The 115,343-nt window shown below is 42.3% G+C and carries 106 protein-coding genes (2 of these 106 cut by a window edge); 63 read left to right on the forward strand and 43 right to left on the reverse strand.

What is annotated here, in order from left to right; genetic code table 11:
- Window positions 1-623 carry the 3' portion of an ElyC/SanA/YdcF family protein gene (locus tag CHJ_RS15980; RefSeq protein WP_317918269.1) on the forward strand. The gene continues 136 nt to the left of window position 1, outside the view, so the window shows 623 of its 759 coding nt (coding positions 137-759); its start codon lies beyond the left edge, outside the window; it ends in the stop codon at window positions 621-623.
- Between the two features lie 35 nt (window positions 624-658).
- Here CHJ_RS15980 and CHJ_RS15985 read toward each other — a convergent pair whose 3' ends face one another.
- The 3 genes from CHJ_RS15985 to CHJ_RS15995 form a co-directional block, all read right to left on the reverse strand.
- Entirely contained in the window at window positions 659-1,948 is a 1,290-nt protein-coding gene (locus CHJ_RS15985) for an MATE family efflux transporter (RefSeq protein ID WP_171751622.1), read from the reverse strand.
- A gap of 175 nt (window positions 1,949-2,123) precedes the next feature.
- Window positions 2,124-2,840, reverse strand: a complete 717-nt coding sequence (locus tag CHJ_RS15990; protein ID WP_317918270.1) for a FadR/GntR family transcriptional regulator — start codon at window positions 2,838-2,840, stop codon at window positions 2,124-2,126.
- A gap of 127 nt (window positions 2,841-2,967) precedes the next feature.
- Window positions 2,968-3,744, reverse strand: coding sequence for an SDR family NAD(P)-dependent oxidoreductase (locus CHJ_RS15995; RefSeq protein ID WP_171751517.1), 777 nt, complete (start codon window positions 3,742-3,744; stop codon window positions 2,968-2,970).
- 335 nt (window positions 3,745-4,079) lie between these two features.
- Between CHJ_RS15995 and CHJ_RS16000 the strand changes: the two genes are divergently transcribed.
- The 4 genes from CHJ_RS16000 (at window position 4,080) to CHJ_RS16015 (ending at window position 9,121) form a co-directional block, all read left to right on the forward strand.
- On the forward strand, window positions 4,080-4,796 hold the full coding sequence (locus tag CHJ_RS16000; protein ID WP_171751516.1) for a FadR/GntR family transcriptional regulator: 717 nt from the start codon (window positions 4,080-4,082) through the stop codon (window positions 4,794-4,796).
- Between the two features lie 142 nt (window positions 4,797-4,938).
- On the forward strand, window positions 4,939-6,270 hold the full coding sequence (locus CHJ_RS16005) for an IS4 family transposase (protein WP_317918271.1): 1,332 nt from the start codon (window positions 4,939-4,941) through the stop codon (window positions 6,268-6,270).
- A gap of 142 nt (window positions 6,271-6,412) precedes the next feature.
- Window positions 6,413-8,275, forward strand: coding sequence for a putative nucleotidyltransferase substrate binding domain-containing protein (locus CHJ_RS16010; protein ID WP_317918272.1), 1,863 nt, complete (start codon window positions 6,413-6,415; stop codon window positions 8,273-8,275).
- Between the two features lie 129 nt (window positions 8,276-8,404).
- A complete protein-coding gene (locus CHJ_RS16015; protein WP_317918273.1) occupies window positions 8,405-9,121 on the forward strand; it encodes a 3'-5' exonuclease in 717 nt (238 codons plus the stop codon).
- A 108-nt stretch (window positions 9,122-9,229) separates the two neighbouring features.
- On the opposite strand, the gene CHJ_RS16020 is transcribed toward CHJ_RS16015, so the two are convergent.
- From CHJ_RS16020 to CHJ_RS16035, 4 genes are all read right to left on the reverse strand, one after another.
- The gene (locus CHJ_RS16020; protein WP_317918274.1) at window positions 9,230-10,717 is read right to left on the reverse strand and encodes a tripartite tricarboxylate transporter permease; all 1,488 of its coding nucleotides are present in this window, start codon (window positions 10,715-10,717) and stop codon (window positions 9,230-9,232) included.
- Between the two features lie 9 nt (window positions 10,718-10,726).
- Entirely contained in the window at window positions 10,727-11,170 is a 444-nt protein-coding gene (locus tag CHJ_RS16025; protein WP_171751512.1) for a tripartite tricarboxylate transporter TctB family protein, read from the reverse strand.
- Window positions 11,171-11,277: 107 nt separating this feature from the next.
- A complete protein-coding gene (locus CHJ_RS16030) occupies window positions 11,278-12,204 on the reverse strand; it encodes a tripartite tricarboxylate transporter substrate binding protein (RefSeq protein ID WP_317918275.1) in 927 nt (308 codons plus the stop codon).
- Window positions 12,205-12,214: 10 nt separating this feature from the next.
- Window positions 12,215-12,697 (reverse strand): hypothetical protein, encoded by a 483-nt coding sequence (locus tag CHJ_RS16035; protein ID WP_317918276.1) that lies wholly within the window; start codon window positions 12,695-12,697, stop codon window positions 12,215-12,217.
- Between the two features lie 871 nt (window positions 12,698-13,568).
- Between CHJ_RS16035 and CHJ_RS16040 the strand changes: the two genes are divergently transcribed.
- The gene (locus CHJ_RS16040; RefSeq protein WP_317918277.1) at window positions 13,569-14,756 is read left to right on the forward strand and encodes an iron-containing alcohol dehydrogenase; all 1,188 of its coding nucleotides are present in this window, start codon (window positions 13,569-13,571) and stop codon (window positions 14,754-14,756) included.
- 343 nt (window positions 14,757-15,099) lie between these two features.
- Window positions 15,100-16,878 (forward strand): sodium:solute symporter family transporter, encoded by a 1,779-nt coding sequence (locus CHJ_RS16045; RefSeq protein WP_171751508.1) that lies wholly within the window; start codon window positions 15,100-15,102, stop codon window positions 16,876-16,878.
- A 698-nt stretch (window positions 16,879-17,576) separates the two neighbouring features.
- Here the strand turns inward: CHJ_RS16045 and CHJ_RS16050 are convergent.
- The 4 genes from CHJ_RS16050 to CHJ_RS16065 all read right to left on the reverse strand — a co-directional run bounded on the left by CHJ_RS16050 (window position 17,577) and on the right by CHJ_RS16065 (window position 21,621).
- Window positions 17,577-19,337: a sodium:solute symporter family transporter gene (locus CHJ_RS16050; RefSeq protein WP_171751507.1), complete on the reverse strand. Its 1,761-nt coding sequence runs from the start codon at window positions 19,335-19,337 to the stop codon at window positions 17,577-17,579.
- 306 nt (window positions 19,338-19,643) lie between these two features.
- Complete coding sequence (locus CHJ_RS16055) at window positions 19,644-20,270, reverse strand: bifunctional 4-hydroxy-2-oxoglutarate aldolase/2-dehydro-3-deoxy-phosphogluconate aldolase (protein WP_171751506.1); 627 nt, start codon at window positions 20,268-20,270, stop codon at window positions 19,644-19,646.
- 50 nt (window positions 20,271-20,320) lie between these two features.
- Window positions 20,321-21,253 carry a sugar kinase gene (locus CHJ_RS16060; protein WP_317918278.1) on the reverse strand — a complete coding sequence of 311 codons (933 nt, stop codon included), beginning with the start codon at window positions 21,251-21,253 and terminating at the stop codon, window positions 20,321-20,323.
- 32 nt (window positions 21,254-21,285) lie between these two features.
- Window positions 21,286-21,621: a cupin domain-containing protein gene (locus CHJ_RS16065; protein WP_171751504.1), complete on the reverse strand. Its 336-nt coding sequence runs from the start codon at window positions 21,619-21,621 to the stop codon at window positions 21,286-21,288.
- 307 nt (window positions 21,622-21,928) lie between these two features.
- On the opposite strand from CHJ_RS16065, the gene CHJ_RS16070 reads away from it, so the two are divergent.
- Window positions 21,929-24,085, forward strand: coding sequence for a heparinase II/III family protein (locus tag CHJ_RS16070; protein WP_317918279.1), 2,157 nt, complete (start codon window positions 21,929-21,931; stop codon window positions 24,083-24,085).
- Complete coding sequence (locus tag CHJ_RS16075; RefSeq protein ID WP_317918280.1) at window positions 24,085-26,238, forward strand: heparinase II/III family protein; 2,154 nt, start codon at window positions 24,085-24,087, stop codon at window positions 26,236-26,238. The genes CHJ_RS16070 and CHJ_RS16075 overlap by 1 nt, the downstream gene beginning before the upstream one ends.
- A gap of 101 nt (window positions 26,239-26,339) precedes the next feature.
- Here CHJ_RS16075 and CHJ_RS16080 read toward each other — a convergent pair whose 3' ends face one another.
- Window positions 26,340-27,152: an SDR family NAD(P)-dependent oxidoreductase gene (locus CHJ_RS16080; RefSeq protein WP_317918281.1), complete on the reverse strand. Its 813-nt coding sequence runs from the start codon at window positions 27,150-27,152 to the stop codon at window positions 26,340-26,342.
- Window positions 27,153-27,463: 311 nt separating this feature from the next.
- On the opposite strand from CHJ_RS16080, the gene CHJ_RS16085 reads away from it, so the two are divergent.
- The 4 genes from CHJ_RS16085 to CHJ_RS16100 all read left to right on the forward strand — a co-directional run bounded on the left by CHJ_RS16085 (window position 27,464) and on the right by CHJ_RS16100 (window position 30,540).
- Window positions 27,464-28,063: a DedA family protein gene (locus CHJ_RS16085; protein ID WP_171751500.1), complete on the forward strand. Its 600-nt coding sequence runs from the start codon at window positions 27,464-27,466 to the stop codon at window positions 28,061-28,063.
- A gap of 98 nt (window positions 28,064-28,161) precedes the next feature.
- A complete protein-coding gene (locus CHJ_RS16090; RefSeq protein WP_317919197.1) occupies window positions 28,162-29,238 on the forward strand; it encodes a D-alanine--D-alanine ligase in 1,077 nt (358 codons plus the stop codon).
- A 13-nt stretch (window positions 29,239-29,251) separates the two neighbouring features.
- On the forward strand, window positions 29,252-29,800 hold the full coding sequence (locus CHJ_RS16095) for a DinB family protein (protein WP_171751499.1): 549 nt from the start codon (window positions 29,252-29,254) through the stop codon (window positions 29,798-29,800).
- Window positions 29,800-30,540 carry an NRDE family protein gene (locus CHJ_RS16100; RefSeq protein WP_317918282.1) on the forward strand — a complete coding sequence of 247 codons (741 nt, stop codon included), beginning with the start codon at window positions 29,800-29,802 and terminating at the stop codon, window positions 30,538-30,540. The genes CHJ_RS16095 and CHJ_RS16100 overlap by 1 nt, the downstream gene beginning before the upstream one ends.
- Window positions 30,541-30,609: 69 nt before the next feature.
- Here the strand turns inward: CHJ_RS16100 and CHJ_RS16105 are convergent, their stop codons facing one another.
- Both CHJ_RS16105 and CHJ_RS16110 read right to left on the reverse strand, forming a co-directional pair.
- Window positions 30,610-31,203: an NADPH-dependent FMN reductase gene (locus CHJ_RS16105; RefSeq protein ID WP_317918283.1), complete on the reverse strand. Its 594-nt coding sequence runs from the start codon at window positions 31,201-31,203 to the stop codon at window positions 30,610-30,612.
- 18 nt (window positions 31,204-31,221) lie between these two features.
- A complete protein-coding gene (locus CHJ_RS16110) occupies window positions 31,222-32,100 on the reverse strand; it encodes an EamA family transporter (protein WP_411861569.1) in 879 nt (292 codons plus the stop codon).
- 123 nt (window positions 32,101-32,223) lie between these two features.
- Between CHJ_RS16110 and CHJ_RS16115 the strand changes: the two genes are divergently transcribed.
- From CHJ_RS16115 to nanQ, 12 genes are all read left to right on the forward strand, one after another.
- Window positions 32,224-32,712: a MarR family winged helix-turn-helix transcriptional regulator gene (locus CHJ_RS16115; RefSeq protein WP_317918284.1), complete on the forward strand. Its 489-nt coding sequence runs from the start codon at window positions 32,224-32,226 to the stop codon at window positions 32,710-32,712.
- Window positions 32,713-32,822: 110 nt separating this feature from the next.
- Window positions 32,823-33,962 carry a cupin domain-containing protein gene (locus CHJ_RS16120; protein ID WP_317919199.1) on the forward strand — a complete coding sequence of 380 codons (1,140 nt, stop codon included), beginning with the start codon at window positions 32,823-32,825 and terminating at the stop codon, window positions 33,960-33,962.
- Window positions 33,963-34,426: 464 nt separating this feature from the next.
- Window positions 34,427-35,404: a tripartite tricarboxylate transporter substrate binding protein gene (locus tag CHJ_RS16125; RefSeq protein ID WP_317918285.1), complete on the forward strand. Its 978-nt coding sequence runs from the start codon at window positions 34,427-34,429 to the stop codon at window positions 35,402-35,404.
- 66 nt (window positions 35,405-35,470) lie between these two features.
- Window positions 35,471-35,965, forward strand: coding sequence for a tripartite tricarboxylate transporter TctB family protein (locus CHJ_RS16130; RefSeq protein ID WP_317918286.1), 495 nt, complete (start codon window positions 35,471-35,473; stop codon window positions 35,963-35,965).
- A 19-nt stretch (window positions 35,966-35,984) separates the two neighbouring features.
- Window positions 35,985-37,505, forward strand: a complete 1,521-nt coding sequence (locus tag CHJ_RS16135) for a tripartite tricarboxylate transporter permease (RefSeq protein ID WP_171751493.1) — start codon at window positions 35,985-35,987, stop codon at window positions 37,503-37,505.
- 183 nt (window positions 37,506-37,688) lie between these two features.
- A complete protein-coding gene (locus tag CHJ_RS16140) occupies window positions 37,689-38,396 on the forward strand; it encodes a transcriptional regulator NanR (RefSeq protein WP_171751492.1) in 708 nt (235 codons plus the stop codon).
- Between the two features lie 380 nt (window positions 38,397-38,776).
- A complete protein-coding gene (locus tag CHJ_RS16145) occupies window positions 38,777-39,664 on the forward strand; it encodes an N-acetylneuraminate lyase (RefSeq protein ID WP_171751491.1) in 888 nt (295 codons plus the stop codon).
- 17 nt (window positions 39,665-39,681) lie between these two features.
- Window positions 39,682-40,575: an ROK family protein gene (locus CHJ_RS16150; protein ID WP_317918287.1), complete on the forward strand. Its 894-nt coding sequence runs from the start codon at window positions 39,682-39,684 to the stop codon at window positions 40,573-40,575.
- Between the two features lie 212 nt (window positions 40,576-40,787).
- Complete coding sequence (locus tag CHJ_RS16155; RefSeq protein ID WP_171751489.1) at window positions 40,788-41,762, forward strand: sialic acid TRAP transporter substrate-binding protein SiaP; 975 nt, start codon at window positions 40,788-40,790, stop codon at window positions 41,760-41,762.
- An 87-nt stretch (window positions 41,763-41,849) separates the two neighbouring features.
- On the forward strand, window positions 41,850-42,320 hold the full coding sequence (locus CHJ_RS16160; protein WP_171751488.1) for a TRAP transporter small permease: 471 nt from the start codon (window positions 41,850-41,852) through the stop codon (window positions 42,318-42,320).
- On the forward strand, window positions 42,321-43,586 hold the full coding sequence (locus CHJ_RS16165) for a TRAP transporter large permease (RefSeq protein WP_171751487.1): 1,266 nt from the start codon (window positions 42,321-42,323) through the stop codon (window positions 43,584-43,586).
- Window positions 43,587-43,631: 45 nt separating this feature from the next.
- Complete coding sequence (nanQ, locus tag CHJ_RS16170; RefSeq protein ID WP_317918288.1) at window positions 43,632-44,105, forward strand: N-acetylneuraminate anomerase; 474 nt, start codon at window positions 43,632-43,634, stop codon at window positions 44,103-44,105.
- A 2-nt stretch (window positions 44,106-44,107) separates the two neighbouring features.
- Here the strand turns inward: nanQ and CHJ_RS16175 are convergent, their stop codons facing one another.
- The gene (locus CHJ_RS16175; RefSeq protein WP_317918289.1) at window positions 44,108-45,034 is read right to left on the reverse strand and encodes a DMT family transporter; all 927 of its coding nucleotides are present in this window, start codon (window positions 45,032-45,034) and stop codon (window positions 44,108-44,110) included.
- A 107-nt stretch (window positions 45,035-45,141) separates the two neighbouring features.
- On the opposite strand from CHJ_RS16175, the gene CHJ_RS16180 reads away from it, so the two are divergent.
- From CHJ_RS16180 to arsB, 3 genes are all read left to right on the forward strand, one after another.
- On the forward strand, window positions 45,142-46,053 hold the full coding sequence (locus CHJ_RS16180) for a LysR family transcriptional regulator (RefSeq protein WP_171751484.1): 912 nt from the start codon (window positions 45,142-45,144) through the stop codon (window positions 46,051-46,053).
- Between the two features lie 179 nt (window positions 46,054-46,232).
- Window positions 46,233-46,571 carry an ArsR/SmtB family transcription factor gene (locus CHJ_RS16185; protein WP_317918290.1) on the forward strand — a complete coding sequence of 113 codons (339 nt, stop codon included), beginning with the start codon at window positions 46,233-46,235 and terminating at the stop codon, window positions 46,569-46,571.
- Between the two features lie 97 nt (window positions 46,572-46,668).
- Window positions 46,669-47,727 carry an ACR3 family arsenite efflux transporter gene (gene arsB / locus CHJ_RS16190; RefSeq protein ID WP_317918291.1) on the forward strand — a complete coding sequence of 353 codons (1,059 nt, stop codon included), beginning with the start codon at window positions 46,669-46,671 and terminating at the stop codon, window positions 47,725-47,727.
- 125 nt (window positions 47,728-47,852) lie between these two features.
- On the opposite strand, the gene CHJ_RS16195 is transcribed toward arsB, so the two are convergent.
- Window positions 47,853-49,304, reverse strand: a complete 1,452-nt coding sequence (locus CHJ_RS16195) for a sucrose-specific PTS transporter subunit IIBC (protein ID WP_171751482.1) — start codon at window positions 49,302-49,304, stop codon at window positions 47,853-47,855.
- 232 nt (window positions 49,305-49,536) lie between these two features.
- Here CHJ_RS16195 and CHJ_RS16200 point away from each other — a divergent pair, with 232 nt between their 5' ends.
- The 3 genes from CHJ_RS16200 (at window position 49,537) to CHJ_RS16210 (ending at window position 53,252) form a co-directional block, all read left to right on the forward strand.
- Window positions 49,537-50,526, forward strand: coding sequence for a LacI family DNA-binding transcriptional regulator (locus tag CHJ_RS16200; protein ID WP_317918292.1), 990 nt, complete (start codon window positions 49,537-49,539; stop codon window positions 50,524-50,526).
- 157 nt (window positions 50,527-50,683) lie between these two features.
- Window positions 50,684-52,297: a glycoside hydrolase family 32 protein gene (locus tag CHJ_RS16205; RefSeq protein WP_317918293.1), complete on the forward strand. Its 1,614-nt coding sequence runs from the start codon at window positions 50,684-50,686 to the stop codon at window positions 52,295-52,297.
- Between the two features lie 31 nt (window positions 52,298-52,328).
- Window positions 52,329-53,252, forward strand: coding sequence for an aminoimidazole riboside kinase (locus tag CHJ_RS16210; protein ID WP_317918294.1), 924 nt, complete (start codon window positions 52,329-52,331; stop codon window positions 53,250-53,252).
- Window positions 53,253-53,405: 153 nt separating this feature from the next.
- On the opposite strand, the gene cra is transcribed toward CHJ_RS16210, so the two are convergent.
- On the reverse strand, window positions 53,406-54,386 hold the full coding sequence (cra, locus tag CHJ_RS16215; RefSeq protein ID WP_317918295.1) for a catabolite repressor/activator: 981 nt from the start codon (window positions 54,384-54,386) through the stop codon (window positions 53,406-53,408).
- Between the two features lie 283 nt (window positions 54,387-54,669).
- On the opposite strand from cra, the gene fruB reads away from it, so the two are divergent.
- The 8 genes from fruB (at window position 54,670) to CHJ_RS16255 (ending at window position 64,070) form a co-directional block, all read left to right on the forward strand.
- The gene (gene fruB / locus CHJ_RS16220; RefSeq protein ID WP_317918296.1) at window positions 54,670-55,803 is read left to right on the forward strand and encodes a fused PTS fructose transporter subunit IIA/HPr protein; all 1,134 of its coding nucleotides are present in this window, start codon (window positions 54,670-54,672) and stop codon (window positions 55,801-55,803) included.
- Between the two features lie 10 nt (window positions 55,804-55,813).
- Window positions 55,814-56,782 carry a 1-phosphofructokinase gene (gene pfkB, locus CHJ_RS16225; protein ID WP_171751476.1) on the forward strand — a complete coding sequence of 323 codons (969 nt, stop codon included), beginning with the start codon at window positions 55,814-55,816 and terminating at the stop codon, window positions 56,780-56,782.
- Between the two features lie 22 nt (window positions 56,783-56,804).
- The gene (fruA, locus tag CHJ_RS16230) at window positions 56,805-58,535 is read left to right on the forward strand and encodes a PTS fructose transporter subunit IIBC (protein WP_317918297.1); all 1,731 of its coding nucleotides are present in this window, start codon (window positions 56,805-56,807) and stop codon (window positions 58,533-58,535) included.
- 489 nt (window positions 58,536-59,024) lie between these two features.
- Window positions 59,025-60,317, forward strand: a complete 1,293-nt coding sequence (locus CHJ_RS16235) for an extracellular solute-binding protein (protein WP_171751474.1) — start codon at window positions 59,025-59,027, stop codon at window positions 60,315-60,317.
- 73 nt (window positions 60,318-60,390) lie between these two features.
- A complete protein-coding gene (locus tag CHJ_RS16240; protein ID WP_171751473.1) occupies window positions 60,391-61,272 on the forward strand; it encodes an ABC transporter permease subunit in 882 nt (293 codons plus the stop codon).
- A gap of 12 nt (window positions 61,273-61,284) precedes the next feature.
- Entirely contained in the window at window positions 61,285-62,127 is an 843-nt protein-coding gene (ugpE, locus tag CHJ_RS16245; RefSeq protein WP_171751472.1) for a sn-glycerol-3-phosphate ABC transporter permease UgpE, read from the forward strand.
- 49 nt (window positions 62,128-62,176) lie between these two features.
- Window positions 62,177-63,256: a sn-glycerol-3-phosphate ABC transporter ATP-binding protein UgpC gene (gene ugpC, locus CHJ_RS16250; protein WP_171751471.1), complete on the forward strand. Its 1,080-nt coding sequence runs from the start codon at window positions 62,177-62,179 to the stop codon at window positions 63,254-63,256.
- Window positions 63,257-63,365: 109 nt separating this feature from the next.
- The gene (locus CHJ_RS16255) at window positions 63,366-64,070 is read left to right on the forward strand and encodes a glycerophosphodiester phosphodiesterase family protein (protein ID WP_171751470.1); all 705 of its coding nucleotides are present in this window, start codon (window positions 63,366-63,368) and stop codon (window positions 64,068-64,070) included.
- Window positions 64,071-64,320: 250 nt separating this feature from the next.
- On the opposite strand, the gene CHJ_RS16260 is transcribed toward CHJ_RS16255, so the two are convergent.
- The 6 genes from CHJ_RS16260 to CHJ_RS16285 all read right to left on the reverse strand — a co-directional run bounded on the left by CHJ_RS16260 (window position 64,321) and on the right by CHJ_RS16285 (window position 69,487).
- Entirely contained in the window at window positions 64,321-64,938 is a 618-nt protein-coding gene (locus CHJ_RS16260) for a LysE family translocator (RefSeq protein WP_317918298.1), read from the reverse strand.
- A 105-nt stretch (window positions 64,939-65,043) separates the two neighbouring features.
- Window positions 65,044-65,331, reverse strand: coding sequence for a YkgJ family cysteine cluster protein (locus CHJ_RS16265; RefSeq protein WP_171751468.1), 288 nt, complete (start codon window positions 65,329-65,331; stop codon window positions 65,044-65,046).
- A gap of 306 nt (window positions 65,332-65,637) precedes the next feature.
- The gene (locus CHJ_RS16270; protein ID WP_171752198.1) at window positions 65,638-66,540 is read right to left on the reverse strand and encodes a LysR family transcriptional regulator; all 903 of its coding nucleotides are present in this window, start codon (window positions 66,538-66,540) and stop codon (window positions 65,638-65,640) included.
- Between the two features lie 15 nt (window positions 66,541-66,555).
- Window positions 66,556-67,335 (reverse strand): lactate utilization protein C, encoded by a 780-nt coding sequence (locus tag CHJ_RS16275; RefSeq protein ID WP_317918299.1) that lies wholly within the window; start codon window positions 67,333-67,335, stop codon window positions 66,556-66,558.
- 6 nt (window positions 67,336-67,341) lie between these two features.
- Window positions 67,342-68,757, reverse strand: coding sequence for a LutB/LldF family L-lactate oxidation iron-sulfur protein (locus tag CHJ_RS16280; protein ID WP_171752200.1), 1,416 nt, complete (start codon window positions 68,755-68,757; stop codon window positions 67,342-67,344).
- Window position 68,758: 1 nt separating this feature from the next.
- Window positions 68,759-69,487: a (Fe-S)-binding protein gene (locus tag CHJ_RS16285; protein ID WP_171752201.1), complete on the reverse strand. Its 729-nt coding sequence runs from the start codon at window positions 69,485-69,487 to the stop codon at window positions 68,759-68,761.
- A gap of 782 nt (window positions 69,488-70,269) precedes the next feature.
- On the opposite strand from CHJ_RS16285, the gene CHJ_RS16290 reads away from it, so the two are divergent.
- The 5 genes from CHJ_RS16290 to CHJ_RS16310 all read left to right on the forward strand — a co-directional run bounded on the left by CHJ_RS16290 (window position 70,270) and on the right by CHJ_RS16310 (window position 75,661).
- A complete protein-coding gene (locus CHJ_RS16290; RefSeq protein WP_171752202.1) occupies window positions 70,270-70,725 on the forward strand; it encodes a YHS domain-containing (seleno)protein in 456 nt (151 codons plus the stop codon).
- A 360-nt stretch (window positions 70,726-71,085) separates the two neighbouring features.
- Window positions 71,086-73,125 (forward strand): type VI secretion system Vgr family protein, encoded by a 2,040-nt coding sequence (locus CHJ_RS16295; protein WP_317918300.1) that lies wholly within the window; start codon window positions 71,086-71,088, stop codon window positions 73,123-73,125.
- Entirely contained in the window at window positions 73,125-73,700 is a 576-nt protein-coding gene (locus tag CHJ_RS16300; RefSeq protein ID WP_171752204.1) for a DUF6931 family protein, read from the forward strand. The genes CHJ_RS16295 and CHJ_RS16300 overlap by 1 nt, the downstream gene beginning before the upstream one ends.
- A complete protein-coding gene (locus tag CHJ_RS16305) occupies window positions 73,700-73,996 on the forward strand; it encodes a PAAR domain-containing protein (RefSeq protein WP_171752205.1) in 297 nt (98 codons plus the stop codon). Before CHJ_RS16300 ends, CHJ_RS16305 begins: the two co-directional genes overlap by 1 nt.
- Window positions 73,997-74,206: 210 nt before the next feature.
- Window positions 74,207-75,661 (forward strand): sensor domain-containing diguanylate cyclase, encoded by a 1,455-nt coding sequence (locus CHJ_RS16310; RefSeq protein ID WP_317918301.1) that lies wholly within the window; start codon window positions 74,207-74,209, stop codon window positions 75,659-75,661.
- Window positions 75,662-75,718: 57 nt separating this feature from the next.
- On the opposite strand, the gene CHJ_RS16315 is transcribed toward CHJ_RS16310, so the two are convergent.
- The 5 genes from CHJ_RS16315 to CHJ_RS16335 form a co-directional block, all read right to left on the reverse strand.
- A complete protein-coding gene (locus tag CHJ_RS16315; RefSeq protein ID WP_317918302.1) occupies window positions 75,719-76,339 on the reverse strand; it encodes a glutathione S-transferase family protein in 621 nt (206 codons plus the stop codon).
- Between the two features lie 20 nt (window positions 76,340-76,359).
- On the reverse strand, window positions 76,360-77,397 hold the full coding sequence (locus tag CHJ_RS16320) for an NADP-dependent oxidoreductase (RefSeq protein WP_317918303.1): 1,038 nt from the start codon (window positions 77,395-77,397) through the stop codon (window positions 76,360-76,362).
- Between the two features lie 213 nt (window positions 77,398-77,610).
- A complete protein-coding gene (locus tag CHJ_RS16325; protein ID WP_171752209.1) occupies window positions 77,611-78,207 on the reverse strand; it encodes a TetR/AcrR family transcriptional regulator in 597 nt (198 codons plus the stop codon).
- 90 nt (window positions 78,208-78,297) lie between these two features.
- Window positions 78,298-78,600: a Dabb family protein gene (locus CHJ_RS16330; RefSeq protein ID WP_171752210.1), complete on the reverse strand. Its 303-nt coding sequence runs from the start codon at window positions 78,598-78,600 to the stop codon at window positions 78,298-78,300.
- A gap of 133 nt (window positions 78,601-78,733) precedes the next feature.
- Window positions 78,734-79,120 (reverse strand): MerR family transcriptional regulator, encoded by a 387-nt coding sequence (locus CHJ_RS16335; protein WP_317918304.1) that lies wholly within the window; start codon window positions 79,118-79,120, stop codon window positions 78,734-78,736.
- A gap of 82 nt (window positions 79,121-79,202) precedes the next feature.
- On the opposite strand from CHJ_RS16335, the gene CHJ_RS16340 reads away from it, so the two are divergent.
- Window positions 79,203-80,105 (forward strand): oxidoreductase, encoded by a 903-nt coding sequence (locus CHJ_RS16340; RefSeq protein WP_317918305.1) that lies wholly within the window; start codon window positions 79,203-79,205, stop codon window positions 80,103-80,105.
- Window positions 80,106-80,150: 45 nt separating this feature from the next.
- On the opposite strand, the gene CHJ_RS16345 is transcribed toward CHJ_RS16340, so the two are convergent.
- The 6 genes from CHJ_RS16345 to CHJ_RS16370 are packed head-to-tail and all read right to left on the reverse strand — an operon-like array spanning window position 80,151 to window position 85,158.
- Window positions 80,151-81,323: a tetratricopeptide repeat protein gene (locus tag CHJ_RS16345; RefSeq protein WP_317918306.1), complete on the reverse strand. Its 1,173-nt coding sequence runs from the start codon at window positions 81,321-81,323 to the stop codon at window positions 80,151-80,153.
- A complete protein-coding gene (locus CHJ_RS16350; protein ID WP_317918307.1) occupies window positions 81,320-81,961 on the reverse strand; it encodes an energy transducer TonB in 642 nt (213 codons plus the stop codon). The genes CHJ_RS16345 and CHJ_RS16350 overlap by 4 nt, the downstream gene beginning before the upstream one ends.
- Entirely contained in the window at window positions 81,958-82,365 is a 408-nt protein-coding gene (locus CHJ_RS16355) for an ExbD/TolR family protein (protein ID WP_171752213.1), read from the reverse strand. The genes CHJ_RS16350 and CHJ_RS16355 overlap by 4 nt, the downstream gene beginning before the upstream one ends.
- Window positions 82,362-82,976 carry a MotA/TolQ/ExbB proton channel family protein gene (locus CHJ_RS16360; RefSeq protein ID WP_317918308.1) on the reverse strand — a complete coding sequence of 205 codons (615 nt, stop codon included), beginning with the start codon at window positions 82,974-82,976 and terminating at the stop codon, window positions 82,362-82,364. Before CHJ_RS16360 ends, CHJ_RS16355 begins: the two co-directional genes overlap by 4 nt.
- On the reverse strand, window positions 82,976-84,340 hold the full coding sequence (locus CHJ_RS16365; protein WP_411861585.1) for a MotA/TolQ/ExbB proton channel family protein: 1,365 nt from the start codon (window positions 84,338-84,340) through the stop codon (window positions 82,976-82,978). The genes CHJ_RS16360 and CHJ_RS16365 overlap by 1 nt, the downstream gene beginning before the upstream one ends.
- A gap of 29 nt (window positions 84,341-84,369) precedes the next feature.
- The gene (locus CHJ_RS16370) at window positions 84,370-85,158 is read right to left on the reverse strand and encodes a DUF3450 domain-containing protein (RefSeq protein ID WP_317918310.1); all 789 of its coding nucleotides are present in this window, start codon (window positions 85,156-85,158) and stop codon (window positions 84,370-84,372) included.
- Between the two features lie 346 nt (window positions 85,159-85,504).
- Between CHJ_RS16370 and CHJ_RS16375 the strand changes: the two genes are divergently transcribed.
- Genes CHJ_RS16375 through CHJ_RS16385 form a run of 3 tightly spaced genes read left to right on the forward strand, consistent with a single transcriptional unit; the run spans window position 85,505 to window position 88,264 of the window.
- The gene (locus tag CHJ_RS16375; RefSeq protein WP_317918311.1) at window positions 85,505-86,734 is read left to right on the forward strand and encodes an FMN-binding protein; all 1,230 of its coding nucleotides are present in this window, start codon (window positions 85,505-85,507) and stop codon (window positions 86,732-86,734) included.
- Entirely contained in the window at window positions 86,731-86,892 is a 162-nt protein-coding gene (locus CHJ_RS16380) for a hypothetical protein (RefSeq protein ID WP_317918312.1), read from the forward strand. Before CHJ_RS16375 ends, CHJ_RS16380 begins: the two co-directional genes overlap by 4 nt.
- 22 nt (window positions 86,893-86,914) lie before the next feature.
- On the forward strand, window positions 86,915-88,264 hold the full coding sequence (locus CHJ_RS16385; RefSeq protein ID WP_171752218.1) for a flavodoxin domain-containing protein: 1,350 nt from the start codon (window positions 86,915-86,917) through the stop codon (window positions 88,262-88,264).
- Between the two features lie 339 nt (window positions 88,265-88,603).
- On the opposite strand, the gene uxuA is transcribed toward CHJ_RS16385, so the two are convergent.
- The 3 genes from uxuA to CHJ_RS16400 all read right to left on the reverse strand — a co-directional run bounded on the left by uxuA (window position 88,604) and on the right by CHJ_RS16400 (window position 91,783).
- Window positions 88,604-89,788, reverse strand: a complete 1,185-nt coding sequence (gene uxuA / locus CHJ_RS16390) for a mannonate dehydratase (protein ID WP_317918313.1) — start codon at window positions 89,786-89,788, stop codon at window positions 88,604-88,606.
- 60 nt (window positions 89,789-89,848) lie between these two features.
- Entirely contained in the window at window positions 89,849-90,625 is a 777-nt protein-coding gene (locus CHJ_RS16395; protein ID WP_171752220.1) for an FCD domain-containing protein, read from the reverse strand.
- Window positions 90,626-90,796: 171 nt separating this feature from the next.
- Window positions 90,797-91,783, reverse strand: a complete 987-nt coding sequence (locus CHJ_RS16400; RefSeq protein ID WP_171752221.1) for a TRAP transporter substrate-binding protein — start codon at window positions 91,781-91,783, stop codon at window positions 90,797-90,799.
- A 316-nt stretch (window positions 91,784-92,099) separates the two neighbouring features.
- On the opposite strand from CHJ_RS16400, the gene CHJ_RS16405 reads away from it, so the two are divergent.
- The 7 genes from CHJ_RS16405 (at window position 92,100) to CHJ_RS16435 (ending at window position 100,911) form a co-directional block, all read left to right on the forward strand.
- Window positions 92,100-92,597, forward strand: coding sequence for a TRAP transporter small permease (locus CHJ_RS16405; RefSeq protein ID WP_171752222.1), 498 nt, complete (start codon window positions 92,100-92,102; stop codon window positions 92,595-92,597).
- Between the two features lie 24 nt (window positions 92,598-92,621).
- Window positions 92,622-93,923, forward strand: a complete 1,302-nt coding sequence (locus CHJ_RS16410; protein ID WP_171752223.1) for a TRAP transporter large permease — start codon at window positions 92,622-92,624, stop codon at window positions 93,921-93,923.
- Window positions 93,924-93,984: 61 nt separating this feature from the next.
- Window positions 93,985-96,381, forward strand: coding sequence for a glycoside hydrolase family 31 protein (locus CHJ_RS16415; RefSeq protein WP_317918314.1), 2,397 nt, complete (start codon window positions 93,985-93,987; stop codon window positions 96,379-96,381).
- Window positions 96,382-96,396: 15 nt separating this feature from the next.
- Window positions 96,397-97,863, forward strand: coding sequence for a fructuronate reductase (locus tag CHJ_RS16420; RefSeq protein ID WP_317918315.1), 1,467 nt, complete (start codon window positions 96,397-96,399; stop codon window positions 97,861-97,863).
- Between the two features lie 10 nt (window positions 97,864-97,873).
- Entirely contained in the window at window positions 97,874-99,280 is a 1,407-nt protein-coding gene (gene uxaC / locus CHJ_RS16425; RefSeq protein WP_317918316.1) for a glucuronate isomerase, read from the forward strand.
- A 10-nt stretch (window positions 99,281-99,290) separates the two neighbouring features.
- Window positions 99,291-100,250 (forward strand): sugar kinase, encoded by a 960-nt coding sequence (locus CHJ_RS16430; RefSeq protein WP_317918317.1) that lies wholly within the window; start codon window positions 99,291-99,293, stop codon window positions 100,248-100,250.
- Between the two features lie 34 nt (window positions 100,251-100,284).
- Window positions 100,285-100,911 carry a bifunctional 4-hydroxy-2-oxoglutarate aldolase/2-dehydro-3-deoxy-phosphogluconate aldolase gene (locus tag CHJ_RS16435; RefSeq protein WP_317918318.1) on the forward strand — a complete coding sequence of 209 codons (627 nt, stop codon included), beginning with the start codon at window positions 100,285-100,287 and terminating at the stop codon, window positions 100,909-100,911.
- A gap of 149 nt (window positions 100,912-101,060) precedes the next feature.
- Here CHJ_RS16435 and CHJ_RS16440 read toward each other — a convergent pair whose 3' ends face one another.
- Together CHJ_RS16440 and CHJ_RS16445 are read right to left on the reverse strand one after the other, a co-directional pair.
- Window positions 101,061-102,272, reverse strand: a complete 1,212-nt coding sequence (locus CHJ_RS16440; protein ID WP_171752247.1) for an EAL and HDOD domain-containing protein — start codon at window positions 102,270-102,272, stop codon at window positions 101,061-101,063.
- Window positions 102,273-102,424: 152 nt separating this feature from the next.
- A complete protein-coding gene (locus CHJ_RS16445; RefSeq protein WP_317918319.1) occupies window positions 102,425-103,330 on the reverse strand; it encodes a DnaJ C-terminal domain-containing protein in 906 nt (301 codons plus the stop codon).
- Between the two features lie 292 nt (window positions 103,331-103,622).
- Between CHJ_RS16445 and CHJ_RS16450 the strand changes: the two genes are divergently transcribed.
- The gene (locus tag CHJ_RS16450; protein ID WP_317918320.1) at window positions 103,623-104,222 is read left to right on the forward strand and encodes a TetR/AcrR family transcriptional regulator; all 600 of its coding nucleotides are present in this window, start codon (window positions 103,623-103,625) and stop codon (window positions 104,220-104,222) included.
- Between the two features lie 118 nt (window positions 104,223-104,340).
- On the opposite strand, the gene argF is transcribed toward CHJ_RS16450, so the two are convergent.
- Window positions 104,341-105,426 (reverse strand): ornithine carbamoyltransferase, encoded by a 1,086-nt coding sequence (gene argF / locus CHJ_RS16455; RefSeq protein WP_317918321.1) that lies wholly within the window; start codon window positions 105,424-105,426, stop codon window positions 104,341-104,343.
- A gap of 261 nt (window positions 105,427-105,687) precedes the next feature.
- On the opposite strand from argF, the gene aguA reads away from it, so the two are divergent.
- Together aguA and CHJ_RS16465 are read left to right on the forward strand one after the other, a co-directional pair.
- Window positions 105,688-106,785: an agmatine deiminase gene (gene aguA / locus CHJ_RS16460; protein WP_317918322.1), complete on the forward strand. Its 1,098-nt coding sequence runs from the start codon at window positions 105,688-105,690 to the stop codon at window positions 106,783-106,785.
- Between the two features lie 55 nt (window positions 106,786-106,840).
- Complete coding sequence (locus CHJ_RS16465; RefSeq protein ID WP_171752251.1) at window positions 106,841-108,232, forward strand: APC family permease; 1,392 nt, start codon at window positions 106,841-106,843, stop codon at window positions 108,230-108,232.
- A gap of 94 nt (window positions 108,233-108,326) precedes the next feature.
- Here CHJ_RS16465 and CHJ_RS16470 read toward each other — a convergent pair whose 3' ends face one another.
- Window positions 108,327-109,253: a LysR substrate-binding domain-containing protein gene (locus CHJ_RS16470; RefSeq protein ID WP_317918323.1), complete on the reverse strand. Its 927-nt coding sequence runs from the start codon at window positions 109,251-109,253 to the stop codon at window positions 108,327-108,329.
- A 103-nt stretch (window positions 109,254-109,356) separates the two neighbouring features.
- Between CHJ_RS16470 and CHJ_RS16475 the strand changes: the two genes are divergently transcribed.
- Both CHJ_RS16475 and CHJ_RS16480 read left to right on the forward strand, forming a co-directional pair.
- Window positions 109,357-110,523, forward strand: coding sequence for a DSD1 family PLP-dependent enzyme (locus CHJ_RS16475; protein WP_317918324.1), 1,167 nt, complete (start codon window positions 109,357-109,359; stop codon window positions 110,521-110,523).
- Between the two features lies 1 nt (window position 110,524).
- Window positions 110,525-111,439: an ornithine cyclodeaminase family protein gene (locus CHJ_RS16480; RefSeq protein WP_317918325.1), complete on the forward strand. Its 915-nt coding sequence runs from the start codon at window positions 110,525-110,527 to the stop codon at window positions 111,437-111,439.
- On the opposite strand, the gene CHJ_RS16485 is transcribed toward CHJ_RS16480, so the two are convergent.
- Window positions 111,431-112,345, reverse strand: a complete 915-nt coding sequence (locus CHJ_RS16485; protein ID WP_317918326.1) for an alpha/beta fold hydrolase — start codon at window positions 112,343-112,345, stop codon at window positions 111,431-111,433. The two genes, CHJ_RS16480 and CHJ_RS16485, sit on opposite strands and share 9 nt — an antisense overlap.
- Before the next feature lie 226 nt (window positions 112,346-112,571).
- On the opposite strand from CHJ_RS16485, the gene CHJ_RS16490 reads away from it, so the two are divergent.
- From CHJ_RS16490 to CHJ_RS16500, 3 genes are all read left to right on the forward strand, one after another.
- On the forward strand, window positions 112,572-113,297 hold the full coding sequence (locus tag CHJ_RS16490; protein ID WP_317918327.1) for a helix-turn-helix domain-containing protein: 726 nt from the start codon (window positions 112,572-112,574) through the stop codon (window positions 113,295-113,297).
- 112 nt (window positions 113,298-113,409) lie between these two features.
- Window positions 113,410-114,417 carry a DMT family transporter gene (locus CHJ_RS16495; protein ID WP_317918328.1) on the forward strand — a complete coding sequence of 336 codons (1,008 nt, stop codon included), beginning with the start codon at window positions 113,410-113,412 and terminating at the stop codon, window positions 114,415-114,417.
- 119 nt (window positions 114,418-114,536) lie between these two features.
- Window positions 114,537-114,902 (forward strand): hypothetical protein, encoded by a 366-nt coding sequence (locus tag CHJ_RS16500; RefSeq protein WP_317918329.1) that lies wholly within the window; start codon window positions 114,537-114,539, stop codon window positions 114,900-114,902.
- A gap of 95 nt (window positions 114,903-114,997) precedes the next feature.
- On the opposite strand, the gene CHJ_RS16505 is transcribed toward CHJ_RS16500, so the two are convergent.
- Window positions 114,998-115,343, reverse strand: the 3' portion of a protein-coding gene (locus tag CHJ_RS16505; protein WP_171752259.1) for a DeoR/GlpR family DNA-binding transcription regulator. The gene runs 413 nt beyond the window's last position; 346 of the gene's 759 nt are visible here — the last part of the coding sequence; the start codon falls outside the window, past its right edge; the stop codon is at window positions 114,998-115,000.

Below are 115,343 nucleotides of genomic sequence, written 5' to 3' on the forward strand. Positions count from 1 at the left end.
CCACACTATTGCTTTTAGCAACATTACCACCAGTCTCAAATCGAGTTATGACCCAACTGGAAAATGAGTACCCTGCCTATTTAAATAAGGCCCCTAATATTGATTACATCGTGGTGTTGGGCTGTAGGCACATAAGCTCGCCATCACTGCCGGTAACCAGCCAATTGGGCGTCTGTTCATTAGAGCGTTCAGTAGAAGCGCTACGAATTTACAATTTGCATCCAAACGCAAAAATCATCACCTCAGGCTATGCCGGATACGACTCGGTGACGAATGCGGAAAAAGTAAAACAAGCATTAATGTTACTTGGCGTCCCCCAACAAGATATTCTTGCGGATGGCTCTTCTAGAGACACCGAAGAAGAAGCAAAACGTATTTATCCAATGGTTAAAGACGCCGATGTTATCCTAATCACCAATGCTTCACATATGCCTCGCGCCATGAACTACTTTAAGTCGCAAGGGTTAGATCCGATACCCGCGCCTACTGGCTATTGGGTTAAGAACTCAGATAAAGAAAAAACGTGGAAATATTACCTTCCCCATGGCGGGTTGCTCGCCCAAACAACGACTGCTTGGTATGAAACTTTAGGGCAGTTTGTTCAATGGCTTAAGTCTATGTAGTGATTCTCATGTGATACCAATTATGGCTCGATAACTTAATCGTACATTAGATGATTCGCTTTGTTGCCATCAAACTCTGCGAGGGATTTTCGAGCCAAACGACGAAATGGCCATGCTTTAACTATCTCCTCTAATGGTTGTATGGCAAATGCCCAGAAAATTGAACCATCAAAAACCAAGATCACTAGTGCGCACAACGGAATTGCAATGAGCCACTGGCCAGTAAAATTGATTTTAAATACATCCGTGGTTTTACCAAGAGCCCGCAAGATATGACCATGAACGGTGTTGTAGCCACGAACCACGGGTAAGAGAATATAGAGAGGAGCAATAACCGTTAATGCCTGATAAGTGGCATCATCTAACTCCGGATATATTGAAGATAAAAACAAACTTAACACAAGAAAGAAAACCGCAGAAAGACACGAAATAACCACCGCGATATCGATACTGACATCAACATTCTTATTTAAATCTTGCAGTTTCTTCGAGCCAATCGCTTGGCTAATAGTAATTGCTGACGAATGAGCCCAAGCAGTAATAAACTGCGTGCCTGCTCGTATCCATGGCATGATCAACGTAATCGCCACATAGGAGTGAATGGTAAGTTGCGAATATAAAAGCTGATAAATTGTTGCGCCAATTTGCAGCATGGTGACATTAGCCGCAACGGGGAAAATTTCCTTAAAATGATAAAGCATGTTTTCGATAACAGCAGGGCTAGGCGCTGGCAAGGACACCTTAGCGCTATCATCAAATTTTATACACGAAAGCAGATACGCCATCCTAACGACTATCGCAACCACACTTCCTATCGCCGCGCCTTGCAGCCCTAATCCGGAGAAATCATTCACGCCATAAATCAGCAAATAGGAACATACGATGTTAATGGGTAGCTCAATTAAGTACCCCTTAAACGGCACTCGAGTTCGACCGCGCGCATTAAAAAAAGCAATTACAACCTGTGTAACTGCGTTAAATAAAACAAGGTACTTACTGATAGAAAGATAGGCATTAATTTCCTGATGAAGCTCAACATCGTCTGTTAACGCAGAGATTAATTCCTGATTAAACGCACTGATCATCAAGCAAAAAAATATCGCGATAATGACATTGATAAAAAGCCCTGAGCAAAAGCTTCGATTCAAAGCAAGCGAACTGCCTGAACCAACTGAGCGGCTTAAAACCAACTGTGTACCATTGGCTAAAGCCATCTGAATGCCGAGGACAAAGGCGACAATGGTTGTTGCTATCCCCATCGCCGCAAGTGACACTTCCCCTAACGGAGAGATTAATAGGGTGTCTATCATTAGCATCGACTGCATAAGCAGTGCATTCAATGCTAGCGGCCAAGCCAAAGATAGATTTTTGCGGATATACAGACTCTTGCAGTTATGAGATTGAGAAAACACGCCACGTCCTAATTTAATGCAGATACCAAGATGTCTTGAGCATTGGTGAATATTGATAAGCAGTGATTGATATTAAAGACCATTGCATTTAATAGTCGGTCGCTAACGCTATCTTCTGATTATGCTGCCCCAATAATAATTGTGATGCCTTCTTCGCATCGGCTTTGTTGCCAAGCATAATGGCGTTGTATATAGCTTGATGTTCGGCTAAACAGAAACGCCCACCTTCTGCCGCATGGTCAATAAATTGCTTAAAAATAGTAGAGAGAATATTGCTAAATGGAACATAGAACTGATTCCCTGTCGCAAGGAAAATAGCCTGATGAAACAAGTGGTCGTACTGTGTCCACTCTTGGTAATCCATTCGCTCTGCCGCCATACTCATCTCTTGAAAATAAATAGATAAAAGTTTGCGATGCTCTGCAGTAGCATTGACCGCAGCCAATGCACACGCTTCGGGTTCTATTGCTCTTCGCAAACCCAAAAACTGAGCCAGAAAAGGTTGGGTATTGTCGAGGTCTTGGATCCATTCTAAGAGTTGTGGGTCGAGAAATTGCCAGCATTTTCGAGGACGAACCGTTGTGCCAACTTTTGGTTTAGATTCAATTAACCCTTTGGCAGACAAAAGTTTGGTGGATTCTCTTAATGCGGTGCGGCTAACTCCAAATAATTCACACAGCTCTATTTCGCTGGGTAATTTCTCATTTGGCAGTATCTCGGCTGATAATATTTTGCGAGCAATTTGTCTTGCTACTTGAACATGAATCTTTCGGCTAGAACCTGCTACAGATAAAAATGTTGCCATGGTGTGCCTCTCGTATAGGTAAGTATGATGTCAAGTATGCTTGAGGCTCATAAATTAAAAGCCAGATACATAAATCTGGCTTTTAATTGGAGCGGTTGATCTAGCATAGTTGGCTGTACACGCAATACTACGGTGCCATCTGTCCGCCGTTCACATCCAATATTTGCCCAGTGACATAACCTGCGCAGGCATGAGACGCAAAGAAAGCAAACGAAGGAGCGACTTCGTCAATGCGACCAAAACGGCCCATTGGAATGGTGCCAGAGATTGTTGCTCTTAGTTCGTCTGACTTACCATCATGGAAGGCAGTATCGATAGTGCCAGGCGATACAATATTGAAGCGGATATTATCTTTGGTGAACTCTTTTACCCAGTTACGGTGAATATCATGTAACCAAGCTTTAGATGCCGCATAAATACCAGCGCCTACACCGCCGCCTTCACGTGCCGCGATAGAGCCCGTACTGATCACACAAGATGTTTCACCCGATTCAGCCGCTGATGCACGTAAGAAAGGAATGGCGAACTTTGTCGTCATTAATGCAGAACGCGCATTGAGATTCATAACACGCTCGTAAAATTCATCATCGATGTTTTCTAAATTTTCACGTCCGCCAAGACCGCCTGCGTTATTAATGAGGATGTCTAAGCCACCAAAATGATCGGTAAATTCCGTTACCAGCTTATTACACTCTGATGTTTCCATAAGGTTAGCTTGGAAGAAAGCGACATCACCACCTAGCTCTTTTAACTCAGCAAGAGCGCTCTCTACTTCAGCACCTGCAATATGGCTGTTTATACCAATCTTGGCACCATATTTTGCAAATACTCGAGCTGTGGCCAGCCCCATACCAGCTGTAGAACCTGTAATAAGAACTCGTTTATTTTTTAAATCGTTAAACATTAGAATCTACCTATCGTTTTTTACACTTTAAATAATAATACAATACCACTTTTTATACACAAGCGAAAAAAGCCTATTCTCAACTTAATCTGTTAAATTAGGCACAATAATGTGACACAAATCACCTTATCAAGTGTCATTTTGAGCTTAATTGTATTACAAAAAAGGCCATTAAAGAGCAAAAACCCGTGACGAACGAGAAAAGGCCCTCTTATATCAGCGAAATAAAGGTGTGAGAGAGTAGACTAATGAGGTAATGTTCATTTGGTGTTAGCACTGTTCAGTGATAGTATCGTTCTTAAATAATACATTTATAACGAAAGATAAGTATAACTATGGCCAATGAATTCAGTTCCATTTCAGGTTCAAGACGTAGCCTTCACGTGCAAGTTGCCCGTGAAATAGCGCGTGGTATTTTATCTGGAGAGCTTGCCCAAGGTTCTATACTTCCCGGAGAAATGGCGCTGTGTGAACAATTTGGCATTAGTCGAACAGCATTACGTGAGGCAGTAAAACTGCTCACCTCCAAAGGGCTATTGGAATCAAAACCTAAAGTAGGCACGCGAGTGATTAATCGCGCTTATTGGAACTTTCTAGATCCTCAATTAATCGAGTGGATGGATGGTCTGGCCGATCCTGATGAATTTTGTCATCAATTTTTAGGACTTCGTCGCGCAATAGAACCAGAGGCGTGTGCCCTCGCCGCGAAATTTGCTACAGCAGAACAACGCATTGAGTTGTCAGAGACATTTCAAGCAATGGTAGAAATTGCAGAGGCTTCAGAGTTTGATCAAGAAAAGTGGATGGAAGTAGATACCCGCTTCCATAGTCAAATTTTCAATGCCACTGGAAATGACTTTTATCTACCGTTCGGCAATATTTTAACCACCATGTTCGTTAACTTTATTGCCCACTCTTCAGAAGAAGGCAGCACCTGCATCAATGAGCATCGACATATTTACGATGCCATCATGGCAGGAAATGGTGACAAAGCACGTCAAGCATCAGCGGATCATTTGCTTGCTTCAAAGCACAGATTACCCGAAGAGTAATAGACTTAATTTATACCGTTTAGCGAAAAGCACACCACCTCGGTGTAATGCCGATCAGTTAAGGCATTAATTACAAGATCAATTGAACGATCCTGTCAGTGTGTAAGAATCCGATATCGGTTAATTGATATCGGATTTTTTTATGCGTTTTGAGAGCGAACTAGCAACAGCTTTTAAGTCTTGTAATACCTTCAGTACATTTGAAAAATATGCTGAGTTATTATCTCCAGAGCTTATTCAACAAGGTTTTGAGAAGGCTGGAGTAGCTACTATTAGAAAGCGACGCTTACCACTGGAAACAGTTCTGTGGTCAATTATTGGAATGGCTCTGTACCGACAGAAATCGGTCTGGGATATTGCTACTCAGATGGATATTATGTTGCCAGATAAAAAACCACTTGTCGCTCCTAGCGCTTTAGTTCAGGCAAGACAGCGCTTAGGCTCTGACGCTGTAAAAGAAGTTTTTAAAGCTGTTTCTCAGCATGGATACGAGACGAACTCATTCGAAACGTGGGCTGGGCTCAATCTTCTCGCTGTTGACGGTGTTGTATGGCGAACTGCTGATACAGCAGAAAATCATAAGGTGTTCGAAACTCAAAGTAATCAACATCGCGAGAATACTTATCCTCAAATCCGTATGGTCTGTCATATGGAACTCACCAGTCATCAGCTTATCAACAGTGCGTTCTCAGGTTATCGTACCAATGAAATGGTACTGGCAGAGCAACTTATTGAAGCTACGCCAGAGCATTCATTAACCATATTTGATAAAGGTTACTACTCATTAGGACTACTCAATCGCTGGCATCAAAGCGGAGTGGAACGGCACTGGCTCATTCCGGCACGAAAAGATTTAAATTATGAAATCGTGCATCGAGCAGGGAAGAATGACTGCCGTGTTCGCCTTAAAACAACTCCGCAATCTCGTAAAAAGTTCAATGAGTTACCGGAGTATGTTGATGCACGCCTTGTAAGTAAAATCATTAACGGAAAAGAATATCGAATACTCACTTCTATGATAGATGAAATGCGCTTTCCCGGAGATGAGATAGTTGAACTTTACCGTTATCGCTGGGAGATTGAGCTAGGTTATCGGGAAATGAAGCAGTCACTGTTAAACAGTGAATATACGCTGAGAAGTAAGAGACCAGACATGATAGAGCAGGAACTATGGGGGGTACTGCTTTGTTACAACTTGATACGTCTAGGAATGACCGCAGCAGCGAAAAAGCTTGATAGTGTATGGCCAAATCAACTCAGCTTTACCAGTTGCTCGATGGCTATTACTCAGTTTTTTGCCACACTTCCCCTAACGAGCCCGGGAAATATCCCTAAACACTATGAACTATTATTAGAACAGATGGGTTATTTTAAGCTTCCCCCCAGGCGAGAAGATAGGTCTTACCCAAGGCGGGTAAAGTCGAAACCGAGGAAGTATCCAGTTAATAAGAAAAATGCCAATCAGCTTAACTGACTGGCATTACACCACCTCGGTGTGCTTTTTTTATTCTGTTCATTGACTCACCAATACCCATCTAAAAATTATTTCCTTCCTAATCACAATTCAGTTACATTATATAATAATACAAATAATCAACAGATCATGGTTATCTATTATGATCCATTCACTATTACCTAATATTATCCAGTTTATCGGTCAAGTTGATCCGTTTGATAAAATTCCAAAATCTGCCATTCGGCAATTGGCTTCGCAGATTAAAATAACCTACCTTGCAAAAGGAGAAGTGATTGATTTTTGTACTCCAGGTCAGCAAAAATCACTTTATATTATCCGTACGGGCTCCATGGAACAGCGTAAAACTGATGGCGTGCTGCGAGCCAAACTCGGGCCAGAAGATTTATTTGGTTTTACCTTTCTAAACTCAGACACTGCTCCTGCGGATGGCTATCACGCCACGGCTATCGAAAACACCCTGCTCTATCTCATTCCTCACTCCGCATTGCAAGAACTGCTCATCCAGTTTCCCGATTGCGCGGAACATTTTGCCTCTCAAGCGCAGGTGCGTTTGCAGTCGGCACTTGATGTGGTTTGGTCCAATAAAGAAAAAGGGCTATTCATTAAACGAGTGGAAGAGGTGGCGAGTGGCAGAGTGGCCGTTGTTACCGCTAACCAAACAATCCAAGCCGTAGCGCATGAAATGCGAGTGATTCAACGCTCTTCCTGCGCTGTGGTCTATGAGGATGAAAAGATCGTTGGCTTAGTAACCGACCGTGATATGACCAAACGTGTCATCGCGCATAACGTCGCGACAGATAAACCTATTTCTGAGGTAATGACGCACTCACCGCTCACAATCGCACCAGATGACCTTGTGCTCCATGCGGCTTCAATGATGATGCAGTTCAATATTCGTAATCTACCAGTCATCAAAAATAATCAAGTGGTTGGATTACTCACCACTACTCACTTGGTACAAAATCATCGTGTTCAAGCTATTTTCCTGATCGAAAAAATAAAATACGCCAACTCCATAGCATCCTTAACCAGTTTCACCGCTGAGCGTCAGGCCATATTTGAAGCATTGGTAGAAGGCAGAGTCTCACCTGAGACCATTGGAAAAGTGATGACAATGATAATGGATGCCTATACTCGACGTCTTATCCAATTTGCCATTGATCAGCTAGGGCCTCCGCCATGTGACTTCAGTTGGATAGTAGCGGGATCGCACGCAAGAAATGAGGTTCATATGCTCTCTGACCAAGACAATGCCATCGTTCTTGATGATAATGCGACCGAGCAAGATCGACTCTATTTCAATCAATTGGCAACGATTGTAACGGAAGGTCTGGCGAACTGTCACTATCCTCTCTGCCCCGGAAAGTTCATGGCGGTTACGCCTAAATGGTGTCAAACGTTAGCGGTGTGGAAACTCTACTATAAGAAATGGGTGGCCAATCCGGAATACCAGTGTCTGCTAAATATTAGTGTCTTCTTGGAGATCCGTTCGCTCTATGGCAACCGAGAGTATGAAACAGAGCTGAGAAATGCAATGCACAGCAATATTCGCTCCAATCGTGAGTTTCTCAGTATCTTGGTTAAGGACGCAGTCAATACGCATCCTCCTTTAGGCATTTTTAATAGTTTGGTGCTGGAGAAGTCCGGAGAAAACAATAAGACATTAAATATTAAAAAATACGCCATCAACTTAATCATCGATTTGGCTCGAATCTATGGTCTCGCTGTCGAATCAGATCTCAGTGCGACCGGTGAACGCTTCAACGCAGCCAAACAGCAGGGTGTATTGAGTGAGGATGCTTTCAAAAACATAACTGGAGCCTACCAATTTATTTTGTCTTTTCGCTTCAGCCACCAGCTCGAAGCGTTAAAGCAGGGAAATAAACCTGATAACCATATCAATCCCGATCGGTTCGGCAGCTTTGAGCGTAAACATTTAAAAGACGCATTTAGAATTATTGCCGACCTTCAAGAAGCGGCAAAAATACGATTTAGCCGATGATTCGACTCAGCAAATCGAGCACCAAGGTGTAACTAACCGCTAAATAACAGCAAGTGAATATCATTAAATGACTTTCAACAAATGAACAGCAACATCGGGCAAACAAACTATCAGTGATGAGAAAAACCAATGATCAACTTACTTAGCTACTTCCATCCTTTAGAACGAATAAAACGTCGACGAGAGGCTTACCATTCATCACTCCCTCTGCCCAATGTTATTTCTCAACTTATCCAGCAGCCGATTCCTAACATCGCTGATATTGCCATGGATCTCGATTATATTGTGCTGGACTTTGAGACGACAGGTCTGGATAGCAAGCAAGACCTCATCCTCTCTATGGGGTGGGTGACAATAAGCCAAGGAAAAATCGACTTGCTCACGGCGCAACATATCTATATTAACGACGCCTCTCAGATAAACCCGCAGACAGCCGTCATTAACCATATTACCCCGCAAATGTTGGCTGAAGGCGTCTCCATTCATGACGCGATGAACACTTTTTTTCAAGCCGCAAAAGGGAAGATTATTGTTGCCCATGCTTGCGCAGTTGAAGCAAATTTTATGAACCACTATCTGGTGCACTCTTTTCACCTACCTAATGCACCACTGATTTGGATCGACACATTATGTATTGAAAAAAAGCGCGCCAAAGCGATTAACCAAGATGATGATCTTGACCTCATTTTATCAGGTGTTCGTCAACGTTATAATCTGCCTGAATACAATAGCCATAACGCACTGGCAGATGCAGTATCTACCGCGGAGTTACTGTTAGCGATCAACAAGCGTCTGCAACCCAATAACAGCACGACATTTGGTCAACTATATAAAATGAGCCAATAACTATTGCTGTATTGTTTCCAATAAAAAAATGCCCAACTTTACGTTGAGCATTTACGGTTGAAAAGCTTTGTTATAACAAAGACGGTCCCATAACGAACAATGTCATCGTTAGCCCTCTTTTCTGGCTTGCTTCTTCTTCATTTTCATCGTTGAGTAAACAGAGAAAACGGCCAGTAAAATAAAGCCTAGCGCGATTGGTCGTTCATAAAGAAATGACCAACTGCCGTCAAACATGAGCAATGATTTTCTTAAGTTTGTTTCCGCCATCGGGCCAAGAATGATAGCTAATAAAATAGGTGACGAAGGCACATCTAATTTATTAAATACAAAACCAAGAAGTCCAAATCCAATAGCAATTCCCACATCAAACATTGAATTATTAATGGCATAGGCACCAATAACTGACAAAAATATAATAATAGGAATCATCAACATTTTTGGTGCTTCAACTATACGACAAAAGAATCGAATACCGATCAAACCTATGGCCAACATAATGATGTTAGCAACAAGCATAGAGCTGAACACCCCGTAGACAACGTCCGGGTTTTGGGCAAACAGCAACGGACCGGGTGTTAAGCCTTGCACAATAAGCGCGCCAAGTAATACCGCCGCAACCGCATCACCGGGAACACCTAAAGTCAGCAATGGTACAAGTGCTCCACCCGTGACGCCATTATTGCCCGCTTCAGCCGATGCTAATCCACGCACTGACCCTTGGCCGAACTCTTCTGGGTTTTTCGACGAACGTTTCGCTTCGTTGTAACAAACAAAAGCCGAGATATCCGCGCCGGCACCTGGTACCGACCCAATGGTGGTTCCCATCAAGCCACTCTTGATGGCGGTTGGCATCATCTCTTTTAAATCACTTTTGCTCAGTAATTTGTGATCAAATTTAACTGCCTTAACCTTTTTCTCTGACACTATTTTTTCAAGTTGATTTAACGCTTCAGATAATGCAAATAGCCCGATTAATACCGGAATAACATTGACACCACTATAGAGATCCATAATGCCAAACGTAAACCTAGGCACACTACTAATAGGATCAAGTCCTATTGTCGAGACAAGTAAACCAACACAACCTGCCAGTAAGCCTTTGAATATGTTTTTTGAAGAGACACTCGCAATAATTGTTAAACCAAAAAGTGCCAACGCAAAATATTCAGGGGCATTAAAACGTAATGCAAACGTCGCCAATTTTGGCGCAATCGCGATCAGAATGATGGTACTGATCAGCCCGCCAACAAATGATGCGACCGCTGATATACTCAACGCTCTAGCGGCTTGTCCCTTAACTGTTAAGGTATGGCCGTCTAATACAGATGCCGCGGATGCAGGTGTTCCGGGAGTTTTCAATAAAATAGCAGCAATTGACCCCCCATAAATACCACCGATGTATACACCAATGAGCATGACCAGTGCGGGAGTTGCATCCATACCAAACGTAAACGGCAGTAGAATCGCCACCCCCATCGTCGCCGTCAGTCCAGGTAAAGCTCCGAGAATGATGCCACCCAATACGCCAAAGAAAAGTACAGGTAAAACCGCAGGGCTAACGGCGGTCATTAAGCCATCGAGCAAATATTCAAACATATTAGTCTCCTATGCCCAGATGGCTTGAGGTAAGGAGATGTAAAATACTTCTCCAAATAAATAGTAAACAAGCAAAACAAATACAACAGCGACCAGATAGTAGAGAGGCTTTTTAATTCTGAAAAAGAGCAAATAAAAAATGAATGCAGAAAGGCTTGCTAAAAGGTAACCGACCACACTGATCAACAACGCATAGCCAATCAAAAAAGCCACACCAAACAGTGCCATTTTTGACATGATCGCTTGCTGCTCTGCGCTCGACTTCTCCAGTTTGCTTTGAACTAGCAAGATGAAGCTAATAACGATTAAGGCGATGGAGATTACCATAGGGAAGAACTTCGCATCCACACTGGCATCTTGATACATAGGTTCATCAAATTGAGTCGTGACAGCAAATGCTAACGCGCTGAAAAGGATAACAATCGATGGAAAAATGATGTTTCTATTTGGCATAGAATTCACCTAACTTACAAATTATTTATAGGTAACGCTATAGATGTCGCGTCACCTAATTTATATTTTAAAAGCTTAGCCAAGCTGGCTAAGCTTAATACCTGAATTTAGTTTATTAACGTTCCTAGTGCTTTGGTATCGTCATTAACAAAGCGAGTGAACTCTTCCGCATTCAAATTGTGGATAGTCATGGCGCCTTTTTCCATAAAGGATTTAAATTCATCTGTAGCCATTGCTTCATCAAATGCTTCACCTAACGTTTTAATGATCGCATCTGGTGTATCTTTCGGTGCACCAATTCCGCGCCATGTTCCCGTAACAACATCAATACCTTGCTCTTTTAGCGTAGGGACATCTGGGATGTACTGAATACGCTCTTCCGACATCACGCCCAGCGCCTTAAGTTGACCCGAACGAAGTTGGGCAATGGCTTCACCAGGTGTCACCATAGTCACGTCAGTATGATGACCAAGTACGGCAGGAATCGCTTCTGAAGCACCATTATATGGAATCGCATTTAGCTTGATGTTTTGATCTTTTTCTAACGTCATCAAATAAAAGTTTGGCGCTGCTGTTGATGCAAACTTCACTTTACCTGGGTTCTCTTTCGCTTCTTTGATCAAGTCATTAATGGTGTTGTAAGGGCTGTCTTTAGCAACCAAAACTACTGCTGGATCTAAGTTAACCAAACGAATCAGTTTAAAGTCATCAGCAGTGTGCTGCATTAAGCCCATTTGTGGTAATGACGCGATTTCACGAGTCACCACAGTTAGCGTGTAACCATCCGGTCTCTGCTGCGCCCCAAAGCTCATTCCCACTGCACCCGCACCACCAGTACGATTCATCACAGAGATATTTTTGCCTAATACATCTTTAGCACTATTTGCAAGAGTACGGCCAACCGCATCGGTTCCGCCACCGGCTCCAAATGGGACAACTAAACGTATGTTTTTCGCCGGATACTCAGCCGCGATAGAACTAACAGAAACTAAAATTCCAGCTGAAACCAGTAATGTTTTAAGTAATTTACTCATAGTAAGACCTTTATTTATCGATATTTCGATATGTTTGTGTAGGGGTATCAAGTTTGACCGTTTGGTACTCATGCATCGTTAGTTGCTCAATTGCGATAGCAATCCAGCCGCTAATTAGCATGTCATACCATTGCTGCACACCGCTGCATGCCACCACCACATTTCCGTATACGAAAGAACCGTAAAACAGAACGTCGTCATTTCTCAACGAGGCACAATGTTGGGTTTGTAGTTGGATGTTGCTTGTTGATTCGCGCCAAGCTTGCTTGGCTTTGTTTCGGGCTAGTTGATCAAAGGCAACTGACCAAGATTCAGGTGTTCCTAAAGACGTTTCATATAAAATGGCATCCTCAAAAGAGGCTTCCCATGGTTTTAACTGAGGGTTCATAATGACAATATGAAGCTCTTGCCGGTTCGTTCGTTCAAATAACTTAGCTATTGCGGGCATCGTTAAATCAACCGCATCTTTAGCCACTTCATCAAGAGATTTCATATCATCTTCCTTATTTTTACAATCTTAAAACTCAACACAAAGAATATTGTATGACAAATATGACGCAATAATAGAGAAATAAAAACATGACAAAAGTCACATCAGCCAAGCTAATAACCAGATCTTGATCTCTTTATTGCTCCTTTTACAGAGGAAATGTTAACAAATAACATCAATCAAATATTGAATGTTACATTTCAAGGTGGCTGACCGAAAAACTATCATGTCATATTTTATAATTATTTATGCAATTAGGTGGTATTCATAGACGAAAACAGCAAGACAAAAGACATGAAGTGATTTTTCAGATTCTGAATAAAGCCCTCTATAGCCAACCACAGCAAGGCCTGACGGACAAAGCCCCGTTAAAGCCCCACGCTCAAACCGCACCTTTCAGCAAGTAACGCACAACAGCATCAAATTTATAAAATATGACATAAATATCGACTCATTACAGAAAAACCAAGAATGAAATCTGCTACGTCAGAGAAGACAAGATTTTACACAAACATTACAAAACCCAAAATCAATGTAAAAACAAAATGTTAATTAATAAGGCGCAATTATTCGCTAGTATTTTTTCAGTCAAATACGGAATTTTTGCAATTTGGACTATCTTTTTATTTGTCATACATTATGATGTATAAAAAGAACACAATTGGATTTTCTATTGATGGCTCAATTACAAGTTAGCCGTTAATACAATAAACCCATGTAATTACTCAGAAACTGAGGCAGTACACTGATATCACGGCTATAACGCAGATGAACAGCCGTATTAGCATGAGAAGATATATTGATCTTTATTACTCGTATGTACGCAGAAGTAATCATCAATATTCCGCCTCTACAGCATTGCGAGGAGCAATAAATGCAAGATTTCGCTTGGAATTTTCCGACAAAATTAGTATATGGCCCAGGTAAGTTGGCCGAAGTAGGTCAAGTTGCTAAAGGACTAGGAAAGAAAGCTTTTTTAGCGACATACGAAGCCAACGATACATTCGCACCAATTATTGATACGGTTGTTTCTTCACTTGCTAGCGCAGGTATCGAAGTCGTTGTATTCACTGAAATAGAGCCAAACCCTAGAGCTCACACCATTGACAAGGCGATTGAAATTTTCAATGCTGAAAAGTGCGATTTGGTGATCGCTCTTGGTGGTGGCAGCGTTATAGATGGGTCTAAATATATTGCAGCAACCTCTTTTAGTGGTGGTTCTAGCTGGGATTATGTTGTTCTTGGTGATCGCGTTCCTCGTGAATACACTGGCGCATTCCCTATTATTTCCATTCCAACCGTTGCGGCTTCTGGTTCCGAATGTAATGCCGGTGGAGTATTAACCAACTGGGAAACTAAAGAAAAAAGCTTTAGCCGTTCAGAATATCGCATCCCTAAAGTGGCCATTTTGGACCCAGAGTTACACGCATCATTGCCTGATTTTATTACTGCTGAAAGCTGTATTGATATCTTCTCTCATTTGATTGAACATTACTTATCAAGTGATGCTGAGTCTGCATTTGCTGACCGTATGACAGAAGGCATGATTTTAAACTTGATCGATAACTTCAATAAAATTATCGAGAATCCAAACGACTTAGAAGTTAGAGGCCAGTTAGCGCTCTGCTCTATTTTTGGCTGGTCTGGTTTTCAAGCATTAGGCCGATTAGGTTCTATCCCTATGCACTCCATCGAAATGCCACTAAGCGCCCACTACGATATGCGTCATGCTCGTGGTATGGCAGTAGTTATACCTCCTTATCTTGAGTATTTCTCTGATGTACGCCCAGACCGTTGGGCTCAACTTGCTCGTCGCTGTTTTGGCGTTACAGAACAAAATGATCAAGTTGCCGCTAAATTATTATCAGTGAAAGTAACTGAATGGTTAAAGCGTACAGGTATGTACATTAAACTGTCAGACGATGGCATTACTGATGAAAAATTTGACGAAATGGCCGACGACGTAGTGCGAATGTTTGCGATACCAGGAACCGACTCTATTGCCGGAGTTAAACCTATTTCAAAAGCAGACATAATCGAGGTATTTAAGCTCGCTCGTTAATGCTCCCCTCTCGTGTTGCCTTTGGCAGCACGAGAACTTTATATGTAATACAAATAAACCCACCAAAACTACCCTGTCAAGCTATATCCCACTTGTTAATAATACCCTTTACTCCTCTAAATAGTGAACAAATACTACCACAAGCACCGAAAAACAACGATTAAATAGAAAGACCATGAATATATTTGTTGGAGTTTCATTTTAAGATCAATATCACTTGTATGATTAATTAACAGGTCAATTCGGCAACATAGATCACGAACTTGAGTTATTGTAGTACAAATAAAACTATAGAGAGCTATTATATTTGGCAAGACATTAACAACTTTCAAAAGGTCTAAAGATGGAACTCAATACACTTATTGTTGGCATCTATTTCCTATTCTTAATTGCAATAGGTTGGATGTTCAGAACTTTTACTAGCACCACGAGTGACTACTTCCGAGGAGGCGGTAGTATGCTTTGGTGGATGGTAGGTGCGACCGCATTTATGACTCAGTTCAGCGCATGGACATTTACCGGAGCAGCCGGTAAAGCCTATAACGACGGATTTGCCGTAGCGGTAATTTTCGTTGCTAACGCGTTTGGTTATCTGATGAATTACCTTTATTTTGCACCTAAATTCCGCCAACTTCGCGTTGTTACCGTTATCGAAGCTATTCGTATGCGATTTGGTAAAGTTAACGAGCAAGTATTTACTTGGTCGGGTATGCCAAACAGCGTTATCTCCGCGGGTATCTGGCTTAACGGTCTGGCGATTATCGCATCAGGCATTTTTGGCTTTGATATGACAACAACCATTATAATTACTGGTCTAGTGGTATTAGTCATGTCAGTAACCGGCGGATCTTGGGCGGTTATTGCTTCTGATTTTATGCAGATGGTTATCATCATGTCGGTAACGGTAACATGTGCTGTTGTTGCTGTTATTCAAGGCGGTGGCGTCAGCGAAATCGTCAATAACTTCCCCGTTCAAGAAGGCGCGTCGTTTGTCTCTGGTAATAACCTTAATTACCTAAGCATTTTCGGTCTTTGGGCATTCTTCATTTTTGTTAAGCAATTTAGTATTACTAACAACATGCTGAACTCGTATCGTTACCTTGCAGCGAAAGATTCTAAGAACGCCAAAAAAGCCGCATTGCTTGCCTGTATTCTGATGACAATGGGCCCACTTATTTGGTTTATGCCATCATGGTTTATCGCAGGACAAGGCATTGATTTAGCTGCAACTTATCCGGAAGCTGGTAAGAAAGCTGCGGATTTTGCTTACTTATACTTTGTGCAAGAGTACATGCCAGCAGGGATGGTTGGTCTGTTGATTGCGGCCATGTTCGCAGCAACAATGTCTTCCATGGATTCCGGTCTTAATAGAAACTCAGGAATATTCGTTAAAAACTTCTACGAACCCATTCTACGTCCTAATGCAACCGAAAAAGAGTTAGTAGCCGTCTCTAAAATCACCTCTACGGTATTTGGTATTGCCATTATTCTTATCGCGTTGTTTATCAACTCACTCAAAGGATTAAGCCTGTTTGATACTATGATGTATGTGGGTGCGCTTATTGGTTTCCCTATGACCATTCCTGCATTCTGTGGCTTCTTTATTAAGAAAACACCAGATTGGGCTGGCTGGGGCACACTGGTTGTTGGTGCGATAGTTTCTTACTTTGTCGGCTTTGTGATTAATGCTGAGATGATTGCTAGTTGGTTTGACCTTGAGCCGCTAACAGGTCGTGAATGGTCTGATATTAAAGTAGCGATTGGCCTGATTGGTCACCTAGTATTTACCGCTGGATTTTTTGTTCTATCAACCTTGTTCTACAAACCTCTCTCTGAAGAGCGCCAGAAAAATGTTGACCTATTTTTCAGTAACTTGGCAACACCACTAGTTGCTGAGTCTGCAGAACAGAAAATACTGGATAATAAGCAACGCCGTATGCTAGGCACGTTAATCGCAGTGGCGGGCGTAGGTGTAATGGCAATGTTCTTGTTGCCTAACCCATTGTGGGGACGCTTTATCTTTATTCTGTGTGGTGCCATCGTACTCTCTGTTGGTCTTCTACTTGTTAAAGCGGTGGACGATAAACAACCCGACCAACAATCGGCAGCAACAGAAAGTTAATCAAACACCAAAAACGATACGAATGCGGCTGTTTACAGCCGCATTTTTTTAGCCTTCTAATAATTACCCCCTTTTCCATACTCTCCTTTAATGGCTTAATCTCTCCACTAGCGCAAATCCATCAAACATTAAAGCGACTCTGATCTATTAACCTACTACGATGCTTTCACAGCAATGTGTTGGTGCTTTATACAAGGCAGCACCTGTGGAGTGTCGTCATTTAATCAATCAAGAGATAGAGCGGTAGAACGCTGCAGCAACCCCATTCCGAAGAAGTCATATGAACAGAATGTGTAATCGACAAATCAACAAACCTTAAGGGCTAATACATGTCGGGTTTCAATTATCATCAAGCAGCGGTGATACGCTTTTCTCCTCCCCATCCCCATTGATTCGAGATTAGAAAGCAAGTTCACTCTATAGGAGCCACGCTATACGAGCAGAGACGTAATTGACGATCACTTAGGGCACTAGTCTGAATGTATCGATCAACCTGCGATACTGTCTTTCTAGTCAGCCATCTTTGACATACAACTTTGTTCTATCGACAAATGGTTTAAACAAGCTACGAAGGGTGCAATGATGCAGCAGAAGTGCAGGGATTAATCACTCGCATCAAAAAGCCCCTTAACCATAACAGTTAAGGGGCTTGAGAAAGCGAACAGTGATACCGCTAGCTAATGAAAGCTAGAGAAGCATCAGTCTTGCACAGCAAGCTTCGCTCCTGTGTTTCTAGAAGCATTAACCAGCAATACGCCAACCGTTAACACAATAGAACCACACAATAAGAACAGTAATCGTCCCGTTGCATCATTTGGAATAAGCGCCATGGCTAAAATACCAAATCCAGCAACACTAATTAGTTTTCCAAGCATAGAACGTTGTTTAGTATCAAGGTTCTTCTGTTCTTCACCTTCAGAGACTAATGGCGTGTTCCAGTTGATAAATAGCTGCTCAACTTCTTGCTCTCGCTCTGGGCTTAGCCCTTTATAGAATCGAGTCGTTAAGATAAAGAACCCGCCAGTGAAGACCACATGTGCCGCTAAACTCAGACCGACTTTCAGATCCGCCCATTCACGTGCCGTAAGTGCCGTCTCGAGTCCAAACAGGTTTTCTACATCTTGCGCTTGCAACGAAATACCAAAGATATACGACACCACGCCACCGACAATTAAGGTTGCCCATCCCGCCCAATCTGGCGTTTTACGGATCCACATTCCTAACAACACAGGAATCAGCATAGGGAAGCCAATCAAGGCACCGACATTAAGTACAATATCGAACAAACTTAAGTGACGAAGCGAGTTGATAAACAAGCCAATGCCAATAATGATTAATCCCATCACTATGGTGGTGATTTTGCTTATCACTACCAACTCTTTCTGAGTCGCTTGTGGTCTTACGATTGGTGAATAGAAATTACAAACGAAAATACCAGCATTTCTATTTAGCCCTGAGTCCATAGAAGACATCGTCGCAGCAAACATCGCTGACATTAACAGTCCGACCATCCCTGCAGGCATAACATTTTGTACAAAAGCTAAGTACGCCGCGTCACCCGCTTTATCACCCATTGATGCGTATTGCTCGGCAAACTCTGGCATAAACGCACTAACGTACCATGGTGGTAAAAACCAGATTAGAGGGCCAACAATCATCAAAACACAAGCCAAGCCGGCGGCCTTGCGAGCATTTTCGCTGTCTTTTGCACATAAGTAGCGGTAGGCGTTAATACTGTTGTTCATTACGCCAAACTGCTTCACAAAGATAAATACAACCCACAGAACAAAGATACTGACGTAGTTGAGATTATTACCCAGCATAAAGTCACCATGGAAGTTACTGACAATGTTACCTAACCCTCCACCATGAAAATACGCCGCGATTGCACAAGTGATGGTCACGGCCATAATAACAAGCATCTGCATAAAGTCAGACGCCACTACCGCCCAAGAACCCCCAGTCACCGCCATTAACATCAGCACCAAGCCTGTCACGACAATGGTCGCTTCCATCGGAATATTGAAAACTGCCGCGACAAAAATAGCCAAGCCATTTAACCAAATACCAGCTGAAATCAAGCTATCAGGCATACCAGCCCAGGTGAAAAATTGCTCTGATGTTTTACCAAAGCGTTGGCGAATAGCCTCGATCGCAGTTACAACACGAAGTTGACGGAACTTAGGTGCAAAATAGAGATAATTCATGAAATAGCCAAAAGCATTGGCTAAAAATAATATTACAACGACGAAACCGTCGTTAAATGCCCGTCCTGCGGCGCCGGTAAACGTCCATGCTGAAAACTGCGTCATGAAGGCGGTAGCTCCTACCATCCACCATAACATCTTACCTCCCCCTCTAAAGTAGTCACTTGTTGATGTAGTGAACTTGCGAAACATCCACCCTATCGCGACTAAAAAGAAAAAATAGGCAAGAACAACAAAAGTATCAATAGTCATAATTTCAGCCTTTCTGAACTTAACATTGATCTGATATCAAACTTATCCTTGTACAATTACCTTAACTAAAACAAAACGAGTTAAATGCAATCAGATACCATACCGCTATCACTTAGTCATACCCTTAATTATGGGTAATATAACGATAAATAGTAGGTGACATCCCAGTCTTATCAATAAAAACAACACCACTGTTACACAAAAACAAACCAATACGCATAACAGAGAGGGTTGTTAGTGATATCTAGAACTTGGTTTATTTGATAAAGATAACGCTGTCATCTAAATCAAAGCAATAAATAACAGTTATGCGCTTACGCGCTCAACTGCATCGCGAACTAATTTACCCAGCTCATCCCATTTCCCTTGATTAATCAGGTCAGCAGGAACCATCCAAGTACCACCACAGGCAAGTACCGAAGGTAAAGAGAGATAATCATCCACGTTAGCTAAACTCACTCCCCCTGTAGGCATAAAACGGACAGGGTAAACCGCAGACAATGCTTTCAGCATCGATACACCACCAGACGGTTCTGCCGGGAAAAACTTCACGGTATCTAACCCCATTTCCATCGCTTGCTCTACCAAGCTAGGGTTGTTAATTCCAGGAATAATCGTCACGCCTTTGTCTAGACAGTACTGAACTGTACGAGGATTAAATCCCGGGCTCACGATAAAATCGACGCCTGCATCAATAGCATCATCAACTTGTTTGTTGGTTAATACCGTTCCAGCACCGATCAACATCTCAGGAAATGCATCACGCATCGCTCTAATCGCCCCTGCCGCACAATCTGTTCTAAATGTTATTTCCGCACAAGGCATACCGTTATCAACTAAGGCTTTACCCAAAGGAATCGCATCTTCAACCTTGTTAATAGCGATAACAGGGATAACTTTAAGATGACTTAACTGCTCATTTAATTTCGTCATAACGCATTCTCATTAATTTATTACAAACCAGAATGTCTGGTTTTAAAAACTTACAATTGAAATTCAGGCATTAGCTCGCGAGGAATAATGGCCCCTTTATGTTGGATAACAGCACCAGCGACACCATGACCAAACTGCGCGGCTTGTTCGGCATTACCGCCCGTTAAGCGTCTCGCTATGAAACCCGCACTAAAGGAGTCCCCTGCTGCAGTAGTGTCCACGATATTGCTAACCGCGTCTGGTTCGACATAGTTAACACCATTTTGCTCAACAACTAAGCATGCTTTACTACCACGTTTAATAATGATCTCAGCAACCCCCATTGACGTTGTACGTTCAATACATTGCTCTACATCCAGATCACCAAATAGCTCCTGCTCATCTTCAAAGGTAAGCAAGGCAATATCTGTGCATTGCAAAACTTTCCGATAACAAGCGATCGCTTCTTCTCTACTTTTCCACAACTTGGCTCGATAATTATTATCAAAATAGACCTTGCCACCTTTGCTAGAAAAGCTCTCCAGAAAATCAAACAACGCATTGCGACCCGTTTCTGTAAGAATGGCTAAGGTAATACCACTTAAATAGACTGCATCATATGTATGTAATTTATCGAGCAGGGCAGCCGACTCAGGCTGCTGCAACATAAATTTTGCCGCCGATTCATTTCTCCAATACTGAAAGCGTCGCTCTCCAAACTCATCGGTTTCAATACAATAGATTCCAGGCTGCTTGTCTTCGATGGTGAGGACTAAATCTCCATCAATACCTTCTTCCTGCCAAGCTTCTAGCATTTCAGAACTAAATGAGTCTTGCCCCAAAGCCGTCACATAGCTGATATTGATCTCTTGCGCTTTCAATAGACGAGTCAGATAAAGCGCGGTATTTAATGTGTCGCCACCATAAGTTTGCTTGAGCTGACCAGAGATTTTCTGTAGCTCAATCATACATTCACCAATGACAGCAATATTGACTGATTTCATTTTGCTTACCTTAACAACAGAGGTTGCACTGATTATTTTAAAAAATCTTCTCGAGCTGGATTAAATATATCGAGCAAAACACTATCTTGCTCTAAAGCTACCGCACCGTGCTTTAAGTGCTTATGTGCTAAAAATGCATCTCCTTTTTCGAGAATCATTTTTTGCCCATCAACTTCTGCTTCAAAGCGGCCATTAACGACATACCCGATTTGATCATGAATGTCATGGATATGCGCGGTACCAATTGCCCCTTTATCAAAACAAACATGAACCGCCATAAGATTATCGGTATAGGCAACGATTTTTCGTTTAATGCCATCACCTAGTTCTTCCCAAGGGTGTTCCTGTGTCTTAAAGAATGGATTCATCGTACTTCTCCAGCAAAAGTTAATGTGTAATGATTTGAGAACAAGCATATATGACCAAGCTTATTTGTAATACAATATATCTAACACATCGTGACGTGGATCACATATATTTTCATACCCCAGCGAGTAGCACGCCTAAAACACCAAGAAAGAAACTCAACTTAAAATAATAAAAACAACTATTTAAAGCTAAATGGACGATATTTATCATAGTTTCTTGCCAAAACACTACAATTAAACTTATTATTGTATTACTTTATAGATAAGCTAATTGATCAATACCTTTCGTTTGAGGGTGACAAACCATATGAATACACAACCAATTTTGTTAACAGAAACAGAAATCGTTCAGCTACAGAAGGAACTTGGACAGTCGAGCTTGATGGGAAAAACCATCGATAAACATATTAGTGAAGTAGATGCATTTATGCGTTTACCTATTGATGTCCCTAACCATGGTGAAGCAGGTGGCTATGAACATAATCGCCACAAACAAAACTACACCTACATGAACCTAGCCGGACGACTTTTTCTTGTTACACAAAATGAAAAGTACGCACAGTTTGTCAAACAGATGTTGATTGAGTACGCCGATAAATACCTTACGTTTGATTTCCAAGTACAAAAAAATACCAATCCTACCGGTCGGTTGTTTCATCAAATATTAAACGAACACTGTTGGTTGATGTTTTCCAGCCTTGCCTACTCTTGTGTTGCTTCAGAAATGAGCCAAGATGAGCAAAGCTATATTATCGATAAACTATTTCAGCCTATGCTCGATATGTTCACTGAGAAATACGCTCATGACTTTGATCGTATTCACAACCATGGTATCTGGGCTGTGGCGGCTGTTGGTATTTGTGGTTTGGCAATTGGAAAACGTCACTATCTTGAAATGGCCGTTTACGGCATAGAGCGAAATGAGTCGGGTGGTTTCTTAGCGCAGATTTCCCAACTGTTTTCCCCTTCTGGCTATTACATGGAAGGGCCTTACTATCATAGATACGCAATCCGTCCAACCTGTGTTTTTGCAGAGGTTCTACATCGTCATATGCCTGAGCTCGATATATACAACTTTAAAGACAAGGTCATTGGCAAAACAGTACAAGCGCTATTAGCAACCGCTTATCCAAATGGAGAATTCCCAGCCCTAAACGATGCATCCCGTACCATGAGCATTACTGATATGGGTGTACAAGTAGCCGTGAGTGTTTACTCTAAGCATTATGGGTTGGATGACAACATTCTAGGCATGGCTAAAATTCAAGACGCTGTTTGGATGCACCCTTGTGGCCTTGAGCTATCACAAGCATACCAACAAGCAACTAAGCAACGTGAGATAGGCTTACCATTTTGGCCAAGCGCCGAACTCAATGAAGGTCCGAACGGCGAAAATGGCGCACAAGGATTTATCCGTATGCAGGATAAGAGTGGTGACGTATCTCAATTGGTAATGAACTATGGCCAACACGGCATGGGCCACGGCAATTTTGATACATTAGGAATTAGCTACTTTAACCGAGGACAAGAAGTATTGCGTGAGTATGGCTTCTGTCGCTGGGTAAATGTAGAGCCCAAGTTTGGTGGACGTTATCTTGACGAAAACAAGTCTTACGCCAGACAAACCATCGCCCATAACTTGGTTACTATAGATGAAACTTGCCAGAGTGCTTTCGATGTTGATAAAGCAGATGCTATACACGGTAAGCCACATTTCTTCCAAGTATCTGACAACCAAATTAAAGGCATGAGTGCGTTTTCAGATCAGCACTATGATGGCTTTGATATGCAGCGTAGTGTGTTTATGCTGAATCTTGACGAGTTCACTGCCCCTCTGCTTTTGGATTTGTATCGAATAACAGGTGAAGGTGAGCATCAGTATGATTATTCGCACCAGTTTGAAGGACAGTTGGTTCGCACCAACTTCGATTATCAAACTTATACAGAACTCCATACGCTAGGTAGTGATTTCGGTTATCAGCATTTATGGAAAGTTGCAGCTGGAAACATTAAAGAGACCGCATTGGTTAGTTGGCTGCAAAACCATCACTACTATACTTGGCTAGGCACCAGTTCTAATGATAACGGTGAAATAATTTTCACTCGTACTGGCGCAAATGATCCAAGTTTTAATCTTCGTAGTGAACCCGCGTTCATTCTACGAACGAAAGGTGAATCGACACTCTTTGCTTCCGTACTAGAAACTCACGGTTATTTTAATGAAGAGTTCGAACAAAGTACCAATGCACGAGGTGTGGTTAGAGATATTCGCATTATAGGCTATAACACCACAGGCAGTGTGGTAGAGATTGAAACCGAACAATCTGTTATTACAGTCATGATCAGTAACATTGCAAACGTCAATGAGACCACAAACCATCAGTTAACTTTACAAGGCAAAACATATAGCTGGGCGGGATGCTACTCAATAGAGAGAGCCCCTTCAAAGCAGGAGAAAAAATAATGAGCTATCAACCACTTTTACTCAATTTTGACGAAGCTGCAGAGCTTCGCAAAGCACTTGGCACGGATAGCCTATTAGGAAATGCACTGTCACGCGACATAAAGCAAACTGATCAGTATATGACTGAGACAGGGATTGAAGTTCCGGGGCACGGTGAAGCAGGCGGATATGAACATAATCGCCACAAGCAAAATTACATCCATATGGATTTAGCTGGTCGACTGTATTTAATCACCCAACAGGACAAATACCGCGACTATATCGTCGATATGTTAACCGCGTACGCTAAGGTGTATCCAACTTTAGAGAGCAACACCAGTCGCGATTCTAACCCTCCGGGAAAACTGTTCCACCAGACATTAAATGAAAACATGTGGATGCTGTATGCCTCGTGTGCCTATAGCTGCGTTTACCATACATTGAGTGAACAACAAAAACGTCTCATCGAAGACGACTTACTTAAACAAATGATTGAGATGTTCGTGGTCACCTATGCTCATGATTTTGACATCGTACACAATCACGGCCTTTGGGCTGTTGCCGCGGTCGGTATTTGTGGTTACGCCATCAATGATCAAGAGTCGGTAGACAAAGCACTATACGGCCTTAAATTGGACAAAGTAAGCGGAGGGTTTCTTGCTCAGCTCGACCAGCTCTTTTCGCCAGACGGTTATTATATGGAAGGCCCATACTATCACCGCTTTTCACTGCGTCCGATTTACCTATTTGCAGAAGCAATAGAGCGACGTCAGCCTGAACTCAATATCTATCAGTTCAATAACTCGGTGATCAAGACAACCTCTTATGCCGTGTTCTCTACTGCGTTCCCAGACGGAACCTTGCCAGCACTCAACGATTCATCAAAAACCATCAGCATCAATGATGAAGGTGTGATCATGGCAACAAGTGTCTGTTATCACCGTTATGAACAGAGCGATACGTTGTTGAGCATGGCAAACCATCAACAAGATGTTTGGGTACATAGTTCAGGTGCAACATTGTCTGACGCGGTGGCAAAAGCCGACACCATTCCTGCATTTAACTGGGGAAGTTTATTTGTTACTGATGGCCCTAATGGTGACAAAGGAGGAGTCGGCATTTTACGTCATCGAGATCAACATGACGACGACACCATGGCACTAATTTGGTTTGGACAGCACGGCAGTGATCACCAATACCACTCTGCGCTAGACCATGGTCACTACGATGGCTTGCACTTGAGTGTGTTTAACCGAGGTCATGAAGTCTTACACGATTATGGTTTTGGCCGTTGGGTAAATGTAGAGCCTAAATTTGGCGGACGTTATATCCCAGAAAACAAGTCTTACTGCAAGCAGACGGTTTGTCACAATACCGTTACTGTGGATCAAAAAACACAAAACAATTTTGATACGGCATTAGCTGAGTCAAAACATGGTGAGAAACATTTCTTTAAGGCCGAGGACGAAAAGTTACAAGGTATGAGTGGTCGCATATCAGGTTATTATGATGGTGTGGATATGCAACGAAGCATTATTCTTGCTGAGCTTGAGGAGTTTGAAAAGCCGCTTGTCATTGATGTTTATCGCATTCAAGCAGAGCAAACCCATCAGTATGATCTCCCTGTGCATTATACAGGGCAAATTATAGCAACTAACTTTGACTACCAAACCGAAAGCACACTAAGACCACTAGGTGAAGACAATGGCTACCAACATTTGTGGAATCTAGGCTCTGCTAAAGTAGAGTCGAGCACTCTTGTCAGTTGGTTGCACGATAATAGCTACTACAGCTTGGTAACTAGTGTCGATCAACAAGGTGATGTTATTTTCGCACGTACCGGTGCCAATGATCCGGACTTTAATTTGCGCAGTGAACCTGCACTGATTCTTCGCCAGTCAGCAAAAGATCATGTTTTTGCCTCTGTATTAGAGACTCATGGTTACTTTAATGAATCCATTGAAGCGTCTGTTGGTGCGAGAGGGTTAGTGAAGTCGGTTGAGGTATTGGGTCACAACGAAATTGGAACCGTTATCGATATCCAAACTTCGTCAGGTAACTCATATCGTTTTGGCATTTCAAACCAAAATCAACAGCAGCAATCAGACACTCATACCGTTGAGTTCTCTGGTCAGTGCTACCGCTGGACAGGTGCATTCGCGTTAATTAAATAGCCGTTACTTTAATAACGGATGCCGCGACTCACTCTACAGATACCCTCCGCTGAGGGAGTCGCCGTCACACCAAGCATGGGCAATCGGCTTATAGCTTTGCCCTATCTCACTTTCTTTGCCAATACCGATTCAATAACGTCCACCAGTTGCTGCGTTTTCTGCTTGTCTAACGCATCTGGATGAGGAGAAGAGAACTGGCCTATATCGTTATCAAAATACAATCCCGTTGCATTGGAAAACTGCTCCGATAACGCGGCGCGACATAAAACATCAGCGCCTATTTGTAAGTCTCCCCCCGCTACACCATACGCCTGTTTCACCATCTTACTTCCCAACAATGAGGCAGGATTAACGGCAATTACCGATGGGCCTGAAGCCCCTATGGTAGCGGCTAGCGCTCGTGACCACATGGTGATAGCCAGCTTAGATTGCGCGTAGATAATGTTGTCTGGCAGTGTGCTCCCTTCACTCACCAACTCTTCCAAACTCACTGTTGATTGCGCCGCAGAAGATAAATTGATGATACGACCATCGGGCTGGAAAAGATCCAGTAATCGTTTAGTTAATAGGTAAGGAGCAAAAGTGTTTACTGCAAATCGTACGTCCAATCCCTCTTCTGTACTCACATGATCAACGTTATAAATTCCTGCGTTATTAATCAATACATCCAGCTTTGTCTGTTGCTCTAATAGCTTTCTTGCGAACGCTTCTACGTCTGCAAGTATAGATAAATCACATAGATACGCACTTACCTGACCAACATCAGATAAGCTCTCCAGCTCCTCTTTGACAGCAGACAATTTGCTCATACTGCGACCATGAATTAAAAGATGGTGACCTTGTGAGGCTAACATTTTTGTCGTTTCATAACCTATGCCGTCTGTCGCACCTGTTATCAATATTGTCTTTTGCATTCTACTTTCCACCTTATAACCTTATCCGTTTACTAGTACGATAAACTGCTGTGCTTAACTCTCTGCGCAACTTAAACCGCGATTAAAAAGTATAACGTGATGGTTAAGGTCTGATAATAGACCATTCATTCCAATCACTTTGTCATTTCAGTAAACATTCATCACTACTGACTCGATTGACACGTCATTTTCTCTTCACAAGACGAATTCATATCTGTTTAAAAAAAATCGCTTTTTTTTACCGTATCTATGAAATAAAACCCTTGGCACTAAGGTCTAGTAGATTAATAACATTGAGTAAGTAGGTAGGTATGACAGATTGGATCAACATCAGCTCGAGTTTACAACAAAGCCTAGGGGTTTCTGGCCTGTTTATCTCGATCATTCTGCTCTCTTATCTATTGGAAGATTTGGCTATCATCACCGCTGCACTACTTGCTGCGGATCAGTCGATAACCCCATCACTCGCTTTACTCGCTATATTTATCGGGATTGCATCGGGTGATATTGGTTTATACGGGCTGGGGATGTTAGCTGCACGATGGAGAGCGCTTAGATATCGATTGTTGACCAATAAAGCGATGCGAACGGTTCGACAACGTTTAAAAAAACACACCATGCTAAATATCGCATTTATTCGTTTTATCCCTGGATTAAGAACCATAGGTTTTACATTAAGCGGCCTATTTCGAGTCAACTTTATTCAATTTATGACCTCAGTGATCCTCGCGACAGCGCTGTGGACCGCAATTGTATTCTTCGCAATTTACCAACTAGGCTCTATAGAGTGGTTAGAGAACAATCAATGGAAATGGATAATCGCTCCTTGTGCCTTATTTGCTTTATGGAAAATCAATCGTCGTTCATCAAAAAAGATTTTTTCAAATAGTGGTAAAGGAGTATCGACTTGAAAGCTTTAAATAAAAACAAGCAGGATTTTGCTCCTCAATATAAACAGGACAATGTAGTGCCAATACGATCAAACCAATCTATAGAACAAAAACTGGGAATGCCTGAAATGGACCGCTCTGGACCCGTGGTTTCTCGCTATGAATTCTGGCCAACGTGGTTTTTTTACGCCCCAGTAGTGGCACAAAGCCTATGGCACAGCATTAAATACCGAAGCATCAGTTTACCCCTTATCGCGAATCCCTCTATCTGGTTAAGTGGCATGGTGGGTGAGTCTAAAAAAGACATTTTGAATCTTGCAGGAAAAGAAGCGAATAAGTGGATATTGCCCTTTAATACACTGCGTAAAAACAGCAGCAGCATCGACGTACAGTTGCGAGATGCTCTGGAGGCAATGGAGCAGGCTAAACTGCATTTTCCTGTAGTGGCTAAGCCCGATAAAGGTTGCCGAGGAGCAGGAGTCAGGCTGGTTCATAATCAAGAGCAACTTGTCGACTATATTCAGCGTTTTCCTGAAGGCGCGGATTATCTGTTACAGAAAAAATCCGACTTTGATGCCGAGGTAGGCGTATTTTATATGCGCTATCCGGGGGAGAAAAAAGGTCAAGTATTTTCTATTACTCTTAAGTATGCACCTTATGTGAAAGGTGATGGAGTTAAAACGCTGGAGCAGCTCATTGACAACGATGAAAGAGCAGGACAACTTTCTCACATTTATAAAGACCGCCATAAAGGTCAGTTGAGTCGCGTTATTCCGAAAAATGTCGATTTTAGGCTGGCATTTGCGGGTAGCCATAGCCGGGGTAGCATTTTCAAAAATGGCAATGAGTACATTTCCCAACCACTGACTGAAAAATTAGACGCTATTTTTGATGATTTCGACGGTTTTTATTATGGCCGGTTAGACATCAAGTTCAAAAATATCGAAAGCTTAATGGCAGGGGAAGATTTTCAGATCATCGAAATTAATGGTGCCAGTAGTGAAGCCACCCATATTTGGGATAGTAAAACCCCATTAAAAGAGATTTTTTCTACCTTACTTTTTCAGTACCGCTCTCTTTATGAAATTGGTCATTTACAGAAAAAAGCAGGGCATAAGCCCCCATCTTTAATGACACTTTTTAAAGCGTTAGCAGAAGAAAAAGCATTAGTGAAACAATATCCGTCTACAGATTGATCAAGGAACAACTATGAATAATAACAATCCGTTGCCAAGCAGTGAGCATGTATGCCCTTCTATTTCCGGTAACTTAGAAGCTATTTCGCAAGGTATAGAGCTTTGTGAGCAGCTTAACCAAAACCACTATGTTCATAAAGCGGTACCTTACGTACAGAGCAGCATTGGCGAGCACCTACGTCATATTATTGATCTCTATCTTGCCGTGAAAAATGAGCAAAACGTCGGTGTTGTGGATTATGATCACCGCCGCCGTGGCGCAAAAGTCGAAACTGACTTACAAACCGGCTTAGACGAATTAAAACAGATTGAAGCATGGTTGCAGACTTTACAAGAAGAACAGTTGGCAAAACCCGTAACCATTCTTTCCGAAGCATCCATCGCGACACAACAAGTTTGTCAAATGCCGTCAAGCATAAGAAGAGAGCTATTATTTGTAGCAAGTCACACCATTCACCATTTTGCACTAATTAAAGTGATCACCGTTCACTGCGATGTCGAAACAAGCGAACATTTGGGCTATGCTCCTGCTACGGCGACCTATCTAAGAGGACAGGCGTAATGTGCACTGCATCATGGTTATTACAGCCAACGGGTTATCAGGTATTTTTTAATCGGGATGAACAGAAAGGGAGAGCGAAAGCTTTGCCTCCTCAGCAGTACACTACCAAAGGAGAGATCACCTTTTTAATGCCGGTTGATCCTGTCGGTCAGGGAAGCTGGATAGCCACCAATGAATTTGGGTTGACCCTCTGCCTACTGAACTTTTATCAAGGTGAAACGCCTGAAGGCTCTCTTATTAGCCGCGGACAGTTAGTTAAATCATTTGCTCATTACCATTCTGCTGAGTCCCTAATTCACGACTTCAGCCATCTCTCTTTTGAGCAATATGCGCCGTTTACTTTGGTCGTGTTCGACTCGCAATTGACCTCCCACAATGGTCATGTAAGAGCATTACAGTGGGACGGTAAAACACTGGTCGATAGCCTCGCTCTACCGCCCCTGATCTCTAGTGCTGTGGATGCTGATAATGTTCGACAAGTGCGCCGACAACTCTTTGCTAACTGCAATGAAGAAGATGAGAGTGTTACCTCTCGACTGGCTTTTCACCACAGTCATGACTCTAAGAAAGGACATTGCTCTCCGTGCATGCACAGAGAGGATGCTCATACGGTTAGCTTTACACATATCGCAGTGACCAATGAATCAGTAGAGATAAACTATCAAGACGGTTCACCTTGCTTAGCCATGCCTTATCAGCATCTGGCGCTAAATAAACGAACTCAAAAAATGTTTGGTTGATTGGCTGAGGTGTTCTCAGCCTAATCGGCTTACTACTGAGGTTGTAAAAATAGCCCATGCTATTATTCATTACATACCGTAACGGAACGGTTTTCCTGTCAACACCATATCTCTATGCACCGGCTTCAGTGCACTGGCATAACTAGAAAGCAATTGCATTGTATATTCACTTCGCAGCTGAAAATCGTCATCGGTACAGCGATGATCATCCGTCAATAAGGTCTCACAGTTCCGAAACAGCAGATGATCAGGCAGAAAACAGACGTGGTTATTTTTGTTGCCGCTCATACGAAGCTCACTAATAGGATACACTCCATTGATGCTGGCAGAAACACTCACTAGCAGAGCAGGTTTATGCGCCAACTCTTCGTCGGTCGCCAACATTAAAAAGTTTTTTAACGCTGGAGTCGCCATACCATGCCACTCGGGAGTGATAAACACAAAAGCGTCAGAGGCTTTAAGTTCCTCCGCTATTGGATTCCATTGCTGCCACTCCTCACTGTTGTTCCACACCCCTTCATTCCATAACGGCAAATTTATTTTCTGTAGATCCAGAATTGTGCTGTCTGAAAAATGAGCCTGTGCAAGCTGTTGTAGATAATGGGCAACGTCTAAGCTTTTTGATAACGGTCTTTGACTTGCTGATACAAGAGTAATTTTCATAGTTGTGTCCTTTAATAATTAGTTTTCAATTACTACATTTGAGTGACTGCGAGTTGGTGAAGCCACTAATACAATGGCGAGAATCACCACTATTGCGCCCAGAGATTGCCACCATGTGAACGTCTCTCCCAAGACGATATAACCTAATAAACAAGCGGATACGCTGCTCAATAGACCAATAAACGATACCGTTACTGACGGTAAACTTTCTAATCCGCGAAACCATAAGAAATAGCTCAACATTGCGCCAACTATGCTCAAGTATCCGTATCCCGCATAGTTCACAAGGGTAAGCTGCTGGGGTATACCTTCTAACCAAAGCGACGTAGGCAAAAGAGCCACACCACCAAACAGCAGTTGCCAACCGGTAAAACCAATGGTCGTCATCTCTTTCGGTTTCCCCCATTTTTTTGTTAGTACCACACCCAAAGCCATACTAAATGCCCCCAATAATCCCAACGCTACCCCAGTAATATTGAGTTGTGATTCGCTATTAAGTACTAACAGCGCAACACCAATTGCCCCCAATCCACTGGCACTGAGTTGCAATACGGAGTAATTCATAGAGAGGTAGTAGCGGCTCAACACCATAATCAATAAAGGTTGAATAGACATAACAACCGCAGCCATTCCTCCAGGTAAATAAGTCGCGGCAAAAAACAGGCAATAAAAAAACAGACTGATATTAAGCAGACCCAATATAGCGATTCTTCTCCACCAGATACCCTGCGGGTACGCATTACTAAATAACACAAGTATGATTCCCGCAGGCAGCGCACGGATCGTTGACGCCACTAAAGGGCTTTCAGCAGGCAGCATTTCGGTGGTCACGATATAGGTGCTTCCCCAAACAATTGGAGCGATTGCGGTTAACAAAATAGATTTAATGTATTGCATGCTTTTTATTACTAACCTCATTGGCTGAATTTATCTTTTCAAAAAGATACTTTTTAAAAAGTAATGGAAATTTAGCTTTCGATCAAGTATTTTTTCAAAAAGATACTTTTGGAGAGAAACAACATGCCGACGGATCAAGTGGATAAGATATTGCAACAGTGGTTAACCGTAAGACCCGACCTCGACTGCTCATCAATGGGAGTTGTTGGAAGACTGCGACGCACAAGTGAAAGCTGGAAAGAAAAACTAGCCGTTGTGTTTAAAGCCCATGACCTGAGCAATATTGAGTTTGATATTCTGGCGACAATTCGAAGAAGCGGTCCTGAGCCCATTACTCCAACAGAACTGTACAAAACCTTGATGCTGTCATCAGGTGCGGTCAGTACCCGAATAGAACAGTTAGTTAAACGTGGGTTGGTAGAGCGAGTCGCCAGCGCTGAAGATCGACGTAGCTGTAAAGTTGCACTCACCACACAAGGTCTCACTCTCATAGATGAAGTGACCAACAAGCACGTAGAAAATATGGACAAGATACTAGGGGTTCTTAACAGTAAGGAACAGCAGCAGTTGGCAGAGCTACTAAAAAAAGTACTCGTGAGCGAACAAAAATAATCCTTGTATCCGATAGCTGGTGATCGGCTTTTTCATAGTGATAATACGAGACGATCATCAGATACACTGTTACAATGCCGCCCCCAACAATGGCAAGTGATCTCTATCTAATGTATCAACTCTCTTTCTCTCTCAGTGAATTTCTCACTCAATACTGGCAAAAAAAACCGACCATTATTAAAGGGGGTTTTCCGCACTTTCACGACCCAATTAGCCCAGAAGAATTAGCAGGGTTAACAATGGAAGAAGAGGTCGACTCACGGTTTGTCTCTAATCTCAACAACAACTGGAGCGCTGAACATGGTCCTTTTGATGAAGAGAAGTTTGCCAACCTTGGTCAAAGTCATTGGTCTTTTATCGTTCAAGCAGCCAATCACTGGCACCAGCCATCTGCGCAACTAGTAGAACCATTTAAACAGTTACCAAACTGGTTGTTTGATGACTTAATGATCAGTTATTCCGTCGAGGGTGGTGGCGTTGGACCACATATTGACCAGTACGATGTATTTATTATTCAAGGTATGGGTAAGCGCCACTGGCGCGTTGGCGCTAAAGATCAAGGGCAGTATGTAGAAACATGTCGTGCAAGCGCATTGCGTCAAATAGAATCTTTTGATGCCATTATTGACGATGTACTACAGCCCGGTGACATCCTATATATTCCACCCGGTTTTCCTCACGATGGCTATGCACTTGAGCCATCACTAAGTTACTCTATTGGCTTTCGTTCACCGAAAGAACAAGAGCTTATTAGTAATTTTGCTGATTACATTCTCGCTCATGACATTGGTGATGTTCATATGCACAAGCCAGAATTAGCGACTCAAGAAAACTTCGGTGAGATCGCCACCAGCGACTTAGCCAATCTAACCGCAATGTTGAAGGCTGGACTAAACGACAGTGCAAGAGTAGAAGACTTTATGGGCTGTTTGTTAAGCCAGTCTCGTCATCAACTCAATATTATTCCCCCTGAGACACCATGGCAGTCAGAAGAGATCGCTCAGCACCTGTTAGCAGGCGGAAATATTGACAAAGTTTCAGGGCTACGAGCGCTTTACCATCAACAAAACCAAAACGTTATCTACATCAACGGAGAAGTATTTAGTGTCGCTCCCGAGCAAACAACATTGGTTTCTACACTCTGCCATGATGAGACAATCAACCTAGCACGCCTCAACGATAGCATTGACCCTTCTTCTATCGCGTTTATCTGTAAATTAGTAAATAAAGGTTACTGGTATATAAGCTAGCCATACTCGTTATTCGAAATAGCCATCATACTCAAGTTGCCTCACGGTTCTTGAATATGATGGCGATTATTTTGTAGCAACTTCAATCCAGTTAGTCATTCAAATTTAACTATCATATTTGCTCAATAAAATGTGATCTCACAATCAATAATCAATTTTAAAAAAAGAAAAAACACTCTCCAAAATGAGCTGTTCCATAGCTAGATAGCCCTTTATTCTTCAAGAGTTTTTCTTAATTTAGTCATCCCATCACTGCTATTAACAAAATTCATTATAACTGCAACCTTATTCATTTAGACTTTCCATGTGACGCCCATCACTGTTATACCACTGGTATAACAGTACGATAGTTACACCTAATCGTTCCCCCTACAACCAAACGATAGGCAGAAGAAGGACCTAGCTTCTTCTATCCAAAGTTCGCTTACATTTATGGAAATTTAAAATCAAAATAGAGGATATCCATGTTTACATTCACAAAGAAAAAATTACTTGCTGCTGGTGTTGGTCTTTCAGTTAGCCTGCTCTCATCAGCCGCTTCTGCAGCATGGCCAGAGAAGCCAATTACTCTTATCGTCCCTTGGGGCGCAGGTGGTGGTACAGATACAACTGCGCGAATTGTTGGCAAAGCCCTTTCAGAAAAGCTTGGGGTTCCGGTCAATGTGGTAAACAGAACGGGTGGACAAGGCGTAATCGGGCATAGTGCCATAGCAAATGCAAAACCTGACGGCTATACCCTTGGATTAATGACTGCCGAGATCACTATGATGCACTGGACTGGTCTCACTGATCTTACTTATAAAAGTTACACCCCTCTTGGCAAGTTCGCCGGCGTTGTTGGCGGCCTTCAAGTGAAAAAAGGTTCAAAGTTCAGCGATGCCAAGCAAATTCTTGATTATATTGAGAAAAACCCAGGAAAACTAAAAGCATCCGGCGGCGGCTATGGCTCAGTATGGCAGTTAAACCTTGCTGGTCTACTTAATACGGCAGGACTAAAACCTGACGCTGTACGCTGGGTTCCAAGTGAAGGCGCAGCACCTGCGTTACAAGAACTTGTCGCGGGCGGCGTAGATTTCACGTCAACATCAATCAATGAATCTGATGCCATGATCCAAGCTGGTCAAGTTGACGGAATCGTAGTGATGTCTGAAAAACGCAGTGAGTACTACCCGGAAATACCAACAATTGACGAAGCTGCAAATATCTCTTGGAGAAGCGGTTCTTGGAACGGTTTAGTTGGCCCTAAAGGCTTACCAGAAGAGGTCGTAAGTAAACTTCTTCCACTAGTAAAAGAGATCCAAAATAGTGAAGAGATCCACTCCTTCGCCAATAAGCGTCGACTAAATATATTCCCAGTCACTGGCGCCAAATGGGAAAAAGAGTTGGCTTCTATTGATGCTGCAATGGGTAAGACCATGAAAGTAGCCGGAATTATTAAGTAGCACTCCAATTTTTAGGTAAGTATAAATTGAGGGAGGCTTTGCCTCCCTATTTAAGGTTACATTCTAATGTTAAATAAAAGCACACCATCGGTTCAGTACAGTCTGTTCGAATTATGCTGGGGATTAGGAATCACACTGGTATCAATCTATGTTTATATAAAAGCCAATGCTTTTCCCGACCTACCAGGTAACATTGTTGGCCCCGGAACATTCCCCTCCATCATAGCGGCAATTCTTTTTCCTTGTAGACTACTTCTTGTCATACAGAACGTGACTTCTTATTTTGTACAAGACAAATCACGACAAAAAACAGAGCTAAACTGGTTAAGCCTCATTGCTATCTTTGTAGCTGTATTGTTGATCCCACTTAGCAATGTTTTTTTTGCTGAGCAATATGGCTTCGTACTCATTTCAACGCTAACGACCACCTGTCTTATGTCATTAATGCGAAGAGGAAAATTCGTCTCTTCATTTATTATTTCATTTATCGCGGTTTCAGTATTTAGCTGGATTTTCTCCAACTATTTGCTTGTTCCACTACCAACTGGCGATATCTTTTAGTCCCTAAGGAACATTTATTATGGATAACATTTCAACTGCCTTGTCCTTATTAATGCAACCCAGCGTATTTTTAGCCATTTTGGGAGGGGGATCATTTGGACTAATCATGGGAGCAATGCCCGGTTTAACCGCAAGTATGACGTTAGCATTGATGGTTCCTATCACTTTTTTCTTAGACCCAATTCCTGCATTAGCAGTAATGGCGTCAGCGGGTACCATGGCAATTTTTGCAGGCGATATTCCTGGTGCTCTTCTCAAAATACCAGGTACACCGGCATCTGCCGCTTATTGCGATGATGCTCATAAACTGACTCAAAAAGGCAAAGCCTATACCGCATTAGGCTTGGGACTCATCGCTTCCGTTATAGGCGGCTTTATCAGCGTACTTATCTTGGCATTTGGTGCGCCATTATTGGCGAAGTTTGCCTTAAACTTCAGTTCATATGAATACTTTTGGCTCGCATGTTTAGGACTAAGTTGTGCCACATTAGTCGCGGCTGATAACCCTGCAAAAGGATTTACTTCTCTGCTTATTGGGTTATTTGTCGCAACTATTGGACTGGATCAGACCACGGGATTTGCTCGCTTTACTTTTAACAACATTGATTTAATGGGTGGCATATCATTTATTCCTGCAATGATAGGCATGTTTGCTCTTGCGGAAGTCTTAAAAGTGGTGACAAGTAAATCCGATGCGTCTGCTAACCAAAGTCAATACCAGATTATTCGTAGCAAAAAATCTCAGTTATTTAAAAAAAGCTGGAAAATGAAAGGCAATATTGTTCGCAGTGGATTGTTAGGAACATTAGTTGGCGCGATTCCTGGAGCCGGCGCAGATATTGCCGCGTGGGTAAGTTACGCACTTGCAAAACGCTTTTCAAAGAATCCAGACCAATACGGCCACGGTTCCGAAGAAGGCATAGCTTCAGCATCATCTGCTAACAACTCTAGTATTGCTGGAGGATGGATACCTAGTCTGGTATTTGGCATTCCTGGAGACTCAGGAGCAGCAATTATTATCGGTGTCTTATACCTTAAAGATCTCGCACCAGGACCAACCCTATTTCTGTATCATCCCGAAATTCTATACGCTGCTTTTGGGGTATTCTTTATTGCCAATCTTTTATTGCTTTTTTTAGGCTTTGGTATGATTAGAGTTTCTTCTTATGTACTTAAAGTCCCTTATCCTATTCTGGCTCCGTTGGTTCTACTGTTCTGCGTAATGGGTTCATTTGCAATAAATAATTCTTGGTTTGGTGTTACTGTTATGGTCGCTTCAGGTCTGTTAGGTTGGATAATGATTAAAGCACGTATCCCAGTTGCTCCGGCTATTTTGGGTATGGTGCTAGGGCCATTATTGGAGAAAAATTTCCTCACTTCTGTAGTCAAGTCTGACGCGAATCTGTTGCAGTTTTTTGATCGCCCAATTTCATTTACCTTAGGGGCGCTTACTATCATCATTTGGAGCTGGATGCTGATTAAAGCGCTTCTGCCACTATGCAAAAATATATACGCAACGTTTATTACCGCAGCAGAGTAAATCATTGCACTCTGGTTATATTTGACCGGAGTGCTTTTGACAAACAATCGCCTTATTCACAGAGATCATCAGAAAAAAAGTAAACTCCTAGACACTGGTATAACACCATGATATGTATAGATGTAATAAGGCCTTAGCCTGCATCACTTCCATTTTTAATCAAATATAAGCAACTAAAAAAATATGAATAAATTTGTCCAACGTCGCCCTATAGCTAGACGCAAACTATCTGAAATAGTTGAAGAAGAACTTGAAATGATGATTCGCCAAGGTGAAATTTCAGAAGGTGAACAACTACCATCAGAGAGAGATCTTATGGCGATGTTCGATGTTGGTCGCCCTTCAATTCGTGAGGCACTTTCATCTCTTAGCCGCAAAGGATTAGTTAAAATCACCAGTGGAGAGCGAGCGCGTGCTTGCCGTCCATCTGCTGACACCATCATCTCTGAATTGTCGGGTATGGCAAAAGATTTTCTTACTCGCCCAGACGGTTTTCGTCACTTTGAACAACTAAGACAATTTTTTGAAGCCAGTTTGGTGCGCTATGCCGCTATAAATGCTTCGGACGAGCAAATCCAAGCATTAGAAAATGCCTTGAAAAGCAATGAAAACAGTTTAAATAGCCCAGAGTTATTCAGTAAAACAGATATTGTCTTTCACAGAGTTTTAGCAGAAATACCGCAAAATCCAATTTATTTAGCCATTCACCAAGCGATGGTTGACTGGTTAATTAGAGCAAGGCCGCAAGTGAAAGATCCCATTGAGCTTGCGAAAACAAGCTATCAACATCATAAAGAAATTGTCGCTGCGATTAAAGAACATAACCCAGACAAAGCAGAGGCCGCATTAAAAACTCATTTAGATAATGTATACGACACCTACTACAGCTAACATATTATTACGCCGATAATTTACCTTACAAACAACACCAAGCTTGCTAAAACAAGCTTGGCCTCCTTTCAAACTGACTTAAGCATATCCCCTTTTAATACTCACTAATTCTTTACTAACTAGGGTCTGTTGAGTCATCAGTTATTACCAAGTTCTTCACTGGTATCAATCCAGCTTGATATCAATCACCGAAGTAAATACACCGTAAGGTCTTTACCCGCAAAGCAACCAAATCCAACCAATTGCCACGATCTATTTATTACTAATTGTGATCCAGTCAATAAAAACCGCTTCAAATAGCAACAATTTAATGGTGTACTGGTATAACAGGTGTATAGTTACACCAGAAATTAAATAAGTAAGATGTTTTAGGAGCAAGTATGTCCCAGATTAATTTAGACGGCATTTATGCCGCAACGTTAACCCCTTTCTTTGCCGATGAGTCCGTTGATGCAAAAGGGGTACAAGCGCTAGTAGAAAACGCAAAGAATCAGCAGTTAAATGGTGTCTATGTTGGCGGTTCAACAGGAGAGGCGTTTATGATGAGCCTTGAAGAGCGTCAACAGGTTCTTGAATTGACTGCAGAAGCGAATCAACACGATCTACAGCTAATTGCTCACGTTGGTACAATCAGAACAGATGATTGCTGCACTCTAGCCAAAGCCGCTAAACAATTTGGTTATGATGCGGTTTCCGCCGTCACTCCTTTCTACTATCCATTAAGTTTTGATGCTCTGCTCGATCACTATAAGCGAATTGTTGACGCAGCTGATGGTGTACCAATGGTGGTTTACAACTTCCCCGCTATGAGCGGAGTCAGCTTAACAGCCGATCAGATTTCCCAACTATTGAGCATAGATAATGTCGTTGCGTTAAAACAGACATCTGGTGATCTCTATCAAATGGAGCAGATAGCATCCAACCATCCTGATAAAGTTATTTTTAATGGCTTTGATGAAATATTCTTGCCTGGTCAATTATCAGGAGCCAGAGGAGGCATCGGAAGTACTTACAACATTATGGGCAAGCGCTATGCCGCTATCCGTGAAGCAATTGCGAACAATGATATTGATTTAGCTAAAACTCATCAGGCCAAAGCTAATCGGGTAATAGACACTTTAGTAAAAGTGGGTGTTTTTTCTGGTCTTAAGTACATCTTAAAAGCACAAGGCATCATTGAATGCGAACGGGTTCGTCGTCCGCTTCAGGCTTTGACTTCAGATCAAGAAACACTATTAAACAAGCTACTCGAAGACAACATGATTTAACTCAGAAGAGTAATATTATGAGAATTGGATTAGATATTGGTGGTACCAAAATTGAACTCGTGGTGTTATCTGAGCAAGGAGAGCTCCTGCATCAGCAAAGAACACCTACTCCAACAAATGACTATAGAACTTTTTTAGATGCGATCATTAATCTAATTAAGAATGCAGAGTCACAAGTCGGTACGGTTTCCACTATTGGTGTTGGGTGCCCTGGAGCCATATCTCCAGACACAGGAGTAATTAAAAATGCCAATTGTCAGGTGCTTAACGGACACGACTTGGCAGCAGATCTTCATAATTACTTTAACTTGCCAGTAAAAATTGCCAACGACGCAGATTGCCTAGCTTTATCAGAATTTAAAGATGGGGCAGCAAAATCGGCAAGTAGCTCTTGTTTTGCGGCAATTTTAGGTACTGGGTGTGGTGGTGGCGTAGTAGTAAATAGCCAACTGGTCACTGGTGTTAACCGTATCGCTGGTGAATGGGGACACAACCCTCTTCCTGATTGGGACGAAAACGTTGATGGTCCTGAACACATCTGCTATTGCGGAAGAACAAAGTGTCTAGAAAGCTATATTTCAGGCTCAGGCGTGTCGCGAAACTTTCAGCAGATTTATCATAAAAACCTTACCGTCCCAGAGATCGTTGAACTTGCTGAGCGGGGCGACCCATGTGCTGTTGAGCATATGGCTAGGTTTTATGACCAGTTAGCAAGATCCTTTGCTGTCATCATTAATATTATAGATCCTGAAGTCATCGTGATTGGCGGAGGCGTTTCTAATATCAGCTCTATCTACTCGCACGTTCCCAAAATTTGGCAAAAGTATGTATTTTCAGACCAAGTTCATACCAAGCTAGTAAGAGCAAAACACGGGGACTCAAGCGGTGTTCGTGGAGCGGCATGGTTATAAAGCTATACCGTTTCTGACTAATTTTAACTGAACAGTAACAGGAGTATCACTTAATCATATAAACGAATAATTCCTTATTGATAATAAACATCAATAAGTCACATAATTATTCAAATTTGATAGAATTTTACCTCTATGCTGGTATAACAGCGTAATAACATAAATGATTATATTACTGGCAATATAGCCAGAACTTTTACGGAGACAAAACAATGAAGTGGAATAAAAAATTGGCAACTGCCTGTATTGCAGCCATGACAATTGCAACACCGCTTTCTTCCTATGCGGCTAAAACATTAATGTTTGGCCTTGAAGGTTCACTAACGTCACCGCCATACCTAGGCGCTAAAAAAACAGCTGAAGTCCTTGAAGAAGTGTCTGGTGGCGAGCTAAAAATGAACGTATACCCTGCTTCTCAGTTAGGGAGTGTACATGACATGCTTGAACAAGCTTCTGTTGGTGAACTGGATGTTACCATGCAGGTATTTGGTGGCATGGCTCGTTATATACCAAGGTTAGAAGTGCTAGAAACCGCGTATGTCGTACGAGATTTTGAACACCTGCAAAAAATCTTTAACAGTAATTGGGGCAACGAAGTTAAAAGTGAGCTAATCGATAACTTCCAGTTACGACCTATCGATAATTGGTACTTTGGTTCGCGTCAAACTTCATCCAACAAGCCTCTTAATTCATATGACGATTTTAAAGGATTGAAACTGCGAGTACCTAACGCAAAAGCACTAATAAACTTTGCTAAATCGGCACAAGCACGACCGACTCCAGTAGCATTTGCTGAAGTGTATTTAGCTTTACAAACTAATGCGGTAGATGGACAAGAAAACCCATTGCCGACTATTGAGTCTATGAAGTTTTATGAAGTTCAGAAGAACATCGCAATGACCAGTCATGTCGTGCAAGATCAAGCGATTGTTATTTCAGATAGCACTTGGGCAGACCTATCTGAACAAGAAAAGTCTTGGTTAATGAAAGCCATCAAAGCGGGAGGAGAGTACAACAACCAACTAGTAAAAGAGAAAGAGCAAAAACTGATCGATTTCTTTAAGTCTGAAGGGGTTAAATTTACTTACCCTGATCTCAAACCATTCCGTAATGCCATGAAAGAGTACTACGCTGATATTGATAAGCAATATGGCGAAAATACCGTTGAGCAACTAACTAGCCTATAGTAAACAGGCCTTTGCCCTACCAGGGGTAAGGGCCTTAAATCGGAAAAACCTATCATGTTATGCTTTATTAAAAACGCTGAAAGAAACATGTCGACCATTTTGTTTGTCGTGCTGTTTATTACCCTAGTTTTGCAAATATTCAGTCGTTACTTTTTTGATATGTCTATTGTTTGGACGGAAGAAGTTTCTCGCTGGCTTTACATCTATATAGTTATGCTTGGTGCCAGTGAAGCTGTTTCGAAAAGAGATCATATCACGGTCGATCTCGTGCCAAATATGCTTCAGCCTAGAGGTCGTGCTCTACTTTTTATCTGTATACATTTTATCTACTTACTGGCTTGCTTATACCTAGTTAAGCTCGGATATACATCCACACTTCGTATGGACAGGTTGCAAGCTATCACAATGGATATTCCTGTCTCGTATCTGTACGTCATAATTCCTGTAGGTTTCGCTTTAATGGCGATTCGCTCAACCATAAACATATTTCAAGACAGTTTAATTCTGTTAGGTCAACACGCACACACGCCGTGCCATAGCTCAGAGGAGCACAAATAAATGTTTACTCTTTTTGCTGGTTGGGGAACATTACTCGCCATCGGTATGCCGGTCGCTATGACTCTATTGGTCACCTCTTTAGTTTACTTGACCTTTAATGGCGGTATTGCACTGGCTCCACAAAAAATGTTAGCAGGATTAGATTCATTTCCTCTGCTAGCCGTACCATTTTTTATCTTCGCTGGGTTGCTTATGAACAGCGGTGGTATCACGGAAAGAATGTTCCGCTTTGCCAAAGCCATGCTTGGCCACTACACAGGAAGCCTAGGGCATGTAAATGTATTAGCGAGCCTTTTATTTTCAGGTATGTCAGGCTCGGCACACGCTGACTCTGGTGGCTTAGGACAACTTGAAATCAAAGCGATGCGCGACGAAGGCTACCACGATGACTTTTCTGGGGCGATTACCGCAGCATCCAGTGTCATTGGTCCTTTAATGCCTCCAAGTATCCCTATGGTTATCTATGGAGTGACATCTGGCGCATCCATTGGGGCTCTTTTTATTGGTGGTATCGTACCCGCATTTTTATGCGCTGCAGCTCTTATGACCTTGGTCTTTTTTATTGCGAGAAAACGAGGCTATCCCGTACATCCAAAAGCAACAAGACAAGAAGCGTGTCAGGCATTAAAAGGAGCTGTACTTCCACTCTTAACTCCGGGCATCATCATTGGTGGGATCTTTTCTGGTTTTGTCACACCTACCGAGGCCGCCGTTGTCGCATCTATGTATGCTCTGTTTCTCGGTTTTTTTGTCTATAAAGAGCTTAACTTTCAGAAACTAGTGGAAATAATCAGAGAAACAGTAAACACCTCTGCTGTTATTGGCTTATTGATCGCCGGTGTTAGTCTATTTGGTTATGTCGTAGTGAAAGAAAGAATCCCACAGCATGCCGCGGAGTTTTTCCTCGACTTCACTGATAACCCTATTATCTTTATGCTGGCTATTAACTTAATGTTATTGGTCTTAGGAGCATTTATTGAAACACTTGCTCTATTACTATTAGTAGTACCCATTTTATTACCAGTGGCTATCTCTTTGGGTATCGACCCTGTCTATTTTGGCGTGGTTATGGTCTTAAATATGATGTTGGGAATTCTAACTCCTCCTATGGGGGTCGCCCTATTTGTAGTTGCTAAAGTCGGTAATATTCCATTTCCGGTGTTAGCTCGTTCGGTCATTCCATTTCTAGTGCCACTTTTCATGGTTTTAGTACTGGTTATACTATTTCCATCTTTAGTGATGTTTTTGCCAAACCTATTAATGTAGTCTTTTGGGAGCGAAAGCTCCCCTTTTTCATTTAAGGACATTACGATGTTGTTATGCCATATTAATCAAATTGAACATTACCACTATCTGCCAGAAGCCATTAGACAGGGTTTGCAATATATCGCTTCTATCGACGATCATGAAAATGTCGCGATCGGTCGCCATGATATTAAAGGCGATTTAATGTTCGCAGTTGTCATGGAGTACACCACCGAAGCCGCAGCAGATAAACAAGCGGAACTACACCAGCAATACATTGATATTCAAACGCTTCTTTCAGGAACTGAGACTATTGAATATGGGCTACCCAACGCTGATAACACTCCTGCCACAGATTATGATGAAAAAAGCGATTTTCAATTACTCAGCAATGTTGCCAACCCGCAGAGAATTACTCTTCGCACTGGCGATTGCGCACTCTTTTTTCCAACCGAACCTCATAAGCCCGGCTGCAGCGCTGAAACACAAATTAATGTAAAAAAAATGGTGGTAAAAATTCATCATTCATTGCTTAAATAACATCAACTCTGTTTGAGCCACTTTTCTCTTATGAAGAGTGGTTTATCAGCTATATTCGCTGCCACGCACAAGGTCGAAGTTAATACCAGCACCGCACCAAACAGTTGCCAAGAACTAAACGTCTCTCCTAAATAAATAAACGCAAACAGAGCACCAAACGCAGGCTCAGACCCCATCAGAAGAGAAACCCGAGAAGGAGAACTGCGTTTTATCGCGTAGTTCTGAACAAAGAAGGCAAACAAGGTACAGACAATAACCAAATACAAGGTGTTTAACCAAAATGTATCATCACGAACAATTAGAAAATCCAATTCCCCCGACACAATGACAACAGTAAGCGAAAGCAACATAACCATGCTTGACTGGACGGTGGTAATTTCGAGGGCAGAAAGAGATTTACTATTGATGACCTGTTTGGTCATTACCACGATCACCGCCCGCAACAGGGCGGCAATTAGAATATAGAAATCCCCTTGATTTAAAGAGATTTCTGAGAGGTTAATTTCGGTCAGTAACAGCACGCCAACCAAGGAGATAACAACAAATAAGAACAGTGATTTGGCCGGTGCTTTTTTTAGCCACCACCACTCAACCAACGGTGTCAGCAATATGCAAATACTGATCAAAAAAGCGGCATTTGAAGCCGTGGTGTGAAGAACACCGTACGTTTCTGCGCAAAATATGGCAAACAGAACAACGCCACTAGGAATCGCCTTCTTCCATGGCCCAGTCTTGCCTTGCCAATGACGATAAATAAACAGTGGCAAGAGAATAAATGAGGTCATAAAAAAGCGAATAAACAGAAAACAAAACACTGTGGTGTACACCAAACTCATTTTGGTTACGCTATAACTTGTCCCCCAAGCAATCGCCACAAGCAACAATAGCAATTCGGCATAGGGTATTTTTTTGCATGGAAACAATAACATTTACTTATCTCTTTCAGTTTAATTTAACAGTTACCACCTAATTGCTTTATCTTAATCTATGCTTAATTGTTATATAATACGCTAATTACTCACAATACTTATGACTTATGAGCACAAATAAAATTGTCCATTTACTGCCAGATATGGTGGCGTTTGTTACGGTGGTAGAAGAAGGAAGCTTCACCGCTGCAAGTAAAAAACTTAGGGTCACGCCGTCAAGAATTAGCCGACAGATAGCCAACTTAGAAGATTCGCTTTCCGTCTCTTTACTGGAGAGAACCACCCGAAAGCAATCTCTTACTTCTGCAGGTAAAGAAGCATTAATCCATTGCCAAGCGATTGTGGATAACGCTAAAGAGATGGTGAATATTTCTGAGTCCACCCAGCGAGAGATCAACGGTAAATTGCGAGTTTCTATTCCTAAAGCTTACGGTCGTAAAGTACTCTCGCCACTGCTTTTGCAGTTTATGCAGCAATACCCCAATATTGAGTTAAATGTTAAAGCAACGGATCGCCTACTCGACCCTATCCATGATGACGTTGATATTGTGTTTCGCTTAACTCGTTCAGCCAGTGAGCATTTGGTCTCCAAGCAGATCGGCAGTGTCGACCTATACTTATGCGCGACATCAGACTATCTGCAAAACGCGGGGACTCCACAAACGCCCGATGACTTATACCACCACAGTTGTCTTCATCTTGGCGAAACTCTTCATGATAACGAATGGGAATTTGAACAAGACAAACAGAAAACAAAAGTGTCTGTCGCGGGGCGCTATTCGGTTAATAATACTGGCATGCGTTTGGATGCTGTATTCGCCAATCTTGGGATAGGAATCTTTCCAGATTTTATTGTTCAGGAGTTGGTCGCTAACAAACAACTTGTTCGCGTGTTACCCGATTGGACCATTAAAAGTAATTATCAGGGGAAAATTATTATGCAATACACACAAACCAAGCATATGCCCGCTAAGATGCGAACTTTTATCGACTTTGTTCAACAACATATTTCGCAATAAACATAACCAACACTTAAAACGAGTAATCACGAAGATAAACCGTAAAAGTAAAATAATCGTTGCTTGTTTTAACAGGGAAGCGTAACATTAATCGCAATTCGACGATTAACTATCAATATGCCACTTTTCATCATTAAATCAGTAATGGAGGAAGGCCGGCGATAAATAGGCAGCAACTTATGACAACCGGATGCAGTAGCAATGCACAAGCTTTTTCCTCTACTGAGCAAGAGCTACAACAAGAACAACAGCTTGCCGCATTAGCAAAAGCACTCTCTCATCCAGCTAGAGTGAGAATCTTAAAAATATTGTTAACTCTGGACAACTTGGATGGCTGTTTAAATAGTGATCTGGTTGGAGAGCTAGGGTTAGCACAATCAACGGTATCCGAGCACTTACGAATCTTAAAGCAGGCGGAATTTATATCTGCTGAACCTATTCCACCCAAAATGTGCTATCGAATAAATCGTCATAAACTCGACCAATTTTCAGCGCTTTTTTCCACCATTTGCCACTAAACTGACATGTAAATGATATAGCTTTAGTCATTTGTACCCTTAACCATTTGTAACTTAAATAATCGTCATTCGACGATAAACGAACAGAGAAATTATTGTGGATATAAATCAAACACAAGCAAAACTAGGCCTACTTGACCGCTTCCTTACGGTTTGGATTTTTGTAGCTATGATCCTTGGCGTCGCTATCGGCACTCTATTCCCTCAAGTTGTTGAGATAAATGAAGCGATGTCAGTTGGAACCACCGATGTCCCACTCGCTATTGGTTTAATTTTGATGATGTACCCACCATTAGCGAAAGTGAATTACCGTCTATTGGGAAAAGTAACTAAGGATAAACAAGCAATAACCCTTTCACTGATCATGAACTGGATTGTTGGTCCCATTCTTATGTTTGTACTGGCACTGACCTTTCTTGCTGACTACCCAGGCTACATGGTCGGTATTATTTTAATTGGATTGGCGCGTTGTATTGCCATGGTACTGGTATGGAATGATATTGGCGGTGGAAATCGTGAGTATGGCGCAGCACTGGTAGCCATCAATAGCTTGTTTCAAATTGTCACATACAGCTTTATGGCTTGGTTGTTTATTACCGTACTCCCACCTGTATTCGGCTATCAAAGCATGGTCGTTGACATCTCCATGGCTGACATTGCCAAAAGTGTCATGATCTATCTTGGTATCCCTTTCTTAGCAGGGTTTGTAAGCCGTGAAGTATTAACAAGAGTGAAAAGTGAAGAGTGGTATAACGAGGTCTTTATTCCGGCTATATCTCCAATAACATTAATCGCTCTGTTAGCAACCATTGTTCTAATGTTCAGCTTAAAAGGTGAAATGATCGTTGAGCTACCTATGGATGTCGTTCGTGTCGCAATCCCCCTCACTCTCTATTTTGTACTGATGTTTTTTACCAGCTTTGCCATCGGACGAAAAATGGGATTACCTTTCGACAAGAATGCCTCTATCGCCTATACCGCTACCGGCAATAACTTTGAATTGGCCATAGCCGTATCTATCGCGGTATTTGGTATCAACTCTGATCAAGCGTTCGCCGGAGTGATTGGTCCACTGATCGAAGTACCAGTGCTGATTGCTTTGGTCAATTACACCTTACGCAGCAAAGCAAAAGCGTCGGCAACAAATGCAGCATGAGCAGATAACATCACCTGCTGGCCAAGAATACAGTTAACACAGTGAGATTTGGGACATGCCCATAAAAAACGCCCACTTGAAATAAGTGGGCGTTTTACATTGTAAATTAAGCAATAACCTTACTGTTAAGCAACGGCTTTTTCAGCTTGAGTTTGTTGTTGTTTTGCTTTTTGACGGGTCGCAAGTACAAGTGTCAACGCAAAAGACAATGCAAACGAAATAAGCATACCAATGACAAAGATAGAGATGCTATTTGGGCTAATTGAAATGATACCCGGAATACCCGCTGCCCCTAACGCTGTCGCTTTTACATTAAACATCGTTAGGAAGGCACTCGAGATTGCAGCCGCGATAATCGCCGCGACAAATGGGTAGCGCAGTTTAAGGTTAACACCAAACATAGCGGGTTCAGTAATACCTAATAACGCCGTCACACCCGATGGCATAGCGATACCTTTCGTTTTAAGGTCTTTAGTCGTAAAGCCGACAGCCAGTGCCGCACCACCTTGAGCAATGTTAGACATAGCCGCGATAGGGAAGATAAATGTACCGCCAGTTATTGCAATATCCGCTAACAGTTGAGTTTCAATCGCGATAAAACTGTGATGCATACCTGTGATTACAAACGGAGCATAGATAAAGCCAAATAACGCACCACCAATAAAGCCAGCAGAGTCGTATAACCAGCTTAGGCCATCACCTAATAGGAAACCGATATCACGAGTAATAGGGCCAACCAAAGTGAAGGTAAGGAAACCAGTAATAAAAATAGCCAGCATTGGCGTTAACAAGTTGTCCAATACAGAAGGGATAACTTTACGTAACCCATTCTCAACTTGTGCAAGAATAAATGTTGCCACCAATACAGGTAGAACAGAACCTTGATAACCCACTTTTTGAATTTCAAAACCAAAAATGTTCCAGACCGGGATAGTGCCTGACACACTTGCACCACCAAAACCCCAACCATTAAGCAAATCTGGATGAACCATCAACATACCCAAAGCCGCACCAAGGAATGGGTTACCACCAAACTTCTTAGAGGCAGAAAACGCTAACAAAACAGGCAGGTAAACAAAAGGAGCGTTAGCAAAGGTGTTAATCATACTCGCCAGATCAGCAAGACCAGGATTGGCCTCAATCAATGACTGCCCTTCAATAAACAGTCCTGATGCCGTTAATAGGTTGAATACCCCCATTAATAGACCACCAGCAACAATGGCAGGAATAATCGGAACAAAAATATCCGACAAACCTTTAACTAAACGTTGTGCTAAGTTTTGCTTTTGAGCCCCCGCGCTTGCGACATCACGAGTAGACATTTCAGCGATACCCGTTAGTTTTGCCATTTCAGCATAAACTTGGTTAACAATGCCAGAACCAAAAATAATCTGGTATTGGCCAGAAATCTTAAACTGGCCTTTAACACCATCTAAGTTCTCAATGACATCTTCTTGAATGAGAGATTCATCTTTAACAGAAAGACGAAGCCTAGTCGCACAATGCGCTAAAGCTTCAATATTGTCTTTACCACCAAGTAGCTGCATAAGCTCTTTTGCAACAGCAGGGTAATTCATAATCAACTCCAATTATTGAATGTTACGTAACTAAATTTATTTTCGGGAACGTTTGCAAAACCGAGTTTTATGAAAATTACCCCATCAGTCAAAACAAATATGACTTATATGTGATCAAAATCTCTTTATTGCTTATCAGAATAGGGGGTAAATGGATTTATATCGCTGTCAATCTGCAGTGATTACTGAGAAAATTGGTAACAATTGCATAAAAATAGGAATATTGGAATTAATGGCAGGTTTACACGACGTCGCAAAGCTAGCTGGAGTATCGAAATCCACGGTGTCCAGAGTGATAAATAACGAGTATGGCGTAAAAAAAAGCACCAAAGAGATCGTTCAAAAAGCTATCGAAGAGTGCGGTTACGTCGTTAACCAAGTCGCCAAAGATCTGAAATCACAAAAAACCAATTTGATTGGTGTCATTGTCCCAGCTCTCTCTTCAAACTCCACTGCACAAGGGGTTGATGGCCTGAGTCATGTATTCGACAAGCATGGAAAACACGTTTTATTAGCCAATAGTCAGCACAATCACGATAAAGAGATTGAATACATCAAGCTCTTTAACCAAAAGAGAGTGGAAGGGATAATTCTCTACGCGACCCATTTAGATAATGAACTGGTTAAAGTGATCGAGCAGTCGAGCGCTCCTGTCGTTCTTATCGGTCAAGATGGTTCACTTTTTGATATTCCGAGCATTATACATGATGACGTTAGGGTTGGATTTACTGCTGGAGAACGTTTAATAGCTGCGGGCTGTCAACATATAGGCTTTATCGGCGTTGCTATAGATGATATCGCGGTAGATTCCATGCGCTATCAAGGCTTATCTCAACAGCTATCAATGTCTGGTTTTGGTGAACCCATATTTCACAGTAGAGGTGAATTTACCATAGAGTCAGGCTACCAACAAACCAAGAATCTTATAAAAGAAAACAAAGAGTTAGATGGCATATTCTGCGCAACGGACAAGATTGCAATTGGCGCGATTAAAGCGATCGAAGAGAGTGGTAAAAAAGCCGGTAAAGAGATCAAAGTGATAGGAGTAGGTAACGATGAAATAGGTATGGTTGCTAGCCCTTCCCTTTCAACATTTCATTACGCTTTTGAATCTGCGGGAGAAACCGCCGCATCGGTAATATTAGATTTAATCAATGGTAAACAACAACTTATGAGCAAAGTCGTTTTGAAGTTCAAGAATATTGAACGTCAATCCTGTTAATCGTGTCTTGGCGAAAAGGCCTCTTCTTTTAGCTACAGATCCATTAAAGCCCGCCCTTAAAGCACTCTTTTATTGTCACTCTTTCTAAAACCTCTTGAGTTACGAGGTTTCTTTTATTATAGTTGCAAACGTTCCCGAAAATACAGAAATCGACGAAATGCTAGAAAATTACATTGCAAGCTGCGGCGGCATCAACAACATATCTCGCATATTACACAGCGACGAACAGCTTATATTCGAAGTAGACCAGCTAAGCCTCGTCGTCGATGATGCTAAAATTAATACGAATGCAGCTATGTCTCAAGTAAGCTTTCGTCCTGCTCATACGGTAGACCTGTATAAGTTATTGTCGGTTGGTAGCAGCATTAAAAACCGCCAGCTTAACGCCATCCAATCATTGGAAAAACCAGTTGAATGCCACTACCGTCCAAGTTGGCACATCGCTCCTCCATCAGGGCTGCTTAATGATCCCAATGGGTTTATCTACCACAATGGCGAATACCACCTATTTTATCAGTGGTCTCCTTTTCAGTGTCAGCACGTAGATAAGTATTGGGCACACTTAACCAGTAAAGATATGGTCCATTGGCAGGCACGACCTATCGCTTTAACACCCTCTGACTGGTTTGATAGCCATGGTGTTTTTTCCGGCCACGCGGTAAGCAACGAACAGCAGCTAATGCTGTTTTATACCGGCAATGTTCGGATTGGTGAAGAACGTCAACGGCAAACAACCCAATGTTTGGCGGTCTCCGACAATGGTATCGACTTTAACAAAATTGGCCCAGTTATAGACTCTCTACCAGAAGGAGTAACGCCTCACTGTCGTGATCCTAAAGTGGTCAAGATTGGTGATGAATGGTGGATGTTACTCGGCGTTCAACGTCAAGATTTAACTGGTCGTCTCGCGGTATACAAATCTAAAGACCTTTACAACTGGCAATTTGACCAACTTTATGGCGATGAACTGGGTGACTTTGGCTATATGTGGGAGTGTCCCGATCTATTTCTGTTAGACGGCAACTTATTGGCGGTTATCGGCCCACAAGGTATTACATCTACAAGCCAACACCACACCACTCCTCATCATAATGGTTACCTAAAAGCGACCATTTCTGAGCAAGGCCACTTGTCCATGTCAGATTTTGAACAGCTCGATCACGGTTTCGATTTCTACGCCCCTCAAACATTGCAAACCGAAGATGGGCGACGAGTATTAACGGCTTGGATGGGGCTTCCCGATGAAGTCAATCACCCAACCGTGGATAATGGCTGGATCCACCAGCTCACCTGCTTACGCGAACTCTCCCTCAATGACGGACACCTTTATCAACAACCGGTGAGTGAACTCACGTCATTACGCAAACCTTTAGAGGAGTTCACACTAGATAACTCGACGATGTCACTGGCAACTCGCTCGTTTGAACTAAAAGTACAATTACACTGGGGGGATACTTTGTCGCTGTTCAAAGATGACAATAACCAAGTCACTATTGCACTGAATAAAGAGAACCGCACCTTGTACCTAGACAGAAGCAAAACTCAGATTCGGCAAGGGGATACTATTCGCGAATTGGCACTTCAGAGTGAAGTGGTTGATTTGCATATTCTCTCCGACAATTCATCGTTAGAAATTTTTATTAATCAGGGCGAGTTTGTGATGAGCAGTCGCATATTTGTTCCGAATACCGCCACTGGAATTGCGCTTAAAGGAAAAGCTCAATGTCAATTCTGGCCCCTTTCACCAGCCAGTGGATCCGGTAATGATTAACCTTATCCGCTCACATCAAAGGTAAATGACTATGAACAAAATTTGGCTTTCTGGCGACGCCGTAGTTGATCTTATTGCTAATAGTGAAACAACTTACTTAAAATGTCCCGGAGGGGCTCCTGCAAATGTTGCCGTTGCGGCGTCACGTCTTGGAGCCGACAGCGCCTTCTTTGGCCGCGTGGGCAATGATCCACTTGGTCGTTTTATGCAGCAAACCTTAGAGTCCGAACAAGTTGATACATCCTATTTGCAACTCGATAACGAGCAGCGTACTTCTACCGTCATTGTTGATCTAGATAATGACGGCGAACGCAGTTTCACCTTTATGGTAAAACCTAGCGCAGACCAGTTTCTTCAGCCAAACGATATTCCATCATTCCAAGCTGGTCAGTGGCTACATATTTGCTCTATTGCGTTGGCAAATGAGCCAAGCAGAAGCTCGACGTTTTTAGCGATGAGTGAAATAAAAGCCGCAGGTGGTTATGTCAGTTTTGATCCCAACTTAAGGGAAGAGGTTTGGAGCAAACCAGAAGAAATAAAAACTGAAGTACTTAAAGCTGTAGCCATGGCGGATGTGGTTAAGTTTTCAGATGATGAACTGCTGTACTTAACCGATAGTGAGTCTTTGCAACAAGGCATAGATAATATCGCTCAATACCATATCCCGGTGATGCTTATTACTCAAGGCGCTAAAGGCGCTCTGCTTGTGCACAATTCACAGCAGCAATTAATTAGTTCCCAGGCAGTAAAGCCCGTAGATACCACAGGAGCGGGAGATGCCTTTGTCGGTGGTCTACTTGCTCGACTGTCACAGAGTCAGCAATGGCAACAACGGGATAATATTATCGATGCAATAAAATGGGCGAATGGCTGCGGTGCATTGGCGACAACCAAGAAAGGAGCGATGACCGCATTGCCAAATAAACAGCAGTTACTCGACTATATTTCAGCTTAGGTTTCTAGGCTGAATAACAAAGCAACCCCCTAAATAAGATGCGGGCACGATAGCGAGTGCCTGCGTCTTATTCTTGCTCTCATTTATACTCTATTCATTATCTGATAAGAAAATAACCTCATTAAAGACGCACGCTGAGTGCCAACAAAGACGTTACAAACGGATAATCAGTTTTCTCGGCACTAGATCGATACCGGATTTCGCTCGTTCAGCAGACGCATTTAGTGCAAGCTCCAAAGCACTATCGGCAATCAATTCGAACTGTTGCGGCAGTGAATTGATTTTAATGGGCAAAAAGTCCAGTAAGCGGTTATCACCAAATGTGGCCAACTTAACATTCTTCATAAGTTCAGGATGTTCGAGGAGCACATCCAACACGCCTTCTAATAACGTATATGATGTAGTAACGATGGCGTCAGGTAAGGTATCGTGGCTCAACCATGTTGTCAGTACCTCTTTACCTGAGCTACGATCAAAATGTTGCCCATAGCCAACCATGCTTTTCAGGTTATTGTTTTGAACAGACGATGAAAAACCCGCTTCACGTTGTTTAGAAATGCTTAAGTCTGGAAGTGCACAAATCAGCCCTATGGTTTGGGTATGCTCAGAGATCACCGACTCAGTTAAATCAAATGCAGAGGTAAAATCTTCACTGATCACACAGCCAAAATGTTCGTCATCCATCGGTCTATCAATGGCGATGATAGGTGTACCTGACTTTTGTGCATTCAAATAAAATTCGCTGGCGTTAGGCAAGCAGCTGGCTACAAATAACGCTTCAATTCTTCGGCTAATTAATGCATCAGCTAAACTCTCTTCAATGTCAGGCTCGTCATCCGAACAACCTATTAAGATCTGGTAGCCCGCTTTACGCGAGTTTTGCTCCAAAAGCTTTGCTAACTTGGCGTAACTGGTGTTTTCTAAATCAGGAATGATTAAACCAAAAGAACGGCTATTGCCCGCTCTTAACGATGAAGCAGCATGATCGGGTCGAAAATTATGCTTCTCCACCACCGCCATGACTTTTGCCTGAGTTTTTTCGCTGATCCGGTACTTCTTTGCTTTACCGTTAATAACATAACTGGCCGTTGTTTTTGAGACACCCGCTAACTTTGCGATTTCATTCAATGTCATTTTCGCTGCCTTTTTGTGCGAAGGATCATAAAAATTATTTTTAATCGTTATTCTAACTTGAATTGTACGCTGAATCGATTCAGTATAAAAGCTGAAAGGATTCAGCAAAACTTGAAATTTGATTTGAATCACTAATTTCACTGTCAGCAGCCAATGAACTCGGTTTGCTGAATTTTTTTAAATATTTGCTGAACCGATTCAGCTAATAGATTAAAATAATGATGAATGGCGATAAACAGATCGGTTTTTGTCATATTTATAAACGCGAAAAATGAGGCTCAACATGCTAAAGCTCACTATTCAAGATGTTCAACTACAGCAAGTCGCGAAACAGAAAACCACTGCTATTCAGCAACTTGCTCGTGATCTCGCTAACAAAGGGCTTGTCGATGCGGGTTATGTCGATGGCATGCTTAGCCGAGAATCACAACACTCAACCTTTCTTGGCAATGGTATTGCTATCCCCCACGGAACCACAGATACCCGTGATTTGGTGAACACAACCGGTGTCGTTGTGCACCACTTTCCTCAAGGGGTTGATTGGGGAGACAACAATACGGTCTATATTGCCATCGGTATTGCAGCCAAGTCAGACGAACACCTTGGAATTTTGAAGCAATTGACCAAAGTACTGTCATCTGAAGGGGTAGAAGATAAGCTCAAACAAGCCTCGTCAGCACAAGATATTGTTGCTCTATTGAATGGTGATGTGCAGTTCGATGTACATTTCAATGACCAGCTAATCCAGACAGAATTTCCTGCCAACGATATCACCCAATTAATCGCCGTTGCCGCTGGCTTGATTCAAAACAATCATGCAGCGGAAGCTGATTTCGCCTCTCACTTAGTCAGTCAACAGCCGACTTACCTTGGTGACGGGTTGTGGATGGTCAGCTCAACGGAATCCGTTACCAAAACCAGTTTGTCTATTGTGAGCACTAAGGCAGACATCCGCTTTAACAACAACCCCGTTAAAACGTTGATGGCCTTTGCTGTTTGTAACGCTGCACATAAAAACGTGTTATCCATACTGAGCGAACTGATATTCAACCAACAACAAAGCAAAATCACGACGGGTACAAACCACGATTTAGTGACTTTGTTTACTCAAGATCAAGTTGAAGAGCAGAGTAAAGAAGATGAAGAAACCGCTACCTTTACCATCAAAAATGCTCACGGATTGCATGCTCGTCCAGGCGCGATGCTTGTTGCAGAAGCGAAAAAATTTGAGTCCATCATCAAAGTTAAGAACCTCGATGGACAAAACACTATGGTTAACGCCAAAAGCTTAATGAAAGTCATCGCCATGGGCGTAAAACACGGACACCAACTAGAGTTTTCCGCGATTGGCACTGATGCCACTCAAGCACTTGCATCAATAGGCTCAGCTATTGAGTCTGGTCTTGGGGAAGGATAAGGGCAGCATTATGACTTCAACCTTAAATCAAACCGCTATGCCCACTAAAAAAGTGGTTACCGTTACCCTTAATCCAGCATTGGATTTAACTGGCAACCTAGACCAACTGAACGTAGGCACGGTCAGTCTGGTTAATCAAGGCTCATTACATGCTGCGGGTAAAGGCGTAAACGTTGCTCAGGTACTTTCCGATCTTGGTGCCGATGTTACCGTCACAGGAATTCTTGGGGAAGATAATCAAGAGATGTTTCAACAACTTTTCCAGCAAATAGCCGTTACAGATCGCTTTATTCGGGCAAAAGGTGCAACTCGTATCAATGTAAAACTGGTGGAAGAGTCTGGTGCCGTTAGTGATATCAATTTCCCCGGAGTGACCGTAAGCGAAGAGGATATTGTTGCCTTTGAACGCACTCTATTTGAACTGGCTAACGATCATGAATATTTCGTTATTGCTGGCAGCTTACCATCAGGAATCACTCCTCAACGATGCGCAACTTGGATTAAAGCACTGCGTCAGGCTGGGAAAAAAGTGTTGTTTGATAGCAGTCGAGAAGCATTAGCAGAAGGGTTAAACCAAGCGCCTTGGTTAATAAAACCCAATGATGAAGAGCTGTCAGGCTTTATTGGTCACCCTCTTACCGATGTTAACTCTTGCCGTCGTGCTGCTGAAGACCTAGCCAAAAAGAACATCGACAATATTGTCGTTTCTATGGGAGCTGATGGTGTGATGTGGCTGCACAACGATCAATGGCTGATGGCTAAACCACCAAAAATGAAGGTAAAAAGCACGGTAGGTGCTGGAGATACTCTCGTCGCAGGGCTCTGCTGGGGTCACATGCAAAACATGGAAAAAGCGGAATTATTGACATTCGCTACCGCATTATCTGCGTTAGCCGTTTCTCAAGTAGGCGTTGGCGTTCAAGACATCAATGAACTGCACCGTCTACAACAACAGATTCAACTAAGCCAGTTGAACTAATCAGTTAAACAAGGGCAAAAATATGAATATAGCAATTGTTACAGCTTGTCCCAGCGGCGTCGCAAATAGCGTCCTCGCCGCAGGCTTGCTTGAAAAAGCAGCACACTCTTTGCAAATTAACGCAAAAATAGAGTGTCAATCTACCGTTATCCAAGGTACAGCACTATCTACAGATGACATTAACAATGCAGAAGTGATTGTTATCGCAGCGAATACCACCGTTGATACCACTCGATTTACGGGTAAAAAAGTGTATCAATCCGATATATCAGAAGTAATACAAGATGCTAAAACGTGGTTACAGAACGCACTAGCAAATGCAACTGAACTTTCCAAAACAGAAGCGGATACTATGAATACATCTATCAATCAAGACAGCAAAAAAATTGTCGCGATTACCGCCTGCCCGACCGGAGTTGCGCACACTTTCATGGCCGCAGAGGCACTAGAAAATGAAGGTAAACGTCGTGGCCATCAAATCAAAGTCGAAACTCGTGGTAGTGTTGGCGCCAAAAACCAACTAACGGATCAAGAAATTGCCGAAGCTGATCTAGTCATTATTGCCGCGGATATTGACGTTCCTCTTGACCGCTTTAACGGCAAAAAACTCTACAAAACGACGACCGGTCCCGCTCTAAAGAAAACCTCTCAAGAAATGGATAATGCTTTCGCCAACGCCACCATTTACACCCATTCTCAAGGTGCGTCAGCTTCTTCTAATAATGAGAAAAAAGGGGCATACAAACACCTTATGACGGGTGTTTCACATATGCTTCCAGTTGTGGTTGCGGGTGGATTAATTATCGCCCTCTCCTTTGTATTTGGTATTGAAGCATTTAAAGAAGAAGGCACCTTAGCCGCCACATTAATGACCATTGGTGGAGGTTCCGCTTTTGCTCTAATGATTCCAGTATTAGCGGGTTATATTGCATTCTCTATCGCAGACCGTCCGGGCCTTGCTCCTGGTCTTGTTGGTGGTATGTTGGCCAGCTCTATAGGCTCAGGTTTCCTTGGCGGCATCTTAGCGGGCTTTATCGCGGGTTACGCAGCTAAGTTCTTAGCGGATAAAGTTCAGCTTCCGCAATCAATGGAAGCACTTAAACCAATACTGATTATTCCTCTCGTGGCAACACTGTTTACTGGTTTAGTCATGGTTTACATTGTCGGTGGTCCCGTCGCGAGCATTATGTCTGCAATGACCGAATTCCTGAACAACATGGGCAGCACCAATGCCATCGTATTGGGTGTTATTTTGGGTAGCATGATGTGTTTCGACCTCGGTGGCCCAGTAAACAAGGCTGCTTATACCTTTGGTGTCGGCCTGCTCGCGTCAGAAACTTACGCACCAATGGCGGCCGTTATGGCTGCGGGTATGGTTCCTGCGCTAGGTATGGGTTTAGCGACATTCATTGCTAAGAACAAGTTTGACAAAGATGAACGTGAAGGTGGTAAAGCCTCTTTCGTACTAGGACTATGCTTTATTTCTGAAGGTGCTATACCGTTCGCAGCACGAGATCCAATGCGTGTCATTCCTTGTACTATGGCTGGCGGTGCTGTTGCTGGTGCACTGTCCATGTTATTCGGTTGTGAGTTACTTGCCCCTCACGGAGGTCTGTTCGTACTGTTTATTCCTAATGCTATTTCACCCGTCATTATGTACATTGCTGCGATTGCAGCAGGTACTGCAGTGACCGGATTTGGTTATGCATTCTTGAAACAGCAAAATGAAAAACAACAAGCTGTAACGGCTTAGAGTAAATGTTGGCTTTGCCTTAACGTACGTTAAGAGATGACGCAAAAGGGACACTTCACTGAGTGTCCCTTTAATTATTAGTCTGTCTCGTCCTAAAATGTGCTTACATATTTAGGGCTTTAAAATGAATAACTCAATATCTATACTCACCTCGCACATTCACTACAAGATTCAAGTATCTAAAATAGATACTCATAACACATAGATAAAATACAACTTACCGTTAATAGACATAGATTTGGCGCTCTACCCTGCCAGTGGTTCCGGTAACTATAATTTTCATAGTAATAAACTTTGTCGCTCTTGATTGCAGCCGTTTAGTACTACCTTCCAGACACTTTCGTAATATTTCTCAAATAAATCATTCACAAAATTGATAGATAACTGAAACCATTTTGTCATCAATGATCGACACCATGTATTCGAACGAAAAAAGCAATATTCGCACGAAACTTTTGATGATATTTTTCAGATACAAAGGAAATCAGAATGAACAAGCTATGGTTAGCAGGACTATTGGGCGCAAGCGTATCAACAACTGCACTAGCAACAACGGAAGTAACATGGTGGCACGCCATGGGTGGACAACTCGGCGATACTGTAAATAAGATCGCAACAGATTTTAATGCCACACAATCAGAGTATAAATTAATTCCTGTTTATAAAGGGTCATATACCGAAACCCTAACGGCAGGTATTGCCGCATTTCGTGCCAACGAAGCGCCGAACATATTACAAGTTTTTGATGCTGGTTCCGCCACCATTATGAACGCAAAAGGTGTTGCCAAACCGGTACAAGATATTCTGGTTGAATCTGGCTACGGATTCGACTCTTCAGCTTACTTGGCTGGTGTTCGTAACTTCTATGCTGATAGTCATGGCAAAATGGTCGGAATGCCTTTCAATAGCTCTACACCCGTTCTCTATTACAACGCTGATATGTTAAAAGAAGCAGGGGTTGAACCACCAAAAACTTATGAAGAGATGGAAGTCGTCGCCAACAAGTTGAAAAACAAAGGGCATGCTGCATTTTCTCAGTCTCACACTCCTTGGATCTTCTTTGAAAACTTTAAAGCTAGACACAATCAGCAGTTAGCTGATCAAAACAATGGCTTTGATGCCCCAGCTACCGAGCTTAAGTACAGCTCTAAAAACCTACAAATGCATTTCACTAAAATGAAAGAGTGGGCGGATAAAGGCTATTACAAATATTACGGTAAAGACTGGTCTGCAAACCAAACACCATTTGAGCGCAAAAAAGTGGCTATGTGGATTGGTTCTTCAGGTTCATTCGGTGGCCTTCGTGAACGCGTTGACTTTAACTTAGGGACTACGTATCTGCCTTACTGGAAATCGGTAAACAAAGATGCGGGTGTCACCTTTATCGGTGGTGCAGCACTATTTGCTCTGTCTGGTCATGAAAAAACCGAAGATAAAGGGGTCGCCGCTTTCTTTAACTATCTCACCAGCCCTGAAGTTCAAATGTACTGGCACAAGACCACAGGTTATGTCCCTGTAACTAATGCGGCTTATGAACTAACCAAAAAATCCGGTTACTACCAAGACAATCCAGACGCAGAAATTGGTGTTAAACAGCTAAGTCTTGATGGTGGTGAGTGGACTAAAGGTTACCGTTTGGGCTTTTACCCTCAAATACGTGAAGTGATGTACCGCGAAACCGACAAAATTTTTGCGGGCGATTCTGGCGTTAAAGAGAGCCTGACAAAAATTGATAACGAAGCAAAACAACTATTAAAACGTTTTGCTCGTACCGTTAAGTAACTTATCTCTTGTTGGTAGCCATTCTCACAGTACCCCAACGTCCGTTGGGGTACTTAATCAAATAGGTTTTCACGTGCAACATCGACAAAATTTCCGGCACTCTCCTCTGCCTTACATTTTATTAGCACCGCAGATCATGATTATTGCGGTCTTTTTTCTCTACCCTGCTGCTAAAGCTGTCTATCTATCATTTATGCTGGAAGACCCTTGGGGAATGTCCTCTACATTCGTTTGGTTCGAAAACTATACGATGCTTTTCGAATCTGGCGAGTACCTAAAAGCGGTTGGGTTTACTCTTTTTTTCTCCATTATTGTCTCTTTTCTTTCTCTTGCATTGGCGCTATTACTTGCCGTAAAAGCAGACAAGGTTATCCATGGGCAAGGCGCATACAAAGTTCTATTAACATGGGTTTATGCCGTAGCACCCGCAGTAGCAGGCATAATGGGTTATTTTGTCTTTAACCCTCATATTGGAATGTTTGTGGATCTATTCGCTCTTCTCGGCGTGGATTTCCACTACCAAACAAACCCAACACAAGCGATATTCATCCTTGTCTTAGTCTCCGTCTGGAAACAAGTCTCTGTCAATTTTGTCTACTTTCTCGCGGGTTTGCAGTCTATTTCATATTCAGTAAAAGAAGCGTCTACTTTGGATTGTGATAGCGATAGCCGACGGTTTTGGACCATTACATTTCCACTACTGGCTCCTACCGGATTCTTCTTGCTGGTGATTAACCTTACTTATGCCTATTTCGATACATTTGGTGTCATTGACACAATGACAGCAGGTGGCCCCGGAGGCTCAACCACCTCTTTGGTTTACAAAGTATTTACCGATGGGTTTGTTGGCGCTGATCTCGGTGGCAGCTCGGCTCAATCAGTGGTGCTGTTATTAATCGTTCTATTTCTGAGCTACCTACAGTTCAGGTTTATCGAAAAACGTGTGCACTACTAAGGAGAATTAAATATGCAATCAAATCACTGGAGCGATCATCTCATCCTTACTGTTGGCGCACTGTTTATGCTGATCCCAATTTGGATGATTTTTGCTAGCTCAACTCACGACTCCTCCACCATTTTAACGCAAGGGCTGCAGTTTTGGCCCGGAGATAAATTAGAAGAGATTTATCACCAAGCTTGGACTCAGAGCCAAGGTTTTGCTAGCAATGTTACCGCCAAGACTATGATTATTAATTCATTAGTCATGGGAATGGGTTTTGCGATAGGAAAAATAATTATTTCCATATTTGCAGCTTATGCACTGGTCTATTTTCGTCTCCCTTATGCCTCAGCATGGTTCTGGCTCATATTTGTCACTTTATTGCTGCCATTGGAAGTTCGCATCATTCCCTCTTACGAAGTTGTGTCGAGCTTAGGAATGTTGAACAGTTTTTCTGGGTTAATCATTCCATTGATCGCTTCTGCAACCGCCACTTTTTTCTTTCGCCAGTTTTTTAAAACCATTCCAGATGAACTGATTGAAGCTGCGCAACTGGATAACGCCGGACCAATCCGATTTCTTATCGACATATTATTGCCTCTGTCAAAAACCATGATGGCGGCTATTTTCATCATAATGTTTGTGGTGGGTTGGAACCAATACCTGTGGCCAATCATGATGACCACAGACGAGAACTACAACACCATGGTTATGGGTATTAAGCAGATATTAAGCAACATCAATGAAACGCCGAAACCACAATATAACTACGCATTCGCCATGGTCATTCTTGCCATGCTACCCCCAATCTTAGTCGTAATAATCTTCCAGAGATGGTTTGTAAAAGGCCTCATTGAAAGCGAAAAGTAGCCACCAATGGCATTAAAAAAAAGACGCCCCACATATTAAGGAATAAACCATGCTAGAAATAAAACAACTAAGAAAAACTTATGACAACGGACATCAAGCGGTAAAAGGCATTGACCTCTCCATCTCTCAAGGGGAATTTATCGTTCTTGTCGGGCCTTCTGGATGCGGAAAATCATCCATCTTACGCTCCATTGCTGGTCTTGAAACAATATCGGGAGGAATGATCACCTTAAATGGTCAGCAGATTAATGACACTAAGCCTTCAATGAGAGATATCGCGATGGTTTTCCAAAACTATGCTCTCTACCCGCACATGACGGTTTACAATAATCTTGCTTATGGCCTCAAAAATCGAGGGGTGAAGAAAAGTGAGATTGAGCAAAAAATTCAACAGGTTGCTAAAACACTAAAAATTGAAGCCTACCTAGACAGAAAACCATCAAAACTTTCTGGAGGACAGCGTCAACGAGTAGCCATGGGTAGAGCCATTGTGCGTGACCCCCAGCTTTTTCTTTTTGATGAACCTTTATCTAATTTGGATGCTTCATTAAGAGCCCATATGCGGTTAGAGATCAAAAAACTACAACGAAAACTGTCAGTCACCAGTGTTTACGTTACCCATGACCAAGTAGAAGCAATGACGTTAGCTGACCGAATTGTGGTATTAAATCTAGGTGAGATTGAACAGGTAGGCACGCCATCAGAAGTCTACCATCAACCCGCCAGCCAGTTTGTCGCCAGTTTTATAGGTAGTCCAGCAATGAATTTTCTCTCTGCACACATACAAGATGGTCATATTGTTCTCGGCAAGCAGGTTATTTTTCTTGAAGAATATGCCCACCTAAAAGATCAAGAAATCACGCTAGGTATTCGCCCAGAGCAAGCAGAAATTACCCCACTGGACAACAGCGTACAGCTGAGTATATCCCTTAGCGTAATAGAACCACTTGGCCCCAATCAACTGGTTCACGGCAAATATAACCAGCAAGCATTCATCGCCGTTACACCAGAAATGACATTGGACACGAAACAGCCACTAACCCTGTATGCAGAACATAAGAATCTACACCTGTTTGATACTCAAGGTAAGCGACTTACGGCTCTGTCTGCCTTTCAGCAAATTGCCTGATATGAGCAAACAAACGGTAAAAATAAATTACTGTGAATCGCAACGCTTGAACCTAGATGCAAACTGAATACAATGTCATCCATCTTCGTACACTAAAGAGATCTCCATCATGACAACAAAAATTGTTGGCCACCGAGGTTTTTCTGGGTGCTATCCCGAAAATACTCGACTGAGCATATTAAAAGCCGTTGAGCTAGGACTTAACTGGGTAGAAATTGACATTCAGCCCACTGAAGATGGTGAGTTAGTGGTGTGTCATGACTTCACTGTAGACCGTTGTAGTAATGGTACTGGTCGTGTTGACAGCCTTACGTTAGATCAAATTCGTCAATTGGATTTTGGTCAATGGTTCTCCAGTGAAAGTGCCAATGAACAGATAATGACCATTGATGAGCTATTAGCTTTAGCCAAAGAGCATGGTCTTCATCTGAATATTGAAGTGAAATTGGATACCACTAATGCACGAAAAGTGGTCAGAACCCTTAAAAAAGCCCTGATTTTATCAGGTATCTCAACAGATCGGGTTTTACTGTCTAGTTTTTCTTTCGCCGTTTTAGATGAGTTAGCCAAGCAATGCTCTGCATTTCGAATTGGCGTTATTAGTGAAGAGTACAGCGACGAAGTACAGAGTCAGTTACAAAAAGTGTCTGCCTATAGTTGTCACTTAAACTATCAGTTTGTGACACAAAATCAGCTAGATACGCTAAAGCAACAGGGTTATCAGGTATGGTGTTACACCGTTAATCGGGCAGAAGACTTTGCCTTACTAGAGCAAGTTGATGCGATATTCTCTGATTTTCCAGATCGTTTTTAACTAAACGAATAATAGAGAAATCAAACCTCGCCAACACAATCAAAAAATAGCAGCACTGCGCCTAGTTAAAGCTTAACTTATTATTAAATATGGCGTCTTGACTTTCTTATCCTGAGTTGAGGTTAAATAGGCAGGCCTTGTGAAGAGCCTGCCTATTTTTTTATGGCTAAGCCAATGAGAACTCCCTCGATTTACATACCCGGAATGCGACATGTTGAGATTCATTAGATACACATAGCAGAGCTCTCTATTACAGATGAAGCAGTGGCTGAGCGATTTCGTTAATGACAGGTAGCACAGACAACACCAACAAGCCTGCCATCGTATAGTTAAACCAGACTCGTTTTTGCGGATCTTTTAATACTTTTTTCAGCATAGAACCGAACAGTAGCCATATGCCAACACAAGGAAATGAAACAATAAAAAACGTTAAGGCGATGGTGAGGTTTTGCCCGTAAAAACTGGTTCCTGCCGTGGTAAACGCGGCTATAGCCCCCGTCGCCACCACCCAAGCTTTTGCGTTAACCCACTGAAACAAGGCCCCTTTCAAAAAGGATAACGGTTCTGTTTGGTTGTCAGAACCGATAGCACCAGCAGACTTAGCAATTAACCATGCTAAATAGAGCAGATATAGGGTTCCGATACATTTAATAATCATGTGTAAACTCGGAAACAGCTCAAAAAGCTGCGCAAACCCCAATCCTACCAACAACAACATAATGGTGAAGCCGATACAAATTCCGCTAAGTAAAGGAAGGGTTTTCTTGATGCCAAAATTGACACCAGAGGTCATAACCATAATGTTATTGGGGCCGGGCGTTACCGAAGAGGAGACGGCAAAAAGGGTAACGGCAAATAAGTAATCCATTCAACTATCCGTAGTGTTATCCATGTTTCAAGGATATGGGGATGAGTGGATATTTATTCAACTGGTATTATAAAAATATCCATAGGATTACCTCAAAGAGTAGAACTACAAACCCACTCTTTCATCACGACATTCATAAGAGCCCATCTCGAACTCTCTACAAATCCACGGGCGGTTTTCATAGATGGTACACATATAGGTTTCTCTATCTAATGCTGAGCACCAGCCATCATCTAAACGCAGCATGGTTTCTCCGCCCCAACGATCTACCGCAATGTGCTCTTCTGGTACACCAGTGTCTGTTAAAATCATGACTTCTAAGCGACAACAACAAGCGTGGCAGTTGGAACAGCTAATTGTCGGCTCAGAATCTGTTTTGATATCAATGGTCATAGGCATCTATCGTTAAGTTAGTGCCGCTATACTCAAATGACCTCAAGGTGCTTGTTCAGCGAGAATTTATTGGCTGCTGATCAAGGCACTGATTTGAAGGCATAGTCATTCTACGGCAAGAATCAGTAACACAGAGCAGGAGCCAATAGTACATCAACACGCTCATTTCTGCGTCAGATAATCTCGAAAGGGAATGCCATTCCTTCAATTATCTTTCTTGAACTGAACTTGTTGATGTTGCTCTGAATCCAGCATCTTGAGGTCACTTGAGTATATACTACATGAATCTGATTCAATTTATCGATATTAAAAATATTCGTTTATCGCTAAATAACGATCACGGATATGTTCAATCAAAGCTTGAATTCGTTTGGCGGGTTTACGGGTGTAGGGATAGACAGCATAAATGCCAACTTCCTTCCCTACCTGTTCAGCCAAGACTTCAACCAAACTGCCCTCTTGCAAATCTTCATACACCAAACAAGTCGGTACATAGGCTAAACCGTTCCCTGCTAACGCAGCTCTTCGTAATGCAGCAGAGTTATTAGAAGAGAAGTTACCGCTCACTTTCAAGGTATACACGTCACTATTTCGCTTGAACTGCCAGTCAAATGTTCCGGTGCTTTCATAGGTGTAACCAAGACAGTTATGTCGTAATAGATCTTTCGGTTTATCTGGTTTTCCGTACTTTTCCAGATACTGAGGTGTGGCACATATCACCCAACGTGAATTGAAAATATACCGAGCAATTAAACTCGAATCTTCTAAATAACCCGTTCGAATGACTAGGTCATATTTATCAGCGATAAGATCGACAAACTCATTGTCCATCGACATATCGATGGTAAGCCCGGGATGTTGTTGGCAAAAGTCAGATACCGCTTCTGCCAACAGTAGGTCACCCGAGATAGTCGGCACTGACATACGAATATGCCCAGACAATACTTCGTTATAGCCGTTAATCGCATTAAATGCCGATTTAGCGATGTCTTTTATATCTTTGGCGCGATTGTAGAGAACTTCTCCTGCCTCAGTTGGAGAGAGATTGCGTGTGGTGCGATAGATTAACTGCACCCCTAGCTTTGTCTCCAACTTGCTAACTCGTTTGCTGACCACTGATTTGGTAATATCATTCAGCTCAGCCACTTTGCTAAAAGAGCCGTTTTCAATTACCTGGGTAAACAAGACTAAGTCATCAATATCTGGCATAAGAAGTACTCTTAGTTACATATCATCAATTATAATATATGTCGCATAAACAGGGCCATGAACCCCTACTACTTTTATCAGTTCAATATCCGCTGTAGAGCTTGGTCCTGAAATAAAGTTAACGCAAGAAGGCATTCTCTCTCCCGCGGTGGCTTTTTGATGCAGTACCGCCGTGGCTTGGGTCAACCGCGCAAACAACGTACTTTTAGCAACAACAAATATCGATGCTTCAGGTAACAAGCTCACCGCTCTCCCCTGTTGAGGGTTACTATGCAGCACCATAGTACCAGACTCTGCTAACGCTTGTTCAGCATAAACAATACCAACCTTCGCTCGTTCAGCCAGCTCAATATTGCGCTGATAGCCGATAGCCGCTTGCCAAGTATTAATATCATATTGTTCAGACTCGATAGAGCGTTCAGGGATCAACGCCAACAATCTTGGGTCGGCGGACAACAGCACTTCCGCTTTATTTGTCTCTTTATTTTGTTCAGAGAGCGAGTCCACCGTACAATATTGCTCACATACTTTTGTGATAGCTGTAGAGATAGACTCTTTTGTTACCACAATGGCCTGCGACGCCAAATTAGTTTGAGTATAGGCCAGCAGCACCTCTTTTAACTCATCTTTAGAGTAATCAGACATTACCTGATGATGGCAATTATGTCGCAAAGCGGGTCTCTCGACCGGCTCAATATTTTTTTCACGTCCGAGTTTCTGAGCAATATTGTCCAAAAATGAATTGCGGTTGTAAATGCGTTCAGCATCCTCTGTTAACAAAGCGTTTGACATCATAGGCTCCTATTTCTTTTGATGAGATTTAAACCAACTACGGAACGACTCACCATCAGGCTCTGGTAAATCCCTTGCTTCTGTCCATTCACTCGTTGCACCAATATTAATAGGCATTTTGCCATTCTTAATCAGACTACTTGCTACAGACGCTCCCACTTTTACCGTACTATTCCACAGTATTGGGCGAGCATTAATGAAGTTAAATGCTGAAACGGTGGCTCTTTCTAGCGCAGGGGTAATATTCTGTTCAGCCATTTTTTGTCTATGTTTGAGGATCAAATCAGATAGAGGAATCTTCACCGGACAAACATCATTACAAGATTGGCACAAGCTACAAGCGTACGGCAGATCTTTAAAATCTTCATAACCGCCTAATAGAGGAGAAAGCACTGCACCAATAGGGCCAGAATAAATTGAGCCGTATGACTGACCACCAATATGCCGGTAAGCAGGACAAGTATTTACACACGCGGCACAACGAACACAGCGAAGAATATCTTTAAATTCAGAGCCTAAGATCTCAGAGCGACCATTATCAACGATAACTAAATGAAACTCTTCTGGTCCATCGCAATGTTCATCTTCTCTTGGTCCAGTCAGCGCAGTTACATACCCCGTCAACGGAATACCAACCGCACTCCGGCACAATAAACTAATGACAATATCCAACTCTTCGAAGGTAGGAACAATACGCTCCATTCCCATTACCGCAATATGGGTCTTCGGTAAACTGGTGGCCAAACGCGCATTACCTTCATTGGTAACCAAACTAATGGTTCCTGATTCTGCTACTGCAAAATTACACCCTGTGATGCCAATATCTGCTTCTAAAAAGTCATGACGAATATAATCACGAACAAACTGTGTCATCTCTTCTGGATCATTGCTGCCCTGATAACCAATTTTATCTTTAAAAATGTCACGGATTTGGGTTCGATTTTTGTGCAACGCAGGAACCACAATATGAGAAGGAGGATCGCAATCATCGACCTGCAAAATGTATTCACCTAGATCGGTTTCTACTACCTCGCAATCGTTTTGTTGAATCACTCGGTTAAGGTCTATTTCTTCCGTTACCATCGACTTAGATTTAACGACCTTCTTGGCATTTTTCTTTTGCACGATGGATTCGATGTAATCCGTTGCCTGTTCGGCTGTTTTTGCAAAGAAAACATGCCCGCCGTTCTTAGCCACATTGTCGCTAAGCTGTTGCAGGTAATAATCTAAATTTTCAAGTACATGGTTACGGATATCCATGCCCATTTCACGCCACTCTTCCCAGTTACCAAGCTTATCTGCGGCAATCTGACGGTTAGCAAACATTCGTTCCTGAGCATTTGCGACAGACTGACGCATAAACTCATCTTTCATCTGTACATTGATACGTTCACGAAACTGCTTATTGCTGGTTTTCATCGACATATTACTTCACCTCACCGCTTAGCAATACATCCACTATGTGCATCACTTTTACTGGTTTACCTTCACGACTAATTCGTCCACCAATATTGATTAAACAACTGATATCCGCACCGATTAGATAGTCAGGCTCAACCTCGGTAATATGGCGCACTTTTTCTATCACCATCTCACCGGAAATTTCCGACATTTTGACGGAAAAAGTGCCGCCAAATCCGCAACAAGTCTGCTGATTTTGAATGGGTAGCAACTCTAGTCCTTCTACATTGTTGAGAAGGGTTAGTGGCTCTTCTATTACGCCTAGTTTTCGAATCAAACTGCACGATGGATGATAAACACCACGTCCTTTAAGCTTTGCTCCTAGGTGTTCAACTTTTAACTCATTAACAATGAATTGAGTCAGTTCAAACAGGCGATCTGCCACACGTTGAGCTCGACTGGCCCATTCAGGTTCATCGGCCAAATATTGAGGGTATTTCTTAATAGAAGCCGCGCACGATCCCGCAGGGCTCACTATCGGGTAATCATTCTCTTCAAATGCCTGAATGATATTTTTCATTGCAGGCTTGCTCCCTTCAATATAACCACTGTTGAGAGAAGGCTGACCACAGCACCCCTGCTTTTGTGGAAAAATCACTTCACAGTTCAACTGTTCAAGTAGTAATACGGTTTTTTTAGCGACATCGGCTTTCACCATATCACCAAGACAGGTGGCAAATAGATTCACCTTCATTGTGTTGCTCCCGTGGTAGAGATGCAATTAGCAAAAATGCTAATTTCAGTGCAGTTATTAAATTAGGCGACGAACACTTATAAAGAAGTATTAGTCGATAAATTTTAATTATTATTATCTTTCGAACAGTAAATATATATAACCTTACTGTTTATCGGTTTATATATAGTCTAGCTACAATTTTTAGCTTCGCTAGCAATAAATAGTCTACCCTACCTCCATCACTGTGACGTATTGTGATATAAGGCTTTTACATACGAGGTTAAATGTCAAAATCACAATAAATAACAATGTGTTAACTTTACATCCATTTTAACATCAGCATTGATTGGGTTAGTTTTGGAAACAATAATTATCTAATTGAACTACAATTTGTCACATAAAAGCCTTTACGAGTGATTGCATTAACTAATCATTAAGTATTAGTCATTTGCTTACTTATCAGAAGATGCTTAATTAAATTCACTAAAAATATTCCATTAACATTTTTAAATATAAATCTAAAACTTATTAAAACACTTAATCACTCTTTTATTTCCGATAACTAAAATAATTATATTTACCACTAACATCATTACTAAAATTCGTTAACCCCCTGCTAATAACTTCTATTTCCTTTATTGATTTAATTTCCTTCACTTCGCTCATTACTGCACGTTCATCACCATTTAAATTATCCCATCGGGAAGGTATTAAAAATAAAATGGCCTTCACTGAAATTTTTTTACCATTGCCCCTCTCTACTACAACATAGACAAAGACAATGTACGGAGATAACGAATATGAAAAAATGGATTAACGGTTTATTGCTGATCGCAGCCCAAGCCCTTTTCGCGACTTCTGCCTTTGCTGCTGATGCCATTTATACCGGTTTTTTCAGTAATAAAGCATTAGATGGCTACGATACCGTTGCTTACTTTACCGAAGGAAAACCAGTAGAAGGCAATAAGGATTTCAAGATCTCTTACAAAGGTGCTGATTGGTATTTTTCCAGCCAGGAGAACCTTGATAAATTCCAAGCAGATCCAGACAAGTTCGCACCACAATATGGCGGATACTGTGCATGGGCAATAGCGGCAAAAAATGACTTTGCTCCAGGGGACCCTAAACAGTGGAGCATTGTCGATGACAAACTCTATTTAAACTATGACAAATCAGTCAAGAATCAGTGGTTACAAGATGTTCCCGGATTTATAGCTCAAGGGGATAAAAACTGGCCGACTCTACTTGCTCAATAATACTATTGCGTAAAATTATAGAGCGAACATATTGTTCAACCTTCTTCGGTTTACTGCCTTTACCGAAGAAGGTTGATATTGTAAAAACCGATCCAGTTAACTTAGATTTCATGTAACTACGTGTGGCTTTATTCAATGTGACTATCTTCTAACTGTAGTAATGACTGTCCCTGATAATTAGTCCCTGATAATTATTGACGGCTGTCCTTTTATTTTCATGCCTTCACTCACTCTGTATCCTTTATAAGTACTGGTCTTATTAGCACTTCAGGAGCAAATCCTATAATGACTAAAACGCTGATATGATGTACTCTTAATTCATTGAATCTATGTTAAATTCATTCTTATTTTGGGGAACATATGGCCGTTGATGAGTACAATTCTAGCTCCCGCCCTTTGACGGTAAAACTGGATGGAAAAGGTCCTTACATTATTACCGATATGACCTGTAAGGAGGCGCTGTCTGCTGGAAGTAAACTATCACTATCACTTGTTTCTCCCGAACCAGTTCAAGATTCATCGTTAGGTAAACCTGTCGCGATTGAGTTTAATCAAGGTGAAAATAGCCGCTCTTTCAATGGGTTAATTACTTCAATTGAACTTATTGAGTACAGTATCGAGAAAGATCTCTACTACTACCGAATAGGTTCAAGTGACGCACTATCTATTTTAGCTTTTCGTCACAACCGACAGATCTTCCAAAATGTCAGTAGCAAAAAAGTGCTTGAGACTATTTTTGAAAAAGCGGGAATAAAAAGCTATATCAAAATATCCGTATCTGGCGACGGCGAGGAGCACGAATATTGCACTCAAATGGACGAGACGGATCTGGCATTTGCTCATCGTATTATGGCAAGTGAAGGTTGGCATTATCGAGTTGATCACTCTTCCTCTTCTCATAAAGTACTTATTTCTGATAAAAATCAAAGCTTTGAAAGCGCCAAAAATAGCCCTTACTCATATAAAAAGTTGGGGAGTAGTAACGAGTTCACCATAAGCAATTGGAAACAAAAAAGTAAAGTCACCTCTGCCAAAGTCAGCCTTGCTGATTTCAGCCATGAACTTCCTGAGCTAATAGATAGTGGCGAACAGTCTTCCTCCGCATCAACCAGCATCAATGACTTATCGAGTTACCACTATGGCGTTGGTAGCAAGGATAAATCTATCATTCGTACTCTAGCTAAGACACAAATGGAGTCGCTGGATGCAGAAAAATATGTATGCAGTTCTTCTTCTACTATTATGGAGCTCTCTGCAGGATACAATTTCAAGCTCTCTGACCATCCAATTTCTGACAGCAATCAAGAATATGTAGTCACCGAAATCGTTCATCATATAAAAAGCGCTGAATCAGGACGAGACATTCAATATCGTAATCAGTTTGAGTGTATTCCAAGTACCACAACCTTTCGTCCTAAAATGCTAAGTAAGCCTCGTGTATCATGCGTACACAGCGCTTATGTCACAGGCCCAAGTGGAGAGGAGATTTATAGTGATGATCAGGGAAGAGTAAAAGTTCAGTTTCATTGGGATCAAAATGGTGAAAATGACGAAAACACCTCCTGTTGGCTAGCGGTATCCCAAAACTTTGCTAGCAACGGATTTGGCATGCAGTTTACTCCACGGATTGGTGATGAAGTTATCGTTAGCTATATTGATGGCGACCCTGACTATCCCGTTATCTCTGGTTCAATTTATAACCCATCCAACAAACCACCATTTGATTCTGCAACTCAAAGTGGCATCCGCACTCGAACCACGCCAGATGGAAGCAGTAAAACCAGCAATGAAATTCGCTTTGACGATCAAAAAGACAAAGAACAGTTCTATCTCCATGCACAAAAAGATCTATTGCTAGAAGTTGAAAACGATAGCACGTCGACAATCACTGGTGCAAAAGCCGTTAACATAGAAAAAACCTTAGATGTAACCAGTAAGGAAGCGTTTACCGCGGCCACAGAAAAAACGATGGCGATTTCCAGTAAAGAAGCGTTTTCCTTAGATTCCAGCAAAACCGTTCAAGCTACGAGCAAAGAAGATTTCTCGATTAAATCGGATAAAAACATCGCCGTTGAAGCGAGTTCAAACGCAGACATTACCGCAACGGCATCAATAACCGTAGATGGACAAGAGATCTCCTTAAAAGGAAAAACCAAAATTGCCTTAGCTGTAGGCGCTTGTAAAATCGAACTTAGCGCGAGTGGAATAAAAATTGAAGCTCCTCAAGTCAGTATTGCAGGACAGGCAAAAGCAGAACTTAAAGCGGCGATGGTAACCGTTGAAGGGCAAGGGAAAACCGACATCAAGGGAGCCCTTGTCTCGGTAAATGGTAGCGCGATGACGGAGATTAAAGCAGGTGCCATGGTTCAAATTCAAGGTGCAATTGCGAAGGTAAACTAATGAAATTTTTAAAAATTCCACACCAATTCGCCAAGGACATAATGGCACTATACGAGCCAACGGCAGAAGCTCAAGAAGCACTGACCGAAAACATGTCCCCTTATGATTGGCTAGAACAAGCAATTAACAGTGAATTATATAGTGACGCAGTCACATTTATAGCTCACGGCTTGCCAATTAGAGAATCTATTTGGTGGGCCTGTAACTGCGCAGCGAGTCGGGATGATTGGTCGACTGAAGAAAATGACGCCGTTAACGCCGCCAAAGCTTGGGTTTATACGCCTGATGAAACCAGTCGGCGCCATGCCGAAGAGATGGCGAAAATAGCGACTCTAGATACAGGTGCCGGCTGGGCTGCACAAGCTGCGTTTTGGAGTGGTGGTAGTATGACATCACCAACCGATCCTATCGTTCCTCCACCCGCAAACTTATATGCTCAAGCCGTTGCCGGATGTATCAATCTAACCGCAGTGTTACCGGATGGTGCTCATGCGGTAGAACGATATAAGCATTATATTGATATGGGGTCTGATATTGCTAACGGTGGTAATGGCGAACAAGAAGGAGCGTTGTAATGTTTCCTGCTGCAAGAGCAACTGATATGCATGTTTGTCCTATGCAAACTCCTGCCATTGTACCGATTCCACACGTCGGAGGCCCAATACTGCCAATGCCATCTACGGTGCTAATAGGCAACTTACCTGCTGCAACATTGGGACAGATGTGTGTCTGCGTAGGTCCACCTGACAGCATTATTAAAGGGAGTGCCACAGTACTAATTAATAATATGCCAGCAGCAAGAATGACCGATATGACAGCGCACGGTGGAACCATAGTACTGGGTTTTCCAACGGTACTAATCGGCGGCTAACACTCCTTATTCGAGGACATATATGATCACCTCGTCCGATAGATTGAGAGATTAATGATTAAGCTCACGTTACGGCAATAAACATTATGCTGCCTTAGGATGAATTTCGCTCTTTTATCAATATGCACCATAATTGAATAAGTTAGAGTGAAATAAGTGTATCGAGTTGCTTAGATTTACACAAAAACTCGTTCGGCCAATAGGTAGTTTATGTTTCTAATAAACAGTGGAAATTCTAAACGCGGATTATTAATCATCATTATTTCACTTTTGATGCTGGCCGGGTTTGTTTTTACCAACGCAGTAAATTTTTACTACCTTAAACTCAATTTACGCAATTCAATTATCGAAACGGAACTACCAAAGGCGACGACTGAAGTCTATTCTGAAATCACTTTAAATGTGCTTCCAGCCATTATCGCTTCCTCTATGTTAGCCAATGATCGTTTTATCCAACGCTGGTTACAGAACAATGTCTGTGAGGATGAAGATCTTGTCAGCTATTTAGCTCAGATAAAACACCGTAGTAATGCCCTAATTAGTTTTGTCGTTTCATCCGAATCACAGCAATATTTTAACTCTGAAGGGGTTAAAATGTATGAATCAGAAGATGATCCTCAAGCTGCATGGTATTTTGATTTTGTTAATAGCGACAAAATGTATGAGCTAAATGTAGGGCCAAATATCGACTCAAGCCATACACCAGCACTGTTTGTTAACTATAAAATATTTCATGAAGATCAATTATTAGGCGTTGTTGGTTTAGGGTTGAAGTTCGATGTTATCAAGAACATTCTGCAACAGTTTAAACATAACTATAACCAGAACATCTACTTTCTTGATGCTCACGGCCATATTATTTCTCATTCAGAAGGAGCAATGCTCGACAGTAAAGCCATATCTAATCTGCCAACTTTTTCCGATGCACTGAGCAATGCCAATCAACATGATTCAACCATTCTTGAGTATCAAAATGAGCATGGAAAATTCTTATTAAACCTACAATATATTGCTGAGCTCAACTGGTGGATGTTAATAGAGCAAGAGGAAGAGATCACCTTTAGCGAGATACGGACCATCCTCTATACCAATCTGTTTATCGGCCTAGTCACCATTATCGTCATCCTCATTATTGTCTCTTGGGTAGTAAATTTCTTTCATAAGCAGCTAGAGGCCATGGCAACAACAGATGCATTGACCCAGTTAAATAATCGAGCTGCGTTTGAATATCAGGCGAAAAAAGCTCTGTTGCAGAGTGAACGTTCATCCACGCCTATTTCCGTACTCATGATAGATATCGATAAGTTCAAAGATATCAACGATAAATACGGTCACTTAAAAGGGGATCAGGTACTACAGACCATTGCGACCAATATTGACTCATCGACTCGACAATCAGACTGCGTAAGCCGGTGGGGAGGTGAAGAGTTTGTTGTCTTGGCACACAATAGTGATATAGACAGTGCCACAATACTGGCTGAGAAAATTCGCGCCAGAATAGAAAACTGCCACTCTTTTCCACAGCCGATCACCATAAGTGTGGGAGTAACGCAGGCAGTTAATGGTGATTCATTGGATCATTTATTAGCCAGAGCAGATATCGCCCTATACCAATCAAAAAATAACGGCAGAAATTGTGTGAGAACAGTACAAGCAGAGGAGTAACACCCACTTGTACTGTCCAGTTAACCGCTACTTGAATGCATCAGTTTTGCAACACGATTAAGATTGAGCACTCAGTTCAATTTGACCTGCTTTGTTAAAAGCAGGATGACTTGCCAGTTGCTCTGCGTATGCCTCAATGTTGCTATATTGCTGAATAAGCCCAAAGTTCTGTAGCGCCTCCACAACAAAAGAGATCATAATATCCGCACCTGTTAAGGTATCTGCAACTAAGTACCGCTTATCTTGTAATGACGAATTTAAATACTCTGCAATTTTCGCCAGCTCTGCATCTGCGTAATCTGCTAGAAAGTTAGTGTCACAACCATCTTTCATGACAAAGATCTTCAATAGTGGCGGCAAAATACCGGAACTTTCAGCAAAGTGCATCCATTGCAGGTACTCAACATGCTCTTTAGTACCGCGTGGCGGTGCCAGTTTTCCATCGGCATATTTGTCTATCAGGTACTCCGTAATCGCTCCAGATTCCGTCACAATCAAACCATCATCTTCAATAACGGGTGATTTGCCCAGTGGATGAATAGACTTAAGTTCTGGCGGAGCCAAGAAAGTGACGCTATCTCTTTGATAAGGAATAATTTTATATTCTACATTTAGCTCTTCCAACAGCCAAATGATGCGTTTAGAGCGCGATTTATTTAGGTGGTGTAATGTGATCATTTTTATCTTATCCGTGCTATTTAAAGAGGTTGATTGACTTTAACAACAAGTTTTCCGAAGTTTTTACCTTCAAGAAGTCCTTGGAAGGCGTCGACGGCATTTTCTAACCCTTCCACCATCTGTTCTTTATATTTCACTTTGCCTTCTGCTAACCAAACAGACATATCCGCCGCAAACTCATCATAACGGTGTGCATAATCATCAAAAATTATGAATCCTTGCATTTTGATACGCTTAACCAACAAGGTTCCCATCAACATCGACATACGGTCAGGCCCTTCTGGCAAAGAGGTGGCGTTATACTGCGAAATCAAACCACATAAAGGAACTCTCGCTGCGGTATTAAGCAATGGCAATACCGCGTCAAACACTTTCCCGCCGACATTTTCAAAATAGACATCAATTCCCTGATCACACGCTTTTGCTAGTTGTTCAGAAAAATCCGCCGCTTTGTGATCAATACACTCGTCAAAACCTAACTCTTCTTTAGCATAACGACACTTCTCTTCTCCACCGGCGATACCTACAACACGAGCACCTTTCAACTTACCAATTTGCCCCACCGTTGCTCCCACTGGTCCTGTTGCTGCAGCGACAACAATCGTTTCGCCCGGTTTAGGATCACCAATATCCAACAGTCCCATGTATGCGGTAAAACCTGGCATGCCCATAATGCCCAGTGCATACGAAGGTGCCATAGGCTGCTTTCCTAACTTCAGTAAGCCTTCACCATTAGAAAGTGCCAGTTTTTGCCACCCTGTATAAGCTAATACCCACTCACCCACTTCGAAATCACTGTTGTTCGACTCTTCAACCTGACAAACCGTACCACCAACCATAACATCATCAATGGCAACTGGTTCAGCATAGGATTTAGCATCACTCATTCGGCCTCTCATATACGGATCTAAAGAGAGATAAATGGTACGAAGTAGCACTTCGCCTTTTGCGGGTACCGGTCTCTGGGTATTTTCTAAACGAAAGTTTTGCTCTGTTGGCGCACCAACGGGACGAGAAGCCAATACAATTCTGCTGTTACTTTCAAGTTGAGTTTTCATTATTTAATCCTTGTTATATTTAACTATTTTTTGCTATTTACTAAGGTAGTAAACGACAAAAAACGTGCCGATTAATGCAGCCAAAATCCAGTTACCGGTTTAATCTATGGCGTGACAATTAAAATAACTTGCCATCACCAAATTAGACCAGTCGTCTAGTTCTGTGTTATAAAAAAACTCGTACAGCCACCTATACGAGCTCAAATTGTCTGTTTAGAGTAATGAGTTGCCTTGCAAAAAGCGTTCTGTTTTCCGCAATGTATTCATCATACCTTGTGGATCTTTACTCAATTTATATAAAACGCTCGTTCCTAACCAAAGTTGATAGAGGCTGACGGCAGCATCATGACTGTCTGTCACTTTAATTGAACCATCTTTTATTCCAAGCTCTATACAGTCTGCAATGGCACCCGTAATATCGTTAGCACCTTTGTGTAACGCTAATCGCATCGGCTCAGATAGATCAGACACTTCAGCAGATAGCTTAACGACTAAGCAGCGCTCTGCGCCACATGCGCCTTGAGAAATTTCTATCCATCGACGCCAATACGTAAGCAAACGTTCATTAGCGGATAAGTTATCATCTTCAAATAAACCCTTTAAGCGGACCATGTATTGACTAAAATAGTCCTCTATCAATGCTTCGCCAAACTGTTCCTTTGACTTAAAGTAATGATAGAAAGAACCTTTAGGCACTTCTGCATGTTTTAACAGTTGGGACAGACCGACACTGGTAAACCCTTTCGCTACGATAAGTTCATAGCCAGTTTGCAATATGTGCTGTCGCGTTTCATTCGTTTTTGTTTTCATGCGGACGATAATAAACAAAATTAGACCAGTCGTCTAGTTATTTTATTGTTCGCTATTTTTCGCCGCTAAAGATGCGATATAGCGCTTGTTTTAACAGCCCACTGTATAATCGACGACGACAATGTCTTGAATGATTTTTCTGAAGTGGACTTTTAATGCATCATGTTCCGGGTGAGTGAGGTAACGATCTCTGGCTTCCTCACTACAAAATGTCATCACTATGGCAAGATCATAAGATTTGTTCTTTCCCTCCGGGCTATTATTCTCGCCCCACTCCACTGTTTCTATTCCATCGACCTTGTCTGAGATCGATAAAAAAGCCGCTTTCGCTGCATCTCGCTCAATAACCGTGGCACTCTGTTTTGTTTCAACCAACATTAAATGACGAATCAATTTGTTCTCCTTATCTGTTGAATCTGCTGAAAATTATTTGGCTGCTTCATTTCAAATTATCCCTTTTGTAACAATGTTATTTAACAAAGCTATTGAGTAAAAAAGGGTTAGTTTTGTTTGGTTTATCTTAGGGTTAATCATTAAACCTATCTAAACAGCTCTTCAACAACTGTTGCTTAAGCTTGTTGATATTCTGAGCAATCAACGTCCTAACCGATTCCGCATTATTAATAATTTCAAGCATATGCTGATCTCGCTCTTCCAGTAACAATATCGCTTGTTGTCGAGACATATCTCCTTGAACAAATGCATCTAACAAAGGCTTTATTTCACTAAGAGATAACCCCAAAGCTTTCGCTTTCTTTATAAGGTCAAGTCGCTCAACAGTATGCTCAGAAAATTGCCTATAGTTTTTCGAACCAGCAGGCTCTGGTGTTGATTCAATCAAACCAATACTTTCGTAATGTCGTACCAACTCTTTTGACACACCTGCTCTTCTACAAAGTTCGCCTACTCTCATCAACTTTTCACTTGACTGTGTGGTAAACCACACAGTTTATACTATTCATCAAAGAACACCATGACTGCAATAGGAACCATATATGAAAAAATGTTGGACCCGTACCGATATACCAGATCTAAGCAATAAAATCGCCATTGTTACCGGTGGTAATACTGGCTTAGGCTTTCAAAGCGCTCTTGAGCTAGCAAAATCCGGTTGCTACACAATTATCACTTGCAGGGATGAACACAAAGCAAGCAGCGCGATTGCCGAACTAAAGCGTCAATGCCCACAAGCTCAAGCTGAATACATGTTGATGGATCTCACCGACATTCCGTCAATCCACCTGTTTGTTGAGAACGTGATGCAACGTTTTCAACGTCTTGATATTTTGTTAAACAACGCAGGTGTCGTAAACCTAAAGCAGTTACAACGCACACGACAAGGTTACGAAATGCATTTTGCCACCAATCATTTAGGACACTTTGCACTAACTGGGTTATTGCTTCCTTTAATCAAAAAAACGCCTCAAGCTCGAGTGGTCACCGTAAGCAGTGCAGGCCACAAGTATGCGACCCTCAATTTTGATGATATCCATTGGCAAACACGAACATATGATCGAATAAAAGCCTATGCTGACAGCAAGCTTGCCAACCTTCTTTTTTCTCACTCTTTAACGAAAGAGTTTCAACAGCACAATATTGATGCCTATTCACTAGCGGCGCATCCGGGGTTAACAGGAACGGAGAGACAACAAACCATCGGCGTTGGCGGGTTGTTAGCCAAAATGGTGGCATCTCCGGTTACGGTAGGAGTTCTTCCACAAATTCGCGCTTGTTGCGATCACGAACTCGCCAGCGGAAGTTATCTAGGCCCCCGATTGGGAATTTTAGGAAAGCCAGCGCTAATTAAAGCAAGTAACGCTGCCTATTCAAATGAGCTGGCACAGCAGCTTTGGCGACTTTCTAGCGAGTTAACCAATGTAAAATATCAGTTTGATTAAAGAACTCGAACTAAGGATTAATAGAAATCAAAATAACCATCTCCCTTAACGGTCAAAATACGCTAACCATCGGGCGGTTTGTCCATCGGATTTAATGTCATCGGCGCGACGGGCAGATTGTCGTGCCATCTCTAACTCACCAAGGTAAAAATACGCTTCAGTCTTAGTTAACCACTGCTGTTGAGTTAAACGGTTAAATAGATCCAGTTCAGATATAACTTGCTGATACTGCTTATCCCGCATTAACAGCTGCACATAAGACCAGTGATAACGGCTCTCTTTTTGTCGAGCGTTATTCCATGCTACGAGCGCGAGCGAAAACTCCTTTGCTTGCTGCCAATAACCTGCTTCCGTCGCCCAATCTTGAGCATTTTTGTCGTCAATATCATTTTGATATATTCGCGCAGCCAACTCTGGCGATCCTTGTTGCTGATATAACTGAGCCATCGTCATTAGCTCTCTCTTTGTCAGAGAAAATCCTGCCCGTTGGTACTGTTTTAAACTACTAAGCGCCATTGAGTACTGCTTAAGTTGTAACTGCAAATCAATCTGATATTTCCACCAACGCGCTTTTTTCGGCTCTGTGGCTTTAATATTCTCGACGACTATCAGCGCATTTTCCCACTGCTTTAGCGCAAGATACGCGCCTAACAAAAGCTCTCGTTCCCGAGTGGTAAGCTGAGGTATTAACTGCTGGTAGCGAGCCATGGTATCCAACACAATTTGCCAATGCTGTAACTGATAGTTGGCTTTTGCTAAACGAAGAAGTGTTGATGAAAGTAGTGAATCCTGCTGAGCATTATCTATCTCTGTGGCCGACTGCAATGTCGAAACCAGCTTGGTATATTGCTCTATTGCTAATACGTAATGCTGTTCCGAGAACAGTATATCTCCGAGCATACGCTGGGTAGAGAGCAATAACGGTTGCGGCAACCCATTGCTCTCTATCGCCTTAACCAGAGCACGTTTGGTTTTATCAGACTCCTCCTGCTGCCAATAGAGTACGGCTAACATGCGCTGAACATACCCTAGGTCATAATCGTTACGAGTTTTCGTCCGTTCTAGTAGCTCAATCGCCGCTACATTATTGTCTTGTTGCTGTAGAACAAAAGCACTGTTCACTCTATTAGCCACAAAAGAGCTGAGCTCTTTCGCGTTAAGCATGACAGGAAATAGCGTTCCAACAGACAACAGTAGAAAAAGTACTCTTTTCATCATTCATTCTGCAAGGTAAATTCAAGTCTGACCGTTTGTCCAGATTGAGCGGTGGCGACACCATCTGTGATCATGGGTTGGTACTTCCATCGTTTTAGCGCTCGCTTCGCCTCTTTATCAAACATCCCTTTTGGTTCACTCTTTAGCACTTTTATCTCTACTGGAGCACCGGATGCATCTATGGTGAACTGCAACACGATATACCCTTCAATATTGCGTTTTTTTGCTCGAATTGGATAACGAGGTTCTATGCGATAAAGAGGCAACGCTTGTTGGTTTTTCGCCGGCTTAATTGGAGCCAGTTCCGGTAGAATCGGGGGGGTTATAGCCAGCCCTGTTACTGTGTTGTCAATCTCTAACATAGGAGCCGTGATATTCTCTAGCGGGATGGATTGTAAAGGTGCCGCGCTACTTACCAGTAATTGCGTTGGCGCTGCCAACTGTTGCTGAGGGGGCTCCGGAAGACGACGTTGACGCCTTTTGGCCTCACTCTCCTGTTCCACTTGCACAACATCAAACCGTAAAGCAGAGTCTGTACTCGGTAGTGACCGCACGTCCAATTTAACTAACCAAGTCATAAAAGCAAAAACGGTCATCGTTAATAACAGAGCACAAGGGATGATAATCAAAACCCTGATCATGGTTTCTGCTCTGTGGCTAATGCAATACGCTCAACACCTGCTCCTTTAGCACCATCCATAACTGCAACGACTGTCCCGTTAAAAGCATAAGCGTCAGCTTGAATAACTAATGAGGCATCCGGTTTATCGATAATCATGCTTTCCAAGGTTGCTTGAACCCTCTCTACATCAACCAGACGATTGTCGATATAAATATGGTTGTCGGCTGTAATTGCAATAAATATCGCCGCGTTTTTTTGGCTAGTCGCGTGGTTTGCCGAAGGGCGATTTACCTCAACTCCCGACTCTCGTACAAAAGAGCTAGTAACAATAAAAAAGATCAGCATGATAAAGACGATGTCTAGCATAGATGTCATATCAATCTGTGCATCATCTCTATTCTCTCGTCGACGGCCTAATCTCATTGCCCTTCTCCAGTTAATTCTTTATTCGCCAAAACAGATTGTTGATTGCCACTTTCAGACGCGTTGATACGTAATAAACGTGCTAAATGCAGTTGCCTCTTCTCAGTGATTCGAGAAATACGCGAATAGACAAACAAACTCACCAATGCGGCCACCATCCCAGCCATCGTGGGTAATGTTGCCATCGAAATTCCTGCCGCCATTAGCTGGGGGTCGGCATTACCTTGCGTCGCTAACACATCAAATACCGAGATCATTCCGGTAACTGTCCCTAATAAACCTAGCATCGGAAAGAGCGAAACAATCAACTTCAGCAGTGACATATTCACCGTTAACTTGGCTTTAGCTTCACTTAACCATCGACCTCGCTGGGCTTGAGCAAACCATGAAATACGGTCACTGCGTTGTAGCCAAAACCCAAGCCAGCGTTGTTGGTCTCTAGGAAATACTCGAACCAGATACCAAACTCGCTCCAGAACCAACGTCCAAAATAGTGTCATTAATCCAGCAAGCCACCACAGAATTGGACCACCTTTAGCCATAAATCGCTCTGCTGTTGCCAGCCATTCTGTGTTTCCAACTATAGAAATAACGTCACTTAAACCGTCCATTATTCAACTCTAACTGCTGCAACCATGTCCTGCTCCGCTCGCTCAGCAACCAATCCTATCCCCTGTTTCTCAATACTATTTCTTATGGACTCTGCTTGCGATGAAAGGAGGTTATGCGTTAGTAATAGCGGCATCGCGGCGATTAAACCCAACACTGTGGTAACTAGTGCCATGGAGATACCCCCTGCCATAATTTTTGGATCCGCGTTGCCAAACTGAGTAATGGTTTGAAATGTTTCTATCATACCTGTCACTGTTCCAAGCAACCCTAACATGGGGGCCAGTGCCGCCAACAATTTGATAAATGATAACCCTCTTTCAAGCCGAGCTTGCTCTTCCATCACTCCTTCAAGTAAACGCAGCTCCAACGCCTCAACATTATTGGAGCGATCCTGATGATAAAGAGCTAGAATTCTTCCTAATGGATTGTCAGCACTTGGTGTTGTTATCTGAGTCAATTGACGTCGAATTCTTCTCCTGCAAATCATTAAGAAACTGCCCTGAACGATTCCGACAAATAGACCAATACCCAGAATGGCAATGATAATTTGGCCAATAATACCGCCACTATTTATACGATCCATCATGGTTGGTGTATGGGTTAATTGGGTCAACAGTTCTCCACGACTAACATCAATATCAAGCAACTGATAATGGCTTGGTGCTGCTTTATTATCGTCAGCAAGAACAGCAAGATTGAGTGGCCGTTTAGGTTGCAAAGCATATGGAGTTGCTAACTCTCTATGCTTATTCCAGTGAAGATACCCTTGTTGGTTGCCCAACCCAATGGTTCCCAACCGGACAACAGGTTGAGTGATGACCTCACCATTCGCTTGTACGACCGGTAGTTCCAATTTCTCAAATTCGCCGCTACTGGTTGTTTGAGCGATAAATGCCTGCCACAAACCGTATAACTGCTCTTTTGAAGGCAATGTTCGAGCGTCAACAATATCATCCACCAACTGTTTATGGCGTTGCTGTGCCGAACCTTGGAAGGTAACAGCTTGCTCTCTTTGTAGGTCTTTAGCCGCTTGTCGCACGACACCAAATAGTTCACCTAAACTGCTCGATGCCAATCGTAACTGTTGTTCTTTCTCTACCAGTATTTTCTCGTTCAGTGTAAAGCGATCACTAAGCTCATCAATCTGACTCTCTAATAACGCCACTTCATGGGTTAACTGGGCAAGTTGATCTTTAAGTTGATGCTCCGTGGCTAAAAATTGCTCTGTTCTGTTTTTGTTATGCTGACTTTCTACTTGTTGCGCTTGCTTAGTCGTATCTAATAACTGTACTGGCGACTTAATACTGTTTTCAGCAAACGATATCGGCGTGAATATTGCGAAACCGACTGAAAATAAAGCCATTTTGTTGGCTAAAAAGGAAGTTAAACGACTCATTTCAACGGCTCCGATACATGCCTCAGCGAGACCGGCAAATTGAGTAAAGTCGGTGCGATTTGCTTATTTGCGACTTTAAAAGCAAGGTCTATATTCTCCCCAACATCTTGATTCACATCCTGCCACTCATCGGTAACCACGCTCCAAGACCAGTAGCGTTTCTGATCAATACTTCTCGCGACTAGAACGGCTTTTGCAAAATAGAGCACTTCGGCCTCTATATTGCGACCATCAACCTCAATGGATGCAAAATAACGCCCCATTTTTGAGCCATAATCGACTTCAATTTGTAACGCTTCTAATATCCGACGATACTTCTCCGCATCACTTATGTCCGCTTTCGACATCATCTCTTTCAATGAGCGAGTTCGCTCAACACGCTTTTGATAACGTATCGGTTTATCCGTTTCCACCACGGTTTCTAATCCATCCAACATGGCGTACATCAGCGGCACGATACTTTTGCGTGTGTCGTCTATTTGTAGCAACTGCACCTGCAAACTGGTTAATTCTTGCTGCTGACTCTGTACGAGTTTATTCAGATGTGAGCGATACACTTCTAAGTTCTTCAACTCTGCTTTCAAGGCATCAATCTCAACTTGTAACTTCAGGCTGTTTTCACTACTTTTCGACACTATTTTCTGAGTGTTCGCAGCCTGATCAGTGATTCGAGTTTCGACTTGATGTGACTCATCCATTCGCGAGCTATTCGCCAAAGCACTTACAGTAAAAACCATAAGACTAGCAAACAGAGTCTGCACCAGCCGTTTCTTTTTACTCATCATTTTCATCACTAAATTTAAATTCTCTTATATTATTAACTGATTAACCTTATAGAGCTGCCGTAACCAATCGATGAGTCGCGACTCAACATAACTCGCTCACTACAAAGAAATAAACCACTCTCAGCGAAAGCAATCATACTACCTTGAACAATGTAAATAAGTCTATCTACATGACATTAATTTTCATTATCATTCTCGTCATTTCATTACTCCATTTCTTGCCACTTTTATGCGTCTATCCACCCTTTTTCACATGCCCCACTGATACTTTTCCCAGTGACAATATTTACTGTTAAGTAGATAGTATTCAGAGCTATATTCATCGATAATTTTTGAGGTAACTCCCTTGAGTTGTAATGATTGTCAATCACAATCTTGTCAAAAAAACACCCCCGCAACCATCGTAAAGTGGCGCTTTGATTACAGAAAGCTGTTTCGTTTATTAGCGCTAGTGTCGTTGGTTATTGCATGGTTTTCAGGGCAAGAACTCAACCGTCCTGATTGGAAGAATGCTCTACAGTCTCTATATCCACAAGCCACCATCGCTTCAATTGATAATAGCGATGTACTGTTTACCATGACTCAAAAAAATTCCGATTACTATGTCTCTATTGCAACGGAAAATAGTTTTGGTGGTCCCTTAACCGTCGCGTCAATTATCACGTCAGAAGGTAAGGTTAAATCCGTTGATATTTTGAATCACAGCGATACCCCTGCATACATTCAAAAACTGAAAAATGCCGGTTATTTTCGTCAGTTTCTACGAAAAGAGGTTGATTTTCTTCCTGTAAAAGACAAAAACTGGGATGCGGTTAGCGGGGCAACACTCAGCTCCAACGCTATCATGAGAGCCAATACCCGCGCCTCTCACCTAATTGCGGAACGCTACTTTGAACGTACAACAGAACCATTAGCAAGCACCATTAATTACACAGTGACTCATCTATTGTTGGCACTGCTCATCGCATGTTCCGTTACGAATATTTGGCTAAAAAATCAGACATTGAAACTGGTGTACGTATTGGCCAGCACAGCCGTTATTGGCTTTATGGCCAATCAGATGATCAGTGTGAGTAATTTTTCCGCCGTTATGATGGGATTTATTCCGTCGCTGTCAGAAAACCTAGGACTATGGATATTGCTTGGTAGTACATTATTAGCCATCGTGTTACTGGGAAAAAATATCTACTGCGGCAACATCTGCCCATTTCACGGCGTACAGTATTTACTTCATAAAATCAGTAATCTCAATCTTCCTCTATTTCCTGCTGTATTAAAGCATGCGCACTATATTCCCAAAGTTGGACTATGGGCAGGGTTGATAGTCGGCTTTCTTACCATAAATCCAAGCGCGGGCTCTTATGAACCGTTCTCTATGATATTTTCTCTCCAAGGTGAAGGAATACAGTGGTTTATTCTACCTTCCATCTTGATTGGCGCTTTCTTTATACCTGATATGTTTTGTCGTTTTTTCTGTCCTGCGGGAGAGATGCTAACCCTACTTACTCTCTATAGAAACAAGCTGGTTTACCTAATCAAACCAATATTTGTGCGTAATAAAGGGGGCTCATTATGAGTACTGCCAATACTAACAAGCAGAGTTTGCCGAACAGCATCAAACCGCAAAAAACAACCACCAGCAACGGCATTAAGTGGCTATCGCTCGGTTTATTGTTTATCCCTGCAGGGGTGATCATTGCCTTTCTTCTGCAATCTTTACTCACAATGATGTAATCGCTCTATTTTGGTAACCACTATGAATAAAATCACCCATGCATTAATGAGTATATTGTTTACACCGGTATACGAGAATCGAGACATTCTAGTCTGTTACGCCAGTCAAACTGGTACAGCCGAAAACTTAGCATTGCAGTCAGGTCGAATTATTGCAAAAACGGCAAGAAGTGTAGAGGTACAATCATTATCAGCACTGCATCCATCTGACTTAAATGAATATAATCAAGTTGTTATGATTATTAGCACATGCGGTGAAGGGGAGATCCCGGATCAAGGAAAACTGTTTTATCAACAGCTGTGTGACCTGCCAGAACTATCCAGCAACATCAGTATTTTAGCCTTAGGGGATAAAAGTTATCAGCACTTTTGTTTAGCGGGTAAGCTTTTTCAACATGAACTTGTAAGACTCGGGCGTGCAAATAACCCTGAGCCTACGATGGTGAGCGGAGACCCACTTGAGACATGGCAAACTTGGCTTTCTCAGCAGTTGAATGAAGATATCAACACAGATCAAGTTCAACGTATCACCACTCCGGTGACATTAACTTTAACCAAACGAGAAGCGCTGCATAACACGTCACTTAATGTATCAGAGAGCGCAAGCCAACCAAACAAGAGCGGCAGTGCTAACCAAGCATACCAGCTTGTGTTTGATATCCAGCAAGACGACGAACATCCATATCAGATCAATGATTTAGTGAGCATTGTGCCACCAGGTAGTGATAAAGAGAGATTGTATTCCATTGCATCTTCTCCTAGCAAAAATCCACACCAACTTTCGCTATGTATAGCCAAGCATCAATTTCTTCTCGATGGAGAGTGGCAAAACGGCAAATGTTCTCATCATCTAATTGAACAGATCGCTTTGGGTTCTCGCATAGAAGGTTTTATTAAAACAGGTAAAGGAATGCCGCTACCAAACAATCAGCAAGACACCATCCTCATAGCAACTGGCGCGGGAATCGCGCCTATGATGTCGCTACTTGAAGAGAGAAAACAACAGCAACATCTTGGGAAAAATTGGTTTATTTTTGGCAACCGATACAGCAACTCTGACTTCTACTACCGCGAAGATATCCAGCAATATGTCAGTGAAGGTATTGTCCATCAACTGGATACGGCATTTTCTCGTGATAGTGAAGAAAAGCAGTACGTGCAAGACAAGCTTGTTGAGCATCAACAGCAGTTGGCTGATTGGATAGTCAATCGACACGCAAATATTTACGTCTGTGGACGACCTGAATTAAAAGATGAAATCACTACCATAATCGAACAAGCATTGATTCGGTCATCACTGACAGAAGAAGAAGCAAAACAGACCGTCAACACGATGCGACAAAACGAGCAGCTAATTTTTGAATTGTTCTAACAAGTTGAGTTTAAGATATTTGGTGGTGCCAGCATCGTGCCATTATGGAATAACAGTAATGAATTTAAGTCACTTTCAATTTTAAAGGCAATTATCTACACTGTTTTAGCACATGGGGCAGATCGTTATTTGCCATCTATATGAAAAAACTGAGCATAATTTGGCTTTGGCTCAAGCTAAATGCCGCTAATGCTGTAGCAAGGTGCCTTTATCTTTGTCAAAGGCTAGAAGAACTGCAACAGCCACCGGAATTGCAACGGTTAGCGGTTGCTTAGTTTTCAAAGCGTATAAAAAGAGAGCAGCCTTTATAGGCTGCTCTCTTTTCTTATATTGACTGCTTTACTTATCAAAAAACGAACGCTGTAACGCCAGCTCCATACCGCGAATTTCAGCTAAGCCTTTTAAACGCCCAATACAGGAATAACCGGGATTAGTCTGCTTGTTAAGATCATCAATCATTTGATGTCCATGGTCCGGCCTCATAGGAATCAACCTTGTATCACCCGCTTGTTTACGTTTGTTTTCTTGCTCAAGCAGCGCCATGACAACATTATACATATCAACATCACCTTCAAGGTGTGCCGCTTCATGAAAGCTCAACTGATTGTCTTCCCGCTGTGTAGAGCGGAGATGAGTAAAGTAAATTCGTTCGCCATACTGCTTAATCATGTTAACCAAATCATTGTCACCGCGAACGCCATATGATCCGGTACACATAGTAATACCGTTCATCTTGCTTGGTACTTTATTGGTTAACCACTCGATATCTTCAATCGTAGAGACAATTCTTGGTAAACCTAAGATAGGTCGAGGAGGATCATCTGGATGAACAGCAAGTTTAAGGCCATATTTTTCACATACAGGCATCAACTCATCTAAGAATAACGCCATATGATCGCGTAAATCGTCTTTGCTAATCCCCTTATAAGTATCAAGTCGAGCTTGAAACTCATCTAAGGTATAGCCTTCTTCTGCCCCCGGTAAACCGGCGATAATATTTGCGGTGAGTTTATCGATATCCTGCTGGGACATTGCGTCAAAATAGCTCTTCGCTTCCGCTATCTCAGTATCTGAATAATCATTTTTTGCTGATGGACGTTTTAAAATAAACAGCTCAAATGCAGCAAACGCAACTTGGTCAAATCTAAGAGCTTTAGAGCCATCTTCTAACTCATACTCTAAATCTGTTCTTGTCCAATCAAGCACCGGCATAAAGTTATAGCAAACCGTGTCTATACCGCATTTAGCTAGGTTTTCTAACGAGGTTTTATAGTTATCAATCCACTTTTGATAATTGCCCGTTCGGGTTTTTATCTCTTCATGTACAGGAACACTCTCAACAACAGACCAGGTTAATTGCTGCTGTTGCAAAACGGCGATACGTTTTTCAATCTCAGCAACTGTCCATACTTCCCCATTCGGGATATGGTGCAGTGCAGTCACTACTCCTGTTGCACCAGCTTGACGAATATCGCTCAATGACACGGGATCATTTGGCCCGTACCAACGCCAGGTCTGTTCCATAACTTTCACCTTCTTCTTTCTTCTTCGCTCTACAATGAGAGAGCGGGGCTTATTAATTGACTAAGAAGCGACGGAATAGGAACTAAATAGAAATCCATCAAATTTAGGATCATCCACATCCGATAGCTCAAATAACGTTTGTTTTACATTTTCTAAGTGTTGCCACATCGCTTCACGTGCAGCTACAGGGTCTTTTCTGATTAGCGCTTGTAGAATCTTTTCATGGTCATTTAACCATCGTTTTCTATAATCCTGATTCGAAATGCGTTCATGTAATTGTCGCCACATTGAACTACTTTCTCTTCGAACCCACATGTCTTTAACCATGTCCGTTAACACGCTATTCTGTGTTGCTTCAGCAATGGCGAGATGGAACATCTCATCACCGTCATAGTCGGTTTCATTGCCTTCTAAATGCTCTCGTTCAACTTCCAAAGCGGCGCGTAACTTATGAATATCATTCTTAGTTACTTGCGTAGCCGCAAATTCTGCAACATGGCTTTCTAGCAACTGTCTAGCTTGAAGCATTTCAAAAGGACCAACATCATCATTAGATTCTTCCGAATCACTTTGATTAGTGCTGTTTTCTATATCGTCACTAGGCACATCGATCACGTAGACCCCTGAACCTTTGCGTACTTCAACTAGCCCTTTCAACTCAAGCATAATAAGGGCTTCACGTATCACTGAACGACTGACTTCCATTCGCTCTGCAATTTCACGTTCAGGAGGTAATCGGTCACCGATTTTGTAAACGGAGGAAGCAATTTGGTTGATTAGCTGTATGCCCACTTCTTGGTATAGACGCTTGGTGTTATTAGTGTTTTCTTTCATCATTATCTATCACTTAAATATGTCTTATACGAGTTTGCGTGGAATCATAGCAGCAATCTTAAACTGGTCAACCAAGTGGTTACCAATTTTGTACTTAATTATCAATATGCTTATTTCATCGATTGATTTGATAGATAGAGGGGAGGATATCCCCTCTACTTATGCAACTATCAATTAGTTTGCCAACGCGTCGATGCCTTTGACATACTCAGCGATATCGGCATTTTTAAGTGCTTCGTCATGCATAGGTTTTACCGCATCAACAAATGGTTGTTTCTCTACAGACACCACTTTTACACCTAAAGAACTTTTTGCTTTCTCTAACGCAGCGTTAGTCATTTCGCTCCACAATGTTTTGTGATACATCATCGAATCTTTCGCCGCTTTCTTCAGTGCTTTTTGCTCATCCGAAGATAGCTTGTCCCACACTTTAGAGCTGATAACTAATACATCTGGAATCATCGTGTGCTCATCTAAGCTATATACTTTTGCTACTTCGCCGTGGCGAGAGTTAGTCAATGCTGTCGGGTTGTTTTCTGCGCCGTCAACCACGCCTTGTTGCAGAGCGGTATATAACTCACCGTATGCAAGTGGTGTCGGTGAGCCACCCATCAACTTGATCATATTGACTGCCGCTGGACTTGGCTGAACACGAATTTTCATCCCTTTCAGATCCGCAGGCGTGTTGATGGCTTTGTTTGCATAGAAACTACGAGAACCGCCATCGTAATATGTCAAACCAACAAAACCTTTATCGTATGAAGCTGATAGAATTTTCTCGCCCACATCACCTTTTAATACTCGATAGTAATGGTCACGGTCGCGGAAAATGTAAGGAATATTGAATGCGCCGTATGCAGGTTCAAATGACTCCATTTCACTTGCATTTGACTTGGCCATATCTAATGCACCATTTTGCATTAGCTCCATAGATTCACGTTGTGTTCCTAGCTGTCCATTTGGATAAATTCGAATTTTAACTTCACCATCTGTCAGTTTTTTAACTTCATCAGCCATATATTGCATCGACTTATGTACAGGGTGAGTTCTATCTTGGTTATGGCTTAACTTTAGTGTTGTTGCTGCATACGTTGGAAGCGAAGCTGTTGCGCCGATAGCACACGCCATTAAAGTCGCTACCGCTGTTTTATTGCCAAACATAAAATATTCTCCATTTCTCTCATTTTAATGAGTTGTGATTCGTGGTTCGTATTGACGAACTTTGGTCAACCAGACCTCTATTTACGTTATTGCCAAAGTAATTTCGCTGTTCTCCGACCAATTTACAAGATCAAAATGGCAATTGGTTGACCAATATCACAAAGATTATCGCTTTTTTGGTAGGACCAATTAACTGTGATCTGGCTCACTTGGCTAACCAATCAGTCGTTCTATAATCGGCGAAATTCTTTTTGTCTGTATTTAGGAAAATTGATTAGACAGGTAGAAACATTCATAACTAATAATGGATTAGAAAATGAAAAAACTTATTTCCGTAATGGACAAATCCTTGTCTATGTTCTGTGTATCGCTGAGTAGCTTTTTGGTGATATGCGTAGTATGGCAAGTGTTTTCCCGCTATGTACTTAACGCCCCCAGCACTATGACTGATGAAGTTGCACGCTTCCTCTTCATATGGGTTGGTTTAATGGGAGCCGCCTATACCCTAGGTAAAAAGCGTCATCTAGCCATTGACTTAATCTCCCAAAAAATGGAGCACAACCCTCATAAACAAGCCGTTCTTCATATTGTTATCAACCTTGTTAGCCTCTTTTTTGCTGGCATCATCATGCTATATGGCGGGGGTTCACTGATGCTTAAAACGCTCTCTACCGGACAAGTTTCTCCAGCCTTAGGAATTGAAATGGGGCTTGTTTATGCCGCAATTCCACTTAGTGGTTTCTTTATGCTTATCTATTTAATTGAAGATCTACTCAACAATATTTCTATCATCAACAAGCCAATCAACGGCTAAACCCATAACCAAAGGAGAAGCCTGATGGAATGGCAGGTTATAATTGTATTATTTGGTAGTTTCTTTTTATTTCTTGGCTTAGGAGTTCCTATCTCTTTTGCCATTGGCGTTGCATCATTACTGACCGTATTGCTACAACTTCCGTTTGATGCTGCAATTGCCGTTATCTCACAAAAAATGGCCTCTGGCTTAGATAGCTTTGCGCTGCTAGCGATTCCGTTTTTTATCTTAGCGGGTAACATCATGAACCAAGGTGGTATTGCTATCCGCCTTATTAATTTTGCTAAAGTTCTCGGTGGCCGCCTTCCCGGCTCTCTCGCCCACGTGAATGTGCTTGCCAACATGATGTTCGGTGCAATTTCTGGCTCGGCCGTGGCTTCTGCCGCTGCGGTTGGCGGAACCATGGCACCATTGCAGAAAAAAGAGGGCTATGACCCAGCATACTCAGCCGCGGTGAACATCACCTCTTGCCCGACCGGTTTACTTATCCCACCTAGCAATACTTTTATTGTCTACTCTCTAATCTCAGGTGGGACATCAATTGGCGCTCTGTTTCTAGGTGGTTATATTCCCGGCATTTTGATGGGGTTAGGGTTGATGACTGTCGCGGGCATTATTGCCAAAAAGCGTGGCTACCCTGTAGCAGACAAACCGTCATCTGCCGAAGTCGTTAAGAAGACCCTTGATGCATTACCAAGCCTAGGACTTATTATCGTCATTATGGGAGGCATTATTGCAGGTATCTTTACCGCCACTGAAGCGTCAGCAATTGCGGTCGTCTATACCTTAATTTTGGCGGTCGGTTTTTATCGTGAAGTGACCATCAAACAACTTCCTAGCATTATTCTAGAATCCGTTGTTACCACATCCATTGTGTTGCTACTTATCGGTGCATCTATGGGCATGTCGTGGGCGATGGCAAATGCTGATATTCCTTATATGATCAGTGACGCATTGCTAGCCGTCTCTGAAAACCCGATCATCATCTTATTGATCATCAACGTTATTTTACTCATCGTTGGTATCTTTATGGATATGACTCCGGCGCTGTTAATTTTTACCCCTATTTTCTTACCAATAGCGATGGATTTAGGCATGGATCCGGTTCATTTCGGCATCATGATGACGTTTAACCTTTGTATTGGTATCTGTACACCTCCAGTAGGCAGTGCGTTGTTTATTGGCTGCTCAGTAGGGAAAGTGAAGATAGACAAAGTTGTCAAACCACTTCTGCCATTTTATGCCGTTCTGGTGTTAGCACTCATGCTAGTAACGTTTGTTCCACAGCTTAGTCTTGTACTTCCACAGTTCTTTTTAGGCTACTAATTCAATTAAGCACCAAGGGCGAGAGCACTCGCCCTCTATTTACAACTAAAGGATTCCCTTTATGAAATCAGTTAAACAGTGGCAACTCATTAAACAAGAAAACAACCGCATTGATTTACAGTGCGATGATCGCCATCTGCTGCATATTTTCGTACTGGAACAGGACGTCATTCGCGTGATGTTTCAAAACAAATGTGAACTTCGCTTAGATCGCACATGGTCAGTGGCCCCCGATAAAAAAGACGTTCCATGGTCTGGTCGTGACAGATTCTCTACCGATGGCTTTTCACTGCCTGACTATACGGTGACAAATAGTGAGCAACAACTTTGCATTGAAACCGAACAGCTAAGATTAACACTCCATCAGCCGCTCTGGATGGAATGGCAATACAAATCCGGTGATCAATGGCTACCTTTAGCCAGCGATCGAAAAACCGGCGCGTATCAACTTGGTGTGAGCGACAATAGCGTTGCACACTTTATGAATCGCTGTGATAGCGACCAATATTATGGTTTAGGTGAGAAAACAGGCGATCTCAATCGCGCAGGTCGACGTTTTGAAATGCGAAACCTCGATGCCATGGGTTATGACGCCAGCTCAACAGACCCTCTGTATAAACACATTCCGTTTTATATTACCCGTATCACCTCTCAACAAGAGTCGGTAAGTTTTGGTTTGTATTACGATAACTTAGCCAGCTGTTGGTTTGACCTTGGTAACGAACTGGACAACTACCACGTAAAATATCGTAGTTATCGTGCAGAAGATGGCGATTTAGACCTCTACTTTATGCTTGGCAAAACCGTTGCTAATGTTTCTAAAAAGTTCGTGCGACTTACTGGAGGAACAGCATTTGGTCCTAAGTGGAGCTTAGGCTACAGTGGTTCAACCATGCAGTATACCGATGCAGAGAACGCGCAAGAGCTGCTAGAAGGTTTCGTTGAAAAATGCGAGGTCAATGGGATTCCTTGCGACTCATTCCAATTATCTTCAGGCTACACCTCCATAGGAAATAAACGTTACGTCTTTAACTGGAACTACCAAAAAGTACCCAATCCAAATGCAATGGCTGATGTTTTTCATAGCGCTGGTCTAAAGCTAGCGGCAAATATCAAACCTTGCTTGCTGCACGATCACCCTATGTATAACGAGGCCAAAGACAAAGGTCTGTTTATTCAGGATTCAGAATATGACCAACCTGAGATATCAGTGTTTTGGGATGCCGACGGTTCTCACCTAGATTTTACCAATCCTGACGCCATCAAATGGTGGCAAGACAACGTAAAAGAGCAGTTGCTGGACAAAGGTATTGATTCTACTTGGAATGATAACAACGAATATGAAATTTGGGACAAAGCTGCGAGATGTCATGGCTTTGGTAAATCAATTCCAATTGGATTGATCCGTCCATTACAACCTTTGCTAATGATGCGTGCCTCATACGAAGCACAAGTTGAGTATGCGCCAACTCTTCGTCCTTATCTTATTTCCCGTTCAGGTTGTCCGGGTATGAACCGCTATGTGCAGACCTGGAGTGGCGATAATAGAACAAACTGGACCAGCCTGAAGTACAACATACGCATGGGCTTGGGGATGAGTTTATCTGGTCTGTATAACCTAGGTCATGATGTTGGCGGATTTTCAGGAGACAAACCAGACCCAGAACTGTTTGCTCGTTGGGTTCAAAATGGCGTTATGCACCCTCGTTTTACCATTCATTCATGGAACGACGACGGCACAGTAAACGAACCTTGGATGTACCCAGAAATCACACCAATTATTAGTGAAGCGATGGCGACAAGGTATCGCTTGATGCCTTATCTCTACAACCTGTTATGGAAAGCGCACCGAGATGACGAGCCAATGATGCGTCCAACATTCCTCGATCATGAAACAGACGACAATACCTTTGTAGAGAACGATGACTTTATGCTCGGTGAAGAGCTACTTGTTGCTTCAGTTGTCGAGCAAGGACAGCGACAGCGTGATGTCTATCTTCCGGACAATGGCAAAGGTTGGTACGATTTTTATAGTAAGCAATGGTTTAGTGCCAATCAAACTATCACCCTTGATGCGCCGTTGGAGCGTTTGCCGTTATTGGTAAAAGCAGGAACGGTGTTGCCGACCAGTGAGCGAGTGGCACACACCAGCCGCAGCAAAGATACGCGACGAAACTTAGAAGTATTCCCTATAAAGGGTTATGGAAAAGCGAAAGTGACGGTATTTGATGATGATGGTGAAACCCATGCTTATCTAAATGGTGATTATTTAATGTTGAACATAGAGATGAATTGCAATAACAACGAGATTTCATTGACCGTTACCACAGAAGGCCAGTTCGAACCTGCCTATAACGGTTACACCATCTCGCTTCCAGAGCAAGAAAACCGAACCTTATTGATAAACGGCGACATCTACCGAAATGGTGACATTTTGTCACTCTCTACACTGAAATAATAACGGGTAATAAAGATGACAAACACTATTTCAAATACTGAGCTGAATACCAGCATTGCGACACCAACCTATCCACGCTCTCGTCTACATTCGAAGATAGTCCACCTTGGCTTTGGTGCATTTCACCGAGCTCATCAGGGACTATTTACCGATGAAATTGCTCGTACATCTGACAGCGATTGGGGCTATTGCGAAGTCAACCTATTTGGTGGTGAAACGCTAATCGAGCAGCTAAGAGCTCAAGATCACCTATATACTGTGGCAGAAAAAGGGGCAGAAAAGACGGAGTTGAAAGTAATTGGTTCTGTGTGCGAATCATTGCATCCGGCCTTAGATGGCAAGCAAGCGATCCTAGAAAAAATGGCTGAACCTCAAGTCGCTATTGTCTCAATGACCATCACTGAAAAAGGGTACTGCTCAGATGCCAGCACAGGCTTGCTAGACAAAACCAATCCACTGATCATTCATGATCTTGCTAATCCAACTGAACCAGATTCTGCGATAGGCTACATCGTTCAAGCACTTCGTATACGTCGCGAACGAGGCTTAGCTCCCTTTACAGTGATGTCTTGCGACAATGTGCAAGAAAATGGTCATGTGGCTCGTGCCGCGGTCATGGGTTATGTTCAACAACTCGATAATGAGCTTGCAAGTTGGATTGAAACGAATGTTACCTTCCCCTGTACGATGGTTGATCGCATCGTACCTGCAGCAACACCTGAGACATTAAACGAGATTGAACAACAGTTAGGCGTTGCCGACCCATGTGGCATTGCTTGCGAACCTTTTCGCCAGTGGGTAATTGAGGATAAATTTGTCGCAGGACGACCAGAATGGAATTTAGCAGGTGCTGAATTTGTTGAAGACGTCATTCCTTTTGAAGAGATGAAGCTACGTATGCTCAACGGCAGCCACTCATTCTTGGCTTATTTAGGTTATTTAGGCGGGTATGATCATATCTCTGACACCATGACTAACCCTGCCTATAAAGCAGCAGCATTCCATCTAATGTTGAATGAACAGGCCACAACATTGACCATGCCTGAAGGGACAAATTTAAAAGCCTATGCAGAACTTCTTATTGATCGTTTTAGCAACCCTAGCTTGAAACATCAAACATGGCAGATCGCCATGGATGGTAGTCAAAAACTGCCTCCTCGCATGCTGGGCTCTGCTCAATGGCATTGCACTCAGGGAAGTGACTTTTCTCACCTTGCTCTGGGGATTGCTGGCTGGATGCGCTATGTGTCTGCGGTTAATGAAACAGGCCAAGCTATCGATGTTAGAGACCCTCTAGCCAAGTCACTAAAAGCCATATGCGACCAGCATGGCCATACTGTCAGCGTGGTTAAAGCTTTACTATCCATTGAAACGATTTTCTCAGCAGAATTAGCAAACAACAGCACATTTGTTACCGCGGTAGAAAATGCCTATAGCACTTTAATAAATAAAGGTGCTAAACAAGCCGTTGAGTCACTATAAGGAGAGCAGCATGAAAGAGTTTATGTGTGACGACTTTTTGCTAAGCACAGAAACAGCAAAGCATCTTTATCACCAATACGCTAAGAATCAGCCGATATTTGATTATCACTGCCATTTAAACCCTCAAGAAATTGCCGAAAATCGTCAATTTGAAAATCTGGGTCAAATTTGGTTAGAAGGCGATCACTATAAATGGCGTGGTATGCGATCTGCGGGCATTAAAGAGCAACTCATTACAGGTGCTAGCTCAGACTATGATAAATATTTAGCATGGGCGAAAACTGTCCCTCAATGTCTTGGCAATCCTCTTTATCACTGGACTCATTTGGAGCTTCGTCGTCCGTTTGGGATCGCTGATCAATTGTTTTCACCATCAACAGCAGAAATGATTTGGCATCAATGCAACGAAAAACTGGCAACCCCTGATTTTCGTGCTCGTGGCATTATGCAGCAGATGAACGTGCGCATGGCAGGGACAACGGATGACCCTATCGATTCATTGGAACATCATGCGGCTATCGCAAATGATGACAGTTTTGATATCGATGTCTTACCGAGTTGGCGCCCAGATAAAGCCTTTAAAATTGAACTGGATGGCTTTACTGACTATATGCAGGCTCTCGGAAAAGCAGCGGATATCAACATTGTTCGTTTTAATGACCTGTTGCAGGCGTTGTCTAACCGATTGGATCATTTTGATGCCCATGGTTGTCGTGCCGCAGATCATGGTATTGAGATTGTTCGATTCGCAGCAGTTCCGTCAGAAAACCAACTCGATAATCTATTAACCAAACGGTTAAACGGCCAGCATCTAGATGAAACGGAAGTAGCACAATTTAGCAGCGCTGTTCAGGTGTGGTTAGGGCAGCAATATCATCGTCTTGGCTGGGTCATGCAGTTGCACATTGGCGCGCAGCGAAATAACAATACCAGAATGTTCAAATTACTCGGCGCTGATGCAGGTTTTGATTCCATCGCAGACAGAGCCTTTGCACTTCCGTTATCTTCACTGCTTGATGAGATGGATAAAAGCGACCAATTACCGAAAACCATTCTTTACTGTCTAAACCCTAGAGACAACGAAATGATGGCGACCATGATTGGTAACTTTCAAGGTGGTGGCGTAGCAGGAAAAATTCAATTTGGTTCAGGTTGGTGGTTTAACGATCAAAAAGATGGCATGCAACGGCACATGCAGCAACTAGCGCAACTAGGCTTACTTAGCCAGTTCGTAGGTATGTTAACCGACTCACGCAGCTTCCTTTCCTATACACGTCACGAGTATTTCCGAAGAATACTGTGCGAGATGGTGGGTCAATGGGTAGAAAATGGCGAAGCACCAGATGACATGTCATTACTTGGTCCTATGGTAGAGAACATTAGTTTTGGTAATGCTCAGCGTTACTTCCAAAAGTAGGCACAGTGATATGAAAAAAATCGCGATTATTGGCGAATGTATGATTGAGCTCAACGGCAAACCATTTGCTGAGATGAGGCAAACATTTGGAGGTGACACGCTTAACTCAGCCATTTACCTCGCTCGAAGTGCGAGTCAACATATAGAGGTAAACTACGTTACTGCCATGGGGACAGACCCTTTAAGTAAAGGGATTATTCAACGCTGGCATGATGAAAATATCAATACTCAATGGGTACTAAGCGACCCTACTCGCCAGCCGGGACTCTATCTTATTCAATTAGATGATTCAGGGGAGAGAACCTTCTTATACTGGCGAGATCAGTCAGCTGCCCGCTATATGATGCAACAGCCTAACTTTGAAGCACTCATAGCTCAGCTTCACAATGTCGACATGGTGTATTTAAGTGGTATCAGTTTAGCCATTCTACCTAAAGCAGATCGTCAACGACTGCTAGATATACTCGAAACCTTAAGCATGCAAGGGGTTGAGATAGCGTTTGATAGTAACTATCGACCCGCCTTGTGGCCTAATGACGACATGCAAACAGTACAAAGTTGCTACCAAAGAGTCCTCTCATTTTGCTCTCTCGCCCTAGTTACTTTTGATGATGAACAGGTTGTATGGAAGGACAGTTCAACTCATGAATGTCTATCTAGGCTTGCAAAAGCGGGAGTTAAGCAGGCGGTAATCAAACTAGGAAAAGAGGGTTGTCTTTATCAGAATTTTTCCACCATGGATAGTGCGCTCTTGGTGGAAACAACACCAGTGGTCAATGTCGTCGATACCACTTCAGCCGGTGACTCTTTTAATGCTGGCTTTTTAAGTGGTTACTTACTTGACCTTCCAGCAGAGCGAAGTTGTCAACGCGGTAATCTATTAGCAGGTGCCGTTATTCAACACCAAGGGGCTATCGTTGCTCAGCACGCGACAACCCCAGTTACTAGTACATTCAATACATTAGACTGATCCTTCAGTCATCACTTATTTTAGAGGAAGCAACATGAACAGAACCACAGAAAAGCTGAAGGAACTGAAAGTCATTCCCGTGATTGCGATTGACCGTGCAGAAGATATTATTCCTTTAGGAAAGGCACTAGCAGAAAATGGCTTACCTGCTGCAGAAATTACCTTTCGTTCAAATGCGGCAGTAGCAGCAATCCGGTTACTTAGCGAAAGCCAACCAGACATGCTGATTGGTGCAGGTACCGTACTCAACCGTGAGCAAGCACTTGCCGCTAAAGAAGCGGGAGCCACATTCGTCGTCTCCCCCGGTTTTAACCCAAATACTGTGAAAGCGTGCCAAGAAATAGGTATTGAGATTATCCCCGGCATCAATAATCCTTCTGGCGTAGAGGCAGCACTAGAAATGGGATTAACTACTGTTAAGTTTTTTCCTGCTGAAGCTTCAGGTGGCATCGCCATGGTGAAGTCTCTTCTTGCCCCATACACCGATATTCAAATCATGCCAACCGGTGGTATAAACGCCAACAATATTAACGACTATTTGGCCATTCCTCGAGTCATTGCTTGTGGCGGTACTTGGATGGTTGATAAAAAGTTAATCAATGAAGGTAACTGGGACGAAATTGGTCGACTAACACGTGAAGCTGCGAATTTGGTATTGTAAAAATACAACTGTCAGATTTCATATTATAAAAAGCCACCCAATAACAGGTGGCTTTGAAGTCCGTTCTTATAAGTGAGCTTAATTTTATTATTCATCCGAATTGCATTTAGAGCTCATCATCTTCCCTATCTAAACTCAAAACAAACAGCCTAGCGAAACTCACCAAATAGCTCTTCAACCCAAACCATAGAATCTTCATAAAACTGAGCAGTAATGGAGGGAATAACCCCTAACTTTTCCGTTAACACATCCACCTGATCCCACTCTGCTTTATCGTAGGCAATCACTAATGTCAGTATTTCACCCAATACTCCAGAGTGCTCCAGCAGTCCGAGCTTTATCTCTTTCTCAATAGGGATAGCATCGATAACATCATCCAAAGGCTGATCGAGTAACGAGTCCAGCAAGGAAAATAGTCCCATCAAAAAAGCTTGGCTTTTATGATTTCTACTAACCGTTTCACTCAACAGTTCACAAAACTTGGCTCTTTGTAACGACAAACTATAAAGAGAGTCTGGCTTATCATTTTTAACGGTAGATATCGCCACCAAAGAGACGAATTTCTTCAGTTTATCTTTACCTAAATAGGCCAATGCTTGGCGGAACGATTTAATCTCCGAGGAGATAGAACTAGTAGAGTTGACGTAACGAAGTAACTTGTATGAGAGAGTCACATCAACCGTGATCAGTTTCTCAACCTCGTCATAATCCACTTCATCTTGAGCTATCGCTTTACATAAATGAACAATGGTTAAAAAAGAGGGCTGAATCGCCTTGGTCTGAATCATCTCAGGTTTGCGAAAGAAGTAGCCTTGAAAATAGTGAAAACCCGCCTGCCGAGCATTAACAAACTCTTCATAGGTTTCGACTTTCTCTGCCAAAAACTTAATTTTACTTTTTTGTAGTCGCCGTATCAGCGGGGCAATTTTAGCAATTGGAAGAACACGTAGATCAAACCGAATTAGGTTAATATAGGGCAAGAAGTCTATCCACTCTTTGCTGGGAATAAAATTGTCCAAAGCAATTTTATAACCCCGCTCTGAAAGTTCCTTTACCGCATCGAGTAACTCTTCTGTTGGAGGACAGTCCGATAGGATATCTATCATTAACGCATTTTTAGGGAACAAGGCAGGCAGTCGATTAAGTATACTTTGATAGGGAAAGTTAACGGATCCAAGTTTATTATCTAAGACCGCATTGCTGCCACTAAGAAAATAATTGGAGAGCAGCAACTTGGTTGCATACTCAGCGTCCACCTCAGGAAATGAATTTCGAGGGCCATCTCTATACAGCAATTCATAGCCTACGGTTTTTCTATCCCGATTCATTATTGGTTGACGAGCAAAGTATGAGTTTTTCAAGTTGACTGCGTCCCTATTTATTAACAAGTAATCATTATCATCATACGCTTATCTTTTCATAAAAGAATAGCAAGGTTATGACATAACAATATTTCATTGCTTTTTAATAAGTTACTACATAAAGCAACTTACCCTGTTGTCGAGGTAGTTCTTCAAACAAACGTCTCTTGTAACTGCTCTAACAATGTTCTCTGTTTATCACTTAGCTGAGTAGGGGTAACCACCTTTATTTTGATTAACAGATCCCCTGTTTCACCTTTTCGGCTGGTCACGCCTTTTCCTGAGACCTTAAACTTGCGTCCGGTTTGTGTTCCAGCCGGAATTTTAAGTTTAAAACGATTATCTAACGCCTGAACATCGATCTGTCCACCGAGTGCCGCGGTAGCAACATTAATCTCTGTATGGCAAATTAAATCATTCTCATCACGCTCTAAATACGCATGAGTTCGAACAACAATTTTGATGAACATACTACCCGCAGGGCCACCGTTTCTACCTGGACCACCCTTACCTGAAAAGCGAATTTTCTCGCCATCTTTAATGCCTTTAGGGATTTTGACATTGATCTTTTTCTGCTCACCATTTATAGGTAATTCAACCACCTTTTCGGCGCCTTGAATCGCATCAATAAAATCGACCGTCACAGAGAACTCGACATCTTGACCTTTTTGTGGTCGTGCTTGACGTCCTCTACCCTGCGAAAACATATCATCAAAACCACCAAAGCCTGAGCCGCCAAACCCTTGCCCACGTTGTCTAAATGCGTCACCAAATATATCTTCAAAACCGCCGCCAAATCCTTGTGAACGACCTTGTCCACCAAAACCGGAATTTTCAAATCCGGCGTGACCAAACTGATCGTATTGACGACGTTTTTCAGTATCTGTCAGAACTTCATAGGCTTCTTTTACTTCTTTAAAGTTTGCTTCCGCCGTTGCATCACCCGGGTTTTTATCTGGATGGTATTTCATCGCCAATTTTTTGTAGGCTTTTTTAATCTCTTTTTCTGAGGCATCTTTGGAGACACCGAGCACGCTGTAAAAGTCGCGTTTAGACATGCAAATACCTCACACACTATAAACTGATATCAGAGCACTATTTTTGCCCCGCATTTTGCAGTAGAAGTGTATGGATTTATCTTGATAACACAACTATTAGTTTCAGCAATCTTATCGCGGTACTTGTTCCCTACTTCTGCTCAGTGTTACTGAACCTTGCCGTAGATTGACGATAGTTTCACATTCGAGTTCTGTTCAGAAGCAAATAAACTCTCGCTAAACAAGCATCTAGAGGTCACTTAGGAACAGAATGTGATACATTAAACCATCTCATTCCAATTGACTCTTCCGTATGAAAACGTCAAAACAAGACAAAATTGATAAAATAAAAGAGACATTTATTCAAGTTGGTCAAAGAAAAGAGCTCACAGAAATATCGATTTATGATATTGCTTTCGAAGGAAAAATGTCACCTTCGACCATTTATCATTACTTTCCTAACATGAATGCGCTCATACTGAATTATTTAGATGATATTTTTGACAATTTTACGCGAATCGTAAAAACCTGTGCGAATGACATTAAGGTCACACACTGGAAAGATTTGAATCGCCAAATACAGACGTCACTATCAGATTATTGTGATGAAAATATATTGGTTATGAAGATTCTTTATACCTATCACTCTTATCATTCTGTCCGGGAAATGATAGTCGAAAAGGATAACAGTTTAGGAGAAGAGATCGAGAAACTCTATCGTCAGTACTTTAATTTACCCCCAATTCCAAAGCATTTTAATATTTTTGTGATTGCTCTCGAAGCAAGCGATAGCGTGTACTTTTCACGAAACGCAGGGCTTGAAAACGAATCGATCAATAAAGAGGCCATTATCGTTGCCGAGTCCTACCTGTCTCACTACCTACCGGACTATCTTGAGTTGCTAGAACAATAAAAAAGGGCATATAAAATGCCCAAAGGTCGAATTGTAATCGTTAAATAAGTTTCACTTTATGTTGTGAAACAATCACCAAGTTGGGCATTGTTCTGCTTATTTAACAAAATGAAAAACTCTATTTAAGCCTTGTATCCAAGAATTGGCGTAGTTGCCCTTCCGTATACTGACTCAACGTACTATCCGCTTTACGTAACCTTGGATAAAGTAGCCAAGTCAACAAACCACGCTGTGTATGAAGACGGTTTTCTGCCTCCTGAAACACAATCGATCGTGTTGGGTGGTCCATCACTTCACTGGTGATTTCAACATCACGGTTGGCAGGCAAACAGTGCAATGCTTTGCAGTGATCCGGAGCGTTATTCAGCATAGACATATTTAGCTGATAGCGAGGCATAAACGCTTCCATACGATCCTCTTCTTCGTCTTCATAACCATAGTAGGTCCAAACATCAGGAATAATATAATCCGCGTCCTTGATCGCGTCTTCAACGTCGTCTGTCACCACTAACGTGCCGCCAGTTACTTCCATCTTATCTCGAATTTTTTTCTGCTCTTGCTCAGACATGGAATAGCGCTTAGGTGATGCCACGGTATATCGTAATCCGAGTGTCGCGCACATATGCCCAGTCTCTTTGCTCATGATCCCGGTATCTTCACGAGAATCACCAACGAAAACAACATGCATATCTTTTAGCTCTTTACCTTCGGGAAGATGTTCAATCATGGTAAAGAAATCACAAATACCTTGAGTTGGGTGGTTGTAATACGTCATCGCATTAAACACTGGTACGGTAGCGTGTTCAGCTAGATTTAATAAGGTTTCATGTTCTTTACTTCTAAACATGATCCCGTGACACATGCTTGACAATATCTTGGCCGTATCTTTAATCGCTTCGTGAGAACCAAAATGAATTTCACCCGGTTTCAAATACAGTGCATGTCCTCCCAAATCAGTCATTGCTGTCTCAAACGACACTCGAGTACGGGTTGATGGCTCTTCAAAAATCATCGCTAACGATGTGCCTTTTAGTATTTGAGGTACCGCCCCTTGCATATCCGCTTCTTTCAACATTCGAATCGTTTCGAACAGATCCAGCATTTGTTGTTTTTCCAGATCAATCGTATCAAGCAGATGAGTTACTGGTCCTGTGGTTCTGGTCTTGGCATGCATATCAATTTCCTTAACTATTTTTTTAAGCATTTATCGTTCACCAAAATGTTAAGTGTGGCTGATACAAAAAAACCGATACTGTTTCAAATATCGACGTTCTACGCTTCACACAACCGTTAAATGTGAATAATCGCACACAAGTACACCAGCAGAAGCCATGCCGATCGATAAACAATACAGATCACAGTTTTACCCACTATTTGGCGCTGTAGTAATAGGGCAAAAATTAACCCATAACGAGTAAGGTAAAAGCACAGCTTAACTACTCAGTTGTCAAAAAGAAGGTGAAATATGTCTAGAAAACTTAACTCAGTTCCTCAGCTAGATGGCTATAGAATGCCCGGTGAACATGAGCCACAAGAAGCAATTTGGATTGCATGGCCAGAGCGAACTGACAGTTGGCAATGGGGGGCAAAACCGGCTCAAAGTGCCTTCGTTGAAGTAGCAACAGCCATTGCCCAAGAGACGCCCGTGAATATGGTTGTCTCCTATAATCAATATGAAAATGCTCGACAGCAACTGCCCGCTGACATCCGACTTGTAGAGATGACGACTAATGATTCCTGGATGCGAGATATGGGACCAACCTATGTAACAAACAACAATGGTTCTCGACGTGGTATCGACTGGGAGTTCAACGCTTGGGGTGGCTTGTTGGATGGTCTTTACTTCCCTTGGGATGCTGATGACGCCGTGGCGAGCAAAGTGACTGAATTTCACAATGATGACAGATACCGAGCACCACTTGTGCTTGAGGGTGGCTCTATTCATGTTGATGGAGAAGGGACGGTATTTACCACCGAAGAGTGTCTACTCGATCCAAGTCGTAATCCAGACCTAAGCAAACAAGACATAGAGACCCACCTCAAACAGTATCTCAATGCGAGCAAGGTCATTTGGTTACCTCGTGGTTTGTACAACGACATAGATACTAATGGCCATATTGATAATCTTATTCATATTGCTCGCCCCGGAGAAGTGGTACTCTCATGGACAGAAGACAAAAACGACCCACAATACGAAATTTCTCAAGAGGCGTTTAAAATCCTTGATAACGAAACCGATGCCAAAGGCCGTAAGTTAAAAATATACAAGTTGGACATACCAGGCCCACTGTACATCACAGAAGCAGAAGCCGATGGTTTTGATGTGTGTGAAGGCATGGAGCGAAGTGCTGGAGAAAGATTAGCAGGCAGTTATGCTAATTTCCTTATTACTAACAATCTCATTGTTTATCCTCTACTTGATGCTGAAAAAGATCCGATAGCAGAAAATACTCTAAAAGAGATATTTCCCGAGCATAAATTGATTGGTGTAAATGCGCGAAACATTCTTCTGGGAGGAGGAAATATTCACTGCATTACTCAACAGGTTCCTGCTATTAAATAATTGCGTTGCACTGCCAATTATTATTCGTTTGGCAGTGTAAACCGAGGTACTTACTATGGAAAATAAAACAAAACTTGGCCTGTCCAGCATCATCTTTTTCGTCCTGTCGGGTCTTATTGGTATTGATGGATTAGCACCGGCAGCGAGTGTAGGCCCATCTGTTTTTGGTTGGTGGTTACTTATCATCCTTTTGTTCGTCATCCCTTATGTTTTTATTGTATGCGAACTTAGTTCAGCGTTCCCCGGAGAAGGTGGAATTTATGAATGGACATTGCGTGGCATGGGTTCAAAAAATGCTGCCCGAGTAAGTTGGTATTATTGGATAAACGTTCCCTTCTGGATACCTTCTGTTTACTTAATTTGTGGTGGCATGCTATCTGAGCTTTTCTGGCCTGATATGAGTATTTGGGGAATGATAGCGATTGCTATCGTCATGGTTTGGGCAACGGTTTTTGTTGCCAATGCATCAATGGACACAGGAAAACTTGTTAACACCATTGGCGGCATTTCAAAAGTAGCCATCATGATTGCATTTGCGGTTGGTGGATACATGCTGATCGGCAATGGTAGCGAGCCTGCTGTAGAACTGACGCTAGAAACCATGAAACCGTCAATGGGAGCATCTTTTATTTATGCACCCACATTGATCTATATGTTTTTAGGGGTAGAAACGGTTGCCTGCTTGGGATCCAACATTAAAAATCCCGAGCGTAACTTACCTCTAGGCATATTAATCGCCATTGCCATTATTGTGGTTCTATACTGGTTTGCAACGTCATCAATGATATTAGCAATCCCGCAAGAAGACTTATCGTTAGTTGGTGGGCTAGTACAAACATTACAAATACTATTTGGTCACACTGGCATAGGTAATGTCGTCACGATTACTCTATCACTATTGGCAGTGTTGGGGCTGTTTACCTATATCATCCCTTGGATTATGGCCGCTTCTCGAGCGGCAGTTGAAGCGGCTAACGCACAGGAAATGCCAGCAATATTCGCAGTAACAAACAAAAATGGTTCACCATTTGGTTCCAACATACTTACCGGTGTAATTTCCACTGCCGCGTTAATCATCTACGGCTTTATGGCGGGAAGTGCGGATGATCTATTTTGGTCACTGTTTGCCTTCGCTAACTTCTTACTGTTTATTACTTACTTTTTCTTCTTTATCTCATTTGTTCGCTTAAGAACATTAGAGCCAGAAGCAAAAAGACCGTTTAAAATTCCGGGAGGAAAAGGAGTTGCCTACATCGTAGCCATTATACCCGCGATTTTGCTTCTGTTTGCCTGCTTGCTTTTTGTATTCCCAGACATTCTAACTGGCGTAATAGATTGGCAGTACTCTAGCCCCACTCTTATTGCCATTGTGCTTGCTTTGGTATTAATAGAAATGAGCATTAATAAGCTAAGAAAAGCTCAAGGTGAAGCAATACAAGCCGAGTAATCAAGTCAGATATACCAGCCTCGCTGGTATATCTTTTTTTTAGAGCCCCAGCCGTCGTCTCCGTTCGCTCAGATTTGCCAAAATTACCATCATTTTAGACAGGTGTCCTACAGCTTTCCCATGGTCTTGGTTCTAGCACTTGTTTTAGTAGATCTATAAACCCAGACACTCTGGCAGAACGCTCTTTCTCCGGGCTACTGAGCAGAGCCACTATATCGGCATCGGGAAGGTGATAGTCATCGAGTAATCTAACCAACTCACCGCTGTTTATCTGCGGTAATACGTCCCATTCTGAACGCATAACAATGCCTAAGCCGTCTTTAGCCCACTCTTTTATTACACGGCCTTCATTGCATGCCAATACAGGGTTAATTCGAACCAGATCCTGCTTATCATTGTTATCATTAACAAAAGACCATAGAGTCACATCTTCGTTGTTTTCGCGAAGAGCCAAGCAGTCATGATTGAGCAGTTGCTGGGGAGAGCTAGGGTTACCTCGTTTATTAATATAGTCCGGTGAGGCGCAAATAAAGCGTCTGTTTTTGGCCAGCGTGATCATTTTAAGTGACGAGTCTTTTAGAGCACCGATATAGATCACCACATCCCATTTATGATGATTCGACCACGATGGTTTATCTGATAACTCCAGTTCAACTTTAAGTTGTGGATGCTGCTGCTTGTACTGAGCTAATAAGGGCGCAACATAATCATTACCAAACCCTAGTGGTGCTAACACCCTTAATGTTCCACAGATATGCTGTTTTCTCTCATCCAACTGCTCTTGGAGGTTATCCAACTCCTCTAATATAGGCCTGCCGCGTTCCAGCAACATATGCCCTTCTTCTGTTAGCACCACCGTCCGGGATGGCCTCTGGATAAGAGTCACCGACAACTTTTTCTCTATATGCTTAACTCTAAGGGTCACCGATGGGGGAGTTATATTCAATGCTCGCGCAACATCAGCCAATGTTTTGTGGCTGGCAATGGTTGCGATAAAGCGCAAATCGTCCGTATTAATCATTAAGGTAAAACCTAATCAATAAGTAAATTTAAATTAATATAATGCATAACCAAGTTATTAGATACTTGAGTAAATATAATCCAACGACTCAAGGTTTATCACTATGCACCCAGACTCTCAACATCAAGCAGATTGGCTAACCCGTTATCATCAGTTAGATACGCCATTTCTCTCTATCGACAAAACCATTTTTTTGAACAATCTTGCCATGTTAAAAAACAAGATTGAGCAGCTTGGGTCAACGCTAAGACCACACTTTAAAACGATCCGTGCCTTAGAAGCGGCCAAGTTCGTTCTGTCTGATCACTCTGCGCCTGTAACGGTATCTACCCTTAAAGAAGCCGAAGCTCTGGCCTCTATGGGTTACAACAATTTTCTTTATGCTGTCGGCATTGCCCAAGCTAAATTCCCTCGGGTTAAAGCATTAATAGAGCAAGGTGCAAAAGTCGATATTATTCTTGATAGTGTGGATCAGGCGGTTGCACTTAATAACTATTGTTCAGAGCAACAGTGCGTAATTTCTGCCCTTATTGAACTCGATTGCGATGGGCATAGAGGCGGTATAAAGGCAAACGATCCAGAATTAATAGAAATAGCGCAGATTTTGCAACAGGGCGCGGCGGAGTTTTTAGGAGTACTCACTCACGCAGGGGAATCCTACCTCTGTTTTGATGACTCTTCATTAAAACAGGCCGCAGCCAATGAAGTGAATCAAGTGTTACTTGCCAAGCAGCAGTTGACCGGAGCGGGCATCCCCTGCTCGGTTACCAGTATTGGCTCTACACCAACGGCTTGTCGCTATCAAGATCTCACTGGAATTAGTGAAGTTCGTGCTGGCGTATACAGCTTTTTTGATCTGGTGATGGCGGGTATCGGCGTATGCCAGCATGACGATATCGCGTTAAGTGTGGTAACAACGGTGATTGGTCACAACAGAGAAAAAGGTTGGTTATTTATAGATGCCGGATGGATGGCTTTGTCATCCGATAGAGGAACAGCCAACCAACCCGTTGACTGTGGCTACGGCTTGATTACCAATCAAGCGGGTGAAGTGATCCCGTCACTATTGGTCGACACCGTCAATCAGGAACACGGCATAATCAAGCATAGAGACGGGGAGAATATCGATTTTTCACAATTCCCAATTGGCAGTCGATTACACATTCTCCCCAACCACGCCTGCGCTACCACGGCTATGCACGATAACTATCAAGTCATTGATAAAGAATCACAAACACATGAAACTTGGGCAAGAATTAAGGGCTGGTAATATGATCTATTTAACCGAATCGCAAACTCAAAAACTGATTAGTCACCAACTTGCCTATCAAGCCATTGAGCAAGCTTTTGTTGCGGCATGCAGCAGTGACTCTACCCTGTTTCCAGTGGTGAACGCAGCTGGCCCACAGCAAGGCTCGATGTTCTCGATGAAGTCAGCTTGTACGTCCACACTGGTAGGCTGGAAAACCGGCAGCTACTGGCCAGAGAATATTAACAAAGGCCTTGCCAACCATGGCACCACCATCTTTCTCTTAAACCCAGAGACTGGAGCTCTGCATGCTATTGTTGAAGCAAACCAAGTAAACGCTTATCGAACCGCAGCAGCCGATGCGGTGGCTGTCAATCATCTAGCTCGACAAGACGCACAAACACTAACGGTTTTTGGCACTGGCCATCAAGCAGAATACGATGTATCAGCAGTATGTGAAGTGCGCAATATAGACAAGGTGTTTGTGGTTGGTCGAAGCAAAGAGAACAGTGAACGTTTTATTAAAAACCTAGCCAAGAGAGAAATTGAAGCAACAGTTGCCTCTGGTCAGTATGGTACTGAAAATGCCGACATCATTATTACCGCAACCACCGCTTGCCAACCACTCTTTTCAGCAGAATGGGTCAAACAAGGGACTCATATTTCCGCCATGGGAGCAGATAAAGTAGGCAAACATGAGCTACCAAATGCGCTTTATGATCAAGCTGTACTGTTCTGCGATCTAGCAAGTCAGTCGAAGGTGATTGGCGAGTTTCAGCACTCACCTGCAACCTCTTTAACTGAAATTGGTCAGGTGATTAGTAAGGGTGCAGCGGGACGCACATCAGACAAAGAGATCACCATATTTGATAGCTCTGGCATCGCGATTCAAGATCTATTTGTCGCTGACAAGCTGATAGAGCTGAGCTCAAGATAAGGATGTTGTTGCACTGCTTGCGTTACTTAACCACTTTTGTAAGTCAATAAAGTGGTCTTTTTCAGCCAGTTTGTGCGTCAATATATTGATATGGTCATAATCCACTAAGTTGCCATTTTGCTTTGAAAGAACAGAAAATTTAGCGTCCGGATGTCGTGTTTCTTGTAAGAATCGAAACACGTCTTCTGCATGGCCTAGACTGAGGTCGCTCACGCCCGTCATATACCAAGTAGGAGGCCAAGTGAGTGATTTAGCCGCGGAATAATAGTTAAAATTATCGACTGGATCGACCCACCTTTTGTTCTTTACCCATGCAACACTCTGCTTGATGAACTTTTTCGTTTCTGGGGCAGCGCCAACTCGATAGAATTTTGCGTCCAAATAGCCTTTTTTACTGGCCAAGATAGGCGCTAAGTTGTTCCAAAACAGGCTTACTTTTAATACCCTGTCCATATTCCAGACGGCAACTCGCCTTTTGGTGCCGAAACAGACAATACTAGCGATGCTATTATTGAAGCCTTTCTGACGAATATACGCGCTAGAAAAAAGAACCCCTCCCCATGAATGACAAACAATGTTTATAGGCTGCTCAGTCTGCTTTTGAATATAATTAATCACGGCTGGGATATCATCTGATATGACGTCAAACTGATCGTGATTGCTGTTCTGTTCGATACTAGGCTGACTCATCCCCTTGCCTCTAAAATCAACCACATACACATCGAAACCATGATTGGCTAAATAGTTCGCCAACCCTTTATCATCGTTCTTATAAAAAATAGAACCATCTTCAATGACCCCGTGAAACATCACAACGACTGGCCGGTTATCATCTAACCAGATTCGTTTGATATGTAAGGTGTGATCACTCACCGGCAGATAATGTGACTGCTGAAAAAGTTTCATTTTGACTGTCCATTTCAAAATAGAGTTGATGTTTCTGACTAGGGTCTGTTGTCATACCAGCAACTGGTTAAACCAGTTGTCGTCATGCTCTCAAAATTGCCGTCAAATGTAAAATATTTGTTACTAGAAATGATTGTAATATGAAATATTGATTCATCTTCGACATATGGGATACTAAAGCCCGCATTAGCCGCAATTGCATTAACCCTACGAGATAAGCCGCATTATGAAGAATCGATTAACGGTACGCTCATACAGCAAACAGTCAAACAGTCATTCGCACACCTATCATCAACTGGTGCTGCCCATACAGGGTTCTATCGAGATTGCCATTACTGAAAACGCGTCAACCGTATACGATGGCATTATTAGCGTTGGCGATTGTGTCGTGATAAAAGCAAATAATACTCACCGTTTTTGCGCAGATGACCAAGCCAAGTTTATCGTTGCCGATTTAATCGCTCTTCCTAGCAATATAGAGAATGGCCAACACACTCATTTTGCAATTTCTCCGTCTCTTCAGTCATTTATTCAATATGTTGGTGTTCAGCTGGAAAGTCAGATTGATATTGAGGTAGAACAGCTCACCCTTGATCTTTTCCAACAGTTATTGCAACAACAAGAGTTCACTCACCGTACCGACTCTCGTATTAAAAAAGTGATCCAGCTGATTCAGCACGACCTATCGCAATCCTATTCAATCACTCAATTTGCCAACACAGCCTATTTAAGTACCACGCAGTTTAAGAAGCTGTTTAAACAGAGTACCGGCCTATCATCTATGCAGTACGTAACAAAATTAAGAATGGAAAAAGCAAAAGCACTGTTGATCCATACTGATACGCCCATTCAAATCATAGCTGAACAAGTTGGCTATAATGACTTATCTGCATTTAGCCGCCGATTTTCCATTCATTTCAGCCAAGCACCAAGCGCATTTCGAAAATCATAACAAGCACCATAAGCTGCATCTTCTCAAACAACAATAGCGTCTTTTCTGCACAATCTTCATATTCACTTACTCTTATACTTCCATGACCAATTTGCATCAAAGAGCAAGGTTCATGCAATCACAACTTATTTTTAAGCCATCATTTTTCTCTAAACAAACAATGGGCTATCTAGCCATTTTATTAGCGTCCATTTTATGGGGAACAACGGGTACGGTTGCTTCGTTTGCGGTAGATGTTTCAGCAAGTTCTATCGCCGCAATAACCACTGGAGGTGGTGGACTATTGTTGTTCTTATCTGCTTTACCTCACTACAAAGGTAGCTTAGCCGTATGGCGGAAAAACATTCCGCTGACCCTATTAGCGGTGTTGTGCATCACCTGCTACCCTCTGGCATTCTACACATCAATGCAATTGTCTGGAGTCGCTATCGGGACAGTCGTATCCATTGGTTCCGCGCCAATCGCATCAGCAATAATAGAACGAACAGTAGAGAAAGTACCGTTAACAACACGCTGGATGATGGCATGCATACTGGGCCTTATTGGTGTCACTATGTTATCTATCGCCACACATTTAAACATAGAAGAAACCACAAACCTCAACGCAAAACAAACCCTACAGTCGGTACTAGGTATTGCTTTAGGAATCATCGCGGGTATAACGTACGCGTGCTATTCATGGAGTGCAAAACGTCTAATTAGCAAAGAACTCTGTTCGAAAACGGTCATGGGTGTGCTATTTGGCCTTGCCAGCATGCTGCTGTTACCCATCGCGGTTCAAGACTCCGCTTCCTTCTTATCATCATGGCACAATAGTATGATTGGCCTCTATCTCGCGGTTATACCAATGTTTTTTGGTTATCGCTTGTTTGGTTACGGCCTGAGCCATAGCCGCGTAAGTACAGCCACAACACTCACCCTATTTGAACCCGTCGTCGCCACCATACTATCCATTGTTATTGTTGGAGAAATATTATCCACACAAGCATGGTTTGGGCTAGCACTGATCTTAACCAGTTTATTGGTTATTATGCTGCCTCATAAATGGCTCGCGGCAACAAAAAGTCGATATGGCCGAATAAGCTCAAAACGCAGGATTTCAGCGGACAATACTCGCTGAAACTGCAATAGTGAACTAGCCTAAGTATGTCTATACTCAAGTGACCTCAAAATACAGAACTCAGAGCGACATCAATACGTTCAGTTCGAAAAATAACGTCAGTAATAAAGGAAAGTAACATGATAAGGAAGACGCTAGTGGTGAGTGCTTTAACTGTACTTGCGATTAACCCGGTGCACGCAGAGAATGTCGCGATGCCAAAAATGACCAAACAGCAGGTCTACTCAATGTTGAAAAGTGAAATAGAGAATGATACGTCTATAGCGCCTCTGGCTAAGTGTATCTCTAAATCGCCAGATGAAGTTAAAGCCGTTCTTGTTTCGGTACTTGATAAATGCTGGGATCTAGCACCAGAAAAATTCGATCAGTTCACCGATGAGAATGACATGAAAGAGTTTGCTTTATGTTACGAAAGCACAGTCCAGCAATCATTTGGTACAGATATGAAAGATATTGAAACGTGTGTAGAACAAACTGAAGGCTAGACGACTCTCAATCCAGACATGAGTTTCAAAAAGTGACGGTTAAAAAAATGCCCAACATGATATCTGTTGGGCATTCTCATTAACGGATGTATGACCTAATTGCAGATTTCCAGTTTAACTCGACTTTGATCCAATACTTCTTTTATATCATCCGGTGGCATTTCATCGGTAAAAAATACCGTTGCTTCGCTTATATGCCCCAATTCAATAGATCCTTTCGGTGTGTATTTAGTGGAATCTAGCGCGACATATACATTTCTTGCCGACTTAATGACACTTTGCGAAATAGCCGTCTCATTTAAGTCATACTCAAGTAACGTACCGTCCTCATCAATAGAGCCTGCGCTGGTTACTAAATAATCAAACCTAAAGTTTTTAATAAAATCTATTGCTTCAGTACCAACAATTCCACCATTCGATGCTCTAATTTTTCCGCTTGGA

Source organism: Vibrio sp. MACH09 (assembly GCF_033238805.1).
GTDB lineage: Bacteria > Pseudomonadota > Gammaproteobacteria > Enterobacterales > Vibrionaceae > Vibrio.

Excerpts from the sequence above, each read along its gene's own strand:
- CHJ_RS15985 (WP_171751622.1), bottom strand. The coding sequence starts at position 1,948 with ATGCAGTCGATGCTAATGATAGACACCCTATTAATCTCTCCGTTAGGG.
- CHJ_RS15990 (WP_317918270.1), bottom strand. The coding sequence starts at position 2,840 with ATGGCAACATTTTTATCTGTAGCAGGTTCTAGCCGAAAGATTCATGTT.
- CHJ_RS15995 (WP_171751517.1), bottom strand. The coding sequence starts at position 3,744 with ATGTTTAACGATTTAAAAAATAAACGAGTTCTTATTACAGGTTCTACA.
- CHJ_RS16000 (WP_171751516.1), top strand. The coding sequence starts at position 4,080 with ATGGCCAATGAATTCAGTTCCATTTCAGGTTCAAGACGTAGCCTTCAC.
- CHJ_RS16005 (WP_317918271.1), top strand. The coding sequence starts at position 4,939 with ATGCGTTTTGAGAGCGAACTAGCAACAGCTTTTAAGTCTTGTAATACC.
- CHJ_RS16010 (WP_317918272.1), top strand. The coding sequence starts at position 6,413 with ATGATCCATTCACTATTACCTAATATTATCCAGTTTATCGGTCAAGTT.
- CHJ_RS16015 (WP_317918273.1), top strand. The coding sequence starts at position 8,405 with ATGATCAACTTACTTAGCTACTTCCATCCTTTAGAACGAATAAAACGT.
- CHJ_RS16020 (WP_317918274.1), bottom strand. The coding sequence starts at position 10,717 with ATGTTTGAATATTTGCTCGATGGCTTAATGACCGCCGTTAGCCCTGCG.
- CHJ_RS16025 (WP_171751512.1), bottom strand. The coding sequence starts at position 11,170 with ATGCCAAATAGAAACATCATTTTTCCATCGATTGTTATCCTTTTCAGC.
- CHJ_RS16030 (WP_317918275.1), bottom strand. The coding sequence starts at position 12,204 with ATGAGTAAATTACTTAAAACATTACTGGTTTCAGCTGGAATTTTAGTT.
- CHJ_RS16035 (WP_317918276.1), bottom strand. The coding sequence starts at position 12,697 with ATGAAATCTCTTGATGAAGTGGCTAAAGATGCGGTTGATTTAACGATG.
- CHJ_RS16040 (WP_317918277.1), top strand. The coding sequence starts at position 13,569 with ATGCAAGATTTCGCTTGGAATTTTCCGACAAAATTAGTATATGGCCCA.
- CHJ_RS16045 (WP_171751508.1), top strand. The coding sequence starts at position 15,100 with ATGGAACTCAATACACTTATTGTTGGCATCTATTTCCTATTCTTAATT.
- CHJ_RS16050 (WP_171751507.1), bottom strand. The coding sequence starts at position 19,337 with ATGACTATTGATACTTTTGTTGTTCTTGCCTATTTTTTCTTTTTAGTC.
- CHJ_RS16055 (WP_171751506.1), bottom strand. The coding sequence starts at position 20,270 with ATGACGAAATTAAATGAGCAGTTAAGTCATCTTAAAGTTATCCCTGTT.
- CHJ_RS16060 (WP_317918278.1), bottom strand. The coding sequence starts at position 21,253 with ATGAAATCAGTCAATATTGCTGTCATTGGTGAATGTATGATTGAGCTA.
- CHJ_RS16065 (WP_171751504.1), bottom strand. The coding sequence starts at position 21,621 with ATGAATCCATTCTTTAAGACACAGGAACACCCTTGGGAAGAACTAGGT.
- CHJ_RS16070 (WP_317918279.1), top strand. The coding sequence starts at position 21,929 with ATGAATACACAACCAATTTTGTTAACAGAAACAGAAATCGTTCAGCTA.
- CHJ_RS16075 (WP_317918280.1), top strand. The coding sequence starts at position 24,085 with ATGAGCTATCAACCACTTTTACTCAATTTTGACGAAGCTGCAGAGCTT.
- CHJ_RS16080 (WP_317918281.1), bottom strand. The coding sequence starts at position 27,152 with ATGCAAAAGACAATATTGATAACAGGTGCGACAGACGGCATAGGTTAT.
- CHJ_RS16085 (WP_171751500.1), top strand. The coding sequence starts at position 27,464 with ATGACAGATTGGATCAACATCAGCTCGAGTTTACAACAAAGCCTAGGG.
- CHJ_RS16090 (WP_317919197.1), top strand. The coding sequence starts at position 28,162 with ATGCCTGAAATGGACCGCTCTGGACCCGTGGTTTCTCGCTATGAATTC.
- CHJ_RS16095 (WP_171751499.1), top strand. The coding sequence starts at position 29,252 with ATGAATAATAACAATCCGTTGCCAAGCAGTGAGCATGTATGCCCTTCT.
- CHJ_RS16100 (WP_317918282.1), top strand. The coding sequence starts at position 29,800 with ATGTGCACTGCATCATGGTTATTACAGCCAACGGGTTATCAGGTATTT.
- CHJ_RS16105 (WP_317918283.1), bottom strand. The coding sequence starts at position 31,203 with ATGAAAATTACTCTTGTATCAGCAAGTCAAAGACCGTTATCAAAAAGC.
- CHJ_RS16110 (WP_411861569.1), bottom strand. The coding sequence starts at position 32,100 with ATGCAATACATTAAATCTATTTTGTTAACCGCAATCGCTCCAATTGTT.
- CHJ_RS16115 (WP_317918284.1), top strand. The coding sequence starts at position 32,224 with ATGCCGACGGATCAAGTGGATAAGATATTGCAACAGTGGTTAACCGTA.
- CHJ_RS16120 (WP_317919199.1), top strand. The coding sequence starts at position 32,823 with ATGTATCAACTCTCTTTCTCTCTCAGTGAATTTCTCACTCAATACTGG.
- CHJ_RS16125 (WP_317918285.1), top strand. The coding sequence starts at position 34,427 with ATGTTTACATTCACAAAGAAAAAATTACTTGCTGCTGGTGTTGGTCTT.
- CHJ_RS16130 (WP_317918286.1), top strand. The coding sequence starts at position 35,471 with ATGTTAAATAAAAGCACACCATCGGTTCAGTACAGTCTGTTCGAATTA.
- CHJ_RS16135 (WP_171751493.1), top strand. The coding sequence starts at position 35,985 with ATGGATAACATTTCAACTGCCTTGTCCTTATTAATGCAACCCAGCGTA.
- CHJ_RS16140 (WP_171751492.1), top strand. The coding sequence starts at position 37,689 with ATGAATAAATTTGTCCAACGTCGCCCTATAGCTAGACGCAAACTATCT.
- CHJ_RS16145 (WP_171751491.1), top strand. The coding sequence starts at position 38,777 with ATGTCCCAGATTAATTTAGACGGCATTTATGCCGCAACGTTAACCCCT.
- CHJ_RS16150 (WP_317918287.1), top strand. The coding sequence starts at position 39,682 with ATGAGAATTGGATTAGATATTGGTGGTACCAAAATTGAACTCGTGGTG.
- CHJ_RS16155 (WP_171751489.1), top strand. The coding sequence starts at position 40,788 with ATGAAGTGGAATAAAAAATTGGCAACTGCCTGTATTGCAGCCATGACA.
- CHJ_RS16160 (WP_171751488.1), top strand. The coding sequence starts at position 41,850 with ATGTCGACCATTTTGTTTGTCGTGCTGTTTATTACCCTAGTTTTGCAA.
- CHJ_RS16165 (WP_171751487.1), top strand. The coding sequence starts at position 42,321 with ATGTTTACTCTTTTTGCTGGTTGGGGAACATTACTCGCCATCGGTATG.
- nanQ (WP_317918288.1), top strand. The coding sequence starts at position 43,632 with ATGTTGTTATGCCATATTAATCAAATTGAACATTACCACTATCTGCCA.
- CHJ_RS16175 (WP_317918289.1), bottom strand. The coding sequence starts at position 45,034 with ATGTTATTGTTTCCATGCAAAAAAATACCCTATGCCGAATTGCTATTG.
- CHJ_RS16180 (WP_171751484.1), top strand. The coding sequence starts at position 45,142 with ATGAGCACAAATAAAATTGTCCATTTACTGCCAGATATGGTGGCGTTT.
- CHJ_RS16185 (WP_317918290.1), top strand. The coding sequence starts at position 46,233 with ATGACAACCGGATGCAGTAGCAATGCACAAGCTTTTTCCTCTACTGAG.
- CHJ_RS16195 (WP_171751482.1), bottom strand. The coding sequence starts at position 49,304 with ATGAATTACCCTGCTGTTGCAAAAGAGCTTATGCAGCTACTTGGTGGT.
- CHJ_RS16200 (WP_317918292.1), top strand. The coding sequence starts at position 49,537 with ATGGCAGGTTTACACGACGTCGCAAAGCTAGCTGGAGTATCGAAATCC.
- CHJ_RS16205 (WP_317918293.1), top strand. The coding sequence starts at position 50,684 with ATGCTAGAAAATTACATTGCAAGCTGCGGCGGCATCAACAACATATCT.
- CHJ_RS16210 (WP_317918294.1), top strand. The coding sequence starts at position 52,329 with ATGAACAAAATTTGGCTTTCTGGCGACGCCGTAGTTGATCTTATTGCT.
- cra (WP_317918295.1), bottom strand. The coding sequence starts at position 54,386 with ATGACATTGAATGAAATCGCAAAGTTAGCGGGTGTCTCAAAAACAACG.
- fruB (WP_317918296.1), top strand. The coding sequence starts at position 54,670 with ATGCTAAAGCTCACTATTCAAGATGTTCAACTACAGCAAGTCGCGAAA.
- pfkB (WP_171751476.1), top strand. The coding sequence starts at position 55,814 with ATGACTTCAACCTTAAATCAAACCGCTATGCCCACTAAAAAAGTGGTT.
- fruA (WP_317918297.1), top strand. The coding sequence starts at position 56,805 with ATGAATATAGCAATTGTTACAGCTTGTCCCAGCGGCGTCGCAAATAGC.
- CHJ_RS16235 (WP_171751474.1), top strand. The coding sequence starts at position 59,025 with ATGAACAAGCTATGGTTAGCAGGACTATTGGGCGCAAGCGTATCAACA.
- ugpE (WP_171751472.1), top strand. The coding sequence starts at position 61,285 with ATGCAATCAAATCACTGGAGCGATCATCTCATCCTTACTGTTGGCGCA.
- ugpC (WP_171751471.1), top strand. The coding sequence starts at position 62,177 with ATGCTAGAAATAAAACAACTAAGAAAAACTTATGACAACGGACATCAA.
- CHJ_RS16255 (WP_171751470.1), top strand. The coding sequence starts at position 63,366 with ATGACAACAAAAATTGTTGGCCACCGAGGTTTTTCTGGGTGCTATCCC.
- CHJ_RS16260 (WP_317918298.1), bottom strand. The coding sequence starts at position 64,938 with ATGGATTACTTATTTGCCGTTACCCTTTTTGCCGTCTCCTCTTCGGTA.
- CHJ_RS16265 (WP_171751468.1), bottom strand. The coding sequence starts at position 65,331 with ATGACCATTGATATCAAAACAGATTCTGAGCCGACAATTAGCTGTTCC.
- CHJ_RS16270 (WP_171752198.1), bottom strand. The coding sequence starts at position 66,540 with ATGCCAGATATTGATGACTTAGTCTTGTTTACCCAGGTAATTGAAAAC.
- CHJ_RS16275 (WP_317918299.1), bottom strand. The coding sequence starts at position 67,335 with ATGATGTCAAACGCTTTGTTAACAGAGGATGCTGAACGCATTTACAAC.
- CHJ_RS16280 (WP_171752200.1), bottom strand. The coding sequence starts at position 68,757 with ATGTCGATGAAAACCAGCAATAAGCAGTTTCGTGAACGTATCAATGTA.
- CHJ_RS16285 (WP_171752201.1), bottom strand. The coding sequence starts at position 69,487 with ATGAAGGTGAATCTATTTGCCACCTGTCTTGGTGATATGGTGAAAGCC.
- CHJ_RS16290 (WP_171752202.1), top strand. The coding sequence starts at position 70,270 with ATGAAAAAATGGATTAACGGTTTATTGCTGATCGCAGCCCAAGCCCTT.
- CHJ_RS16295 (WP_317918300.1), top strand. The coding sequence starts at position 71,086 with ATGGCCGTTGATGAGTACAATTCTAGCTCCCGCCCTTTGACGGTAAAA.
- CHJ_RS16300 (WP_171752204.1), top strand. The coding sequence starts at position 73,125 with ATGAAATTTTTAAAAATTCCACACCAATTCGCCAAGGACATAATGGCA.
- CHJ_RS16305 (WP_171752205.1), top strand. The coding sequence starts at position 73,700 with ATGTTTCCTGCTGCAAGAGCAACTGATATGCATGTTTGTCCTATGCAA.
- CHJ_RS16310 (WP_317918301.1), top strand. The coding sequence starts at position 74,207 with ATGTTTCTAATAAACAGTGGAAATTCTAAACGCGGATTATTAATCATC.
- CHJ_RS16315 (WP_317918302.1), bottom strand. The coding sequence starts at position 76,339 with ATGATCACATTACACCACCTAAATAAATCGCGCTCTAAACGCATCATT.
- CHJ_RS16320 (WP_317918303.1), bottom strand. The coding sequence starts at position 77,397 with ATGAAAACTCAACTTGAAAGTAACAGCAGAATTGTATTGGCTTCTCGT.
- CHJ_RS16325 (WP_171752209.1), bottom strand. The coding sequence starts at position 78,207 with ATGAAAACAAAAACGAATGAAACGCGACAGCACATATTGCAAACTGGC.
- CHJ_RS16335 (WP_317918304.1), bottom strand. The coding sequence starts at position 79,120 with ATGAGAGTAGGCGAACTTTGTAGAAGAGCAGGTGTGTCAAAAGAGTTG.
- CHJ_RS16340 (WP_317918305.1), top strand. The coding sequence starts at position 79,203 with ATGAAAAAATGTTGGACCCGTACCGATATACCAGATCTAAGCAATAAA.
- CHJ_RS16345 (WP_317918306.1), bottom strand. The coding sequence starts at position 81,323 with ATGATGAAAAGAGTACTTTTTCTACTGTTGTCTGTTGGAACGCTATTT.
- CHJ_RS16350 (WP_317918307.1), bottom strand. The coding sequence starts at position 81,961 with ATGATCAGGGTTTTGATTATCATCCCTTGTGCTCTGTTATTAACGATG.
- CHJ_RS16355 (WP_171752213.1), bottom strand. The coding sequence starts at position 82,365 with ATGAGATTAGGCCGTCGACGAGAGAATAGAGATGATGCACAGATTGAT.
- CHJ_RS16360 (WP_317918308.1), bottom strand. The coding sequence starts at position 82,976 with ATGGACGGTTTAAGTGACGTTATTTCTATAGTTGGAAACACAGAATGG.
- CHJ_RS16365 (WP_411861585.1), bottom strand. The coding sequence starts at position 84,340 with ATGGCTTTATTTTCAGTCGGTTTCGCAATATTCACGCCGATATCGTTT.
- CHJ_RS16370 (WP_317918310.1), bottom strand. The coding sequence starts at position 85,158 with ATGATGAGTAAAAAGAAACGGCTGGTGCAGACTCTGTTTGCTAGTCTT.
- CHJ_RS16380 (WP_317918312.1), top strand. The coding sequence starts at position 86,731 with ATGAGTACTGCCAATACTAACAAGCAGAGTTTGCCGAACAGCATCAAA.
- CHJ_RS16385 (WP_171752218.1), top strand. The coding sequence starts at position 86,915 with ATGAATAAAATCACCCATGCATTAATGAGTATATTGTTTACACCGGTA.
- uxuA (WP_317918313.1), bottom strand. The coding sequence starts at position 89,788 with ATGGAACAGACCTGGCGTTGGTACGGGCCAAATGATCCCGTGTCATTG.
- CHJ_RS16395 (WP_171752220.1), bottom strand. The coding sequence starts at position 90,625 with ATGATGAAAGAAAACACTAATAACACCAAGCGTCTATACCAAGAAGTG.
- CHJ_RS16400 (WP_171752221.1), bottom strand. The coding sequence starts at position 91,783 with ATGTTTGGCAATAAAACAGCGGTAGCGACTTTAATGGCGTGTGCTATC.
- CHJ_RS16405 (WP_171752222.1), top strand. The coding sequence starts at position 92,100 with ATGAAAAAACTTATTTCCGTAATGGACAAATCCTTGTCTATGTTCTGT.
- CHJ_RS16410 (WP_171752223.1), top strand. The coding sequence starts at position 92,622 with ATGGAATGGCAGGTTATAATTGTATTATTTGGTAGTTTCTTTTTATTT.
- CHJ_RS16415 (WP_317918314.1), top strand. The coding sequence starts at position 93,985 with ATGAAATCAGTTAAACAGTGGCAACTCATTAAACAAGAAAACAACCGC.
- CHJ_RS16420 (WP_317918315.1), top strand. The coding sequence starts at position 96,397 with ATGACAAACACTATTTCAAATACTGAGCTGAATACCAGCATTGCGACA.
- uxaC (WP_317918316.1), top strand. The coding sequence starts at position 97,874 with ATGAAAGAGTTTATGTGTGACGACTTTTTGCTAAGCACAGAAACAGCA.
- CHJ_RS16430 (WP_317918317.1), top strand. The coding sequence starts at position 99,291 with ATGAAAAAAATCGCGATTATTGGCGAATGTATGATTGAGCTCAACGGC.
- CHJ_RS16435 (WP_317918318.1), top strand. The coding sequence starts at position 100,285 with ATGAACAGAACCACAGAAAAGCTGAAGGAACTGAAAGTCATTCCCGTG.
- CHJ_RS16445 (WP_317918319.1), bottom strand. The coding sequence starts at position 103,330 with ATGTCTAAACGCGACTTTTACAGCGTGCTCGGTGTCTCCAAAGATGCC.
- CHJ_RS16450 (WP_317918320.1), top strand. The coding sequence starts at position 103,623 with ATGAAAACGTCAAAACAAGACAAAATTGATAAAATAAAAGAGACATTT.
- argF (WP_317918321.1), bottom strand. The coding sequence starts at position 105,426 with ATGCTTAAAAAAATAGTTAAGGAAATTGATATGCATGCCAAGACCAGA.
- aguA (WP_317918322.1), top strand. The coding sequence starts at position 105,688 with ATGTCTAGAAAACTTAACTCAGTTCCTCAGCTAGATGGCTATAGAATG.
- CHJ_RS16465 (WP_171752251.1), top strand. The coding sequence starts at position 106,841 with ATGGAAAATAAAACAAAACTTGGCCTGTCCAGCATCATCTTTTTCGTC.
- CHJ_RS16470 (WP_317918323.1), bottom strand. The coding sequence starts at position 109,253 with ATGATTAATACGGACGATTTGCGCTTTATCGCAACCATTGCCAGCCAC.
- CHJ_RS16475 (WP_317918324.1), top strand. The coding sequence starts at position 109,357 with ATGCACCCAGACTCTCAACATCAAGCAGATTGGCTAACCCGTTATCAT.
- CHJ_RS16480 (WP_317918325.1), top strand. The coding sequence starts at position 110,525 with ATGATCTATTTAACCGAATCGCAAACTCAAAAACTGATTAGTCACCAA.
- CHJ_RS16485 (WP_317918326.1), bottom strand. The coding sequence starts at position 112,345 with ATGAAACTTTTTCAGCAGTCACATTATCTGCCGGTGAGTGATCACACC.
- CHJ_RS16490 (WP_317918327.1), top strand. The coding sequence starts at position 112,572 with ATGAAGAATCGATTAACGGTACGCTCATACAGCAAACAGTCAAACAGT.
- CHJ_RS16495 (WP_317918328.1), top strand. The coding sequence starts at position 113,410 with ATGCAATCACAACTTATTTTTAAGCCATCATTTTTCTCTAAACAAACA.
- CHJ_RS16500 (WP_317918329.1), top strand. The coding sequence starts at position 114,537 with ATGATAAGGAAGACGCTAGTGGTGAGTGCTTTAACTGTACTTGCGATT.